General features: G+C 66.6%; 108 protein-coding genes and 2 rRNA genes (2 of these 110 cut by a window edge). 45 read left to right on the top strand and 65 right to left on the bottom strand.

Features of this window, described 5'->3' with window-relative positions; translation table 11 throughout:
* The 4 genes from F468_RS0103480 to F468_RS0103465 form a co-directional block, all read right to left on the bottom strand.
* Nucleotides 1-205, bottom strand: partial view of a triacylglycerol lipase gene (locus tag F468_RS0103480; protein WP_018993758.1) — the 5' portion only. Its footprint begins 425 nt before the window's first position; only the first 205 of its 630 coding nucleotides appear in the window; it begins with the start codon at nt 203-205; its stop codon lies off the left edge, out of view.
* A gap of 21 nt (nt 206-226) precedes the next feature.
* Nucleotides 227-2,011: an aspartate--tRNA ligase gene (aspS, locus tag F468_RS0103475; protein WP_018138574.1), complete on the bottom strand. Its 1,785-nt coding sequence runs from the start codon at nt 2,009-2,011 to the stop codon at nt 227-229.
* A 100-nt stretch (nt 2,012-2,111) separates the two neighbouring features.
* Nucleotides 2,112-2,762: a DUF502 domain-containing protein gene (locus F468_RS0103470; protein ID WP_018138575.1), complete on the bottom strand. Its 651-nt coding sequence runs from the start codon at nt 2,760-2,762 to the stop codon at nt 2,112-2,114.
* A 3-nt stretch (nt 2,763-2,765) separates the two neighbouring features.
* On the bottom strand, nt 2,766-3,044 hold the full coding sequence (locus F468_RS0103465; protein ID WP_018994628.1) for an FmdB family zinc ribbon protein: 279 nt from the start codon (nt 3,042-3,044) through the stop codon (nt 2,766-2,768).
* 181 nt (nt 3,045-3,225) lie between these two features.
* On the opposite strand from F468_RS0103465, the gene F468_RS0103460 reads away from it, so the two are divergent.
* The 3 genes from F468_RS0103460 to F468_RS0103450 are packed head-to-tail and all read left to right on the top strand — an operon-like array spanning nt 3,226 to nt 5,870.
* Nucleotides 3,226-3,603, top strand: a complete 378-nt coding sequence (locus F468_RS0103460; RefSeq protein ID WP_018138577.1) for a DsrE family protein — start codon at nt 3,226-3,228, stop codon at nt 3,601-3,603.
* Nucleotides 3,604-3,613: 10 nt separating this feature from the next.
* On the top strand, nt 3,614-4,468 hold the full coding sequence (locus F468_RS0103455; protein ID WP_018994627.1) for an SDR family oxidoreductase: 855 nt from the start codon (nt 3,614-3,616) through the stop codon (nt 4,466-4,468).
* A gap of 28 nt (nt 4,469-4,496) precedes the next feature.
* Nucleotides 4,497-5,870 (top strand): nucleoside recognition domain-containing protein, encoded by a 1,374-nt coding sequence (locus tag F468_RS0103450; protein WP_018138579.1) that lies wholly within the window; start codon nt 4,497-4,499, stop codon nt 5,868-5,870.
* Here the strand turns inward: F468_RS0103450 and F468_RS0103445 are convergent.
* The 5 genes from F468_RS0103445 to F468_RS0103425 all read right to left on the bottom strand — a co-directional run bounded on the left by F468_RS0103445 (nt 5,861) and on the right by F468_RS0103425 (nt 14,852).
* Nucleotides 5,861-9,640: a PAS domain-containing protein gene (locus tag F468_RS0103445; RefSeq protein WP_018994626.1), complete on the bottom strand. Its 3,780-nt coding sequence runs from the start codon at nt 9,638-9,640 to the stop codon at nt 5,861-5,863. The two genes, F468_RS0103450 and F468_RS0103445, sit on opposite strands and share 10 nt — an antisense overlap.
* 163 nt (nt 9,641-9,803) lie before the next feature.
* On the bottom strand, nt 9,804-10,010 hold the full coding sequence (locus F468_RS0103440; protein ID WP_018138581.1) for a hypothetical protein: 207 nt from the start codon (nt 10,008-10,010) through the stop codon (nt 9,804-9,806).
* Nucleotides 10,011-10,040: 30 nt separating this feature from the next.
* Nucleotides 10,041-10,259, bottom strand: a complete 219-nt coding sequence (locus F468_RS0103435; protein WP_012981920.1) for a hypothetical protein — start codon at nt 10,257-10,259, stop codon at nt 10,041-10,043.
* Between the two features lie 245 nt (nt 10,260-10,504).
* Nucleotides 10,505-13,810 carry an efflux RND transporter permease subunit gene (locus tag F468_RS0103430; protein ID WP_018994625.1) on the bottom strand — a complete coding sequence of 1,102 codons (3,306 nt, stop codon included), beginning with the start codon at nt 13,808-13,810 and terminating at the stop codon, nt 10,505-10,507.
* Nucleotides 13,803-14,852 (bottom strand): efflux RND transporter periplasmic adaptor subunit, encoded by a 1,050-nt coding sequence (locus tag F468_RS0103425; protein WP_018174611.1) that lies wholly within the window; start codon nt 14,850-14,852, stop codon nt 13,803-13,805. The genes F468_RS0103430 and F468_RS0103425 overlap by 8 nt, the downstream gene beginning before the upstream one ends.
* A gap of 229 nt (nt 14,853-15,081) precedes the next feature.
* Here F468_RS0103425 and F468_RS0103420 point away from each other — a divergent pair, with 229 nt between their 5' ends.
* The 3 genes from F468_RS0103420 to F468_RS0103410 are packed head-to-tail and all read left to right on the top strand — an operon-like array spanning nt 15,082 to nt 19,072.
* On the top strand, nt 15,082-15,423 hold the full coding sequence (locus tag F468_RS0103420) for a phenylpyruvate tautomerase MIF-related protein (RefSeq protein ID WP_018138584.1): 342 nt from the start codon (nt 15,082-15,084) through the stop codon (nt 15,421-15,423).
* Between the two features lie 58 nt (nt 15,424-15,481).
* Nucleotides 15,482-17,194, top strand: coding sequence for a proline--tRNA ligase (locus F468_RS0103415; RefSeq protein WP_018994624.1), 1,713 nt, complete (start codon nt 15,482-15,484; stop codon nt 17,192-17,194).
* Nucleotides 17,195-17,209: 15 nt separating this feature from the next.
* Nucleotides 17,210-19,072: an SLC13 family permease gene (locus F468_RS0103410; RefSeq protein WP_018174609.1), complete on the top strand. Its 1,863-nt coding sequence runs from the start codon at nt 17,210-17,212 to the stop codon at nt 19,070-19,072.
* 315 nt (nt 19,073-19,387) lie between these two features.
* Here the strand turns inward: F468_RS0103410 and dnaQ are convergent, their stop codons facing one another.
* The 3 genes from dnaQ to F468_RS0103395 are packed head-to-tail and all read right to left on the bottom strand — an operon-like array spanning nt 19,388 to nt 21,321.
* Entirely contained in the window at nt 19,388-20,104 is a 717-nt protein-coding gene (dnaQ, locus tag F468_RS0103405) for a DNA polymerase III subunit epsilon (protein ID WP_018174608.1), read from the bottom strand.
* Between the two features lies 1 nt (nt 20,105).
* On the bottom strand, nt 20,106-20,567 hold the full coding sequence (gene rnhA, locus F468_RS0103400) for a ribonuclease HI (protein ID WP_018993761.1): 462 nt from the start codon (nt 20,565-20,567) through the stop codon (nt 20,106-20,108).
* Nucleotides 20,560-21,321 (bottom strand): hypothetical protein, encoded by a 762-nt coding sequence (locus tag F468_RS0103395; protein WP_018138589.1) that lies wholly within the window; start codon nt 21,319-21,321, stop codon nt 20,560-20,562. The genes rnhA and F468_RS0103395 overlap by 8 nt, the downstream gene beginning before the upstream one ends.
* Here F468_RS0103395 and F468_RS0103390 point away from each other — a divergent pair.
* A complete protein-coding gene (locus F468_RS0103390) occupies nt 21,320-22,906 on the top strand; it encodes a LysM peptidoglycan-binding domain-containing protein (RefSeq protein ID WP_018993763.1) in 1,587 nt (528 codons plus the stop codon). The genes F468_RS0103395 and F468_RS0103390 overlap by 2 nt on opposite strands.
* A gap of 46 nt (nt 22,907-22,952) precedes the next feature.
* Here F468_RS0103390 and hflX read toward each other — a convergent pair whose 3' ends face one another.
* The 7 genes from hflX to F468_RS0103355 all read right to left on the bottom strand — a co-directional run bounded on the left by hflX (nt 22,953) and on the right by F468_RS0103355 (nt 31,182).
* On the bottom strand, nt 22,953-24,278 hold the full coding sequence (gene hflX, locus F468_RS0103385) for a ribosome rescue GTPase HflX (protein ID WP_018174607.1): 1,326 nt from the start codon (nt 24,276-24,278) through the stop codon (nt 22,953-22,955).
* Between the two features lie 24 nt (nt 24,279-24,302).
* Nucleotides 24,303-24,557: an RNA chaperone Hfq gene (hfq, locus tag F468_RS0103380; RefSeq protein ID WP_018138592.1), complete on the bottom strand. Its 255-nt coding sequence runs from the start codon at nt 24,555-24,557 to the stop codon at nt 24,303-24,305.
* A gap of 94 nt (nt 24,558-24,651) precedes the next feature.
* On the bottom strand, nt 24,652-25,596 hold the full coding sequence (gene miaA, locus F468_RS0103375; protein ID WP_018138593.1) for a tRNA (adenosine(37)-N6)-dimethylallyltransferase MiaA: 945 nt from the start codon (nt 25,594-25,596) through the stop codon (nt 24,652-24,654).
* Between the two features lie 6 nt (nt 25,597-25,602).
* Complete coding sequence (gene mutL / locus F468_RS0103370) at nt 25,603-27,483, bottom strand: DNA mismatch repair endonuclease MutL (RefSeq protein ID WP_018994623.1); 1,881 nt, start codon at nt 27,481-27,483, stop codon at nt 25,603-25,605.
* 153 nt (nt 27,484-27,636) lie between these two features.
* Nucleotides 27,637-28,980: an N-acetylmuramoyl-L-alanine amidase gene (locus F468_RS0103365; RefSeq protein WP_018994622.1), complete on the bottom strand. Its 1,344-nt coding sequence runs from the start codon at nt 28,978-28,980 to the stop codon at nt 27,637-27,639.
* Between the two features lie 214 nt (nt 28,981-29,194).
* A complete protein-coding gene (gene tsaE / locus F468_RS0103360) occupies nt 29,195-29,659 on the bottom strand; it encodes a tRNA (adenosine(37)-N6)-threonylcarbamoyltransferase complex ATPase subunit type 1 TsaE (protein WP_018138596.1) in 465 nt (154 codons plus the stop codon).
* Complete coding sequence (locus F468_RS0103355; protein WP_018994621.1) at nt 29,656-31,182, bottom strand: bifunctional ADP-dependent NAD(P)H-hydrate dehydratase/NAD(P)H-hydrate epimerase; 1,527 nt, start codon at nt 31,180-31,182, stop codon at nt 29,656-29,658. Before F468_RS0103355 ends, tsaE begins: the two co-directional genes overlap by 4 nt.
* Nucleotides 31,183-31,200: 18 nt before the next feature.
* Here F468_RS0103355 and queG point away from each other — a divergent pair, with 18 nt between their 5' ends.
* From queG to F468_RS0103340, 3 genes are all read left to right on the top strand, one after another.
* Nucleotides 31,201-32,343, top strand: a complete 1,143-nt coding sequence (queG, locus tag F468_RS0103350) for a tRNA epoxyqueuosine(34) reductase QueG (RefSeq protein WP_018994620.1) — start codon at nt 31,201-31,203, stop codon at nt 32,341-32,343.
* 99 nt (nt 32,344-32,442) lie between these two features.
* Nucleotides 32,443-34,875, top strand: a complete 2,433-nt coding sequence (locus F468_RS0103345) for an EAL domain-containing protein (RefSeq protein ID WP_018994619.1) — start codon at nt 32,443-32,445, stop codon at nt 34,873-34,875.
* A gap of 115 nt (nt 34,876-34,990) precedes the next feature.
* A complete protein-coding gene (locus tag F468_RS0103340; RefSeq protein WP_018138600.1) occupies nt 34,991-35,782 on the top strand; it encodes a ferredoxin--NADP reductase in 792 nt (263 codons plus the stop codon).
* Here F468_RS0103340 and F468_RS0103335 read toward each other — a convergent pair.
* Both F468_RS0103335 and F468_RS0103330 read right to left on the bottom strand, forming a co-directional pair.
* Nucleotides 35,779-36,387 carry a DNA-J related domain-containing protein gene (locus F468_RS0103335; protein ID WP_018994618.1) on the bottom strand — a complete coding sequence of 203 codons (609 nt, stop codon included), beginning with the start codon at nt 36,385-36,387 and terminating at the stop codon, nt 35,779-35,781. The two genes, F468_RS0103340 and F468_RS0103335, sit on opposite strands and share 4 nt — an antisense overlap.
* Nucleotides 36,384-36,791, bottom strand: coding sequence for a YchJ family protein (locus tag F468_RS0103330; protein ID WP_018174601.1), 408 nt, complete (start codon nt 36,789-36,791; stop codon nt 36,384-36,386). Before F468_RS0103330 ends, F468_RS0103335 begins: the two co-directional genes overlap by 4 nt.
* Before the next feature lie 132 nt (nt 36,792-36,923).
* Here F468_RS0103330 and F468_RS0103325 point away from each other — a divergent pair, with 132 nt between their 5' ends.
* Both F468_RS0103325 and F468_RS0103320 read left to right on the top strand, forming a co-directional pair.
* Entirely contained in the window at nt 36,924-37,769 is an 846-nt protein-coding gene (locus F468_RS0103325; protein ID WP_018994617.1) for an SDR family oxidoreductase, read from the top strand.
* Nucleotides 37,770-38,688: 919 nt separating this feature from the next.
* Nucleotides 38,689-41,466 (top strand): valine--tRNA ligase, encoded by a 2,778-nt coding sequence (locus F468_RS0103320; protein WP_018174599.1) that lies wholly within the window; start codon nt 38,689-38,691, stop codon nt 41,464-41,466.
* A gap of 29 nt (nt 41,467-41,495) precedes the next feature.
* Here the strand turns inward: F468_RS0103320 and F468_RS0103315 are convergent, their stop codons facing one another.
* A complete protein-coding gene (locus tag F468_RS0103315; RefSeq protein WP_018137725.1) occupies nt 41,496-42,170 on the bottom strand; it encodes a YdcF family protein in 675 nt (224 codons plus the stop codon).
* A 238-nt stretch (nt 42,171-42,408) separates the two neighbouring features.
* On the opposite strand from F468_RS0103315, the gene F468_RS0103310 reads away from it, so the two are divergent.
* The 13 genes from F468_RS0103310 to F468_RS0103250 all read left to right on the top strand — a co-directional run bounded on the left by F468_RS0103310 (nt 42,409) and on the right by F468_RS0103250 (nt 53,324).
* Complete coding sequence (locus F468_RS0103310; protein ID WP_231373171.1) at nt 42,409-42,681, top strand: phosphopantetheine-binding protein; 273 nt, start codon at nt 42,409-42,411, stop codon at nt 42,679-42,681.
* The gene (locus F468_RS0103305; RefSeq protein WP_018137726.1) at nt 42,678-43,292 is read left to right on the top strand and encodes a hypothetical protein; all 615 of its coding nucleotides are present in this window, start codon (nt 42,678-42,680) and stop codon (nt 43,290-43,292) included. Before F468_RS0103310 ends, F468_RS0103305 begins: the two co-directional genes overlap by 4 nt.
* Complete coding sequence (locus F468_RS0103300; protein WP_018994615.1) at nt 43,289-44,629, top strand: AMP-binding protein; 1,341 nt, start codon at nt 43,289-43,291, stop codon at nt 44,627-44,629. Before F468_RS0103305 ends, F468_RS0103300 begins: the two co-directional genes overlap by 4 nt.
* Before the next feature lie 3 nt (nt 44,630-44,632).
* Nucleotides 44,633-44,959 (top strand): hypothetical protein, encoded by a 327-nt coding sequence (locus F468_RS0103295; protein ID WP_018137728.1) that lies wholly within the window; start codon nt 44,633-44,635, stop codon nt 44,957-44,959.
* A complete protein-coding gene (locus F468_RS0103290; protein ID WP_018137729.1) occupies nt 44,956-45,855 on the top strand; it encodes a lipid A biosynthesis acyltransferase in 900 nt (299 codons plus the stop codon). The genes F468_RS0103295 and F468_RS0103290 overlap by 4 nt, the downstream gene beginning before the upstream one ends.
* A 46-nt stretch (nt 45,856-45,901) precedes the next feature.
* Nucleotides 45,902-46,456, top strand: coding sequence for a LolA-related protein (locus F468_RS0103285; protein WP_018994614.1), 555 nt, complete (start codon nt 45,902-45,904; stop codon nt 46,454-46,456).
* Nucleotides 46,457-48,847, top strand: coding sequence for an MMPL family transporter (locus F468_RS0103280; RefSeq protein ID WP_018994613.1), 2,391 nt, complete (start codon nt 46,457-46,459; stop codon nt 48,845-48,847).
* 38 nt (nt 48,848-48,885) lie between these two features.
* Entirely contained in the window at nt 48,886-50,070 is a 1,185-nt protein-coding gene (locus F468_RS0103275; protein ID WP_018993771.1) for a beta-ketoacyl-[acyl-carrier-protein] synthase family protein, read from the top strand.
* On the top strand, nt 50,067-50,843 hold the full coding sequence (locus F468_RS0103270; protein ID WP_018993772.1) for a beta-ketoacyl synthase chain length factor: 777 nt from the start codon (nt 50,067-50,069) through the stop codon (nt 50,841-50,843). Before F468_RS0103275 ends, F468_RS0103270 begins: the two co-directional genes overlap by 4 nt.
* Before the next feature lie 50 nt (nt 50,844-50,893).
* The gene (locus F468_RS0103265) at nt 50,894-51,349 is read left to right on the top strand and encodes a hypothetical protein (protein ID WP_018993773.1); all 456 of its coding nucleotides are present in this window, start codon (nt 50,894-50,896) and stop codon (nt 51,347-51,349) included.
* The gene (fabG, locus tag F468_RS0103260; RefSeq protein ID WP_018994612.1) at nt 51,346-52,068 is read left to right on the top strand and encodes a 3-oxoacyl-ACP reductase FabG; all 723 of its coding nucleotides are present in this window, start codon (nt 51,346-51,348) and stop codon (nt 52,066-52,068) included. The genes F468_RS0103265 and fabG overlap by 4 nt, the downstream gene beginning before the upstream one ends.
* 9 nt (nt 52,069-52,077) lie before the next feature.
* The gene (locus F468_RS0103255) at nt 52,078-52,818 is read left to right on the top strand and encodes a glycosyltransferase family 2 protein (protein ID WP_018174592.1); all 741 of its coding nucleotides are present in this window, start codon (nt 52,078-52,080) and stop codon (nt 52,816-52,818) included.
* Nucleotides 52,819-52,928: 110 nt separating this feature from the next.
* On the top strand, nt 52,929-53,324 hold the full coding sequence (locus F468_RS0103250) for a hypothetical protein (protein ID WP_018174591.1): 396 nt from the start codon (nt 52,929-52,931) through the stop codon (nt 53,322-53,324).
* A 114-nt stretch (nt 53,325-53,438) separates the two neighbouring features.
* Here the strand turns inward: F468_RS0103250 and F468_RS0103245 are convergent, their stop codons facing one another.
* On the bottom strand, nt 53,439-53,924 hold the full coding sequence (locus F468_RS0103245; protein WP_018994611.1) for a YhcB family protein: 486 nt from the start codon (nt 53,922-53,924) through the stop codon (nt 53,439-53,441).
* Between the two features lie 195 nt (nt 53,925-54,119).
* On the opposite strand from F468_RS0103245, the gene F468_RS0103240 reads away from it, so the two are divergent.
* Nucleotides 54,120-54,725, top strand: coding sequence for a DUF2459 domain-containing protein (locus F468_RS0103240; RefSeq protein WP_018137739.1), 606 nt, complete (start codon nt 54,120-54,122; stop codon nt 54,723-54,725).
* A gap of 29 nt (nt 54,726-54,754) precedes the next feature.
* Here the strand turns inward: F468_RS0103240 and dacB are convergent, their stop codons facing one another.
* The 3 genes from dacB to efp all read right to left on the bottom strand — a co-directional run bounded on the left by dacB (nt 54,755) and on the right by efp (nt 57,890).
* On the bottom strand, nt 54,755-56,221 hold the full coding sequence (gene dacB, locus F468_RS0103235; RefSeq protein WP_018993775.1) for a D-alanyl-D-alanine carboxypeptidase/D-alanyl-D-alanine-endopeptidase: 1,467 nt from the start codon (nt 56,219-56,221) through the stop codon (nt 54,755-54,757).
* 120 nt (nt 56,222-56,341) lie between these two features.
* The gene (gene epmA, locus F468_RS0103230) at nt 56,342-57,307 is read right to left on the bottom strand and encodes an EF-P lysine aminoacylase EpmA (protein WP_018994610.1); all 966 of its coding nucleotides are present in this window, start codon (nt 57,305-57,307) and stop codon (nt 56,342-56,344) included.
* Nucleotides 57,308-57,326: 19 nt separating this feature from the next.
* A complete protein-coding gene (gene efp, locus F468_RS0103225; RefSeq protein WP_018137742.1) occupies nt 57,327-57,890 on the bottom strand; it encodes an elongation factor P in 564 nt (187 codons plus the stop codon).
* 61 nt (nt 57,891-57,951) lie between these two features.
* Between efp and epmB the strand changes: the two genes are divergently transcribed.
* From epmB to F468_RS0103210, 3 genes are all read left to right on the top strand, one after another.
* The gene (epmB, locus tag F468_RS0103220; protein WP_018137743.1) at nt 57,952-59,016 is read left to right on the top strand and encodes an EF-P beta-lysylation protein EpmB; all 1,065 of its coding nucleotides are present in this window, start codon (nt 57,952-57,954) and stop codon (nt 59,014-59,016) included.
* Nucleotides 59,017-59,110: 94 nt separating this feature from the next.
* Nucleotides 59,111-60,958 carry a hypothetical protein gene (locus tag F468_RS0103215; RefSeq protein WP_018137744.1) on the top strand — a complete coding sequence of 616 codons (1,848 nt, stop codon included), beginning with the start codon at nt 59,111-59,113 and terminating at the stop codon, nt 60,956-60,958.
* Nucleotides 60,955-63,027 (top strand): EAL domain-containing protein, encoded by a 2,073-nt coding sequence (locus tag F468_RS0103210; RefSeq protein ID WP_018137745.1) that lies wholly within the window; start codon nt 60,955-60,957, stop codon nt 63,025-63,027. Before F468_RS0103215 ends, F468_RS0103210 begins: the two co-directional genes overlap by 4 nt.
* A gap of 305 nt (nt 63,028-63,332) precedes the next feature.
* On the opposite strand, the gene dnaJ is transcribed toward F468_RS0103210, so the two are convergent.
* The 4 genes from dnaJ to hrcA form a co-directional block, all read right to left on the bottom strand.
* Nucleotides 63,333-64,484: a molecular chaperone DnaJ gene (dnaJ, locus tag F468_RS0103205; RefSeq protein WP_018174585.1), complete on the bottom strand. Its 1,152-nt coding sequence runs from the start codon at nt 64,482-64,484 to the stop codon at nt 63,333-63,335.
* Nucleotides 64,485-64,605: 121 nt separating this feature from the next.
* Complete coding sequence (dnaK, locus tag F468_RS0103200; protein WP_018137677.1) at nt 64,606-66,537, bottom strand: molecular chaperone DnaK; 1,932 nt, start codon at nt 66,535-66,537, stop codon at nt 64,606-64,608.
* A gap of 140 nt (nt 66,538-66,677) precedes the next feature.
* Complete coding sequence (grpE, locus tag F468_RS0103195; protein ID WP_018649078.1) at nt 66,678-67,259, bottom strand: nucleotide exchange factor GrpE; 582 nt, start codon at nt 67,257-67,259, stop codon at nt 66,678-66,680.
* 125 nt (nt 67,260-67,384) lie between these two features.
* A complete protein-coding gene (gene hrcA, locus F468_RS0103190; RefSeq protein WP_018649079.1) occupies nt 67,385-68,440 on the bottom strand; it encodes a heat-inducible transcriptional repressor HrcA in 1,056 nt (351 codons plus the stop codon).
* Nucleotides 68,441-68,552: 112 nt separating this feature from the next.
* Between hrcA and F468_RS0103185 the strand changes: the two genes are divergently transcribed.
* Together F468_RS0103185 and recN are read left to right on the top strand one after the other, a co-directional pair.
* Nucleotides 68,553-69,431 carry an NAD(+) kinase gene (locus F468_RS0103185; RefSeq protein ID WP_018994609.1) on the top strand — a complete coding sequence of 293 codons (879 nt, stop codon included), beginning with the start codon at nt 68,553-68,555 and terminating at the stop codon, nt 69,429-69,431.
* A 7-nt stretch (nt 69,432-69,438) separates the two neighbouring features.
* Nucleotides 69,439-71,100 carry a DNA repair protein RecN gene (recN, locus tag F468_RS0103180; RefSeq protein ID WP_018994608.1) on the top strand — a complete coding sequence of 554 codons (1,662 nt, stop codon included), beginning with the start codon at nt 69,439-69,441 and terminating at the stop codon, nt 71,098-71,100.
* A gap of 198 nt (nt 71,101-71,298) precedes the next feature.
* On the opposite strand, the gene F468_RS0103175 is transcribed toward recN, so the two are convergent.
* The 3 genes from F468_RS0103175 to F468_RS0103165 are packed head-to-tail and all read right to left on the bottom strand — an operon-like array spanning nt 71,299 to nt 72,987.
* Nucleotides 71,299-71,781, bottom strand: a complete 483-nt coding sequence (locus F468_RS0103175) for a gamma-glutamylcyclotransferase (protein WP_018137672.1) — start codon at nt 71,779-71,781, stop codon at nt 71,299-71,301.
* Nucleotides 71,782-71,789: 8 nt separating this feature from the next.
* Entirely contained in the window at nt 71,790-72,302 is a 513-nt protein-coding gene (locus F468_RS0103170; protein WP_018994607.1) for a YcgN family cysteine cluster protein, read from the bottom strand.
* Nucleotides 72,295-72,987, bottom strand: a complete 693-nt coding sequence (locus F468_RS0103165) for a hypothetical protein (protein WP_018137670.1) — start codon at nt 72,985-72,987, stop codon at nt 72,295-72,297. Before F468_RS0103165 ends, F468_RS0103170 begins: the two co-directional genes overlap by 8 nt.
* A gap of 89 nt (nt 72,988-73,076) precedes the next feature.
* Here F468_RS0103165 and F468_RS0103160 point away from each other — a divergent pair, with 89 nt between their 5' ends.
* The 3 genes from F468_RS0103160 to F468_RS0103150 are packed head-to-tail and all read left to right on the top strand — an operon-like array spanning nt 73,077 to nt 74,945.
* Nucleotides 73,077-74,201 carry a hypothetical protein gene (locus F468_RS0103160; RefSeq protein WP_018137669.1) on the top strand — a complete coding sequence of 375 codons (1,125 nt, stop codon included), beginning with the start codon at nt 73,077-73,079 and terminating at the stop codon, nt 74,199-74,201.
* A gap of 59 nt (nt 74,202-74,260) precedes the next feature.
* Nucleotides 74,261-74,476: a hypothetical protein gene (locus tag F468_RS0103155; RefSeq protein ID WP_018137668.1), complete on the top strand. Its 216-nt coding sequence runs from the start codon at nt 74,261-74,263 to the stop codon at nt 74,474-74,476.
* Nucleotides 74,477-74,501: 25 nt separating this feature from the next.
* Nucleotides 74,502-74,945, top strand: coding sequence for a hypothetical protein (locus tag F468_RS0103150; RefSeq protein ID WP_018137667.1), 444 nt, complete (start codon nt 74,502-74,504; stop codon nt 74,943-74,945).
* Between the two features lie 30 nt (nt 74,946-74,975).
* On the opposite strand, the gene F468_RS0103145 is transcribed toward F468_RS0103150, so the two are convergent.
* Entirely contained in the window at nt 74,976-75,647 is a 672-nt protein-coding gene (locus F468_RS0103145) for a tetratricopeptide repeat protein (RefSeq protein WP_018137666.1), read from the bottom strand.
* Between the two features lie 237 nt (nt 75,648-75,884).
* Here F468_RS0103145 and F468_RS0103140 point away from each other — a divergent pair, with 237 nt between their 5' ends.
* Nucleotides 75,885-76,148, top strand: a complete 264-nt coding sequence (locus F468_RS0103140; protein ID WP_018137665.1) for a hypothetical protein — start codon at nt 75,885-75,887, stop codon at nt 76,146-76,148.
* 144 nt (nt 76,149-76,292) lie between these two features.
* On the opposite strand, the gene F468_RS0103135 is transcribed toward F468_RS0103140, so the two are convergent.
* From F468_RS0103135 to ffh, 21 genes are all read right to left on the bottom strand, one after another.
* On the bottom strand, nt 76,293-76,484 hold the full coding sequence (locus tag F468_RS0103135; RefSeq protein ID WP_018137664.1) for a hypothetical protein: 192 nt from the start codon (nt 76,482-76,484) through the stop codon (nt 76,293-76,295).
* Between the two features lie 190 nt (nt 76,485-76,674).
* Nucleotides 76,675-78,810 (bottom strand): TonB-dependent receptor domain-containing protein, encoded by a 2,136-nt coding sequence (locus F468_RS0103130; protein ID WP_018994606.1) that lies wholly within the window; start codon nt 78,808-78,810, stop codon nt 76,675-76,677.
* A 124-nt stretch (nt 78,811-78,934) separates the two neighbouring features.
* A complete protein-coding gene (locus F468_RS0103125; protein WP_018994605.1) occupies nt 78,935-79,141 on the bottom strand; it encodes a hemin uptake protein HemP in 207 nt (68 codons plus the stop codon).
* Nucleotides 79,142-79,185: 44 nt separating this feature from the next.
* Nucleotides 79,186-79,662, bottom strand: a complete 477-nt coding sequence (gene bfr / locus F468_RS0103120; RefSeq protein WP_018137661.1) for a bacterioferritin — start codon at nt 79,660-79,662, stop codon at nt 79,186-79,188.
* A gap of 232 nt (nt 79,663-79,894) precedes the next feature.
* Nucleotides 79,895-80,329: a hypothetical protein gene (locus tag F468_RS0103115; RefSeq protein ID WP_012981855.1), complete on the bottom strand. Its 435-nt coding sequence runs from the start codon at nt 80,327-80,329 to the stop codon at nt 79,895-79,897.
* 89 nt (nt 80,330-80,418) lie between these two features.
* Nucleotides 80,419-81,300, bottom strand: a complete 882-nt coding sequence (locus tag F468_RS0103110) for an energy transducer TonB (protein ID WP_018994604.1) — start codon at nt 81,298-81,300, stop codon at nt 80,419-80,421.
* Nucleotides 81,300-81,722: a biopolymer transporter ExbD gene (locus tag F468_RS0103105; RefSeq protein ID WP_012981853.1), complete on the bottom strand. Its 423-nt coding sequence runs from the start codon at nt 81,720-81,722 to the stop codon at nt 81,300-81,302. Before F468_RS0103105 ends, F468_RS0103110 begins: the two co-directional genes overlap by 1 nt.
* Nucleotides 81,719-82,117: a biopolymer transporter ExbD gene (locus F468_RS0103100; RefSeq protein WP_012981852.1), complete on the bottom strand. Its 399-nt coding sequence runs from the start codon at nt 82,115-82,117 to the stop codon at nt 81,719-81,721. The genes F468_RS0103105 and F468_RS0103100 overlap by 4 nt, the downstream gene beginning before the upstream one ends.
* Nucleotides 82,104-82,853 carry a MotA/TolQ/ExbB proton channel family protein gene (locus tag F468_RS0103095; protein ID WP_012981851.1) on the bottom strand — a complete coding sequence of 250 codons (750 nt, stop codon included), beginning with the start codon at nt 82,851-82,853 and terminating at the stop codon, nt 82,104-82,106. The genes F468_RS0103100 and F468_RS0103095 overlap by 14 nt, the downstream gene beginning before the upstream one ends.
* Nucleotides 82,854-83,015: 162 nt before the next feature.
* Nucleotides 83,016-83,270 (bottom strand): bacterioferritin-associated ferredoxin, encoded by a 255-nt coding sequence (locus F468_RS0103090; RefSeq protein ID WP_018137634.1) that lies wholly within the window; start codon nt 83,268-83,270, stop codon nt 83,016-83,018.
* Between the two features lie 224 nt (nt 83,271-83,494).
* Nucleotides 83,495-83,977, bottom strand: a complete 483-nt coding sequence (locus tag F468_RS0103085) for a peptidylprolyl isomerase (RefSeq protein ID WP_018137635.1) — start codon at nt 83,975-83,977, stop codon at nt 83,495-83,497.
* Between the two features lie 119 nt (nt 83,978-84,096).
* A complete protein-coding gene (htpG, locus tag F468_RS0103080; protein WP_018994603.1) occupies nt 84,097-86,019 on the bottom strand; it encodes a molecular chaperone HtpG in 1,923 nt (640 codons plus the stop codon).
* Nucleotides 86,020-86,229: 210 nt separating this feature from the next.
* Nucleotides 86,230-86,913: a sulfur oxidation c-type cytochrome SoxX gene (soxX, locus tag F468_RS0103075; protein WP_018174578.1), complete on the bottom strand. Its 684-nt coding sequence runs from the start codon at nt 86,911-86,913 to the stop codon at nt 86,230-86,232.
* Nucleotides 86,914-87,168: 255 nt separating this feature from the next.
* Nucleotides 87,169-87,858, bottom strand: a complete 690-nt coding sequence (soxX, locus tag F468_RS0103070; protein ID WP_018137638.1) for a sulfur oxidation c-type cytochrome SoxX — start codon at nt 87,856-87,858, stop codon at nt 87,169-87,171.
* A 27-nt stretch (nt 87,859-87,885) separates the two neighbouring features.
* The gene (gene soxA / locus F468_RS0103065; RefSeq protein ID WP_018137639.1) at nt 87,886-88,701 is read right to left on the bottom strand and encodes a sulfur oxidation c-type cytochrome SoxA; all 816 of its coding nucleotides are present in this window, start codon (nt 88,699-88,701) and stop codon (nt 87,886-87,888) included.
* A 368-nt stretch (nt 88,702-89,069) separates the two neighbouring features.
* Nucleotides 89,070-89,645, bottom strand: a complete 576-nt coding sequence (locus F468_RS0103060) for a methylated-DNA--[protein]-cysteine S-methyltransferase (RefSeq protein WP_018994602.1) — start codon at nt 89,643-89,645, stop codon at nt 89,070-89,072.
* Entirely contained in the window at nt 89,645-90,010 is a 366-nt protein-coding gene (gene rplS / locus F468_RS0103055) for a 50S ribosomal protein L19 (protein WP_018137641.1), read from the bottom strand. Before rplS ends, F468_RS0103060 begins: the two co-directional genes overlap by 1 nt.
* 9 nt (nt 90,011-90,019) lie before the next feature.
* The gene (gene trmD, locus F468_RS0103050; RefSeq protein ID WP_018137642.1) at nt 90,020-90,787 is read right to left on the bottom strand and encodes a tRNA (guanosine(37)-N1)-methyltransferase TrmD; all 768 of its coding nucleotides are present in this window, start codon (nt 90,785-90,787) and stop codon (nt 90,020-90,022) included.
* A gap of 8 nt (nt 90,788-90,795) precedes the next feature.
* Nucleotides 90,796-91,308 carry a ribosome maturation factor RimM gene (gene rimM, locus F468_RS0103045; protein ID WP_018137643.1) on the bottom strand — a complete coding sequence of 171 codons (513 nt, stop codon included), beginning with the start codon at nt 91,306-91,308 and terminating at the stop codon, nt 90,796-90,798.
* Nucleotides 91,309-91,352: 44 nt separating this feature from the next.
* Nucleotides 91,353-91,610, bottom strand: a complete 258-nt coding sequence (gene rpsP, locus F468_RS0103040) for a 30S ribosomal protein S16 (protein WP_012981840.1) — start codon at nt 91,608-91,610, stop codon at nt 91,353-91,355.
* A gap of 103 nt (nt 91,611-91,713) precedes the next feature.
* Nucleotides 91,714-93,102 carry a signal recognition particle protein gene (gene ffh / locus F468_RS0103035; RefSeq protein ID WP_018137644.1) on the bottom strand — a complete coding sequence of 463 codons (1,389 nt, stop codon included), beginning with the start codon at nt 93,100-93,102 and terminating at the stop codon, nt 91,714-91,716.
* A 156-nt stretch (nt 93,103-93,258) separates the two neighbouring features.
* Between ffh and F468_RS0103030 the strand changes: the two genes are divergently transcribed.
* The 3 genes from F468_RS0103030 (at nt 93,259) to radA (ending at nt 96,797) form a co-directional block, all read left to right on the top strand.
* The gene (locus tag F468_RS0103030; protein ID WP_018137645.1) at nt 93,259-94,059 is read left to right on the top strand and encodes an inner membrane protein YpjD; all 801 of its coding nucleotides are present in this window, start codon (nt 93,259-93,261) and stop codon (nt 94,057-94,059) included.
* A 105-nt stretch (nt 94,060-94,164) separates the two neighbouring features.
* A complete protein-coding gene (locus tag F468_RS0103025) occupies nt 94,165-95,451 on the top strand; it encodes an HlyC/CorC family transporter (protein ID WP_018174576.1) in 1,287 nt (428 codons plus the stop codon).
* Nucleotides 95,451-96,797 (top strand): DNA repair protein RadA, encoded by a 1,347-nt coding sequence (gene radA / locus F468_RS0103020; RefSeq protein ID WP_018993531.1) that lies wholly within the window; start codon nt 95,451-95,453, stop codon nt 96,795-96,797. The genes F468_RS0103025 and radA overlap by 1 nt, the downstream gene beginning before the upstream one ends.
* A gap of 588 nt (nt 96,798-97,385) precedes the next feature.
* Here the strand turns inward: radA and F468_RS0103015 are convergent.
* From F468_RS0103015 to F468_RS0103000, 4 genes are all read right to left on the bottom strand, one after another.
* On the bottom strand, nt 97,386-97,991 hold the full coding sequence (locus F468_RS0103015) for a DUF3501 family protein (RefSeq protein ID WP_018993530.1): 606 nt from the start codon (nt 97,989-97,991) through the stop codon (nt 97,386-97,388).
* A 40-nt stretch (nt 97,992-98,031) separates the two neighbouring features.
* Nucleotides 98,032-98,334, bottom strand: coding sequence for an encapsulin-associated ferritin-like protein (locus F468_RS0103010; protein ID WP_018994601.1), 303 nt, complete (start codon nt 98,332-98,334; stop codon nt 98,032-98,034).
* A gap of 64 nt (nt 98,335-98,398) precedes the next feature.
* Nucleotides 98,399-99,751, bottom strand: coding sequence for a heterodisulfide reductase-related iron-sulfur binding cluster (locus F468_RS0103005; protein ID WP_018137816.1), 1,353 nt, complete (start codon nt 99,749-99,751; stop codon nt 98,399-98,401).
* A gap of 156 nt (nt 99,752-99,907) precedes the next feature.
* Nucleotides 99,908-100,327 (bottom strand): rubrerythrin family protein, encoded by a 420-nt coding sequence (locus tag F468_RS0103000; RefSeq protein ID WP_018137817.1) that lies wholly within the window; start codon nt 100,325-100,327, stop codon nt 99,908-99,910.
* A gap of 262 nt (nt 100,328-100,589) precedes the next feature.
* On the opposite strand from F468_RS0103000, the gene F468_RS0102995 reads away from it, so the two are divergent.
* Genes F468_RS0102995 through queD form a run of 4 tightly spaced genes read left to right on the top strand, consistent with a single transcriptional unit; the run spans nt 100,590 to nt 104,104 of the window.
* Nucleotides 100,590-100,862, top strand: coding sequence for an exodeoxyribonuclease VII small subunit (locus tag F468_RS0102995; RefSeq protein ID WP_018175387.1), 273 nt, complete (start codon nt 100,590-100,592; stop codon nt 100,860-100,862).
* 9 nt (nt 100,863-100,871) lie between these two features.
* Nucleotides 100,872-101,765: a (2E,6E)-farnesyl diphosphate synthase gene (ispA, locus tag F468_RS0102990; RefSeq protein ID WP_018137819.1), complete on the top strand. Its 894-nt coding sequence runs from the start codon at nt 100,872-100,874 to the stop codon at nt 101,763-101,765.
* A gap of 12 nt (nt 101,766-101,777) precedes the next feature.
* The gene (dxs, locus tag F468_RS0102985; RefSeq protein WP_018994600.1) at nt 101,778-103,679 is read left to right on the top strand and encodes a 1-deoxy-D-xylulose-5-phosphate synthase; all 1,902 of its coding nucleotides are present in this window, start codon (nt 101,778-101,780) and stop codon (nt 103,677-103,679) included.
* Between the two features lie 41 nt (nt 103,680-103,720).
* A complete protein-coding gene (gene queD / locus F468_RS0102980) occupies nt 103,721-104,104 on the top strand; it encodes a 6-carboxytetrahydropterin synthase QueD (RefSeq protein WP_018137821.1) in 384 nt (127 codons plus the stop codon).
* A 209-nt stretch (nt 104,105-104,313) separates the two neighbouring features.
* On the opposite strand, the gene F468_RS0102970 is transcribed toward queD, so the two are convergent.
* From F468_RS0102970 to F468_RS0102960, 3 genes are all read right to left on the bottom strand, one after another.
* The gene (locus F468_RS0102970; protein WP_018137823.1) at nt 104,314-105,732 is read right to left on the bottom strand and encodes a PhoH family protein; all 1,419 of its coding nucleotides are present in this window, start codon (nt 105,730-105,732) and stop codon (nt 104,314-104,316) included.
* A gap of 82 nt (nt 105,733-105,814) precedes the next feature.
* Complete coding sequence (locus tag F468_RS0102965) at nt 105,815-106,291, bottom strand: peroxiredoxin (RefSeq protein WP_018137824.1); 477 nt, start codon at nt 106,289-106,291, stop codon at nt 105,815-105,817.
* Between the two features lie 48 nt (nt 106,292-106,339).
* Nucleotides 106,340-106,894 carry a glycine cleavage system protein R gene (locus F468_RS0102960; RefSeq protein ID WP_012981824.1) on the bottom strand — a complete coding sequence of 185 codons (555 nt, stop codon included), beginning with the start codon at nt 106,892-106,894 and terminating at the stop codon, nt 106,340-106,342.
* 218 nt (nt 106,895-107,112) lie between these two features.
* On the opposite strand from F468_RS0102960, the gene dapA reads away from it, so the two are divergent.
* From dapA to F468_RS0102945, 3 genes are all read left to right on the top strand, one after another.
* Nucleotides 107,113-107,991, top strand: coding sequence for a 4-hydroxy-tetrahydrodipicolinate synthase (dapA, locus tag F468_RS0102955; protein WP_018993529.1), 879 nt, complete (start codon nt 107,113-107,115; stop codon nt 107,989-107,991).
* A gap of 8 nt (nt 107,992-107,999) precedes the next feature.
* Nucleotides 108,000-109,166, top strand: a complete 1,167-nt coding sequence (gene bamC, locus F468_RS0102950) for an outer membrane protein assembly factor BamC (RefSeq protein WP_038038411.1) — start codon at nt 108,000-108,002, stop codon at nt 109,164-109,166.
* Between the two features lie 184 nt (nt 109,167-109,350).
* On the top strand, nt 109,351-110,067 hold the full coding sequence (locus F468_RS0102945) for an MBL fold metallo-hydrolase (protein WP_018994598.1): 717 nt from the start codon (nt 109,351-109,353) through the stop codon (nt 110,065-110,067).
* Nucleotides 110,068-110,111: 44 nt separating this feature from the next.
* Here the strand turns inward: F468_RS0102945 and F468_RS0102940 are convergent, their stop codons facing one another.
* From F468_RS0102940 to F468_RS0102930, 3 genes are all read right to left on the bottom strand, one after another.
* The gene (locus F468_RS0102940; RefSeq protein WP_018175380.1) at nt 110,112-110,324 is read right to left on the bottom strand and encodes a hypothetical protein; all 213 of its coding nucleotides are present in this window, start codon (nt 110,322-110,324) and stop codon (nt 110,112-110,114) included.
* A 111-nt stretch (nt 110,325-110,435) separates the two neighbouring features.
* Nucleotides 110,436-110,551: ribosomal RNA gene (gene rrf / locus F468_RS0102935) — 5S ribosomal RNA — on the bottom strand.
* 119 nt (nt 110,552-110,670) lie between these two features.
* Nucleotides 110,671-112,635: ribosomal RNA gene (locus F468_RS0102930) — 23S ribosomal RNA — on the bottom strand (it continues 915 nt past the right edge of the window).

The following is a 112,635-nucleotide window of genomic DNA, read 5'->3' as shown; positions in this document are numbered from 1 at the left end:
CAAGGTGCACCAGGTCGCCGGGCACTGCCTCAATGAAGGCGGCCAGGGCGCGCGCCGCCTGTTCCGGGGTCTGGCGGCGCGAGGCATAGTGGAAGCGATAGACCTCCAGCCCGGCCGCACGCAGCCGGCGTTCCAGCAGCGCCAGCTCCAGGCCCGGCATATGCCAGCCATGGACCGTAACAACGCTGGCGCGCATGCCGGCCATGGTGAACGACCGGCCCGTTGCCTACCCGGCCTGTTGTGTGGCGCTGGCGCGCAGACGGATGCCCAGCTCGCGCAGCTGCTTCTCGCCGACCGGCGCCGGGGCGTCGGTCAGCAGGCAGGCGGCCGTCTGGGTCTTGGGGAAGGCCATTACGTCGCGAATGGAGTGGGCGCCGCTCATCAGCATCACCAGGCGGTCCAGGCCGAAGGCCAGGCCACCGTGCGGCGGGGCACCGAACTCCAGCGCATCCAGCAGGAAGCCGAACTTCTCGCGCGCCTCGTCCTCGCCGATGCCCAGGGCCTCAAACGCGGCCTGCTGCATCTCGGGGTTGTGGATACGGATGGAGCCACCGCCCACCTCGGTGCCGTTGAGCACCATGTCGTAGGCACGGGACAGGGCCTCGCGCGGGTTATTGCGCAGCGCGTCCGGGCTGTCCACCGCCGGGGCGGTGAACGGGTGATGCAGGGCGTACAGGCGCTTGTCCTCGTCGTCGTACTCGAACATCGGGAAGTCGACCACCCACAGCGGCTGCCAGCCCGCCTCGACCAGCTCGAGGTCGTGGCCGAGCTTCACACGCAGCGCGCCGATCGCCTCGTTGACCACCGAGGCCTTGTCCGCACCGAAGAAGATCAGGTCGCCGGCGGCGGCCGCGGTCTTCTCCAGGATCTGCCGGGTCACATCCTCCGGCAGGAATTTCAGGATCGGCGACTGCAGCCCGCCCTCGAGGTCCGCCGGGTCGTTGACCTTGATGTAGGCCAGGCCCTTCGCGCCGTAGCGACCGACGTACTCGGTGTAGACGTCAATCTCCTTGCGCGTCAGTTTCGCCCCGCCCGGCACGCGCAGCGCGGCCACGCGGCCCTCGGGGTCGTTCGCCGGGCCGTTGAACACCTTGAACTCCACCGCCTGCATCACCTCGGTCAGCTCGGTGAACTCCAGCGGGATGCGCAGATCGGGCTTGTCCGACCCGAAGCGGGCCATCGCCTCGGCGTAGGCCATGCGCGGGAACGGATCGGGCAACTCGACACCCTGCACCTCGCGGAACAGGTGGCGGATCAGGCCCTCGGTCACGTCCATCACGTCGGCCTCGTCGACAAAGGCCATCTCCATATCCAGCTGGGTGAACTCCGGCTGGCGATCGGCGCGCAGGTCCTCGTCGCGGAAGCAGCGGGTGATCTGGTAGTAGCGGTCCATGCCGGACATCATCAGCAGCTGCTTGAACAGCTGCGGCGACTGCGGCAGGGCAAAGAAGCTGCCCGGATGCGTACGGCTGGGCACCAGGTAGTCGCGTGCGCCCTCCGGCGTGGCCTTGGTCAGCATCGGGGTTTCGAGGTCGAGGAAGTCGCGCTCCTCGAGGAAGCGGCGCATGGCCGCGGAGACCTTCGCACGCAGGCGCAGGCGCTCCTGCATAACCGGGCGGCGCAGGTCCACGTAGCGATAGCGCAGGCGGGTGTCCTCGCCGACGTCCTCGTCGTCCAGCGGGAACGGCGGGGTCTTCGCGGCGTTCAGGACCTCGAGCTCCAGACCCAGGATCTCCACCGCGCCGGTGGACAGGTCGGGGTTCTCGGTGCCCTCGGGGCGGCGGCGCACGCGGCCGGTCATGCGGATCACGAACTCGCTACGCAGCTGCTCGGCGCGGGCGAAGACGTCCTCGCGGTCGGGGTCGAACACCACCTGCACCCGCCCCGTGTGGTCGCGCAGGTCGACGAATATCACGCCCCCGTGGTCACGCCGGCGATTCACCCAGCCGCAAAGGGTCACCTCCGAGTCGAGTTCGTTCTCGGTGACACGTCCACACAGATGAGTTCGCATTACGCTGTTCCAGCCGAAGGGCACGCCCGAAAGGGCCTGCACGGTTAGTCGGGAAAACGGGGCAAACGTCGCGCCTGCGCCCGCGAAAAGGCCGGAAATCTTACGATTTGCCCTGCTCTCGCGCAACCGGAGCCGGGGCCTCGGACGGGCTCGACAGCGGCGTGACCACGCCCATGGACATCACGAACTTGAGCCCGTCCTCCACCGTCATGTCGAGCTCGACCGCCTCGTCACGCGGAACCAGCAGCACAAAGCCGGAGGTAGGGTTGGGGGTGGTGGGGACGAACACGGTAATCACCTCGCGCTCGGTACGCTCCTGCACCTCGCCGTAACCAACGCCGGTCATGAAACCGACCGACCACAGCCCGCGACGCGGGTACTCGATCATCACGACCTTGCGAAAGGCCTGGCCACCATCGGTCAGCACCGTCTCGGTGACCTTCTTCACCGCCCCGTAGATCGAGCTGACCAGCGGGATGCGGTGCACGATGGATTCGCCCACCGAGACCAGCTTGCGCCCGACAATATTGGCCACAATCACGCCGGTGACGAACACAACCACGATCGCGACCACGATCCCGGCACCGGGGATCGAAAAGCCAAGCAAGGCCTCCGGCCGCCAGGCCGGCGGCAGGAGGAGAATGGTGAAGTCCAGCAGATCGACCAGCAGCTTGATAACGAAGCCGGTGACGATCAGCGGCAGCCAGACCAGCAGCCCTGCAATCAGGTAGCGGCGCAGGGAGACCAGCATCGATCAGGTTCCGGTCGCTGCCGCTTTCGAGGTCGCCGTGGAATCGCTCTTGCCGGAACCGCTGCCAGCACCACCGCCATCCTTCAGATTGCGCTTGCCGTCTTTCTTGAAGTCAGTCTCGTACCAGCCGCCCCCCGCCAGGCGAAAGCCGGCAGCGGAGACCTGCTTGGTCAGGGCCTCGGCGCCACATTCGGGACAGGTGGTGGCCGGCGGATCGGAGATCTTCTGCAGGATCTCGGAAATCTCGCCACAGTCCTTGCACTGATACTCGTAAATGGGCATGCGTGTATTCCTCAGGCTTCGCGTCCGCGACAACGGCCGCAACAAAACGGTTCGAGGCGTATTATGCGGGCGTTTCCCGGGAATAAAAGGCTTTCCCCGGTGGCAATCCGTGTTTGCGCCGCGAGGCCGCAGCGCCGATCATTCGCCCCATACCCGAACGTACTGCCCGCAAGGACCCGTCATGGCCGAAAAGATCGTGATCATGCTGCTGAACCTGGACCTGGACCGCCCCGGCACGCTGGGGGCCCCGTTCTTCCAGGCGACCGTCGCCGCCGCGATGGATCTGGAAGTCGAGATGTACTTCGCCGCCGGCACCACGCGCCTGTTGCGCCAGGGCGTGGCGGACAAGATCTACCCCGGCGAGGCGAAGGAGAAATCGGTCTACAGCTTCATGCAGGATGCCCACGAGGCCGGCTGCCGCTTCTACGCCTGCGCCGGGGCGATGGACGAGAACGGCCTGACCCTGGACAACGCGATCCCCGAACTGGACGGCATGCGCGGCGGAGGCGCCTTTATCGGCGAGGTGGTCGAGGACGATGTGGCCACCCTGACCTACTGAGCCGCGACCGGTGAGCGAGTCCTGGCCCCGTGCCGTCCTGATTACCGGCTGCTCCAGCGGGATCGGGCTGCACGCCGCCCGTGCGCTGCGCGAGCGCGGCTACCGCGTGTTCCCTACCGCCCGTCGCGGCGAGGATGTTGCGCGCCTGAAGAAGGAGGGCTTCGAGGCCCTGCAGCTGGATCTGGACGACTCCGCCAGCATCCACAGCGCGGTCACCGAGATCCTGCACCGCACCGACGGGCATCTCTACGGCCTGTTCAACAACGGCGCCTATGGCCAGCCCGGCGCGGTGGAGGACCTCTCGCGCGCCACCCTGCGCGCCCAGCTCGAGACCAACGTACTCGGCTGGCTGGAGCTGACCAATGCGGTACTGCCCGCGATGCGCCGTGCCGGGGAGGGACGAATCATCCAGAACTCCTCGGTGCTGGGCTTTGCCGCCCTGCGCCTGCGCGGGGCCTATGTGACGTCCAAGTTCGCGATCGAGGGCATGAGCGACACCCTGCGCCAGGAGCTGCACGGCACGGGCATCCATGTGAGCCTGGTCGAGCCCGGCCCGATCCGCAGTGCCTTCCGCGCCAACGCCCTGAAGGCCTTCCGCCGCCACATCCACCGCGAGCACAGCCCCTGGGCCGAGACCTACCGCGCGGCCGAGGCGCGCATGGCCAATGCCGAGTCCGATGCCCCGTTCACCCTCGGCCCGGAGGCCGTCACCCGCTGCGTGATGCATGCCCTGGAGGCCCGCCGCCCGCGGGTGCGCTACCGCATCACCTTCCCGACCAAGTTGTTCGCCCTCCTGAAGTGGCTGCTGCCGGCGCGCGCGATGGACGCCGTGCTGCGCGGGGTATCGCGCGGGGAGAACCGCTGATGCGCGCGCGGCCAGGGGCGGGCGCCGCATGAATCTGATCTTTCTCGCGCTGATCGTGATCGCCGTGGCTACGGCCGCGATCCGCGAGTTCCAGTCCACCGACCCCGACGAACAGCCGATGCAGGCCCTGTCCGAGGGCGCGATCGATGCCGCCGGCTCGGCGGTCGAACTGGCGCTGGGGCTGGTCGGGGTCATGGCGCTGTTCCTCGGGCTGATGAAGATCGCCGAGGCCGGCGGCCTGCTGACCGTGCTCGCCCGCCTGCTGCGCCCGCTGATGACCCGCCTGTTTCCGTCGGTCCCGCCGGAGCACCCGGCGATGGGCGCGATGATCCTGAACTTCTCCGCCAACATCCTGGGGCTGGGCAACGCCGCGACCCCGTTCGGCATCCGCGCGATGCAGGAGCTGGAGAAGCTGAATCCGCACCCGGGCACCGCGACCAATGCGATGGCGCTGTTCCTGGCAATCAACACCTCCAGCATTACGCTGCTGCCCACCGGGGTGATCGCGCTGCGTGCCTCGCTCGGCTCCGAGGCCCCGGCGGCGATCCTGCCGACCACGCTGTTCGCCACGCTGTTCGCGACCATCGCCGGCATCACCAGCGCCCTGATCCTGCAGCGCTATTTCCGCAGCCCGGCCCCCACCCGCTCGATCGACGCGGATGCCTCCGCCGGCTCCGACGAACTGGAAGACACGATCCGGGAAGCGAGCCAGGACAGCACCGAACCGGCGAAGGCCGAGAATCGCGAGCAGGACAGCGCCCAGCCCGATCAGCAGCCGATGAACATCGAGGTCCCCACCGAGGGCTACCCGGCCTGGGTCTCGATCCTGGTCCTGCTGGGGGTGCTGGCGATCATCCCGCTGACGATCGTGTACGGCCAGGCAATCGCCCCCTGGATCATCCCCGGGCTGGTGGTGGGGTTCCTGTCCTACGGGGTGATCCGCGGGGTGCCGGTCTACGAGGTCTTCGTCGAGGGGGCCAAGGAGGGCTTCAACGTGGCCCTGCGCATCATCCCCTATCTGGTGGCGATCCTGGTCGCGGTGGGGATGCTGCGCGAGAGTGGTGCGCTGGGCATGTTCGTCGGGCTGGTCGGGCCACTGACGACCCCGTTCGGCCTGCCGGCCGAGGCCCTGCCGATGGCCCTGCTGCGTCCGCTGTCCGGCTCCGGCGCCTACGGCATCATGGCCGGCATCATGCAGGACCCGGCCACCGGCCCGGACACCCATGTCGGCATCCTGGTCTCCACCCTGCAGGGCTCGACCGAGACGACCTTCTACGTGCTCGCCGTGTACTTCGGCGCGATCGGCGTCAAGCGCGTACGCCACACCCTGGCCGCGGCGCTGAGCGCCGATGCGGTGGCCGTGATCGCGGCGGTCGCGATCGTCGGCTTCCTCTACCTCTGACAGATCGCGAGATCGTCCAGCAACGCGGCCAGATCGTCCGCCGACACCGGCCGGGTCAGCACGCGCCGGAAGGGTGCATGGCGGGCGCGTTCAGTCCTCTCTGAATCCTCGCCCCCCCCGACCGCAACTACAGGGATTGGCGCCAGCGCGGGGTCCGCCTGCAGCGCGCGCAGGACCTGGAAGCCATCCATCACCGGCAGGTCCAGTGCCAGCACCACCAGGGCCGGCACATGGCGCAGCGCCAGGTCCAGACCCTCCACCGCCGAGGTCGCGCACAACGGCTGCAGCCCCACCTGCCCCTCGAACATGGTCTGGAGCCTCGCGAGGTGTTCGGGGTCGGCCTCGATCAACAGGACATGCGGGTCTTTGTCCACGCCGGACTCGACGGTTGAGTCATCCATCACGTGGGGCTCCGCCCCGGCACGCGGCAGCCGGAACCAGAAGCGGCTGCCGACACCCGGCTCCGATTCCACCGCAAGCTCGCCCCCCATCATTTTGACCAGGCTGTTCGAGACCGCGAGTCCGACGCCCGCACCCTCGACGCGACCGCCATCGGCATGCAGCCGCTCAAAGGGTTCGAACAGCCGCGCCTGATCCTCCAGCGCGATCCCGGGTCCGCTATCGCTTACCGCGATCTCGACGACATCCCGCTGCGGCGTGACACCGACACGGACTTCGCCGCCGCTGCGGTTGTACTTGATCGCGTTGCCCACCAGGTTCAGCAGGACCTGCTTCAGGCGCAGGGGGTCCGCCTGCACCTGCACATCATCAGCCACTTCGGCCTCGCAGTGCACCGCATGTTCATCGACCAGGGCACGGGTCAGGGACAGGCAGTCGGTGACCACCGGCGCCACGAAGACCGGCTGCAGGTCAATTCTTAGCCGTCCGGCCTCGATCCGGGCCAGATCCAGGACCTCGTTGATCAGGTCCAGCAGGTGCGAGCCGGCGCGGCGGATCTCGGTCGCATGCGAATGCTGGCGCTCGCCCAGTCCGGGGTCGCGCTCCAGCAACTGGGCGAAGCCGAGAACGGCATTCATTGGCGTGCGCAGCTCGTGACTCATGCTGGACAGGAATTCCGACTTCGCCCGGTTCGCACGCTCTGAGGCATCACGCGCCTGACGCAGCTCTTCGCGCCGCCGCAACTCATCGGTGTAATCACTGAAGATATTGAAGCCATACTGCGGATCACCGTGCTCGTCGCGCACAACACTGATGGTGCTTGCGGTGACGAATACGGCCCCGTTGGCGCAGCGGTGAGGCAGCAGCCCAGTCCATACCCCGCCCTCCGCCAGCACCCGATCGATCTCCTGAGCCTCCTCGCGCGCCTCCTCGGGGATAATGCCCATTGCGCGGAAGCTGCGGCCGACCATCTCATCCAGGCGATAACCGACCAGATCCAGCGCTGCCGGATTGACGTACACGAAACAACCTTCCCGGTCCACCACCGCAACGCCCTGTTCGGCTGATTCGATGATTCGCCCGAACAGGGTCAGCCGATCCTGAGCCTCGTGCAATTCGGTCAGATCCTGGAGCGTGCCCGAGAGGCGGACCACCTCACCGCCGTCGTCGAACGTAGCCGTAGCGATCTGATGAACGTAGCGGACCATGCCGTCCGGGAGCTGCACGCGATGGGTGATCTCGCCGTGTCCGGAGTCGGCCAGACCGGCCTCGAATGCCTGCACCCGCTCGCGGTCGTCCGGATGCACTAGGCGTTGATAGTCATCCCGGGCGAGATGGCCGTTCCCGGCGATCATCTGGAACATCTCGTAAATCACCTTTGACCAGGTCAGTCGGTCGCTGCGCACTTCGTATTCCCAGTGACCGAGCCGGGCCAGTCGCTGTGCCTCCAGCAACCGTGTCGACAGCTCCGACAGCGCCAGCTCAGAGTGCTTGCGTTTGGTGATGTCCTGCATCACGCCCAGCATGTACAGCACGCTGCCATCGGCGTCCCGAACGGCGTCGCCCCGTTGCAGCAGCCAGTGTTCGGAGCCGTCGGGCCACACCACCCGGTGCTCCAACTCGAAGTGGGCGCCCCGACGCAAGCTGCTCGAGATGGCCTTTCGCACCCGATCGCGATCCTCCGGATGGACGGCGTGCATGAAATTGGTAACCGTCGGTTCGACCGCAGCGTCCCGGTAACCCAGCAACGGTGGAATCCGCTCGGACCATTCGAGGCGCTCCTGGTCGGGCGTCCATTCCCAGGTGCCCATGTTGGCGAAAATCTGGCTCGAGCGCAGGCGCTGCTCCTGCCGCTTGACCGTGGTGATCTCGGTGCGGACGGACACGAACTGGTAGGGCACGCCGTCGGCATCCATGTACGGCACGATCGTGGTGTCGACCCAGTACAGCGAACCGTCGCGCGCCCGATTGCAGATCTCGCCCTGCCAGACCTGGCCCGCCACGATGGTCTCCCACATGCGGCTATAGAAGTGCGCCGGATGCTGCCCCGATTTCACCACCCGATGGTTGCGCCCGAGCAGTTCCTCGACCGTATATCCACTGACCTCGGCGAATCGCCTGTTGGCATAGATGATGTCGCCCCGGGCATCGGCGATGCTGACCAGGGCATGCTCGTTGACCGCGAGATGCTCCCGTTCACGCTCGTAGAGCGTTTCGCGGTAGGAGCGGCTGACGCTGTCCAACTCGCGCAGCTGCCGCGCCCGGTTCGCTACCGCCGCCACCACCCGACTGGCCTCCAGTGGCTTCAGGAACACACCACAAACGCCCGGATGAAGATTCATCAGGCCATTGATCCGTGAGGCGTCGGCCGTCAGGATCAGCAATGGAATGCAGCCCCCGCGCTGCCGGGTCCGCAGAACCGCCGCCACCTCGTGCGCCGAGCAGTCCAGGGATTCGGCATCGAGGATCGCCACCTCGGGATCGAGCGCATCCATGACCTCCACCAGGCGATCCGGTTCTTCCGCCCGCTCCACACGATAGCCGACCTCGAGCAGGGCGCGCTCCACGCCATCCTGCTCGTCGCCGGCGATGAAGAGGACCCGGTAGTCGTTATCGGCAACGACACCTCCGATCTGCACCAACTGCTCGATCAGGGTGTCTCCATCGAGCGGGTAGTCCAGACAGCGGGCCACCCCCTGACGCACGGCATCCAGCCGTGCGCCGGGGTTCCATTCCCGCGCCACCGCCAGCACCGGCAGGCGCGCATGCCCCGGCGGCAGGCGCTCGGCAAAGCCACTCGTGATAACGGTGCCGGGCACCACCACACCGGCACAGATAACGACTGCGGTATAGGGGTCGTCGTCGGGGGCCTGCGGGGCCCGGCGACCACCGACCGGGATCCGGTCGGTCCGGAACCCGTGATCCTCGAGCATCAGGACGATCTCGCGCGCCAGGGCCTCATCGTCCGCGACCACTAGCACCCGCCCATCAGCGCGGGCGCCGGACAAGGGCTGCACACGGCTGACAATGGCGGCGGCATCGCCCCTGACATGCTGGGCGGCGATTGCCACGAGCTGGTCCAGGGCCCTGTCCCATCGATCCTGTTCGACCAGGCCCGATTGTCCGGTGGAGGCCTCCAGCGCGTCGGCCAGGGTCGCCGCTGCCGCCCCGACCACCGGAATCCCGAAGACCTCCGCCGAATGCCGGAGATCGCTAACCCGCTGCTGCAGCACTTCGCGTGCCTGGGCCGGTGAAGCGGCATTCTCCAGGTTCCGGGCAAGTTCGCGCAGGCGGGTGACGTGTTCCGGAAGGGATTGCAAAAACTCGGCCTGCAGGCGCGCGCCGGTAGGGTGCTGCTCACGCAGGTTCATGGCGGCTGTCCTCGGTGGTCGGGTCGCATACCCGGTTGACGGGAGGTCGGACGCCGGGCACAGCCACCGGCCGAATCACATCCCGTCCCGAAACGGACGGGCATGGCGGTCATCTTCCCAGGGAAGCAGGCTCCCGTTGGGAAACACTGAAATCAGTGTTTCCCTAATTGGGCGGGCCGCCGGGATTGATGTCCTTGTCCTTCACGATGAAGTAGACCCCGATGGCCGCCAGTGCCATCCACAGGACCAGGGCCACCACGCCCAGGATCTCCCACAGGGTGACGAAGAAAAACAGCATCAGCGCGGCCGCGCCGAGGAAGATATTGCCGATTACGAAGTTCGAGGGACGGCGGGATCCGTTTTCGGGCATCGGGGGGCTCCGGGCCTGCGCGGCAGGCGATTACTGCTTCTTGTAGGGGGCGAAGTCGAACTGCCCGGCGGTCATGTCGTCCCACAGGTCGCTCTGCAGCACGGCCAGCAGCTTGAACAGCTTGCGCAGCTCCGGATCGTCCATGAAGCGCTGGTCCTCACTGGCCTTCAGCACCTCGACCAGCGTTGCGCATTGCTCGCGGCTGATCCCGAGGACGTTCAGGCCCTCTTCTCCCATCTCGACATCCATCGGGTCACTCCAGTTCGGTCAAAGCCGGGATTGTAGCGGCTCGCGCGCCCGCAGCGAAAACGCCGGACCCGAGCTCGGGCATTGCCGTGCAGCAACGCGCCGAGACACAACGCCCGTCCCGGCCGGCGTCATTGCGAGGAGCCGAAGGCGTCGCGGCAATCGGTTGACGCTGGCAGCGCGCTGGGGCCCGGAGTCCACCGTGGCAATTGCTTCGTCGCTACGCTCCTCGCAATGAAGGGGCCGGCCTACGCCGTCTGGGCGCGGATCAGATCGACCCGGTTGCGCACGTACAGGTAGTACAGCACCGGGATGATCACCAGCGTCAGCAGGGTCGAGACGAACACGCCGAAGATCAGCGAGATCGCCAGGCCCGAGAAGATCGGGTCGTCGAGGATAAACCCGGCGCCGACCATCGCCGCCAGCCCGGTCAGGATGATCGGCTTGGCGCGCACCGCACCCGCGTGCACCACCGCCTCGATCACCTCCACGCCACGGCGGATCTCGTCGTTGATGAAGTCCACCAGCAGGATCGAGTTGCGCACGATGATCCCGGCCAGCGCAATCATCCCGATCATCGAGGTCGCGGTGAACTTGGCGTCCATGAAGAAGGCATCCATGAACGCATGGCCCGGCATCACCCCGATCACCGTCAGCGGGATCGGCGCCATGATGATCAGCGGCACCATGTACGAACGGAACTGCGCGACCACCAGCAGGTAGATCAGGATCAGACCCACCGAGTAGGCGATACCCATGTCGCGGAAGGTCTCGTAGGTCACCTTCCACTCGCCATCCCACTTCAGCGAAAAGTTGTACGGGTTGTCCGGCTGGTTGATGAACAGCTGTTCCAGCGGCTCGTCGTAGGCCATCGGCGTGTCGCGCAGGCCGAAGAACATGTCGAACATGCCGTACAACGGGCTGTCCAGCCCGCCGGCCAGGTCGCCCATCACGTAGACCACCGGCAGCAGGTTCTTGTGGTGGATTGAGTGCTCGAGGGTCGAGTCCACCACGTTGACGACCTCGGACAGTGGCACCAGGGCGCCGTCGCGCGAGCGCACCTTGAGCCCCAGCACCGGGTCCAGGCTGCCCTTCTCGGCCTGCTCGAACTCGAGCCGCACGGGGACCGCGTACTTCACGTTGGAACCGTAGAGGTAGGTCACGTCCTCGCCGGACAGCGCGGTCTCGATCGCCTTGACCACCGCCTGCTGCGACACGCCCAGGCGTGCGGCCCGCTCGCGGTCCACCTGCAGGATCTTCTTCGGCCCCGGGTATTCCACCGAGTCGTCGATGTCGGTGATGCCCTCGGTGTTCTCGAATAACTCGCGCACCTTTTTGGCGACCTCGATCTGGCCCGCATAGTCCGGGCCGTAGATCTCGGCCACGATCGGCGACATCACCGGTGGCCCCGGCGGCACCTCGACCACCTTCACCGCCGCGTCGTGGCGGTCGGCGATCGCGTTGATCGCCTCGCGCACGCCGAGAGCAATGTCGTGGCTCTTGCGCGAGCGCTCGGACTCATGGGTCAGGTTCACCTGGATGTCCCCGACATGTGAACCCTCGCGCAGGTAGTACTGCCGCACCAGGCCGTTGAAGTTGATCGGTGCGGCCGTACCCGCATAGGTCTGCACGTTGTCGACCTCGGGCACGGTCTTGAGGTAGTCGGCCATCTCGGACAGCACCATGGAGGTGCGCTCCAGGCTGGTCCCTTCCGGCATGTCCAGCACCACCTGGAACTCCGACTTGTCGTCGAAGGGCAGCATCTTCATCACCACCAGCTGGAAGTACGCCAGCGAGACGGAGCCCAGGATCAGCACCAGCGTGCCGACCCACAGCGCGAGACGATTGGCCTTCTTGCGCCCACCGGTCCCCAGGAACGGCAGCAGCAGGGTGTTGAAGATCTTCATTAGCCCGGCGGAGGCGCTCTCGCCCTGCGCGGCGTGGCCGCCGGCGGCCGGGGCCGCGTGTTCATACTGCTCGGCCTGGCGCCGCAAGACCTTGTAGGTTAGCCACGGCGTGACCACATAAGCCACGGCCAGCGAGATGATCATCCCCATCGAGGCGTTGATCGGGATCGGGCTCATGTACGGCCCCATCAGACCGGTGACGAAGGCCATCGGCAACAGCGCCGCGATCACGGTGAAGGTGGCGAGGATCGTCGGCCCGCCCACCTCGTCGACCGCATGGGGGATCGCCTCGAGGAACTTCTTGCCGCCCTGGACCATGTGCCGGTGGATGTTCTCCACCACCACTATCGCGTCGTCCACGAGGATCCCGATGGAGAAGATCAGCGCGAACAGCGACACGCGGTTGAGCGTGAAGCCGTAGGCCCAGGAGGCGAACAGCGTGATCGCCAGCGTGATCACCACCGCCACGCCAACGATGAAGGCCTCGCGCCAGCCGAGCGCGATCCAGACCAGGATCACCACCGAGGCCGTCGCGAGGATCAGCTTCTGGATCAGGGTGTTCGCCTTGTCGTCGGCGGTCGCGCCATAGTTGCGGGTGATCGTGGTCTCGATGCCGTCGGGGATGTACGTCCCGCGCAGCTGCTCGAGCCGCTCGATCAGGGCATCGGCGATGTCCGGGGCGTTGGTGCCCGGCTGCTTGGCGATCGCCACGGTGACCGCCGGGTGGCTCTCGCCGACACGCGCGTGATCCCCGGCCGCCGCGCCATGGGCAAAGCGCACATGCTCGGTCGCATATGCCGGGCCCTGTATCACCTCGGCGACATCGGACAGGTAGACCGGGCGGTCGTCGTGCATCCCGACCACCAGGCCAGCGAAGGCCTCTGGTTCGGTGATGAAATCGCCGGCCTGGATCAGGATCTCCTGGTCGTCCTGGTAGAGCCGGCCGGCATCGCGCGAGAAATTCGAGGCCTGCAGGCTGTCGCGCAGGTCGTCCACCGACAGGTTGTAGGCCGCCAGCGTCTCCGGCTTGAAGCGCACGTGCACTACATGATCCGGACCACCGACGGTATAGATATCACGGGTCCCGGGGACGCGCTTGAGTTCCGATTCCAGCGCATGTGCCACGCGCAGCAGGTCATGACCACCGCGATCCCCATCCTCGGTCCACAGCGTCACGTTGACGATCGGCACATCGTCGATGCCCATCGGCTTGATGATCGGCTCGCCGACCCCCAGGCCCTCGGGCAACCAGTCCTGGTTGGAGAACACCTGGTTGTACAGGCGCACGAGCGCCGCGGTGCGGTCCTCGCCGACCTCGAACTGGATGGTGACCTGCGCCATGTTCGGGCGCGAGGTGGAATAGATGTCGTCGATGCCCTCGATCTCCGAGAGCACCTGCTCGGCCGGTGTCGCCACCAGTTGCGCGACCTCCTCGGCGCTCGCCCCGGGGAACGGGATGAACACATCCGCCATGGTCACGTTGATCTGCGGCTCTTCCTCGCGTGGGGTCACGAGGATCGCGAACAGCCCCAGCAGAAGCCCCACCAGGGCCAGCAGCGGCGTGATCTGGGTGGTCAGAAAAGCCTTGGCGATACGCCCGGAGATCCCCATGCGGCCGGATGCCGCGTCCGTGCTGGCATCACTCATCGGCGCCCACCTGCTGATGTTCCTTCAGGTAGATCGCCGCATGCACCGGGTCCAGCGCCACGCGCTCGCCCTCGCTCAGGCCACCGAGGATCTCAATGTATCCGTCATGCGTGCGCCCGACACGGACCTGACGGAAACGTACCCGGTCCTCGTCGTCGATCACGTACACAGCGGTGACCTCGCTGCGATAGACGACGGCCTCGCGCGGGACGGTCAGGCGCTCGACCTCGTCCAGGAAGAACGCCGTCTTCACGAACATGCCGGGGAACAGACCCAGGTCCTCCTGCTCCGGCAGATTCACGCGGATGCGGAAGGTGGAGCTCGCCGGATCGGCATAGGGGAAGATGGTCAGGCTCTCGGCCGCCAGGCGACGGTCGTCATTCAGCAGCACCTCGGCCTCGCGGCGCTCGCGTACCGCGTGGATCAGCCGCTGAGGGATATCCACCTCTACGCGCAGACGGTCCAGGCTAATCCCCGAGAGCAGCGGCGAGCCGGGGCTGACCGACTCCCCGAACTCCACGTGGCGCTCGGTAACGATTCCGGAAAACGGCGCGAACACCTCGGTGTAACCGAGCTGCTCGCGAGCCTCCTCGACGCGGGCCTCGGCCGAGCGCAAACGCGCCCGGGCCGATTCCAGCTCGGCCTCCGCGCGCTCGAACTCCGAACGCGATACCACGCCGCGATCGAATACGTCCTGGATGCGATTGAACTCGGAGCGTGCTTCGCCAAAGCGGGCACGGGCCTCGGCCAGATCGCCCTCGGCCTGGCTCACACGCGCCTGCTGCTCGGAATCGCTAATGCGCAACAGCAGCTCGTCCGCCTCGACGAAGTCGTCTACGTCGACGTAGATCTCGCGCACCCGGCCGGAGGTCTGCGCCGAGATCGTGGAACGCTGAACGGCCTCGACTCGGCCATCCAGGATGCGCTCCTGCGCGAGCGTCTGTCGCTCCGCGGTCGCCGTGTCGAACGGGAAGTCCGCCTGGGCGGAAAATGGCAACAACAACAGCCCCCAGAGGGCCGGGCGCATCCACTTGAGTGTCATCGGCTTCGGTTCCTTGCGTGCTATCGAGCCCATTGGGTCGGGATCAAGCGGGTTCGACATATATTAGCGTTTTCTAATTTATACGCCGATTGCGCGCCGACGGCAACGCCGACGCCCGGAAATACCTTGCGGTGAGTATAGCTATATCGTCAGCCAACGCACCCCGGACTGCACGGTCCGTCCACTGGCCGTATCATGTGGCGCCGTAGCTAACCGATGGGGAACCGAGATGCCGCTGCTGCGAGTCGAGACCAACACCGTCCTGCCCGACGACCCTTCGGGGCTGTGCCAGCACCTGTCCGCACAGGTGGCCGACTGGCTGGGCAAGCCCGAGGGCTACGTGATGGTCACCTGCACGCACAACCCGGCGATGTGCTTCGCCGGCAGCACCGACCCACTCGCCTACTGCGAGTTGAAAAGCATCGACCTGCCCGAGGGGCTGACCCGCGAGCTGTCACGCAAACTCTGCGACGCCCTGCAAACCGAGCTGGGCCTGGACCCAGCCCGGGTCTATATCGAATTCTCCGACGCCCCGCGCCACTTCTGGGGCACCAACAGCACGACGTTCTGAATCATCGCGGCCCGGTGGGCCGTCACTTCTCTCACGCACTTGATAACGGACTGCCCCGATGCGCGTCTCGCAATTCCCGCTGAACACCCTGAAAGAAACCCCGGCCGACGCCGAGATCATCTCCCACCAGCTGATGCTGCGCGCCGGCTATGTCCGGCGCCTGGCCGCCGGGCTGTACACCTGGCTGCCGCTGGGGCTGCGTGTGCTGCGCCGGGTGGAAAACATCGTTCGCGAAGAGATGAACCGTGCCGGAGCGCTGGAGGTGCTGATGCCGGCAGTGCAGCCGGCCGAGTTGTGGCAGGAGTCCGGTCGCTGGGACTTCTACGGGGCCGAGCTGCTGCGCCTGAAGGATCGCCACGAACGCGACTTCTGCTTCGGCCCGACCCACGAGGAGGTCATCACGGATCTCGTGCGCCGCGAGATCCGTAGCTACCGCCAACTGCCGGTCAACTACTACCAGATCCAGACCAAATTCCGGGACGAGCGCCGCCCGCGCTTCGGCGTGATGCGCGCCCGCGAGTTCCTGATGAAGGATGCCTACTCCTTCCACCTGGATGCCGAGTCGCTGGGGCAGACCTACCAGCAGATGCACGACGCCTACTGCCGCATCTTCGAGCGCTGCGGCCTGGACTTCCGCGCGGTGGAGGCCGACACCGGCGCGATCGGTGGCAACGCCTCGCACGAGTTCCACGTGCTCGCCAGCTCCGGCGAGGACGCGATCGCCTTCTCGCCGGGCGGCTATGCCGCCAACGTCGAGCTGGCCATGTGTCCGCAGCCGGCCCAGGCCCCGCCCCCCAGCGGTGCCATGGAAAAAATTACCACCCCCGGGGTGCATACCATCGAGGATCTGGCGAACTTCCTCGACATCCCGGCCCCACAGACCGTCAAGACCCTGGTCGTGGCCGCCTCCGACGCGATCGATGCCGATCTGGTCGCGCTGGTCCTGCGCGGGGACCACGAACTCAATGCGGTGAAGGCCGAAAAGCACCCATGGGTAGCCGACCCCCTGCGCATGGCCGAGGCGGCCGAGATCCGTACCGCCTTCGGCGCCGAGCCCGGCTCGCTGGGGCCGGTGGACAGCCCGATCCCCGTGCTGGCCGATCAGGCCGTGCTGGGCATGGCGGACATGGTGGTCGGGGCCAACGAGGACGGCCACCACCTGAAGCACGTGAACTGGGAACGCGACCTGCCGCAGCCGGAGAGCGCCGACCTGCGCAACATCACCGAGGGCGAACCGGCCCCGGACGGCTCCGGCCCGATCGAGATCCGCCGCGGTATCGAGGTCGGCCACATCTTCCAGCTCGGCGACAAGTATTCGCAGGCCCTGGGCGCCCGCGTACTGGACGAGGACGGCCGCGAACAGGTGGTAACGATGGGCTGCTACGGCATTGGCGTCTCGCGCGTGGTCGCGGCCGCAATCGAGCAGAACTCCGACGAGCGCGGCATCTGCTGGCCCACGGCGATCGCCCCCTTCGACATCGCCCTGTGCCCGATCGGCGCAAAGAAGTCTCAGCGCGTGCGCGAGGCCGCGGAGAGACTGCACGACGAGCTGGAGGCCGCCGGCTTCCAGGTCCTGCTGGATGATCGCGAACAGCGCCCCGGCGTGATGTTCGCCGACATGGAGCTGATCGGCATCCCGCACCGCCTGGTCATCGGCGAACGCGGCCTCGACGCCGGCGAACTCGAATACCAGGCGCGCACCTCCAGCGAAGCCGAACACCTCCCGATGGACGGCCTGCTCAACGCCCTGCGCGAGCGCTTGCTCGGCTGAACCCGGGCGACCACGATGGACGAGGTCGCCTTCACCCTGGAGATGGGGATCGTGTTCGGCCTGCTGGGCCTGACGATCCTGCTGTTCGTCACCGAGATCATCCGGATCGACCTGGCGGCGCTGAGCGTGCTGTTCCTGCTCGGCATGGTGGCGCTGGTACCGGGCGTGGCCCCGATCGTCGAGGGCGACGAACTGTTCTCGGGCTTTGCCTCGAACGCGGTGATCGCGATCATCGCGGTGATGATCATCGGCGCGGGCCTCGACCGTTCCGGCGTCATGAACCGCCTGGCGGACCTGATCCTGCGCTTTGGCGGTCAGACCGAACGCCGGGTGATGGCCACAACCTCCGGCGCGGTGGGGGTGATCACCAGCTTCATGCAGAACATCGGGGCCGCCGCCCTGTTCATGCCCGTGATTAACCGCATCGGCGCGGCCGCGCGCATCCCGCGCTCGCGGCTGCTGATGCCCATGGGCTTTGCCGCGATCGTCGGCGGCACCCTGACGCTGGTCGCCTCCAGCCCGCTGATCCTGCTCAATGACCTGATGCCCGGGCATCTGGACGACTTCGGGCTGTTCGACGTGACCCCGATCGGGCTGGCGCTGCTGGCCACCCTGATCCTCTACTTCGCGATTCTCGGGCACTGGGTCCTGCCGGCCCGCGATCCACAGGCCGAGGACCCGGACGAGAGCCGGGTGCAGACCACCTCGGCCTGGTTTCGTGATGTATACGGCATGGATTTCGGCGTGCGCGAGGCGCGCCTGGGCGAGGACAGCTCGCTGGCCGGTATGCGGGTGGGGGATTTCGAGGCGGCCTTCGGGGTGCATGTGGTGGGGGTGACCACCGGTGACGAGACGCGCATCGAACCGAACCGCGAGATCGAACTGGAACGCGGCGCGCATCTGGCGATCCTCGGTCCGGTCACCACCATCGAGAAGACCTGCGACGGCACCGGCACGATCCTCAAGGACGAACTGGACGTGTTCGCGCGTGCGATGTCGGCCCGTTACGGCGGGATTGCCGAGGTGATCATCCCACCCGGCTCCGACCTGATCGGCCAGACCGTGCGCGACAAGGGCATGCGCCGTACCTACGGGATCTCGGTGCTGCGTATCCAGCGCGGGGACGACCGCATCGTCGACGAGGTCCCGGAGACCCCACTCAAGGCCGGCGACACCCTGGTCGTGCACACCCCATGGGAGAACCTGCAGGCGCTGGAGGACGACCGCGACTTCGTGGTGGTCACCAGCCGCTACCCGCGCCGCCGGCGCGAGGAGCCCGCGACTCACCGGCCACTGGCGGCCCTCGGCTCGCTGGCGCTGGGCCTGGGGCTGGTGCTGTTCACCGATCTGCCACTGGCGCTGGCCTTGCTGGGGGGCGCGCTGGGGATGATCTTGACCGGCGTGATCGCGATGGACGAGGCCTACCGGGGCATCAGCTGGAAGACGGTGTTTCTGCTGGCCTCGCTGATCCCGCTGGGGCTCGCGGTGGAGAACTCCGGGGCCGGCGAGTGGATCGCGGCCAACGGCATGGCGCAGCTGGAGGGGATGCCGGTCTGGGTCCTGCAGGTCGCGGTGTTCCTGCTGACCACCTTCTTCACACTGGTGATGTCGAACGTGGGGGCCACCGTGCTGCTGGTGCCACTGGCCGTCAGCTTCGCCACCGTCGCCCAGGGCGTGGGCATCGACGCCGACCCGCGGGTATTCGCCCTGATCGTCGCGATTGCCGCGTCCAACTCGTTCCTGCTACCCACCCACCAGGTGAATGCCCTGATCATGGACCCGGGCGGCTACCGCGTAGCCGACTACCTGCGCGCCGGCGCGCTGATGACCCTGCTGTTCATGGTCGTCTCGCTGGTGGTGATCAATCTGATCTTCTGACCGCGACCGGCCGCGCCGGAAGGCCAAAGGGAAACACTGATCAATGTACACGCTTGCGCTCGAGTCGCTTTTGCGTGCGAACAAGGCGCGGTGACTGCCGTGCAGTCATTCTGCACAAGGGAACCGCAACGCCGTGCGCGCGCAAAAGCGGCCGAGCCCCGTCTCTCAGTAGCTTGTAGGGGTTGGCACCCCAGGTTCCCCGATTCTGCGTTGCGCCCCTTGCGGGTAGAACCACTACCCGCTGCCCGACGCGCCTTGTCTCGGAAAACCTGGGGTGCCAACGCGAGTGTGTACATTGATCAGTGTTTCCCTACGTCAGGACGAGGTCGCGCGCCAGCGACAGGCCCCGCCCGCGGCCTCGTCCAGCGTGCGCAACAGGGTCTCGTGCGCGGCCTGTTCGTCGGCATTCGGTTCGATCACCGGCAGGGGCTTGCCGGAGCGCTGCGCGCGCACCGGGGCACCGGCCTCGGCACCGCCCTCGCCCTCGGCGTCCAGGCCCAGGGCAACCTGACCACCGGTCATCGCCAGATAGACATCCGCCAGCAGCTCGGCATCGAGCAGCGCGCCGTGCAGCGTGCGCCCGGAGGCATCGATCTCGTAGCGCTTGCACAGCGCGTCCAGCGAATTGCGTGTCCCCGGGTGCATGCGCCGCGCCATCACCAGCGAATCCAGCACGGTGCAGGCCTCCGCCAGCTCCGTCACCGGCGCGGCGGCACCCAGCAGACGCAACTCATGATTGATGAAGCCGACATCGAACGGGGCATTGTGGATGATCAGCTCGGCGCCGCGCACGAACTCGATGAATTGGCCGACCACATCGGCGAAACGCGGCTTGTCCGCGAGGAAATCGTTGGTAATTCCATGGACCTCGATCGCGCCGGCATCGATCTCGCGATCCGGCTGCAGGTACTCGTGCAGCTTGCGTCCGGTCGGCCGGCGGTTATCCAGCTCCAGGCAACCGATCTCGATGATGCGGTGCCCCTCGGCCGGCTCCAGGCCGGTGGTCTCGGTATCCAGCACGATCTGTCGCATTTCAGTTCTCCGTCAGCTCGCCCGCCAGCAGGGCGTCGATCCCCGCATTGGCCAGCTGGTCGGCGCGCTCGTTCTCCGGGTGACCGCTGTGCCCACGCACCCAGTACCACTCGATGTCGTGACGCGCGGCCTGGGCGTCCAGGGCCTCCCACAGGTCGCGGTTCTTCACCGGGGAGCCGCTGGCGGATTTCCAGTTACGCCGTTTCCAGCCGGGCAGCCAGTCGGTCACCCCCTGCTTGACGTATTTCGAATCCGTGACCAGTTCCACTTTGCAGGGGCGTTTGAGCGTCTCCAGGGCGCGGATTGCGGCGGTCATCTCCATGCGGTTATTGGTGGTCTCGGCCTCTGCCCCGTACAACTCCCGCTCAGTGCCCTGGTAACGCAGGATTGCGCCCCAGCCACCAGGGCCCGGGTTACCGCGACAGGCGCCGTCGGTATAGATGTACACGCGTTCGTCAGCCATGCGCTCGGCGGACTCCGGAATGAGGGGAGCGCGAGGATACCAGTCCGGGCCGCAGGCGGGGACCCGGGGTGGCGAAGCGATATTGCGGCGCCGGGCGCAAGGGCAGATCCACGCGCTTGTGGGCAACGGTCAGGATCACGCTGGCCAGCGGCGGCAGCCCCCGGCGGGTCCAGGCGTCCACCGGGGCCAACCTTTGCTGCCAGGCCTCGGACAGTCCGGGCGGCAGCAGGCTGAGGCTCCACTGCTCCAGCACCTCCAGGTCGGCCGATTCCATGAACTCGCGGTACTGGCGACGCCGGAGCCCCTCCGGCAGCGGAGACACGCGCACCCCACCCTGATCGCCCAGTTGCAGGCGGTTGCCCTCGAGCATGAAGACCATGCCCTCCGGCTCCAGCACGCGCGCGGCCTCGGCGACCACGGCGGCGGGCAGATCGCTGTAAGAGCAGGGATGGGCCAGCACGATGCGGCGCGCGCAATCCGACTCCAGTGGCCAGGATTCCGGCTCCATCAACAGGCCTGGACGCGAGGAGTCCATGCGCACGACTGGACCGCCCAGGGTGTCGGAATCTTCCAGCATCGGGACCGGGGAGAGCTCGATCGCGACCTCCCCCGGGCCGGGGGCGGCGTGCTGTCGAATCCGTTGCAAAAGCCGCTCGCGAACGCGCCGGCCCTGCGGCTTCTCGTACCAGTGAGAAAGCCAGCGCAAAAAAGGGTCTTGGTGATACTCCGAGTGTGGTTTATCCTTCAGCGCCATGATGATCCGACCCCGCTCCCGACTGCCGCTTGGCATTATCCTGGGCCTGGCGACCCTGCTGGCCTCTGCCTGTAGCCTACACGACTCCGAACGCGCACTGGATACCTCCCAGGTCGACAAGCCCGTGGTGGAGGGTCCGACCCAGGCCGACGTCCAGGCCGCCATGGAGCGGCAGGCCCTCGAGGCCGCCGACCAGGCCGCGGAGACCGACGACCTGTGGGAGCGCACCCGCTTGGGCTTCGGCTTTGAAGATGACCTGCACCACGAGCGCGTGGAGCAGTACATCGAGCACTACCGCGCCAACCCGCGCATCATCCAGCTCTCGACCGAGCGCGCCGAGCCGTTTGCGTACTTCATCCTCTCGGAGATCGAACAGCGCGACATGCCAACCGAGCTGCTACTGCTGCCGATCGTGGAGAGTGGCTTTGCCGCCGAGGCGACCTCCAGCGGTCGTGCAGCCGGCATCTGGCAGTTCATCCCGGCGACTGGCGACCATTTCGACCTGACGCGCGACCACTGGTACGACGGGCGCCGCGATGTCTATCAGTCCACCCTCGCCGCGCTGGACTACCTGGAGGCGCTGTATCAGCGCTTCGATGACTGGTACCTGGCCCTGGCCGCCTACAACTTCGGCCAGGGCAACGTGACGCGGGCAATGGAACGCAACGCCGCGCGCGGGGAGCCGACCGACTACTGGAGCCTCGAACTCTCGGCCGAGGCGACCGCCTACGTGCCCCGTCTCCTGGCCCTGCGCGAGCTGTTTCTGAAGCCCGACGAACACGGGACACAGATCACCCCGATCGCCAACGAACCGGCGCTGGAGCGGATCGAGCCCGGTCGCCAGGCCGATCTCGCCCTGATCGCCGAGATGATCGGGCTCGAGGCGGATGACCTGAAGCGCCTGAACCCGGGGTATCAGCGCCACGCCACCCATCCGGCTCATGCCCAGCACCTGTTCATTCCGCACGATGCGGCCGAGACCCTGGAAGTCGCCCTGGCCGAACACGGCGACGACCCGCTGATCCGCTTCCGCGAATACACCGTGGCCAGTGGTGACAACCTCGGTTCCATCGCCCAGCGCGCCGGTACCCGCGTGGCCGTGCTGCGCGAAATGAATGGTCTCAACGGCGACAACATCCGCGCCGGACAGACGCTGAAACTGCCGGTAACCGGACAGGAAGACGCCGAGATCCAGGTCGCGGCCGCTGCCGAGGCGGGCGAGCTCGACACCTACGAGATCCAGGAAGGCGACAGCCTGTGGACCATCAGCGAACGTACGGGCATGACCATCAGCGAACTGCGCGCGGCGAACGAGCTGGAGCGCGACGCCATCCTGCGTCCGGGCGACACGTTGCAGGTCGCCCAAGCCAATGGGGGGAGCGCGTCGGATAGCGGCCGCAGCGTGGCCTACGAAGTCCAGCCTGGGGATTCCCTGTCCAGCATTGCCCGTCAGTTCCAGGTCTCGGTAAGCGACCTGCGCCGCTGGAACTCGCTCAATGGCGACGGCATCCGCGCGGGGGAGACCCTGACGCTCTACGTGGCCGAGGCCGACGAAGAGGCCATTGCGCGAGCCCGCGACGCCTGACGCGCCGGCGCTCGCGGCCCCTGATGCCGCGCGCCCGTCCGGGTACCTACTGTCCCACCGCGGCCGATGAGGGCGCGTCGAATACGACCTCGATCTGCTCCGGATTCAGACCGGCATCGCGCACCAGTTGCTGGAAGCGCCGTTGCGGCAGACTCAAGCGCAGCTGGATCTGACCGTCCGCGGTGGTCTGCTCCGCCTCCACGGCCTTCTCCTCGTACAGCTGGGCGCGCAAACGGCCGGCACTGGCCGGCAGTTCCACCCAGCCCCGCATCATCGACTCGGTAAAGGTCTCGGCCAGGCGCTCTTCCAGCGTGGCGATCCCCTCGCCCGTATACGCGGACACCCAGAAGACGTCATCGCCGGAGCCGAAGCGGGCCTCGGCGGCATCCGGGGCCGACTCCAGTCGGTCGATCTTGTTGTAGACCCGCCAGCAGGGGACATCCTGCGCGCCGATCTCCTCCAGCACCGCATCGACCTGGCGGATGCGCGCCTCGCGTTCGGGATCGGCGGCGTCGATCACGTGCAGCAGCAGCGCGGCCTCGCGGGTCTCGGTCAGGGTCGCTTTAAAGGCCGCCACCAGTTCGTGCGGCAGGTCGCGCACGAACCCGACCGTGTCCGCCAGGATCAGCGACTGGTGCGGGGCCAGGTCCAGCCGCCGCAGGGTCGGGTCCAGGGTCGCGAACAGCTGATCCGCCTCGTACACATCCGAGTGCGTCAGGCGGTTAAACAGCGTGGACTTGCCGGCGTTGGTATAGCCCACCAGGGACACGGTCGGGATCTCGTTGCGCAGGCGCGCCTGACGCCCCTGCTCGCGGGTGCGCTCGACCTTCTCCAGACGCCGTTCGATGTGCTTGATGCGCGCCGCCAGCAAGCGGCGGTCGGTTTCGAGCTGGGTTTCCCCCGGGCCGCGCAGACCAATCCCGCCCTTCTGCCGTTCCAGGTGAGTCCAGCCGCGCACCAGCCGCGTGGCCATGTGCCGCAACTGGGCCAGCTCGACCTGCAGCTTGCCTTCGTGCGAACGCGCGCGCTGGGCGAAGATGTCGAGGATCAGCCCCGCACGGTCCAGCACACGGCATTGCAGCTGACGTTCGAGGTTACGTTCCTGACTGGGCGAGAGGGCGTGGTTGAAGATCACCACATCGGCGCCATGGGCCTCGACCGCGGCACGAATCTCGTCGGCCTTGCCGGCGCCTACGAACAAGCGGGGATGCGGGCGGTCGCGTGAACCACGGACGAGTTCCAGGACATCCGCGCCGGCGGAGCGGACCAGTTCGTCGAACTCCTGGACCTGGGCCTCGATATCGGGGTTTTCGCCGATGGCCAGTGCCACCAGCACGGCGCGATCGCCGGCGCTGTCGGGACGCTCAAACAAAAAAGACGAACCTCCCGCGCACGCTCAAGCCTCCGCCTCAGCGGTGGTGACCTCTTCGCCCTCGGTATTCATGCGCACCTGGCGGGACGGGACGATGGTCGAGATCGCATGCTTGTACACCATCTGCGAAACGGTACTGCGCAGCAGCACCACGAACTGATCGAAGGACTCGATCTGCCCCTGCAGCTTGATGCCGTTGACCAGATAGATCGAGACCGGCACACGGTCCCGACGCAGCGCGTTCAGGAAGGGTTCCTGCAGCATTTGCCCTTTGGCCATCAGTGCGTTCCTTGGTTGTTATTCTTCATCTCGCCACACGCCAAAAGCTCCTCCACCAAGCCCCGGCGGCGCCTTCTCAGAGAGTAGCACATCACTACTGGAAGTCTGCGCGGCGAATCACGTTCAACACTTCCGACCGATCGATCGTGGCCGCGTTCAATCGCGCATGCAGCGGGAATCGCCGCAAGCCCGTCAGCTGGCGCTTGGCCAGTTGCCGCGTCGCAGCGATCGCCCGCTCGCGGAACTGCGCAAAGTCGAGCTCTCCCGCCAGCCACTGCCAGCCCTGACGGTAGCCCACCGCGCGCTGGGAGGGATGCTCCGCCGTCAGCCCGGGGCGCTGCTGCAGGGCCATCAGTTCGTCGACAAACCCGGCCTCCAGCATCGCGTCGAAGCGACGGGCGATCCGGTCGCGCAGGACGTCGCGATCCTCCGGCCACAGGGCCAGCGATACCCAGCCATCCGGCACGCGGGCCGCCGCACCCTGCTGGAAGCTGGACAACGGCCGCCCGGTCGCCTCAAAGACCTCCAGTGCCCGCAGGATGCGCTGCGGGTCGTTCGGGTGAATACGCGCCGCCGCCTCGGGATCCACCTTGACGAGTTCGCGATGCAAGGCCAGGCCACCCTCCACGTCCAGGCGCGCCCGCACCCGTTCGCGCACCGCATCCGGTACCTCGGGGATCTCGTCGAAACCATCCAGCAGAGCACGCAGGTACAACAGCGTGCCACCCACCAGCAGCGCCACCCGGCCACGCGCGTGGATCCCGGCGATCGCCTCCCGGGCGTCGCGCGCGAAGTCGGCGGCACTGTAAGTGTCCTCCGGATCGCGGATATCCAGCAGATGGTGCGGCACGCGGGCGCGCTCCTCCGCAGTCGGTTTCGCGGTGCCGATATCCATGCCGCGATAGACCAGCGCGGAGTCGACGCTGACGATCTCGCCCTCCAGCGCCTCGGCAAGCGCCAGCGACAAAGCGGTCTTGCCCGAGGCCGTCGGTCCGGCCAGGATCACCACCGGCGGGCGGCCGGGTCCGAATGCGTCCATTGATCGCTAGCGGCCTCGCAGAAACAAGCGATCCAGCGCCTGGTGATCGAGCTCCACCCAGGTCGGGCGGCCATGATTGCATTGCCCGGAGCGTTCGGTCGCCTCCATGTCGCGCAGCAGCTGGTTCATCTCCGGGAGCGTCAGACGACGCCCGGCGCGCACCGAGCCGTGGCAGGCCATGGTGCCGAGCACGGCATTCATCTCGCCCTCGGCGCGGTGGCTGTAGCCGACGGCCGCGAGGTCCGCGAGCACATCGCGCACCAGCTGGGCCGTGTCACGCCCGCGCAGCAGCGCCGGGGCCGCGCGCAAGGTCAGCGTCTCGGGTCCCGCGCGATCCAGCTCGAAGCCCAGGGCGCCCAATACACCGGCATGCTCTTCGGCCAGCGCGGCCTCGGTGGGCGTCACGTCCAGCGTCTCCGGTACCAGCAGGGGTTGCGAGGTAATGCCCTGCGCCCCCCACTCCCGCTTGAGCCGCTCGTAGGTAATGCGCTCGTGGGCCGCATGCATATCGACCACGATCAGGCCGCTTGCATTCTCCGCGAGGATAAAGGTCTCCGCGACCTGCCCCAGCGCGAAGCCCAGCGGGGGCGTGCCTTCCGTGCCAGCGTCCTCATCCGCGCGGGCGGCCGCCTCGAATGCCCGGGGCGCGGGCTCGGCCACCGCGGCTGGCCCGCGGAACTCGGCCCAGGCTGCCGCATACTCCGATGATGTTCCAGACGCATACTCGCGGCGGTCACCCGACCCGGCCGCAGGCGACCGGGCTTCGGCGCGGTACTCGGGCACCCCCAGTCCGCTCAGCGCCCGCTCGCGTGGGAACCCCGGCGCAGCCTGCTCCTGTGACGGCCGCGCGGTCCCGGTCACGGGCGGCAGATGCCCGGGCATCCCGCCATCCCCGGGACGCACATCCGCCAGCGCCTTGTGCAGGGCATGAAAGATGAAGTCGTGCACCATCCGCGACTCGCGAAAACGCACCTCCTGCTTGGTGGGGTGGGCGTTCACGTCGACCTGCACGGGGTCCAGTTCGAGCTCCAGCACGAACATCGGGTGACGCCCGTGGTAGAGCACGTCCTGATAGGCCTTGCGCACGGCTGCCGCCAGCACGCGGTCGCGAATCGCGCGGCCATTAACGAAGAAGAACTGCTGATCGGGCTGGGCCCGGGACTGGGTCGGGGCGCCCAGCCAGCCCGAAAGCTTGAGGCCGGCGCGCTGCTCGTCCACCGGCGTCGCCGCGTCCATAAAGGCCTCGCCCAGCAGGGCACGCACGCGCTGGGCAGGGTCCGCTGCGGCGGGCAGGTCCAACACCACACGATCGTTGTGGCGCAGGATGAAGGCGACCTCCGGGCAGGCCGCCGCCTGGGTACGGATGACGGTCTCGCAGTGGTTGAACTCGGTGCGCTCGGTGCGCACGAACTTGCGCCTTGCGGGGACATTGAAGAACAGGTCCCGCACCTCGACCGTCGTGCCCACCGGGTGCGCGGCAGGGGCCGCCTCGCGAAAGACATCCGAACCATCCCCGGTCAGACGCCAGCCATTGCGCTCGCCCTCCACCGCCGAGGTCATGGACAGGCGCGAGACGGATGCGATCGACGGCAGTGCCTCGCCACGAAAGCCAAGGGTGTGCAGGGCCTCGAGGTCCTCCATCGAGCGGATCTTGCTGGTCGCGTGGCGTGACAGTGCCAGCGGGAGCTCGTCGCGATGGATGCCGCAACCATTGTCGCTGATCTGGATCAGACGGATGCCGCCCTGCTCCAGACGGATCTCGATGCGGGTCGAACCCGCGTCCAGGGCATTCTCCACCAGCTCCTTGACCACCGAGGCCGGGCGCTCGACCACCTCGCCTGCTGCGATCTGGTTGATCAGTTGCTCGGAGAGTTTCTCGATGGACACACGCGAATCCATGGGCCGGAATGGGCCCACAAGCCTAGGGAAACGCAGCTCGATTTGCACGCGCCGGTGGGCGCCCCTGCACAGACCGCGGTGGGTACAAAGTCCGAATCCGTGACGGGCACCCGTTCCGGGACGGACAGGCGCCGATGGGCGTCACGAATCGCGCGGGATGCGCAGGACTTGGCCGGCGTATATGCGATCGTCGCTGACATCGTTCGCCGAGCGCAGATCGGCCAGCGACAGGCTGTAACGATCGGCGATCCCGGACAAGGTCTCGCCGGGGCGAATAATGTGCTGGTCCGGCTGACCATCGGCGATCAGCGTGCCCGGGCGGGCATGCGTCGAGAAATAGGACCGCAGCCCGGTCAGCAGGGCATCCGCTAGAGAATTCTGGAAGTCCGTGCTGCGCAGCTTGCGCTCCTCGGACGGGTTGGAGATGAACGCGGCCTCGACCAGGATGGACGGGACATCGGGCGAGCGCAGCACCGCGAAGTTCGCCCGCTCGACCTCCGGCTTGCGCACCTTGCCCACCCGGTGCAGTTCGGAAATCATGCGCTCGGCCAGGGTGTTGCTCGCCTCGAGACTGCCGCTCTGAGCCAGATCCAGCAGCACGTTGGTCAGGGAGTCATCCTTGCCGTTGATCGGCACACCGCCCAGCCGCAGGTCGGCCTGGTTCTCGCGCTGCGCCAGGAAGCGGGCAGCCTCGCTGGAGGCCCCGCGTTCGGAGAGCATGTAGACCGAGGAACCCTGCACGTTGCGGTTGGCGATCGCGTCGGCGTGAATCGACATAAAGACGTCAGCGTCCGCCTCGCGGGCACGCTCGATGCGCTCGCGCAGGGGCAGGAAGTAATCGCCGGTGCGAATCATCACCGCCTTCATGCCGCGCTCGTTGTCGACGCGCTCGGCCAGCCGCTTGGAGATCTGCAGGACCACGTCCTTCTCGCGGGTACCACCAGGACCAATCGCGCCCGGGTCATGCCCGCCATGGCCAGCGTCGATGGCCACCACCACATCACGCAGATCCTCCTGCGAGCGGCCTCGGCGAGGTTCGCCGTTATCGCGGGATTCCTCCCGGGCCGACTGCGTGGGGGCACCCTCGCGGCTGGTCAGGTCGAGCACCAGACGATGCGGGGAATCCTGGGCCGGCATCAACTTGAAGCTGCGCGGCTCGATCGGCTTGCGCAGGTCGAACACCACGCGCAGATCACCGCCGTCGCGCGGGGCGTGACGGATCGACTCCACGACCGAACGCGGATTGGAGCTGAGCTTCAGCTCGTCCACCGCGCGAGCGTTCTTGATATCCACCACCAGGCGATCGGGCGACTCGAGCTTGAACATCGAGTACTCGGCATCGCCATCCATGTCGAAGACCAGGCGCGTGGTGTCACCATCCACGGACATGCGCACCCGCTCGACACCCGTGCGCGCCAGTGCGGGCAGCGGCAGCCCGACCAGCCCCAGGGCAGTCAGAGCGCGCAGCACCTGGCGGCGGCGCATATCCGGAATCGTGCTTTGGCCCACGGCGAATCCCTTTTAATTCAGGGGGTCTGACTCCATTGTGGACGCTTTTTCTGGAAAAGCAATAGCAAAATTCTTTCTTTATGAGCGAGATATCGAGGTTTTTGTGTGTGGCATTGCAACTGATACCTCGCCCCACAAGAACCGCAATCCCTCTTGGGGGCTGGATTTATTCCGGCTTTTCATTGGGTTATCAGGGTGGGGCGTTTCGCTGGAGGCGCGTGCGATAGTCGCCGGCGGCCGGCCCGGACACGTAGAGCATGCGCCCGTCCGGCTCGCACGGCTCCAGCCGCACCCGAAGATCCGGCTCCGGCAGCCAGCCGGCCCCGCGCTCCGGCCACTCCACCAGCCAGAGCGCTTGCCCGCCAAAGGCCTCGCGCACCCCCAGATACTCCAGCTCCTCCGGGTCCGCCAGGCGATACAGATCGAAGTGCAGCACGCTGCGTCCCTGGAGTTCGTAGGACTCCACCAGCGTGTAAGTGGGGCTGCGCACGTTGCCCGCATGACCCAGCGCCTGCAGGAGGCCACGCGCCCAGGTCGTCTTGCCCGCGCCGAGATCCCCCTCCAGGGAGACGATCTGCAGGCCTTCCATCCCCGCAAGGGCCGCACCGGCCCGCTCTGTAGCCGCGGCGTCCGGTAGCCGGATCCCCTCGTTCACACCCCCTCCTCCCCGGCGGCGGCCGGCAGCACATCCGCCAGCTCGCCCGCCAGCAGCCCGCGCCAGCTGCCGAGCCGCGCGCGCAGGACCCGACCAGCGGCACAATGCCAGGCTGCCCCGATCTCGGCCGCGGCGCGTGCCTCGAGCCCCTGCGCCCGCAGCGCGACGATAATCCCCGTAAGCACGTCCCCGCTCCCGGGGACCGCCATGCCGGCGTGGCCCCCGGTCACACAGGTCAGTGGCCCGACCTCAACACCGGGATCGGCGTCGGCGACCAGCGTCCCGGCCCCCTTGAGCAGCGACACGCCGCCGAAGCGCTGCGCCAGCTCGAGCACGGCCGCCGGTCGATTTGCCTCCACCTCCGCCGCCGGACGATTCAGCAGGCGGCCGGCCTCGCCTGGATGCGGAGTCAGGATCCAGGAATCCATCTGACGGGGCGTCGCGGCCAGCAGGTTCAGGGCATCGGCATCCACCACCAGGGGCACCCCCGCATCCGCGACCGCGTGCCACAGGCGGCGCCCCCACTCCTCCGTGCCCAGACCCGGGCCTGCCGCGATCACATCCACCTGACGGGCCAGGCGTAACAGATCGGTCGGCTCGCGCACCGCCCGCACCATGATCTCGGGCCGGTCGGCATTGGCCCAGGCCGCATGGTCCTCGTGCGTGGCCAGCGTCACCCGCCCGGCCCCGGCACGCAGGGCCGCGAGCGCCGTCAGGCGGGCCGCCCCGGAGAATCCCGGCGCGCCCCCGACGACCAGCACATGTCCGGCGTTACCCTTGTGCGCCCCCGGCCGGCGGGCCGGAAGACGATCCTGCCAGTCCTCCGGGCCCAGATGCCGGGCCCGCGGCATCACGCCCCGGGCAATCTGCTCGGGCAAATCCAGCCGCGCCACCTCGACGGTGCCCGCGTAGTCCACGCCCGCGCCGGTGTGCAGCCCCAGCTTGTCGGCAATCATGGTCACGGTATGCCGGGCGCGCACCGCGGGTCCCGGCACCGCGCCGGTATCGGCATTGACGCCCGAGGGGATGTCCGCGGCCAGCACGGGCCGCCCGGAGGCATTCAGGCGTTCAACCACCTCGCCATAGGCATCGTGCAGCGGGCGCTCCAGCCCGATACCGAACAGGCAGTCGACCCACAGCTCGGCGTCCGCCGGGTCGAAGGCCTCGAGCGGCGCCATCGCCCCCCCGTGCTCGATCCAGCGTCGATGCGCCTGACGGCCGTCCGACTGCGGGCGCGCGCGCGACGGGCCGCTGTGGAGCCGCACATCGAGGCCGGCCTGTGCCGCCAGTCGCGCCAGCACATAACCATCGCCCCCGTTGTTGCCGGGGCCGCAGAGGATGCCGAGCCGGCGCACCTCGGGCCAGTGGGCCCTGACGGCCGCCAGCAGGGCCGCCCCGGCCCGCTCCATCAACTCCCCGGGCGCGATCTCCGGCAGGGCCATGCCGGCCGCATCCAGAGCCCGCATGCCCTCGCTGTCGTAAAGCGCGCTGGTCAGGGGGATCGCCCCGGGTCCATCATTCACGTTTATTGCCCCGATCGTATGATTATCGAAATCGTGCCTGAGCCTCTCGATCCACGCCAATGTGACGCACTGGCCGAACAGATTCGGGCCTGGGGCCGCGAGCTGGGCTTCCAGGCCCTGCGCATCGCGCCGGCCACAGTCCCGGAGGCGGACCGCCAGCACCTGGACCGCTGGCTGCAGAAAGGCTCGCACGGCGAGATGGGCTGGATGGCCGAACGCGCCGCACTGCGCCACGATCCCGCACAACTGATGCCGGGCGTACAACGCGTGATCAGCGTGCGCATGGACTACTTTCCTCCGCGCACCCGGCGCCCGGCGATCCAGCTGGCCGAACGGGACCGCGCCTATGTCTCCCGCTACGCCCTCGGCCGCGACTACCACAAGCTGATCCGCAAGCGCCTGACCGAACTGGGCCGGCGCATCGAGGCCGCAGCAGGACCGCACGGCTATCGTGCCTTCACCGACAGCGCACCCATTCTGGAAAAGGCCCTGGCCGCCCGTGCCGGGCTCGGCTGGATCGGCAAGAACACCAACCTGCTCGCCCGCGAGAGTGGATCCTGGTTCTTTCTGGGCGAGCTGTTTACGGACCTGCCGCTACCGATGGACGACCCGGTTGGCGAACACTGCGGGGCATGTACCGCCTGCCTCGACATCTGCCCGACGCAGGCCTTTCGCGGGCCCTACGACCTGGATGCCCGGCGCTGCATCTCCTACCTGACCATCGAGCTGAAGGGGTCGATCCCCGAAGAGCTGCGCCCGCTGATCGGCAACCGCATCTACGGCTGCGACGACTGCCAGCTGATCTGCCCGTGGAACCGCTTTGCCGAGGTCGCCGCGGAACCCGATTTCGTCGCTCGCCACGGACTGGATGCCGCTAGTCTGGTGGAACTGTTCGGCTGGGACGAGACCACCTTCCTGCAACGCACCGAGGGCATGGCCATCCGCCGTATCGGCCACGAGCAGTGGCTGCGCAATCTGGCGGTCGCCCTGGGCAATGGCCCGGCTTCCGCGGAGGCCGAGACGGCCCTTCGCGCCCGCGCCGACCACCCCTCCGCCCTGGTACGCGAACACGTCGGCTGGGCCCTCGAACGATTGCGCAGTCCCGCGTCATCGCCGCCCGCGGACCACACCTCCCGTCTCACACAGGCCCCCGGACAATAACCGGCGACCAGCGCTTGCCAGCACCCACGCGACAGGTGACACTCGGGAGCGGACCCACTTGCGACCCCGGCACCCTACGAAAGGATTCATCCTGTCGCCATGCCCGATCATCCGGACAGCACCCGCTTTCAGCGCCTGTTTGACCAGGCACCGGAGGCGCAGCTGGTGCTCAATCGAGCGGGCCATGTCGTCGCGGCAAACCAGGCCGCATCGCGCCTGCTCGGCTACGCCCAAGGCGAACTGACCGACGGCATCCACATCACCGCGATCGACCTCGAGGCCACGCAAGCCGACGTCGACCATGCGCACGGCCAGCCCGACGAGCGCCTGCCGGCCCGCTTTGAAACGCGCTACCGCCGACGAGACGGGGGCGAATTTCCGGCCGAGATCAATATCAACGCGATTCATACCGGGGAGGATATCGAGGTCCTGACTACGGTCCGCGACATCACCCGACAGCAGCAATCCGAGCAGGCCCTGCACGAGCTGGAGACCCAGCTCTCGGCCACGATCCGCCACGCGCCGCTGATCCTGTTCGGGCTGGGGCCGGATGGTGTTTTCACCCTGTCCGAGGGGGCTGCACTGCACAGCCTGGGGCTGCAACCCGGCGAGGTCGTCGGGCAGGACGCACGCCGGCTGTACGCCGACCACCCGGCCATCCTGTCTGCAATCGATCGCGCACTCGCCGGAGAGCGCTTTCAAACCGAGGTCAAGGTCGGCGACAGCCACTTCTCCATCTCATGGATGCCGTCGGAGATTGCCCAGTCACTTCAGCCGGGCGTGCTCGGCGTCGCCTGGGACATCACATCGCTGCGCGCGGCCGAGGCGACCACGGCCTCGGAGCGCGACCGACTCCTGACCACGCTGCACTCCATCAGCGACGGCGTGCTGACCGCGGACACCACCGGGCGCCTGACCTATCTCAACCCGTCGGCGCGCGACCTGCTGGGCGTGGACGCCACGGCGGTCCAGGGCCAGCGTCTCGACGAGGTGCTGGAGCTCGAGGACACGCATACCGGCAACCGGGTCATGAACCCGGTCACGCAGTGCCTGGAGACGGGTATGACGCTGGAGTCGCCGGAGCGCGTGCTGCGCCGCCCGGACGGTGCGGCCCGCGTGGTCCGCCTGCTGGTCTCGCCCCTGCGGCGACCGGACCACCACAGCGAGGGGGTCGTGGTCGTGCTGCATGACCACACCGAGCTGTGGCGCATGACCCAGCAACTGAACCACCAGGCCACCCACGACGAGCTCACCGGCCTGTGCAACCGCCGCGAGTTCGAACGGCGCCTGGACGAGGCCCTGCGCACCCTGGAGGAGGGCGACACGCCCCACGCGCTGTTCTATATGGACCTGGACCAGTTCAAGATCATCAACGATACCTGCGGCCATCAGGCCGGGGACGCGCTACTGCGCGAACTGGCCGACCTGCTGCCCGCCCATATTCGCGACAGCGACACCCTGGCGCGTCTCGGTGGTGACGAGTTCGGCCTGCTACTGACGCATTGCCCGGTGGAACGCGCGGAGGCCATCGGCAAGAAACTACTGGCCACGGCCCAGGGTCTGCGCTTCTCCTGGGAGGGCCGCCGCTTTGATGTGGGCATGAGCATCGGCCTGGTCCCGATCGAGGGCCCTGGCCGGAACCTTCCGGAGGTCCTCAGCCAGGCGGATTCCGCTTGCTACGTGGCCAAGGATCTCGGGCGCAACCGGCTCTATACCTGGAAGCCCTCCGACCAGATCCTGCGCCGACGCCATGGCGAGATGGAATGGGTCGGCCGTCTGCGTGCGGCCCTGGAGGATGCCCGTTTTGTCGCCTATGCCCAGCCGGTCAAGCCCCTGAACGGCGCCGATCTGCCGCTGGACCATGTCGAGATCCTGCTGCGCCTGCACGGGGAAGACGGAACCCTGATCACCCCGGGCGCCTTTATCCCGGCTGCCGAACGCTACCACCTGATGCCCGAGATCGATCGCCATGTGGTCGAACTCGTGTTCCGCCAGCTGGCCGATCACCGGGACCAGAACCCGGATCATGCCCCAGTCGTGGTGTCGATCAATCTGTCCGGGCAGTCGCTGGCGCAGGACGGGATGCTCGAATTCATCACCAGCCGCATGAGCCAGTTCCGCATTCAGGCGCAGCAGATCATTTTCGAGATCACCGAGACCGCCGCGATCAGTCATCACGACCGCGCACAGGGCCTGATCCGCGCGCTGCGCTACATGGGCTGCCGCTTCTCCCTGGACGACTTCGGCAGCGGGCTGTCCTCGTTCGGCTACCTGAAGAACCTGCCGGTCGACTTCCTCAAGGTGGACGGCAGTTTCGTGCGCGACATCGCGACCAACGCGGTCGATGCGGCGATGGTCACCGCGATCCACCGCGTCGGCCATGTGCTCGGGCTGCGCACCATCGCCGAGTGCGTGGAATCCGAGGAGACCATGCACCACCTGCGCGAGATCGGGCTCGACTTCGTCCAGGGCTATCACCTGGCCAGGCCGATTCCGCTGGCCGACTACCTCGCGGAAATTGCCGGCCGCTGATCAGGCTTGAATCCCGGCTCGCGCGCCTCAACCCTTGAGATAGCCGACGCTTTCGCCTTGCCAGCGGCAAGCTGTTAGCGTGCGGCCCATCTCAACTGATCAACCGTGGGACCCCATGCCGTATTCGGAAGAACAGATCACCTCGACCCATCGCTGGTCGGACAAGACCTTCAGCTTCAAGACCACGCGCCCCGAAGGCCTGCAGTTCAAGAACGGGCAGTTCGTCACGCTGGGTCTGCGCCCCGAGGGCAAACTGATCCCGCGCGCCTACTCGATCGTCTCCGAACCCGAGGCCGAGGAACTGGAGTTCCTGAGCATCCACGTTCCCGACGGCGCGCTGACCAGTCGCCTGGCCCAGGTCGGCCCCGGCGACTCGATCTGGATCAACACCAAGGTCACCGGTTCACTGACCTTCGACTACGTGCAGCCCGGGCGGACCCTGTACATGCTGGCCACCGGCACGGGTCTGGCCCCGTTCATCTCGCTGATCCGCAGCCCGGAGCTGTTCGAGCACTTCGAGAACGCGGTACTGGTGCACAGCGTGCGCACCGTCGAGGAGCTGGCCTACCGCCAGGAGATCGAGTCGCGCATCAGCAATCGCTTGCGCTACGTGCCGACGGTGACCCGCGAGAACCACGACTTCGCCTGCCCGATCGCGCAGCAGCCGTACGACAACAACCAGCGCGGCGCCGACATGTTCCGCTCCGGCGAGCTGTTTCAGATCCTGAACCTGCCCCCGGCGGATCCGGAGCACGACCGCGTGATGCTCTGCGGCAATCCGGCGATGAACCGCGAGATGAGCGAGTGGCTGGTCGACCACGGCTGGACCCAGACCAACTACAAGGGGGTCGGCAACTTCACCGTGGAACAGGCCTTCGTGACCACGATGTCCGACTCGGACGACTAACTGCCCTGAGCCAGCAGCACCCAGCGGGCCGCGTTGATCCGCTGCAGGACGGCTGTGTCACCACCCCGGTCGGGGTGGTGACGCTGCGCCAGACGCCGGTACTGCTGCCGGATCGCCGCCGCATCAACCGGATCCTCCAGCCCCAGCACCTCGAGCGCCTGCTCGCGCCGCTCGTCACGCGCCAGATGCGCCCAGAACTCGCCCAGTAGCGCCTCCACCGCGGCCGCATCCATCCCCTCCAGCCGCGTCAGATCCAGGTAGTAGGCCCGCAGTGGATCACCCCGCGCCGGCAGGTCCGACCCCATGTCCGCCGCCTGTAGCGGCTCGATCCCGATACCCAGGCAATGGATACGCAGCCACTCGCCCTGCCCCGCGAGCATGTCGCGCAGCCGGTAAAGACAGTGGAACAGCACAAAGTGGGTCTGGAACAGGCTCAACGGCTCCTGCAGGCGCGCCGCGGCGAACGGCTCCACTTCCAGATCGCGCAGCTGCGCAATCAGCTCATGCTCCGTACATCCGCACGGATGTCCGCGCAGCGCCTCCAGCACCCGCTCCAGCAGTGCCGTATCCACCGGCGAACCGGCTGGGCGATCCCCATCGATCATGCGCCCGGGAACTCGCCGTCCACATAGACCCAGCGCCCGTCCTCGCGGCGAAAGCGGCTGCGCTCGTGCAGGCGCACCCCCTGGCCGCGTACCCGCGAGCGGGCGACGAACTCGACCCAGCCCTCCTGATCCTCCGGCCCGCCCGCCTCGGTCGCGCGGATCGCCAGACCGAGCCAGCGCTGGCCCGGCTCCAGCACCAGGGATTCCGGTCGCGTCGCGGCGGCCCAGGTGGCCAGCAGATAGTCCTCGCGCCCCTCCACGAAGGCGGCATAGCGCGAGCGCATCAGCGCCTGCGCCGTCGGGGCCGCAGCCGCGCCGTCCAGGTACTGCCCGCAGCAGGCCGCCCGGTCCAGCCCGGATCCACAGGCGCATATATTCCCCTTCCTGCGGCTGGCCTTGCCCAAGCGATACCTCCCCTGATCGACGTCGCCGCCAGCATGCCCGAGCCATTGCCCCGGGTCGAACCCATACTTTGGGACTGGTCTTCCGTACGCCGAAACGTTAGGTTGCGAAAGCACCCAGAGAGATACTGATTCATGGCCAACATCCTGATCATGGGCTGCGGCGATCTCGGCGTCGGCGTCGGAGAACAGCTCGCCGCAGCGGGGCACGCGGTCTGGGGCCTGCGCCGTCAGCCAGGGCGCATCCCGGAACCGATCCAGCCGCTGGCCGGCGACTTCGCCCGCGCGGACGCGCTGCCGCCGCTCCCCGCGGCTCTGGACACCGTCTATTTCATCGCCACCCCGGGCGAGTTCACCGAGGCCGCGTACCGCCGCGCCTATGTCGACGGCCTGCGCAACACTCTGGCCGCTCTGGAGCAGGCCAAACAAAATCCGCGCCGCATCGCGTTCGTCTCCAGCACCTCGGTCTTTGGCGCCGACGACGGGCGCTGGGTGGACGAGACCAGCCCGGCCGAGCCCACCCGTTTCTCCGGGCACTGCCTGCTGGAGGCCGAGCAGTTGCTGGCCGACAGCCCGTTTGCCGGCGTGGTCGTGCGCTTTGGCGGCATCTATGGTCCGGGGCGCGAGTACCACCTGCGCAAGGTCCGCGAGGGCGTGCGTGGCCAGCACGAAGCACCGGTCTGGACCAACCGCATCCACCGTGAGGACTGCGTGGGCCTGCTGACCCACCTGTTTCATCTGGACGACCCCGAGCCGCTTTATCTGGGCGTCGATGACGAACCGGCCCTGCGCCACGAGCTGCTCGGCTGGCTGGCGCAGGAGATGGAGCTCGATCCGCCGGGGACGCCGCCGATGCCGGCTGGCGACGTCCGCGGCAAGCGCTGCCGCAACGGGCGACTGCATGCCAGCGGGTATCGCCTGCGCTACCCCGACTACCGCACCGGCTATCGCGAGCTGCTCCACCGGCTCGCCACCACCTGAGCCAAGCTCTCACCGCTTTCAGGCTGGGCCTGGTTCGGCCTCGGGTGTTCCGAGTGCCTTCGTCCGGCCGCCTGCCAAGCGCTGTCTCGGCAGCGCACCCCGAGGTACTTTCTTGCTTGCCCAAGAAAGTACCCGTCGAGGCGCACCCGGATTCCGCCCGGGGACCTTGCTCCAGGGCCCTCGGGCCGGCGGCGCTGAAACTCGCTTCGCTCAGACAGTCAGCGCCCCCGTTTCTATTTTGAATCGTCCGTCCCGAGGACCCTTCCGCAAGGGGCTTCATACGGGGGGAGAAGGTCAAGACAACGGCGATCCAGAGGTTCGTGCGAGTGGATGGAGGCAAGATGTTCCAACATCTTGGCACGCGCGGCCTACGGCCCTGGCGTGCCGCGCCCGCGAGCGGGCGCCAGGGGGACAGGTAGGATGCTGATGAGCGCAGCGAATCGCATCAGGGTTGCCCCGACGTTGGCATGGTGCGTTTCGCTGCGCTCAACGCACCCTACAGCCTTGGGCTCATGACAGGTGCGGGAACACCGTCGGTTTTGACCTTCCCTCCCGATATGAGCCCCTTGTGGAGGGCGTGACAGGCCGGGAGAAGGCGCTGACTGTCTGAGCGTAGCGAGTTTCAGCGCCGCCGGCCTGACGCGTCCGGAGCAAGGTTCCCGGGCGAATCCCGGGCGTGTTTCTTGGTTACTTCTTTGTACGAGCAAAGAAGTAACTCGGGGCGCGCTGCCGAGACAGCGCAGGCAGGCGGCCGGACGAAAGCACCGTAAACACCCGAGGCCGAACCAGGCCCAGCCACTACTGGGCAGGCGGCCAGACAAAACCAATGTAAACACATGAGCGGGCAGCGGGCGGCGCACGCGCCGCGCCGTTATAATGCGCGGCTTTCGCCCATTCCGACCCGAGCGCGCCCGCGATCATGGACAAAAGCTTCGACCCCAAGAGCATCGAGCAGACCCAGTACGAACGCTGGGAGGCTGCGAACATCTTCGCGCCGCCGGAGTCGGGCGAGGCCAGCTACTGCATCCTCCTGCCGCCGCCGAACGTGACCGGAACGCTGCATATGGGGCACGCGTTCCAGCACACGCTGATGGATACCCTGATCCGCTACCGCCGCATGCACGGCGACCGCACCCTGTGGCAGGGCGGCACCGACCATGCCGGGATCGCCACCCAGATGGTGGTCGAGCGCCAGCTCTCCGCCGACGGCAAGGGCCGCCACGACCTCGGACGCGAGAAGTTTCTCGAGGCGGTCTGGGACTGGAAGGACCAGTCCGGCGGCACCATCACCCGCCAGATGCGTCGCCTGGGCGACTCGGTGGACTGGTCGCGCGAGCGCTTCACCATGGACGACGGGCTGTCCGCGGCGGTGCGCGAGGTCTTCGTGCGCCTGCATGAAGAGGGCCTGATCTACCGCGGCAAGCGCCTGGTCAACTGGGACCCGGTGCTGCACACCGCGCTGTCCGACCTCGAGGTGCTGTCGGAGGAGGAAAACGGCCACCTGTGGCACTTCCGCTACCCGCTGGCCGACGGCTCCGGGCACCTGACCGTCGCGACCACGCGCCCCGAGACGATGCTGGGCGATACCGCCGTCGCGGTGCACCCGGAGGACGAGCGCTACCGCCACCTGATCGGCCAGACGATCAAGCTGCCGCTGGTCGGGCGCGAGATCCCGATTATCGCCGATGACTACGTCGAGGCCGAGTTCGGCTCCGGCTGCGTAAAGATCACCCCGGCGCATGACTTCAACGACTACGCGATGGGCCAGCGTCACGACCTGCCGGTGATCAACATCCTGACCATCGACGCCTGCCTGAACGACAACGTACCCGAGGCCTATCGCGGCCTGGACCGCTACCAGGCGCGGCAGAAGGTCGTCGACGACCTGGACGCCCTGGGGCTGCTGGAGAAGATCGACGACCACAAGCTGATGGTCCCGCGCGGCGACCGCTCCGGCACCGTGGTCGAGCCCTATCTGACCGACCAGTGGTATGTGAAGGCCGGCCCGCTGGCCGCGCCGGCGATCAAGGCGGTGGAAGACGGGCGCATCCGCTTCGTGCCGGAGAACTGGTCGAAGACCTACTTCGAGTGGATGCGCAACATCGAGGACTGGTGCATCTCGCGCCAGATCTGGTGGGGCCACCGCATCCCGGCCTGGTACGACAGCGATGGCAACGTGTACGTCGGGCGTTCCGAGGACGAGGTGCGCGAGAAGCACGGCCTGGGCGCCGAGGTGGCGCTGGAACAGGACGAGGACGTACTGGACACCTGGTTCTCCTCCGCGCTGTGGCCGTTCTCCACCCTCGGCTGGCCGCAGGAGACGCCGGAGCTGCGCGCCTTCTACCCGACCAGCGTGCTGGTCACCGGCTTCGACATCATCTTCTTCTGGGTCGCCCGCATGATCATGATGGGCGAGCACTTCATGGGCGACGTGCCCTTCCGCGAGGTCTACGTCACCGGCCTGATCCGTGACTCGGAAGGCCAGAAGATGTCCAAGTCCAAGGGTAACGTGATCGACCCGATTGACCTGATCGACGGCATCAGCGCCGACGACCTGGTGGCCAAGCGCACCCGGGGCCTGATGCAGCCGCAGATGGCCGCGAAGATCGAGAAGACCACGCGCAAGGCCTTCCCCGACGGCTTCCCCGCCTTCGGCACCGACGCCCTGCGTTTCACCCTGGCGGCACTGGCCACCACCGGGCGCGACATCAAGTTCGACCTCGGCCGCATCGAGGGCTACCGCAACTTCTGCAACAAGCTGTGGAACGCCTCGCGCTTCGTGCTGATGAACGTCGAGGGCCACGACTGCTCGGCGGCCACCGACACGGCGGAACACCGCACCCTGGCCGATCGCTGGATCCTCGACCGCCTGGCGGCCACCGCCGAGACCGCTACGCAGCAGCTCGATGCCTACCGCTTCGACCTCGCTGCGCAGACGCTGTACGAGTTCACCTGGCACGACTACTGCGACTGGTACCTGGAGCTGACCAAGCCGGTCCTGAACGACGCGGCCACGCCGGAGGCGGTCAAGCGCGCCACGCGCAATACGCTGGTCACCGTGCTCGAGGCCCTGCTGCGCCTGCTGCACCCGGTGATGCCGTTCATCACCGAGGCGATCTGGACCAGTGTGAAGCCGCACGCCGGGATCGGCGACGACGTCGAGTTCCTGGTGCAGTGCCGCTGGCCGGCGCAGGACGGCTTCCCGCGTGATGCCACCGCCACCGCCGAGCTCGACTGGGTCAAGGACTTCATCACCGGGCTGCGCCGCATCCGCGCGGAGATGGACATCGCCCCGGGCAAGCCGCTGCCGGTGCTGGTGAAGAACTGGAGCGAGGCCGACCAGGAGCGCTACACGCGCCACCGCGGCCTGCTGGAGTTCCTCGCCAAACCCGAGAGCGTCACCTGGCTGGACGCCGCCGACGAGGCCCCGGAATCGGCGATGGCCCTGGTCGACGAGATGCAGCTGCTGATCCCGCTGGCCGGGCTGATCGACAAGGATGCCGAGCTGGCCCGCCTGGACAAGGAGATCGGCAAGCTCGACAAGAACCTCGAGCAGAGCGAAAAGCGCCTTGCCAACGCGAGCTTCGTCGACCGCGCCCCGGCCGAGGTGGTGCAGAAGGAACGCGACCGCGTCGCCGAGATGCAGGCCACCCGCGACCAGCTCGCCGCCCAGCGCGAACGCATCCGCGCGATGTAGCGGCTGCGACCGCTACTGCAAAGGGCGGGTCAGCTGATCCGGTCGAGCATCCCCTGATGGCGGATCAGCCGGGCGAACAGCCGCCCGGTGTGGTACCAGTGCAACATCCAGATCTCGCGTGCCAGCCGCAGCTGCGGCACTCGCGGCGAGTGCTCGGCAGGGCAGGGACAGACCTCGAGTCCCACCCCGCGCGCGATGGCCACCGCCCGGGGCAGATGGAAGCGACTGGTCACGAGCACGCAGCTCGGCAGGCTGCCGCCGGTACGCTGGGCGAGCAGGTCGCGGGCGTTTTGCAGGTTCTCCAGGGTGTGCCGCGAGTCCTCTTCACAGAAGATGCGAGAGGCCCGGATGCCGCGCTGGCGCAGGAAGGCCGCCCCTGCGGCTGACTCGCTGGGCCCCTCCGGCGAGGTATACCCCCCCAACAGCAGAACGCGGGCCTCCGGGTCACGCCGCAGCAAGCGCAGGGCCCGCAACAGGCGCAGCCGGTAACCCGGCCCAGGACGCCCCTCTTGTAACTGCTGCCCCAGGACAATGATCCAGGGTGCCCGCCCCGGACAGTGCAGACCGCGCACCCAGAGCTGCATGCGACCCCACAGCGCGAGCCAGCTAAGCCCCGCCGTCAGCACAATGACCAGATTGGACAACCCAAACGTCAGCAGCCCATCCGGCCCGACGCGCCGCAGCCCTACTCGGCCGCCGATCACGACTTGCCCCCCATATCCCCCCCCCTGGCGGCTCGCTGGCGGCCGAGTCGTCTCATCCCATGAGAGCGCCCACTCTGCCGGCCCGCCCCGCAAAACCGCTTGTTCCCTGCATTTGGAGGGTACCACGCCCCCTTGGGGTTGCGTATCATCGGCCCCGGGCTGGAAGGTGCGCGGGAAGCCCAGCACCTTCGCACAGGGAGAGCCGATTTCGGATTACGCCGCTATTTAGGGGAGAGACGTGGCAGCACAAACCGCAATGGAACAGGAAGTCGCCAGGCTGATCGTCGACAGTCTGAATCTCGAAGAGGTCAGCCCCGAGGACATCGAGCCGGAGGCCCCCTTGTTCCGCGAGGGGCTTGGGCCGGACTCGATCGATGCACTGGAGCTGGCGCTGGCCATCTCGCGTGCCTATGGCGTGCAGATCCGCTCCGATGACGAGAACAACCGCCAGATCTTCGCATCCTTGAGGGCCCTGACCGCCCATATCGAGGCGCACCGAGCCACGTCGTGAGTACCCGGATCGCCGCCGTGGTAGCCCTGGGCTACCCGGTGGCCGTGATCGCGGGCAGCTTCCTGGAGCTGCCGCGACTGCCACTGGCGTGGCTGGCGCTGCTCATACTGGTCCTCGCCTGGCCGGCCCTGCCCGTGCTCGGCCGGGGGGTGATAGCCCTGGTGCTGGCCGTGCTAGTGTTGCTTCTGGGTACCGAGCCGGCCGGGAAATGGCTGATCTATGCAGTACCGGTGCTTATCCAGGGAGGCCTGGCATGGCTGTTTGCCCGCTCTCTGCGCCCGGGTTCCACACCCCTGATTACCCGGTATGCGCTGGCCATGGGCGCCTCCGACAGCACGCCGGTGCATCGCTATACGCGGCGGCTGACGGCCGCCTGGGCCCTGCTGTGCGGTGGACTCGCCCTGTTGTCGGCGGTACTGGCGGTGGCGGTATCCACCACCACCTGGGCCTTGTTCGCAAATGGGATCAACTATCTGTTCCTGGCGGCGCTGTTCATGCTGGAATATCCGTTACGGCGCTGGCTCCTGTGCGACGAACCACGGGCGGGTTTCCTGCCCTACCTCGCCGCGCTGGCACGCGCCGACCACCGCCACATCCTGAGACAACGATGAGGGACTCGAACACGCAAGCGCTGATTGCCGACCACCCAACGCCACTGGCCTGGGTGGCAGGACGCTGTGTCTCGCGGACCGCGTTTCTGGCGGATGTCCGCACCCTCGCCCGGCGAATCCCGGCCGGTGGAGCCCACTTCAACCTGTGCGAGGATCGCTATCGCTTTGCCGTCGCGTTTGCCGCGATCCTGCTGCGCGGGGGCACTAACATCCTTCCCCCGAACCGCGCCCGGACGACCCTGAGCGAGATCGCCGAGCATCATCCCGGCGCGCACGCACTGGTGGACGAGCGCGACCTCAGTGTCACCATCCCCGTCATTCCCGTCACCGCGGACGGGACAGGGCACGCCCACAATGCGGGTGCGACCCCCGAGATCCCGTCGGATCAGATGGCGGTGCATGCCTATACCTCGGGCAGCACCGGACAGCCCACTGCCCACAGCAGGAGCTGGAACAGCCTTCACGTCGTGACCGCACAGGCCCTGCGCCGCTTCGGGCTGGATGCCGACGGGGGAACACTGGTGGGAACGGTCCCCGCACAACACATGTACGGCCTGGAGTCAACGGTGCTGTATGCCCTGCTCGGCCCCTGCACGCTGCTGGCCGAGCGCCCGTTCTTCCCGGACGATATCCGCCAGGCCCTGGCCGAGCATGCCCCGGCAAACCTCGTCACGACCCCGTTTCACCTGGACGCCTGCCTGCGGGCGGGGCTGACCTGGCCCAGAGCGGCGCGCATCCTCAGCGCCACCGCCCCACTGGAAAAAGGCCGCGCACGGGCCGCGGAAACACTGTTTGGCACGACCGTCCGCGAGATCTACGGCTGCACCGAGGCCGGGGCCATCGCCAGCCGCGAGACGGCCCGGGAGCTCCTGTGGACGGTCTATGACGGGATTGCCCTGACAACCCAGGACAGCGACCGGGTGGCAGTACAGGGGCCCCAGCACCCGGCACCAGTCCCCCTGCCCGACCGCATCGAACGGGAAGATGCCCGGCGCTTCCGCATGCGCGGGCGCCTGGCGGATCAGCTTAATATCGCCGGCAAGCGCGCCTCTCTTGCCGAGCTGAACCGGCGCCTGAATGCCATCCCCGGGGTACTGGACGGCGTGTTCATCCCGCCCAACCCCGGACAGGACAGCGGGACTGCCCGTCTGGCTGCGATCGTGGTCGCCCCGGAGCGCTCCGAGGCCGAGATCCTGGCCGCACTGGCCGAAACCACGGACCCGCTGTTCCTTCCGCGCCCCCTGGTGATGGTGGATGCCCTTCCCCGCAGCGCGACGGGCAAGCTCCCGCGCCAGGTCCTGCTGGACTTGCTGGACCAGCACGGTCAGTGCGCCTGAACAATGGCCCCAATCATTGCCACGCGCCGCATCCCGGCCAGCCACCCCTCACTGCCCGGGCATTTCCCCGGTCAGCCCGTCGTACCGGGCGTGGTCATCCTGGGCTCGGTGGACGCCGTCGCGCGCGGAAGCGGCCTGGGGCCGGTGGCGGCCCTGCCACGGGCCAAGTTCCTGGCGCCATTGCTCCCGGAGGTCGATTTCCGGGTGGAGATTGACCCCCCTGGTACCAGCGGCCTGCGCGCATTCCGCGTTATCCGCGACGGTACGGAGCCCCCCGAACTCCTGTGTAGCGGGCAACTGAAACTGCACGACGCCGGACAACCGGCGTGAGCCGGGGGTGGTTCAGCCAGGGGGAGCGAGGGTCCCCCCTGGCGCTGCGCATCATCTTGTGGGTTGCCTTGCATCTCGGGCGACCGGCCGGGCGCGTACTGCTGTACCCGATAACCGCCTATTTTCTTCTGTTCGCTCCCAAGTCCCGGGGGTCCAGCCGGGACTACCTGCGCCGCGTGCTCGGACGCGAACCGCGCCTGCGCGAGATTGCCCGGCACTTCCACAGCTTCGCGGCCGTGATCCTGGACCGCGTCTTCCTGCTGGCCGGCAAGGACGAGTGCCTGGATCTTCAGGTTCACGATCGCGAGATCTTCCTCGAACATGTCGAAAGTGGCCACGGGGCCCTGCTGCTGGGGGCACACCTGGGCAGTTTCGAAGCCCTGCGGGTACTCGCGGTCGGCAAAAACGACTTTCCCGTTCGCGTGCTGATGTACCGCAATCACAATCAGCGCATCACCCAACTGCTGGAGGCGCTCAACCCCGAGATCGCCGCGACGGTCATCCCCCTGGGCGATACCGAGACCCTGCTGCACGCACGCGACTGCCTGGAACAAGGGGGGATTGTGGCCACCCTGGCCGATCGCGTGGCCGAGAGCGACAAGATGGTCGAATGTCGTTTCCTCGGGGGACGGGCCTTTTTTCCCCAGGGCCCCCTGCTAATGGCCGCCGTTCTGAAGGTCCCGGTCATCCTGTGCTTCGGCCTCTATCGCGGCGGCAATCGCTACGATATCGTCTTTGAACGCTTTGCCGACGTCATCGAGGCGCCCCGCGGCCGACGCGAAGAGGCCCTGGCCGAATGGGTGCAACGCTACGCCGATCGCCTCGAGGCACGCGTGCGCGAGGCCCCGTACAACTGGTTCAACTTCTATGATTTCTGGAATGACTCGTCTCGCTAAGCCTTGCTTCCGGCAACTGCCCGGGGTCCGGGCACTGGCCCTGGCGGTGCTCCTGCTGACTTGCCCGCTGTTCGCACAGGCGGAGACCTCCGGCGACACACTGGACCAGATCCTGGAGGCACTGGCCGACAATCCGCCTTCACGTATCGACTTTCGCGAAACCCGCCAGGACCCCCTGCTCGAATTCCCGGAGACCCGGACCGGCACGCTGGTGTTCGAGCCACCGGACACCCTGGAGCGCCGGATGGATGGCGACGGCGGCGAACGCGTGCGGATCGAGGGGCGCGAAGTGATCGTGGAGCGCCGAGGCTCCAGCCGCGAGGTGGACCTGGACGAGCAGCCGGGCCTGGCCGCGTTTGCCGCCTTGTTCCGCTCCCTCGCCAAGGGGGAACGCGAGGGACTGGAAGAACACTTCGAGGTCGAGACCGAAGGCGACCTGGAGGCCTGGAGGCTGGAACTCACCCCGCGTGACCGCGCCCTTCGTCGCATGATCCTCGGACTCGACCTCCAGGGCGAGGGCGGTGCCCTCCTGCGTCTGGACACCGAGGAATCCGGAGGGCGCCACAGCCGCATGCAGCTCGATACGCAAGACGGCGACTGATTGGTGCCGAATCGCTTCCCCCTGTCACCGGGACCGGCACTCTGGCTGATCGGGCTGCTGGTGGCAGCCAGCATCCTGCTGTGGCGGGGCGAACTGGTCACCGACCTCCAGGGCTTCACCCCGGAGCCGGTCACCGAGACCGGGATTGCGCTGGACCCCGGGGGCGGCCCGGCCGGACAGGTCCTGCTGCTGGGCATCGAAGGCGGGAACAGCCAGGCACGCGCGGATGCCAGCGACCATCTGGTCCAGGCGCTGCGCGACCACCCCGCGGTCGCGGAGATCCACAACGGGCGTCTCGACCCGGATGACCCCGCCCTGGATTTCCTGCTTGAGCACCGCTATCTCCTGAGCCCCGAGGTCACCCCGGAGCGCTTCTCGGTCGACACCCTGCGCGACCGGCTCGGGGAACGCCGGGAGGACCTCAGTAGTGCCGCCCCGCTGATGCCCCGGGAACTGATCGGCCGCGACCCCACGGGCGAATCACTGGTGGTGCTCGAGCAGTTGGGACAGGCCGGTGGCGGGGGCGAACGCGACAGCCACGGCGTCTGGGTCGACCCCGAGCGCGATCGGGCCCTGCTGGTCCTGCACAGCGCGGCCGAAGGCATGGACCTGGACGGTCAGGAGTCGCTCCTGAAGGCACTGGACGAGGCCTTTGCCGACTACACGGACGATCTGGACCTGCTCGTCGCGGGGCCCGCGGTGATTGCGGTCGAATCACGCGGGCGCATCCGCGGCGAGATCACCACCTTCAGCCTGGCCGCCAGCCTGGCCCTGGCCACACTCCTGCTGGTCGTATTCCGCCACCCCCACCCGGTCTGGCTCGCGGCCGTTCCGCTGGCCACCGGCATCCTGGCCGGGGCGGCGGTCGTGACCGTGGTATTCGGCCACCTGCACGGGATCGCACTGGCGTTCGGCATTACCGTGCTGGGCATCGCGCTCGACTACCCATTGCACCTGTTCGCGCACAGCCGGCAGCCCCCGAGTGACGGGATGCGCGGCGTGGCGCGCGAGCTGTGGCCGGCAATTGGCCTGGGTGCCGGGAGCACGGTACTGGTCTATGCGCTGATGGCGATCACGGGGTTTTCCGGCATGGCCCAGCTCGGGCTGTTCGTGCTGACCGGCGTCGGCGTGGCCGCGATCACCACGCGCTGGGTACTGCCCCGCCTGATGCCGCAGGCGCTGCAGCGTGACGGGGCACCCCCGGCCCGCCTGCCGGTACCGTCCGCCCTGACACAGCCTCCGGTGACGGCGCGCTGGATCCTGGCCGCCTCCGTGCTGGGGGCGCTGGTGGTCATCGCCAGCGCCGACCCGTTCCCCTGGGAGGACAACCTGGGCGCCCTGCACCCGGTGCCGCAGGAACACATCGACCGCGACCGCGAACTGCGCCACGCCCTGGGGCTGCCGGATATCCGCCATGCCCTGCTGATCACCGCACCCGACCCCGAGCGGGCGCTGCAGGCCGCCGAGGCACTGACCCCGGACCTGGAAGACCTGCGCAACCAGGGGGTGCTGACCGCCTACGACCATGCGGCCCAGGCCCTGCCGAGCCAGGCACTGCAGCGCGCACGCCAGGGTTCCCTGCCCGCCACGGACACCCTGCGCGAACGGCTGGATACCGCCGTCGACGGGCTGGGCTTTCGCACGGATGCCTTCGATCCCTTTCTGGAGGATGTAGCCCGGACCCGTGACCTGGAGCCGCTGAGCCCGGGCACACTGCCCGACGGCCCGCTGCGTCAGACGACAGGCACCCTGCTGATGCCGGACGAGGACCGCGGCGACTGGATGGCCTGGGTACGGCTAAGCGGCATGGAGGATGCAACCGCGGTGAGGCAGTGGCTGCAGCGGGAGCCGCTAGCGGACCTGCCCGCCCTGGCCGATGTGGGCGTGCAGCACGTGGATTTCCTGCGCGCCTCGGAGGACCTGGTCAGCGGATTCCGCGATCAGGCACTGGAGCGGCTGGCCCTCGGCGTGGTGGCCGTCGCCCTGTTGCTGCTGCTGGTCACCCGCGCCCCCGGGCGCAGCCTGCGCATCCTGACCGCGGTAGGGAGCGGGCTGGTCCTGACCGTGGCTGCGCTGATCCTGCTCGGGATTCCCTTGTCCCTTTTCCATCTGATCGCGCTGCTGCTGATCGTTGGCCTGTGCCTGGACTACGCCGTATTTTTCAGCCGCCCGCTGAGAGACCTGAAGGCACGGCAGAACACGGCCGCTTCGGTCAGCATCTGCGCATTGTCCACCGTGGCCGTGTTTGGCCTGCTGGCCCTTTCCAGTCTTCCGGTATTGCGGGCCATGGGGCTCACCGTGGTGTTGGGCGTGGTATTTTCCTTTCTCGCAGCCGCGCTTCTGGCGCAGCCCCCCCTGTCGCGCCGTACAGTAGGCACTAACAATCCCTGACCCCACCGCCAACAGTCCCGCCAATCGCAGCCCGCCGAATGAATCCACTCGTAATCTCCGCCCACACCCTGACCGCCGCCACCGGAACTGGCCGCCAGGCCAATGCCGACGCACTGCAAAAAGGGCATAGCGGGCTGCGCGCCTGCGACCTGAACTCCGTACAGCTGGACACCCACATCGGGCGCGTGGCGGGTGTGGAGGACATCGTGCTGACGGATCACCTGGCCCCATTCCAGTGCCGCAACCACCAGCTGGCCGAGCTGGGGCTGCGCCAGGATGGCTTCATCGAGGCCGTCGAGATCGCGCGCGAACGCTACGGTGCCGGACGCATTGCGGTCTTGATGGGGACCAGCACCTCGGGGATCGCCGCGACGGAGCAGGCCTACCACCGCCGCGACCCGGACACCGGGGACCTGCCACCGGACTACGACTACCAGCACACCCAGAATATGTTCTCGCTGACCGATTTCGTCGGCACCCGGCTCGGACTGCGGGGACCAGCGATGGTGGTCTCCACGGCCTGCTCGTCCAGCGCCAAGGTCTTTGCCGATGCCGAACGCTTTATTGCGGCCGGGCTCTGCGATGCCGCGGTGGTCGGCGGTGTCGACACCCTCTGCGGGATGACGCTGCACGGGTTCAACGCGCTGCAACTCGTGGCACCGGGACCCTGCCGCCCGCTGCATGCCGAACGCGCCGGCATCTCGATCGGCGAGGCCGCCGGATTCTTCCTGCTGGAGAGGGCCGACAGCCACGCCGCCGGCCCTCGACTGGTCGGCCACGGCGAATCCAGCGATGCCCACCACATGTCTGCCCCGCATCCGGAAGGACTCGGTGCAGCGCGCGCGATGGAGCAGGCCCTCGCGCGGGCACAGCGGTCCGCCGAGGCCATCGACTATGTGCTCATGCATGCCACCGCGACCCCGGCCAACGACCGCTCCGAGGCGCGCGCCCTGGCGCGCCTGTTTGGCGCAAAGAGCCGCGCCACCGGCACCAAGGGCCTGACCGGCCATACCCTCGGGGCGGCCGGCGCCGTCGGGGTCGCGCAGGCACTGGCCAGCCTGGAGCGGGGCTTCGTGCCCGCTACGGCGGGGCTCGACCACCTGGACCCGGGGCTTGAACTGGACGCCCGAGGGGCCGCTGAGGAACGCGACATCCGGCACGTACTGGTGAACGCATTCGGCTTTGGCGGCAACAACTGCAGCCTGCTGCTGGAGGCCGCATGAAGGTTGGTATTGCGGCCATCGGCCTGCTGGGCCCGGGGCTGGCCGATTTCGCCTCGGCGCGCCACATCCTCGCCGGGCAGGAACCCCATGAGCGGGCGCCGGTGGCCATCCCGCCGACCACCCTGCTGCCGGCCAACGAGCGCCGCCGCACGACGGACACGATTCGCCTGGCGCTGAAGGTCGCGGAGGAGGCCACGACCGACTGCGACCGCAGCCAGCTGCGCTCGGTGTTCGCCTCGTCCTCTGGAGATATGGATATCATCGACCGTATCTGCGAGGCCCTGACACAGGCGGAGCCCATGGTCTCGCCCGTGCAGTTCCATAACTCGGTCCACAACGCACCGGCCGGCAACTGGTCGATCGCGACCGCGAATCCGGCCCCGGCAACGGCCATCTCCGGGTTTAATGCGACGCTGGCGGCAGGGCTGCTGGAGGCCGCCACGCTACTGCAGGCCGAGGGTGGCGACGTCCTGCTGGCCGCCTACGATGTCGCATCCATGGTCACATTCCGGCGTGTACGCCCCATCACCGAGCCGTTTGCCGTCGGCCTGCGCCTGAGTCCCGCGGGCGCCGGGCGGCCCACACTCGAGCTGGCGCTGGGAGAAGGCGGCGATCCCACCCCCTGCCGCCAGGATTCACTCGAGGCCCTGCGCGGCACCAACCCCGCCGCCCGCGCCCTGCCCCTGCTGGAGGTGCTCGCGCGCGGCGAAGGCGGTCATGTTACGCTTGCCGCGCCGCTGGGACGATCACTGGAGATCCGCGTCACGCCCTGATCTCCCGGTGGTTCGCCTCTCGCATTAACAACGGATCAGGACGATCCCGCATGAAGGCCGCCAGCCCCCAACTGAACCACGAGGCAATCTGCCGCCTGCTGCCGCATGCAGGCGCGATGTGCCTGCTGGAGGCCGTGGTCGAATGGGACGAACAGGCGATCCGTTGCCGCGCCATCAGCCACCGCGCTCCCGAAAATCCCTTGCGCAACACCACCGGGCTCCCGGCCCTGTCGGCGCTGGAGTACGGCGCCCAGGCGATGGCCGTGCATGGAGCCCTGCTGGCCGATGCCGGACCACCCAAGGCCGGCTTCCTGGCCGCGGTCCGCAACCTGCGCGTGCACCGGACTCTGCTGGACGACCTGAACGCGGACCTCGACATCACAGCCCACAGCGTGATGTCGGATCGCAACAGCTCCATCTATGATCTCGAGGTATCGGCCGACGGCGAGCCCGTCCTGTCCGCGCGCGCGACCGTGATCCTGCAAACCGAGGACACCCCGACATGAGCCATCGCGCACTGATCACCGGCGCCAGCGGCGCCATCGGCCAGGCCATCGCGCGGGCTCTGGCCGCCAGCGGCTGCGAGGTCCTGCTGCACGCACACCGCAACCCGGGCCCCGCCTGGGATCTGGCCGAACAGATTCACTCCGACGGCGGTCAGGCGGATGTCCTGGTCTTCGACATCACCGACGCCGATGCCGCGCGGGCGCAGCTGGAGCCCGTCGCGGCTGCGCAGCCGGTGCAGGTCCTGGTGCACAACGCGGGCGTGCACGACGACGCCCCGCTGGCCGGCATGAGCCCGGAACAATGGGCCCGCCCGATCGATGTCGCGCTGAACGGGTTCTATAACGTGGCCCAGCCACTGCTGCTGCCGATGATCACGACCCGCTGGGGGCGCGTGATTGCGATCTCCTCGGTGGCCGGCGTGGTCGGCAACCGCGGCCAGGCCAACTACGCCGCGGCCAAGTCGGGACTGCACGGGGCCATCCGCTCGCTGGCGCAGGAGGTCGGGTCGCGCGGCATCACGGCCAATGCGGTCGCGCCGGGGATTATCGAGACCGCGATGAGCGAGTCCAGCTTCGACGCCGAGACGATCAGGCGCATGGTGCCCGCGCAGCGCGCCGGACGCCCCGAGGAGGTCGCCGGACTGGTGGCGTATCTGGCCTCCGAGCAGGCCGGCTATGTCTCCGGCCAGGTGATCGGCATCAATGGCGCGCTGGCCTGACCCGAGACGATGGCGGCCGTCCACGCACTGATACCGGCCCATAACGAGGCCCCCACGATCGCCGCGGTCGTCGCGGCCACGCGAGCCCATGTCGACCGGGTAATCGTGGTCGACGACGGCTCGCGAGACGGCACTGCCGACCGCGTCCCAACCGAACCCGGGGTGATTGAAGTCCTGCGGCTGCCGGAAAACCGTGGCAAGGCGAACGCGCTGTGGACGGGCATGCAGTACGCCCTGGAACAGGGAGCGGATGCCATCATCACGCTGGATGCGGACGGCCAGCACGATGCCTCGGAGATCCCGAACCTGATCGCCGCCGGGCACGCTCATCCCCATCATCTGGTGATCGGGGCACGGCTCAAGGGCCGGGAAACAACGCCCCCTCTGCGCCTGTTCGGCAACCGCACCGCCGACTTCTGGATAGGCTGGGCCTCGGGGCAACCCCTGCGCGATTCGCAGTCCGGCTTTCGTCTGTATCCGGCAGCACTGCTGCAGCAACTGCAACTACCCCATGGCGCGCGCCGCAGCTTCGTATTCGAGAGCGAGGCCCTGATCGAGGCCGAACGCCTGGGCTTCCCGGTCACCCTGGTGCCCGTGCGCTGCATCTATCCGGACCAGCACCGCGCCAGCCATTTTCGGGCCGCCACCGACACCCTGCGCATTATCCAGATGGTCGCCCTGCGCCTGCTGGCACGTGGCCTGCACCCGCTCGGTCTATTGAGGCATCTGGGACTGCTGCGCAGACCCTGAAAATCACCGCAAGGGTCGGATTCACAAACCTTTTTCCAGGACGGGCATAGCAATTCGCGGTCACGCTGCCTACACTGCGAGGTGATCATCCACCATCAAGGACGACACCAATGTCTGCAAGACTCCTGCTGATCCTGCTCATAGCCAGCGTACTCGTACTCGCGGGCTGCCGCGGTACCGCACCGGTGCATGATGTCAGCGACACCACAGTCACCGATGTGCACGGCGAGCGCCCGAACGCTGAGCAGATGCAACAGGCGATCCGCAATGCCGGCGCGGCACTGGGCTGGCAGATGAGCGAAACCGAGCCCGGCCTGCTCGAAGGTCGGCTGTCGCTGCGCGACCATATTGCAGTGGTCGAGATCCCCTACAGCGACGGGGCGTACAGCATCCGCTACAAGGACAGCTCGAACCTCGACTACGAGGATGGCCGCATTCACCCGAACTACAACAACTGGGTGCAGAATCTGGACAACCAGATCCGCGCGGAAATCTCGGCGCTCTAATCCCGTTACCCCCGTATAGCCACCCCGACAAACAGAAAGGCCGGGCATACGCCCGGCCTTTCTTTCGTCCGCTCCCGCGATTACACCTCGCCAGCGGAAGGAGTATTCGCCCGCCTAATCGACCCGCGGACGCGACGGCGACTGCTCGGTGTCGGAGGACTCGCGGTAGTCGCTCTCGTAGCGCCGGTCGGGTGCATCGCCCTCCGGCTCCGAGTCGCGTTCACGGTGACCGCGACTCGGACTGTCGCCGTAATCACGATTCGGCACGTTCGACAACAGACGTCCTGCACGATCCTCCAGACGGTCCCGGGTCGGCTTGTCCGCCAACTCCTCCGCACTCTGGGCGAGGTGGTGGTAGAGGTCGCGATAGGAACCGGCCATGGTGGCGAACAGGGTAGCGGTGCGATCGAAGTGATCGTTGACCTGACCGCGATAGCGCGTCAGCTCCTGCATGCGCCGATCCAGCTCTTCCTCCAGCTCGCGGATCAGTTTGCGTTCGTCACTGGTCACGCGGCCGACCCAGAAGCCCACCAGACCGGCCACCACGATTGCCAGAATCCCGAGGGCCGTCCACAGCCCGACTGCCGTTTGATCTTCCACTGTCACCTTCCGCGAGGAAACACGGCCGCCATTGTGCCGTACGACCGTCGCGAACGCACTCGCCGTCCCCATTCCCGGCCATGCTAATCTCGCTCAACGCGAACCGCGTCAATGGAACCCGCCCGAACGGGTGACGGACAACGATGCGATCGGCTGTCGCGATCGTCGACACACACAGCCAAAGGCCCCCGAACCATGCGCCCAAGGCAGACCACACACTGGCTATACCTGATCCTGGGCATCGGCCTGGCCGGGCTGCTGTCCGGCTGCGCCCCGACCACACTCAAGGCCCCGGCGGAGCCCGAAGACCCGGTGACCGTGGCCGTGCTCGACCACGGCCGCCACTCCAGCCTGGTGCTGCCGACCGAACCGCCCGGGCACTGGCTGCGCTATTCCTATGGCGACTGGTCGTTCTATGTCGAACGCAATACCGGACCGGGCGCGATGCTCGCGGCCGTCTTCGCCTCGACCCGTGCAGCACTGGGGCGCCAGGAACTTGAGGGCGCCGACCTGAACACTGCCGTGCGCGGGGGTCTGCGGGTCCCGCTGGAGGACATCCACCACATCGAGGTCCCCGCCACGCGGGCGCAGGCGCTGATCGAAAAGCTGGAGGCCATATGGGAAGAAGGGGCCGACGAGCGCGTCGACTCCGCGGCCTGGGGCATGAGCTTCGTCCACCATCCGGATGCCTACACCCTGCGCCACAACTCGAACCGCGTGGTCGCCCAGTGGCTGGAGAGCCTGGACGTCGAGGTATCGAAGAAACCGGTGCTCTCGAACTGGCAGGTCGAAACCCGCTAAACCAGGGAAACCCTGAGATCGGTGTTTCCCTAGAGCCCGTGCGCCCACTCCAGGACCGCATCCTGGAGATTGCGCCCATGCCCGATATGCGCACGCGGCCCATTCACCAGCACTGTGACGATCACGTCATCGCCGCTGGACGTGCGGACATAGCCCGCCACCGCCGAGACCTCGTTGATGTGCCCGGTCTTCAGGTGCATCTGCCCGCGCAGGTCGCCATTGCGGAAACGGTTGCGCAGGGTACCGTCCAGCCCCGACAGGGCCAGGGACGACTGGAACTCGGGCCGATGCGGGTGCTTCCAGCCCGCCTCGAGGATCTCGCCGAGCTGGCGCGCGGTCATGCGGGCATCGCGGCTGAGGCCCGAACCGTTGTCGACCACCATACCGCCGACATCCACCCCCAGATCGCGCAGTGAGTCGACCAGGGCCTCGCGCCCCTTGTCCATCGTCGCGGGCGGGCCGTTCTTGCGCGCCCCCAGGGTCAGCAGCAAGTGATCGCTCATGACATTCGAGCTCCACTTGTTGGACACCCGGATCAGATCGGACAGGGGCCGCGAGCGATGGCGCACAATCGGCTCGTCATGCAGCACGGGCAGCACGCCGGTACGCACCCTGCCCGTCAACTCGCCGCCCCATTGATCCCAGGCCATGCGAAACATCTCGGCATGATTGGCCTCCGGCGAGAGTACCGAGCGCAACATCTCGTAGTTGCCACAATTCACCGGGTACTGACCGGAAAAGGTCACCCGCTGGGCGTCCTGATCGACATTGAACTGGATACCCCGCTGCCACTCGCCACACCCCCCTCGGGTCGGCTGCAGACGGTTGACGACCTCGAGCCCGGGCAGCGGCGGATCGACCACCACGTCGATGCCGTTGCCGCGGCGCTCGGGACGCACGTGGAAGCGCTGGGAGTTGGAGTTCACGTGCAGGGCATACGGCAGCTGGTTGTACGCCCGCAGTGGCTGACGGTTGAAGTCTCCAGGGTTCCCATTCGGGAGCTGGAAGTGGCTGGCATCCAGGATCACATCGCCCTCGATGCGCTTGAGCCCGGTTCGGCGCAGCTCGCCGATCATGCGCCAGTACTCCTCGCTCACCATACCCGGATCGCCAGTCCCGCGGATCACCAGGTCCCCACGCAGTACACCGTCCTGGATCGGGCGGGTGGCCCAGATCTCGGTCGTCCATGTGTAGTTGGGGCCGAGTTCGTGCAGGGCCGCCAGCGAGGTGGCCAGCTTGACCGTGGAGGCCGGGTTATAGGGGGTATCGGCATTCAGCCGGGCCAGCACGGCCCCGTCCGGGACCCGCTGCACCCAGAGACCCACTGAGTCGGGGGACAGCCCCTGGGCCTGGATTGCCCGCTGTAGTGGCGCAGGCAGGTGTTCGAACTGCGCCTGCGCCGGCTGCACGGCCAGCAACAGCGCGACACACAGCGTCCAGGGAGACAAGGCCCGGCGGAACGACCGTCGGGAGAACCAGAAAAAACACTTGCGCATCGAAGCTACCATCCCGAAGCAGACACCGGATCGACGCCACAATAGTCACCCGCAACGGGGGGGCTGACAAGCCCCGGATCGGCGCAACGCCGGCCCTGCCGGACAAACCCGCAAACCGCCTCAGGCGGACTCGAACGGGAAATCGATCACCTGCTCGATACGCTCCACCCCCAGCAGCCGCATCAGCAGACGATCGACCCCCAGTGCCACCCCGGCACACTCGGGCAGCCCCGACGCCAGCGCGGCCTCCAGATGGGCATCGGGCTGGGGCAGGACCTGGCCACGCTGCCTGCGCAGCGCCTGGTCGCGATCGCGACGTTCGCGAAACTGGGCGAGGTCGCTCAACTCGTGGTAGCCGTTGGCCAGTTCCAGCGCACCCCAGTACACCTCGAAGCGCGCCGCGAGCCGGGCATCATGTTCGCAGGGACGTGCCAGCACCGCCTGGCTCTCCGGGTAGTCGTGCACCACGGTGAGCCGGTCGCCCGGAAACGCCGGTGCAATCGCCAGACAGATCAGGAGATCCAGCCAGGCATCACGATCCAGCTCGCCCTCGATATCCAGCCCCTGCCGTGCCGCGACGGCCTGCAGTTCGTCGGCATCCGCCACCAGCGGATCCACACCCAGATGCTCCTGAAACAACGCCTGATACGAGATCTCGCGCAGGCGGGCCGGACGCCTCCAGCGCGTATCCAGCGCCGCCTGGTTCATGATCAGGGCCACCACCTCGCGCGCCAGACGGTGATGATCCATCCCGTGGCGGTACCATTCCAGCAGTGTGAATTCGGGATTGTGACGGGGCCCCGATTCGCCACCGCGAAAGACGCGCGCGAGCTGGTAGATGTCCGGTGCGCCATCCGCCAGCAGGCGTTTCATCGGGTATTCCGGCGAGGTCTGCAGATAGCCACTGGCGCCGTCCGGGCTGGTTGCAGTCCAGCTCTCGACCATCGGATCCAGAGGCGCGCCACGGCTCAGTATCGGGGTCTCCACCTCGAGCACATTGCGTGCGGCAAAGAACCCGCGCAGGCCGGCCAGCAGCCGCGCGCGCGCCTCCCGGGCCGCCGCGGCGCCCGGTCGCCAGTCAGTCATGCCCGGCCGCCCGCGGCAATCAGACGCGCGAGACGTACTCGCCGGAGCGGGTGTCGACCTTGACCGTCTCGCCTTCCTCGACGAACAGCGGGACCTTGACCACCGCACCGCTCTCGAGCGTTGCGGGCTTGGTGCCGCCCTGGGCGGTATCACCGCGCACGCCCGGGTCGCACTGGGTAATCTTCATCTCGACAAAGGACGGCGGCACCACCGACAGCGGTTCGCCGTTCCACAGGGTTACGGTGCAGACGTCCTGCTCCTTCAGCCATTGACCGCAGCCACCGAGCGCGGCCTCGCCGACCGCGTACTGCTCGAAGGTGTCCGGCACCATGAAATGCCAGAACTCGCCATCGTTGTAGAGGTACTGCATCTCGGTATCCATGACATCGGCCGCCTCGACCGACTCACCGGACTTGAAGGTCTTTTCCAGCACCCGCCCCGTGCGCAGGTTGCGCAGCTTGACGCGGTTGAAGGCCTGGCCCTTGCCCGGCTTGACGAATTCGTTCTCGACGATGGCCTGCGGGTCGCCATCCAGCAGGAGTTTGAGACCGGCCTTGAATTCGTTGGTACTGTAGGTTGCCATTGCGCGTCAGTCCTCAAGCGATTGCGTGGCGCGGACATGACCGCCCACTAACGAGTCCGCCATGCCCACAAAGCCCATCATGATAACGCGCACGCCGCGGGGAACCCAGCCGAGCGACCGAACCCACACGGGGGACACCACCCCGGCCTGGCAGCAGGCGCTCGCCCGCGCGATCCGCGACCCCGAGACCCTGGCCCGCGAACTGGAACTGGACCCGGCTCACCTGCCCGGCCTGCACGCGGGCCATACCCTGTTTCGGGTGCGCGTGCCGAGGAGCTACCTCGCACGCATGCGCAAGGCGGACCCGCAAGACCCGCTGCTGCTGCAAGTCCTCCCGCAGCAGCAGGAGAGCGAGGAACACCCGGGCTTCGTGGCGGACCCGGTGGGCGACCACGACGCCCTGGCCGCCCCGGGTCTCGTGCACAAGTACCACGGTCGCGTGCTGTTGCTGACGACCGGGGCCTGCGCGGTGCACTGTCGCTACTGTTTCCGCCGCGAGTTTCCGTATGCCGAGCACAACGCGTCCCAGGAGGACTGGGCGCCAGCGCTTGCCTACATCCACGCCGACAGCTCCATCCGCGAGGTGATCCTGAGCGGCGGTGACCCCCTGTCGCTGTCGGATCCCCGCCTCGCCGATCTGGTCCGGCGGCTGGAGGCCATCCCCCACCTCGAGCGCCTGCGCATCCACACGCGGCTGCCGGTCGTCCTGCCGGAGCGGGTGGACAACCAGCTGCTCAACTGGCTGGGCAAGGGACGCCTGCATCATGTACTGGTCCTGCACGCCAACCACCCCAGGGAGTTTGCCGACCCGGCCGCCGCCGCCCTTGCGCGTCTGCGCGCGCGCGGCATCACACTGCTGAACCAGGCGGTACTGCTGGCCGGGATCAACGATGACCCGGACACCCTGTGCGAGCTCCAGGAGGACGGTTTTCGCCACGGTATCCTGCCCTACTACCTCCACCTGTTAGACCGCACACGGGGCACCGCCCACTTCGAGGTCACGGAACAGCGCGCGCTGGAGCTGCACCAGGCCCTGCATGCCCGGCTGCCCGGCTACCTGGTGCCCCGCCTGGTCCGCGAGGTCCCGGGCGAGCCCGGCAAGACGCCCCGTTGGGCCGGGCTATGAAGGTGCGCACAGAGGCCTTGATTAGCAGCCCCCTCGGGAGGTGCTACAGTGAACGGATGCCCGGCCACTAACGGTGCAACCTCCAGACCCACTCATGACCGACACCCTGCCCAAACTGCCCACCCGCACGGCCGGCCCCGAGAGCTTCCCGCATCGCCAGCCGCGCAGCCTGCGCCAGTGGTGTCGAGCGCTCCCGTCGGCCGACCCGGACTCGGCCTTTTCCCATCTGCGTCAGGCCCTGAGAGAACTGAACAGTTTCGCGCTGCAACCCGGGGTTCGTTACTCGCTGATCACCCTGCTGGAGGAGCCCCTGCTGCCCTTGCTACAGCGGACCGGGAAATCCCTTTCCCAGCGCATGCTCCCCCTGGGAGCGCGCAGCCTGAAGCGCGCGCGCGAACAGGCCGAGGCACTGGACAGCCTGCTTACCGCCTGGCTCCTGATTGCCCGTGAACACCACGGGCAGAGCGAACGCAGTGCGCGTGCGCTGCAGGCCGCCCTGGCCTTGAGCGCCGCCCAGGCCGTACACCACTGGCGCCTGTATCAACCGCTCCCGGATGACTTCTGGCAGCGTACCTACGCCCTCCTGTCATGGGCACGCGCACAGAACCTCGCGCAGGCACAGCCGCGCGACGAGCCTCGCTATGGGCCCCTGTCCATGGCCCCGGTCGAGACCCTGGCGGCACGTCTGATGCTGCTGGGCGGCAGCGACCCCAATGCCCTGGAGGTGGGCGAGGTCGACCTGCTGGCTCGCTGGCTGGACCGTCTGCCGCTGTCCTGCGCCGAAGGGCTGTCCGCGACCCCGCACCCCGACCTCCCGGTCCTGTGTGCGGCCCTCGACAGCGCCCACCCTCCGGGGCTGACACTGCGCGAGCACGCGCGGCTGCACGGTGACTGTTGTGTCGAACTCGGGCCGGTGCTGGAGCAGCTGCGAGAGGCGCCTCGCCGCCTGGAACCGCACCGGCGCCCGGACGAGCGCAGCCTGACCGAACGCCTGCTGCGGCTCTGGTCGCAGCTGCCCACCCGCCAGCATTCGCGCGAAACCACCGAGGGCCAGCACCGCCTGTGCCTGTTGGGGATCAAGCGCATCCAGCACTTCCTGTGCGAGGAACTGGAGGAACGAAAGCGCGACACATCGCATACGCCCCTCCCCAGCGGGGTCACCCGGGACACGGATCGGGTGGGCGTTTACCACATGTCCACCGCCGCCGAGCGCGGCTCGGACTTCGCCCTGGTGGATGCCGCGAGCCCACACCGGCCACCGTCGGAACTGCGCAAACTGGCTGAGGGACCGCCCGATGCGGCCGCAGCCGCCTGGGAGAACGTCGGCCGCGGGCTGGAGAGTGCCCGTCCGGGCGAACCCCGCACCCCGATCACCAAGCGGCATCCCCCCGAGCAATGGACCGTGGACGACATCGGGGCGGGCGGACTGCGCCTGCGGCTGGCCCAGCCCCGCCAGTCACTACTGATTGGCGACCTGGCCGCCCTGCGCCACCCCGACGACCACTACTGGACCATCGGGGTCCTGCGCTGGATCCGCTACGAAAGCGACATCGAGATCAGCATCGGGGTGGAATTTCTCGCCGAGCGCGGCCTGCCGGTGCAACTGCAGGAGTACCGCAATGGCCGCGCGGCCGGCCCGGCGCACCCGGGTCTGTTTGCCTCGCTGCGCAGGGATCGTGGCGGGGCGGCGCTGTTCATGCCGGCCCAGGTGTTCGACCACGAGAGCCGCGTCGTATGCTGGCTGGCGGGCCGCCCGCGTGTCCTGGCACTGGACAGCGAGCGTACCGGTACGACACTGTTTACCGAAACTGGCTGCCGGATGACCGATCTGACGCTGGGAGAACCGCCTCCCGATGACATGGAAGCCAATGAAGCGGTGACTGACCAGGCCCAGCCCGGGCTGTCGCTCACACCGCGCGAACGCAATAATGGACCCGCATGAGCGAAACCATCCGAATCCTCTTTGTCACGGCGAATCCGAACCTCGCCGAACAAGTCATCAGCAGCATTCGTACGCGGGGTAGCGCGGTACGCCCGGAGCAGGTCGAGACCCAGGACGACCTGATCAACGCGCTGGAGAACACGCGACACGACGTGGTCGTATTGATCGAGCCCGGTCTCGTGCTCTCGCGAGAGGTGGTCGATACGGCCCTGCGCGACAGTGGGCGCCGCATCCCACTGGTCCTGCTGACCGAGCGTCCGGAGCCCGAGCGTGTCCTGGACTACGAGGCCGGGAGTTTCGCCGTGGTCGATCACGAACAGGTGGAACTGGCGAGCCTGATGGCCATCCGCGCGGCCGAACAACGGCGCCTGCGCCAGCGTGTCCAGCGTCTTGAGGCCTCCCTGCACGAGTCGGAGAACCGCTGCCAGTTGCTGCTCGATAACTCGCGCGACGCGATCGCGTATGTCCACGAGGGCATGCACCTGTACGCCAACGCCTCCTGGCGCGAACGCTTCGGTATCGAGGATCCGGACGAGGTCGACGGGCTGCCACTGATGGACCTGGTCACGGCCGATAACCGCGGCGAGATGAAGGCGCTGCTGCGCCGCTTCCAGAATGGCGAGGAAGGCGATACGGCTCGCGCCCACTTCCACCTGCAGAGTATCGATGGCCTGCCATTCGAGGCCGACCTGCGCCTGTCCGCCGCAAGCGTGGAGGGCGAGGCCTGCACCCAGCTCCAGCTGGAAGCCAGCCAGGAAGACCCCGAGCTGGCGGAGCGAATCGACTTCCTATCGCAGCGCGATCTGGTCACCGGTCTGTACAACCGCCAGCACTTCCTGTCCACAATCGAGAGCGCTCAGACCCGGGCCGAGGAGACGGAGAAACCCTTCGCCCTGCTGACCTTGGCAGTCGACCGCTTCGCGGAGATCCGCGCGAAGGTCGGGATGTCGGCCGCCGACCTGCTCCTGGCCGACATGGGCAAAGTCATCGAGGATCATTTCCCCGAACCCGCCATTGCCGCACGTCTGGAGGGCGAACACTTCGGTGTCCTGGCGCCGGAGACCCGCCGCCAGGAGGTCGAGGAGCGCATCCACAGCCTGATGCAGGCCGTCACCGGGCATGTCTTCGAACTCAACCAGTCGTCGACCAACTGCACCCTGTCGGCCGGCGCCGTGATCGCCGACGAAAGCGCCCCCAGCACGGAGGATCTGCTCGACCAGGCCCACCGGGCGCTGGAGGAGGCGGTCGAGGCCGGCGGCGGCGTCCATCGCTTCTACCACCCGGCCGAAGGCGAGCTGACCCAGGGCCAGGCCGACCAGCAGTGGAAGCTGCGCATCCAGGACGCCCTGGACCATGACCGCCTGGAGCTTCGCTTCCAGCCGATCGTGCATCTGCACGGCAACGACCGGCCGCGCTATTCGGTGTTCGTGCGCCTGCGCGACGCCGACGGCCACCTGCACGAGCCATCTGCCTTCCTGCCTGCGGCCGAACGCACGGGCATGGCCCCGGCGGTGGATCGCTGGATCGTCAAGACCGCGCTGGGCGAACTCGCCGGGTGCCTGAAGGCTCAGCCCAAGACCCAGTTTTTCCTGAAGCTGGGCACCGGCTCAATGGGCGACCCGACTGTGGTCAGCTGGCTCAACGATGACCTGCACGCCCTGCGCATCCCGGCCGACAACGTCGTGGTCGAGCTCAAGGAGCCGACCGTGGTCACCAACCTGAAGCCGGCGATGAAAGTATCGCGCGGCCTGGTCGAGATGCACAGCCACCTGTGCATCGACGACTTCGGCAATGGCCTGAACCCTTTCCAGTTGCTGCAGCACCTGGAGGCCGATCACATCAAGCTCGACCCCTCGTTCGTCGAGGGGCTGGCGGAGAACGAGGAAAACCAGGAGGCGATCCGCGAGTACGTCGACGCGGCGCACGCCAAGGGCAAGCAGGTGATCGTGCCGCACGTCGAGGATGCCAGCGTGCTCGCCGTACTGTACGGGCTGAACGTCAACCTGGTGCAGGGGTACTTCATCCAGTCGCCCCTGGCCAAACCGACGTTCGACTTCGAGGCGACCTGACCTAGGGAGACGCTGATTCAATCGCACGTCCGCGTTGGTGCCCCCTGTTTTCCGAGACAAGGCGCGTCGTGCAGCGGGTAGTGGTTCTACCCGCAAGCGGCGCAACGCAGGATCGGGGAACAGGGGGCACCAACCCCACAAGCCATTGAAGGCAGGGGCTCGGCCGCCCGTTGTTATCAAAAACGGGCGCGCGCACGGCGTTGCGGTTCCCTTGTGCAGAACGACTGCACCGCAGTCACCGCGCCTTGTTCGCACGCAAAAGCGACTCGAGCGCGGACGTGCGATTAAATCAGTGTTTCCCTAGCCTATTTCGACCAGAAGTTCAGGTCCTCGAAAAAGCCCTTCACGCCATCCAGCCAGGAGTGCGCCTGCGGGCTGTGCTTGGTGCCGCCCGCCTGAGTCGAATCCTCGAACTGGCGCAGCAGCGCCTTTTGCTCCTTGGTCAGGTTGATCGGGGTCTCCACGGTCACCCGGCAGATCAGATCGCCGACACCACCCCCGTGCACGGACTGCACACCCTTGCCACCGACGCGGAACTGCTTGCCGGTCTGGGTCTCGGCGGGCACCTTCAGCTTCACCCGACCGTCCAGGCAGGGGACCTCCAGTTCGCCGCCGAGTGCGGCGGTGGCAAACGAGATCGGCACCTCGATATGCAGGTCGGAGCCCTCGCGGCGGAACAGCTTGTGCGGCTTGACCCGCACCTGCACGTAGAGATCCCCCGGCGGGCCGCCGTTGACCCCGGCCTCGCCCTGACCGGCCAGGCGAATGCGGTCACCGCTGTCGACCCCGGCGGGGATCTTCACGTCCAGCGTGTTCTGCTCCTGCACCCGGCCGTTGCCATTACAGGCCTTGCAGGGGCTGGCGACGATCTTGCCCGAGCCCTCGCAGCGCGGGCAGGTCTGCTGCACCGAGAAAAAGCCCTGCTGGATGCGCACCTGGCCCACGCCGTTACAGGTCGGACAGGTCTCCGGCGAAGTACCCGGTTCGGCACCCGAGCCGTCACAGGCCTCGCAGGAGACGGTGGTCGGGATGCGGATCTTGACCTCGGTGCCAAATACGGCCTCCTCCAGGGTCAGGTCCAGGTTGTACTGCAGGTCGGAGCCGCGGAATGCGCGCGAACCGCGCGCGCGGCCACCGCCACCCCCGAAGATGTCGCCAAAGATATCCTCGAAGATGTCCGAGAAATTGGAGGCCCCGGCACCACCACCAAAGCCCCCGGCCCCACCATCGACGCCGGCATGTCCGTAGCGGTCGTATGCTGCACGCTTCTGGTCGTCACTGAGGACGTCATAGGCAGCGCGCGCCTCCTTGAACTTGGCCTCGGCCTCCTCGTCCCCCGGATTGCGATCGGGGTGGTACTTCATCGCCAGGCGGCGAAAGGCCTTCTTGATGTCGGCGGCCGAGGCGTCCTTGGCGACGCCCAGCACCTCGTAATAGTCGCGTTGTGACATGGTCATTTCCAGGTAGATCGTTCGCGCGAACGCGGAATGCCTTCACGCAAACGCCCGGAGTCACAAGTACCCCGGGCGCGGCGTTCAAACAGGACCGGAAGGACGCGAAGCCCCGCCGGCTGCGGCATCAGCCCTGCTTCTTCTGGTCGTCGTCGACTTCCTCGAACTCGGCGTCCACTACGTCGTCGGCCTGCTGTTCGCCACCGGCCTGCTCGGCCCCGGCCTCGCCCGCGGCATCTGCGCCCTGGGCATAGGCCTTCTCGGCCAGTTTGCCGGAGGCCTCGGCCAGCTTCTGGGTGGACTGTTCGATGGCCTCGACGTCGTCACCCTCCATGGCCTTCTTGACCTCGGCGACGGCCGCCTCGATCGCGGAACGCTCGTCGTCGGAGACCTGGTCACTCAGGTCCTTCAGCGACTTCTCGGCCGAGTGCACCAGGGCATCGGCCTGATTGCGCGCGCCGACCAGCTGCTGGAACTTCTTGTCTTCCTCGGCGTGGGCCTCGGCATCCTTGACCATCTGTTCGACTTCCTCATCGGACAGGCCGGAGGAGGCCTTGATCACGATCTTGTTCTCCTTGCCGGTCGCCTTGTCCTTGGCCGAGACGTTCAGGATACCGTTGGAGTCGATATCGAAGGTGACCTCGATCTGCGGCACACCGCGCGGCGCGGCCGGGATGTCCTGCAGGTCAAAGCGGCCCAGCGACTTGTTGGCGCTGGCCATGTCGCGCTCACCCTGCAGCACGTGCACGGTCACCGCGGTCTGGTTGTCGTCGGCGGTGGAGAACACCTGGTTGGCCCGGGTCGGGATGGTGGTGTTCTTCTCGATCAGCTTGGTCATCACGCCGCCCATGGTCTCGATCCCGAGCGACAGCGGGGTCACATCCAGCAGCAGCACGTCCTTGACGTCGCCACCCAGCACGCCAGCCTGCACCGCGGCACCCACCGCAACGGCCTCGTCCGGGTTCACGTCCTTGCGCGGCTCCTTGCCGAAGAAGGACTGCACCGCTTCCTGCACCTTGGGCATGCGGGTCTGACCGCCGACCAGGATCACGTCATCCACCTCGGAGGCGGACAGACCGGCATCCTTCAGCGCGACCTTGCACGGCTCGATGGAGCGCTTGACCAGGTCGTCGACCAGGCTTTCCAGCTTGGCGCGGGTAATCTTCAGCGCCAGGTGCTTCGGCCCGGTGTTGTCGGCCGTGATGTACGGCAGGTTGACCTCGGTCTGCTGGCTGGAGGACAGCTCGATCTTGGCCTTCTCGGCGGCCTCCTTCACGCGCTGCATCGCCAGCGGGTCGCCCTTGATGTCGATGCCCTGGTCCTTCTTGAATTCCTCGACCAGGTAGTCGATCAGGCGGTTGTCGAAGTCCTCGCCACCCAGGAAGGTATCGCCGTTGGTCGCCAGCACCTCGAACTGGTGCTCGCCGTCCACTTCGGCGATCTCGATGATCGAGACGTCGAAGGTACCGCCACCCAGGTCATACACGGCGATCTTGCGATCCCCGCGCTGCTTGTCCATGCCGTAGGCCAGCGCGGCCGCGGTCGGCTCGTTGATGATGCGCTTGACCTCGAGCCCGGCGATCTTGCCGGCATCCTTGGTCGCCTGACGCTGGGAGTCGTTGAAGTAGGCCGGGACGGTGATCACCGCCTCGGTCACCGTCTCGCCCAGGTAGTCCTCGGCGGTCTTCTTCATCTTCTGCAGCACACGCGCGGAGATCTCCGGCGGGGCCATCTTCTTGCCCTGCACCTCGATCCACGCATCACCGTTGTCGGCCTTCACGATGTTGTAGGAGACGAGCTTGATGTCCTTCTGGACCTCGCCTTCATCGAACTTGCGCCCGATCAGGCGTTTGGCCGCAAAGATGGTGTTCTGCGGATTGGTAACCGCCTGGCGCTTGGCGGACTGGCCGACCAGTACCTCGCCATCTTCACTGAACGCGACGATGGACGGGGTGGTGCGGGTGCCTTCCGCGTTCTCGATGACCTTGGCCTGGTCGCCTTCCATGACGGCGACGCAGGAGTTGGTGGTCCCGAGGTCGATACCGATGATCTTGCCCATGGCTGAATTCTCCTGATGCGAAAATTTTTGCGCGGCAGAGAACAACTCTCTGCCAACTTGTACGGGAATCTGGGGCCCCCGGCCGCGTTTTCAAGGGACGCCCTGTCACGCGCCCCGAAAACCGCCCCGCAGGGACCGGGTCAGGCGCTCTCGTCGATGTTGGGCGAGGTGGGCGCCTTGGAGACCACGACCATCGCCGGGCGCAGCACGCGGTCCTGCAGGAGGTAGCCCTTTTGCATGGTCGCCACCACGGTATTCGGCGGATTTTCCGGGTCTTCCTGCATGGACATTGCCTGATGCCGTTCCGGGTCGAAACGCTCGCCGGTGGGATCCTCGGCCTGGATACCGAACTTCTCGAACACCCGGTTCAGGTTTTTCAGGGTCAGCTCGGCGCCTTCGATGATGCGCTCGACATCCTTGGACTCGCGGGCAGCCTGCAGGCCCATCTCCAGGGAGTCGCCCACCTCCAGCATCTCGGAGGCGAATTTTTCCATCGCATACTTGTGCGCGTTCTCCAGCTCGCGTTCGAAGCGCCGGCGCTGATTTTCCAGCTCCGCCTGGGCGCGCAGGGCCTGGTCGCGGCGCTCCTCGGCCAGGGCCTCGAGCTCCTGCAGGCGCGAATCGGCATCCTCAACGGCCTCGTCGCCCTCGGGCTGGGTATTCTCCGAATCCGCGGCCTCGAATGCTTCCGCCGGTTCCTGGGGTTCACGCTGATCGGACATGTCTGCCTCGTAAAATCGGTGAAAAAGTAAAACGCATGCCGGACCCTGCGGGCGGCACACGCGGATCAATTCGGTTTGACTATCGGGACTCTGGGGGCACCCTGCGCGGTTTCAAGGGCGTCCGGCTATTTCGTGTCATGGACCGGGTCGCCAAGCGCCGAACCCAGCAGGCGCGCGGTCACATCGACAATCGGAATCACGCGATCGTAGGACATGCGCGTGGGTCCGATCACCCCGAGCACGCCGACCACTTCCCCGTCGACACTGTAGGGCGCGGTGACCACCGAACAGTTCTCGAACCAGTCGAGCCCGGACTCGCGCCCGATGAAGATCTGCACCCGGTCGCTGCGGATGCACTGATCCAGAATCCCGAGGATCTCGCGCTTCTCGTTGAAGGCCTCCAGCAGCTGGCGCAGGCGGTCGATGTCCGCCAGCTCCTCGTAGCTGAGCAGGTGAGTCTGACCCGCCACCACGACATCGTCCGGGTCTTCGCCGGCCACGGCCTTCTCGCCCAGATCAATGGCCGCCAGCATCATCGCATCGAGGTTCTCGCGCACGTCGCGCATCTCGCGCAGCAGGGCATCGCGCACCGCGTGCAGGCTCTTGCCGGCCAGGTGCGCGTTCAGGTAGTTGGCCATGCGCTGGAGATCGTCCTGATCGAAGTCGCGCTCCAGCTCCAGTACGCGGTTCTGCACCTCCTTGCCGTCGATCACCAGGATCGCCAGCACCCGGCGTTCGCCCAGGCGCAAGAACTCGAGCTGGCTGAGCGCCACGTTGCGGTGGCGCGGCAGGCGCACCATGCCCGCCATGCGCGTCACCTGCGACAGCAGGTTGGAGGTCGCGCCCATCAGGTCCTGGGTGGTCGCGTTCGGGTCGAAACCCGACTGGATCGCGCGAATCTCCTCAACCGTCGGTTCGCGCACCTCGAGCAGGCTGTCGACGAACAGGCGGTAGCCGCTCGCGGTCGGGATCCGCCCGGCGGAGGTGTGTGGCGCCTGAATCAGACCCAGGTCCTCGAGATCGGCCATCACGTTGCGCACCGTGGCCGCACTGACATTGAGGCCGGAGGTGCGCGCGAGGGTACGCGAGCCGACCGGCTGACCGTCGCGGATATAGCTTTCGATCAGGGTCCGCAGCAGGGTACGGGCCCTGGCATCCAGATTGATCGCGGCGTTTTCCATCGGTGATCAGCGCTCCATGGGGGCGAGTAACAATGCCCAGTGTTCGATCCGCACCGGGAGACGTCAAGAAACCGCGGATGCAGTCCCCCGCCCTTTTCCGGATAATGCCGCCATGATGCCGGAATTCAAGACGATCGGGCTGGTGGGCAAGACCAGCGACTCGCGCACGGGCCCACTGGTGGCACGGCTAGTGGAGCTGCTGCACTCGCGCGGCCGCCAGGTCCACATGGAGCAGGACATCCCCGGCTTCGACCGTCCGGACGACATCGCCCTGCTCCCCCTGGCCGAACTCGCCGAGGCCGCCGATCTGCTGGTCGTAATCGGCGGCGACGGCACGTTGCTGGCCACGGCCCGGCGGATTGCCGACAACGAGACCCCAATACTCGGCATCAACCTCGGGCGACTGGGCTTCCTGGTGGACGTCTCGCCGGAGACGGCCTGCGAGGAGCTGGGCGAGGTCCTCGATGGCGCGTACGAGCTGGAACCGCGCGCGATGCTCGAGGCCGAGCTGATCCGCGACGGTGTCACCATCCACGAAGGCATCGCGCTCAACGACGTGGTGCTGCACGTGCTGAGCGTGGTGCGCATCATCGAATTCGACACCGCGATCGACGGCATGGACATCGGCCGCCTGCGGGCCGACGGGCTGGTCGTGGCCACCCCCACCGGCTCCACTGCCTACGCCCTTTCCGCTGGCGGCCCGATCCTGACCCCGCAGCTGGACGCGATGGTCATGGTCCCCGTCTGCCCGCACAGCCTGAACCACCGCCCGCTGGTGGTCAGCGGCCGTTCCACGGTGGAGATTCGCCTGTCCAGCGGGAGCCGGTCGCCGGCCCAGATTGCGCTGGATGGCCAGGAGAACATCGACTTTGCCCCCGGCGATCTGGTGCGCATCCGCCGCCGCGAGCGCAACCTGACCCTGATCCACCCGCGCGAGCACTACTTCCTGCGCGTCCTGCGCACCAAGCTGCGCTGGGGCGAGCAGCCCTGATCCCGCCATGCTGCGACTGATCAGCATCCGCGACTTCGCGATCATCGACCGGCTGGAACTGGAGCTGGACACGGGCCTGAGCGCCCTGACCGGCGAGACCGGGGCCGGCAAATCCATCCTGATCGACGTGATCGGCCAGCTGCTGGGCGACCGTGCGGATGCGGGCATGGTGCGCGAGGGGGCCGAGCAGGCCGACCTGACCGCGGAGTTCGCCCTGCCCGACACGGGCCCGGCCAGCACGTGGCTGGCGGAACAGGATCTGGCGGACCCCGATGACGACGCGGTGCTCCTGCGGCGGGTCCTGACCCGCCAGGGCAAGAGTCGCGCCTGGATCAACGGCCGCCCGGTCGCGGTCGGCCAGCTGCGCACGCTGGGCGAGTGGCTGGTGGACATCCACGGCCAGCACGCCCATCAGCAGCTGTTGCAGCGCGACACTCAGCGCCACTGGCTGGACGGCTTCCTCGAAGGCGACCGCGTGTCCCGCGTGCGCGAGGCCCATCAAGCCTGGCGCGAGGCCGCCCGTGCGCTGGAGCAGGCCCGCGAGAGCCAGGCCGACACCTCCGACCGCCTCGATCTGCTGCGCTTCCAGACCACCGAGCTGGCCGAACTGGCCCCGGTACAGGACGAGTACCCACAACTGCTGGTCGAGCAGAACCAGCTCGCCCACGGCACCGAGGTGCTGAGCGCGCTGCAGGCCGCCAGCCAGCAGATCGAGGACGACGCCGGACTCGATGCCCAGATCGGCCATGTGCTGCACGCACTGCAAGACGCCGCGCAGCACGACGAACGGGTCAACCCGGCTGTCGAGTTACTGGAATCCGCGCGCATCCAGATCGACGAGGCTGGCGACACCCTGCGCCGGCTGGCCGACGGCATCGAACTGGACCCGGAGCGCCTGGCCGAGCTGGACCAGCGCGTCGGCGAGTACCTGCGCCTGGCGCGCAAGCACCGCGTCGATCCCGAGGCCCTACCGGGCCTGCACGACGAACTGCAGACCGAGCGGGACGCCCTGGAGAACGGCGACCAGACCCTCGAGGCCCTGGAGGCGCGCGAACAGGAGACCCGTACCGCCTTTGATGCGGCCGCCAAGGCGCTGAGCCAGGCCCGCCAGCAGACCGCCAGCCGCATCGGTCAGGCAGTCACCGACACCATGCAGGAGCTGGGCATGTCCGGCGGCCACTTCGAGATCGCGATCGAGCCCGCCGACAAGCCGCAGGCGCACGGCGTGGATCACATCGAGTTCCGAGTCGCCGCGAACCCCGGCGCTGCCCCCCAGCCGATGGCAAAGGTCGCCTCCGGCGGCGAGCTCTCGCGTATCGGGCTCGCGCTACAGGTGCTGGCCAGCCAGCAGCAGACCGTGCCCACGCTGATCTTCGACGAGGTCGACAGCGGCATCAGCGGCGCGGTCGCCGAGGTCGTCGGGCGCAAGCTGCGCACCCTGGGCGAGCGCCATCAGGTGCTGTGCGTAACCCACTTGGCGCAGGTCGCCGCCCAGGCCCACCAGCAGCTGGAGGTGCAGAAGTCGCACGGCAAGGACGGCACCCGCACCGCCATCCAGCCCCTGGACGACGAGCGCCGCGTGGAGGCCCTGGCCCGCCTGATCGGCGGCACCCAGCTCACCGAGACCACCCGCACCCACGCCCGCGAACTCCTCGCCGCTGCTGGATAATCCGGCACTCAGACCACAAGGCAAAGCGTAGGATGCGATGAGCGCAGCGAATCGCATCGCATCGCATCGCATCGCTTCAAGCGTGGAACCTGCTTCAACCCCAATGATGCGATTCGCTGCGCTCATCCGCATCCTACACCCCGCGCGGATCGTGGAGCGGACGCTACAGAATCACCACCAGTGAGTGGGTCATACGGTTCAGGGCCGCGCCGGCCAGGTGCCGTCCGCCAGATGGCGCGCGCCGGGCGGCAGGCGTGGCATCCAGTAGACCCAGAGGGCCGCCGGGCCTTCCTCGGTCCAGGCGGGCACCAGGGCACGGCGATACTCCCCGCGGCCGTCCGCGCGCACGCCCTCGAGGGCATCGATGTGTGGCAGGGTCCGTGGCGGATCGGGCAGGCGAATCCACTCGCCGTGCACAAGCCCCTGCGTCCCCTCCGGGACTGGCTGCGTCAAACCCCGAAAGCGGTGCTGACGCCCCGCGTCACGGGCCGGGTCCTGACCGGCCTTCAGGAGAATGCTGCTGCCAGGGACCTGCACGGCGGGATAGCCCACGGGCAGGTCATAGATCGACCCCGCGATGCTGGCCGTACGAATCCGGAGGGCCCGCGCGCAGAATGCGCGGTGGTTGGCGAAGCCCTGCTTCAGCGTCCCGTACACGAACAGGTCAACAAACGCCGCCATACCGATGCCTACTCCTGCGAGAGCCGTACCACCGGGCGCCACAGGCGCGCGGACTCCGGCACCTGGCCGGGCCAGTCGACCACGTAGTCGATCAGGGGGAGATCCGGGGCATCACACTCTCGGATGACCCTTCCGGCCACCGAGACGCGGGCGCGCTTGACCGTCTCCGGATCGCCTGTCAGCAGAGGGTGCCAGGTAGGCAGCGGCTGGCCCTCGAAGCGCAGCCGGTAGGCGCAGGTGGGCGGCAGCCAGTGGTAGTTGGGCAGGTCTTCCAGGGTGAGCTGGATACAGTCGGGCACGAAGTTGCGCCGGTTCACGTAGTCCGAACAGGCGCCGGTCTCGCAGTCGAGCAGATCGCAGGCCAGCCAGGTAAAGGCCAGCTCGCCCGAGTCCTCGTCTTCCAATTTGTGCAGGCAGCAGCGGCCGCAGCCATCGCACAGGGCCTCCCACTCGGCGTGGCTCAGCGTCTCGAGCGGACGCTCCCAGAACGGGACCGGGGCCCGGTCGACGGGATCACTCATGATCCTCGCCGAGCATGCGCCGTCCTTCATCACGCAAGCGACTCACCGTCTGGGCCCAGCGCTCCTGGGTCACGAAGTGCATCAATACACGTCCTCGGCGCGGCACCATGATGGCCAGGCCACGATCCGGATAAAGCCAGTAGCTGTGGTCGGAATCGATCTGCATGCGCTCGGCCGGCTCGCCAAAGCGTTCCTCCAGGACGTCGTGGGTCCAGCGCGCGCGGGGGATGTAGCTCATCTCGACGATCGGCACATTGCCCAGTGAACTGAGTGCCTCGTCGCTCAGCCCGTAGCGCCATGCCCCGCTGGGCATCGGCCGATCGGAGGTCGTCTGGGACTCGATGCGATCGAGGTCGGCCTCGTCCAGATCCGGGCGCAGCACCAGGTTCGTCTCGAATGGCGGGATGCGCGCGTTCACGTAATAGGCCTCGACTGAACGACTGCCGTCCGGGTCCACGAACAGGCGGATATCCGGCACCGGCAGACGGCCCATCTGGTCCGCCATGGTGGATTCACCCAGCGTAATGCCCAGCACGCGGGTGCGCTGTTCGTCGATCACCTGTACCTGCCAGGGCAGGTCGGTGAACTGCTGGGTACGCTGACCGCCCGGGTTGGAATAGACCCACATCGCCAGCGCCATGATCACGGCCATCGCGATCAGTCCCACGATCCAGCGTATCTGCATGCCTTGCACTCCCCGACGCGAGGCGGCCCCGACGCGCCGGCTCTCGTATAATGCCGGCCCTCCCGTTGACCACCGGATGACAGCCCGCCATGTTCTCACGTTTGTCCGCCTGGATCACCGCCCGCTCCGTGCCTGCCGGCAGTGCCGGTCGCATCGTCGTGCTGGCCCCGAAACAGACCCTGCTGGCCGCCGGCGACTGGCTGGACGACCTGGCCAGCAAGGCGGGCCCGCTAACGCTCGGCGTAACCGATGCCGAACGCGATGGAGACTTGTCCGACCCGGGTGATGACCGGCCCGCAGTGGCGCTGCCACCGGACCTGGCCCGGGAGCGCCTGGCACGTCTGCAACCACGGGCCGTGGTCGTCATCGGCCCGGTTGGCAAACTGGGCTCGCCACTGGCCGCGATCACCGCGCCTCGCCTCTGGATGAACGCCGAGGGCGACGCACCTGCCGGCGTCGAGTGGGCCGGGATCTTCGCCGCGCGCGATCAGGCCTGTAACGCGCCCGGGACACAGGTGATCGGCGACCCGATCGCGGGGGCTGTCGAGCTGCCCGCGGCCCCGGCGCCCGACACGGACTTCTGCGAACGCTTTCGCGAATACCACGAGAAGGGGCACCCCATCCTGCTCGCCCCCAACACGGGGCCCGGCGAAGAGGCCTTTGCGTTCGCGGTGCTGTTCGCCGTGCTGCGCAAGACCGCCGCGATCCTGCTGCTGGCGCCGGCAGACCGCGAACGCCACGAGCCGGTGTACCGCGACGCGATCAAGTACTCACTCCCGATCATCCGCCACAACCGCTTCATGACCTCCTTTGTGCCGCGCAAGAACCGGGTGTACTACATCGAGGATCCCGAGACCCTGCACTCGGCCTATGGCTGCGCGCACATCACCCTGCCTGGCGGCACACTGGCCGCCAGCGAGACGCCGCCGGACCTCGGGCTGCCCCTGGCCCACGGCAGTGCCGTCGTCTGCGGCCCGGCGGACGACCCGGCTCGGCCGGATGCCGCCACCCGCCTGCGGATGGCCGCCGAGCACACCGGCCTGGTCTCGCGCGGCAGCACGCCGGAAGAGGTGGCCGACGAGGTACTCGCACGCCTGGCCGAGGGCCGGACCGCACAGGATCGACGCGATGATCTGACGCAATGGCAGCAGCGCCAGGCCAATGCCCGCTCCACCGTTCGCGATGCCCTGACCGGCAGTCTCGCCAACGCATGAAGCGTCTTCCAAGTAATTGATCTATAATCTTCAAGACGTTCATTTAACGGATTCACCCGATGATCGATGGCAGCGCGTCCCTGACGGGCATCCAGAACGGTGTCACCAGCCTGCGCCAGCAGGCGCATACGGTGGCCACCGAACCGGCCGGCGGGCGCGAAAGCACAACCGCACAGGTCGGCATGATCGCGAGCCAGAATCAGGTCGAGGCCTCGGTGAAAACCCTTCAGGCCGAAGATCGCATGATCGGCTCGCTGCTGGACGTGCGCGCCTGAGACGGCGGAATCCGGGAGGCGGACGATGGAAGTCCCAGTCAGCAATCCTTCGGCGGCAGTCCCGCTCGGCACGCGGCCGACCGGTTCCGATCGCCTGGGACTCGGCCAGACCTCGGCACCCGCGGAGTTTGACCGCCCGCTGAACGACCCCGAGGCCGGCGAGGCCCGCCGCCCGATCGAGGACGATGCGGAGCAGGATAGCGATCGCCGCGGTGGCGATCAGAGTGACCGCTCACTGGAGTTCGGCGCGCGTTCCGAACAGGAACTGTCGAGCCGAGCGCGCATCAGCGCCGAGCAGGAGGCGGCCCGCATGCGCCGCGATGGCGACACGCAGGACGATTCAGCGATTCGTGATGGCAGTTCGCTGGGACAGGACGGCGTCGAGGCCTTGCGCCGCCGGGTGGAACTGGCCGTGCGCCTGGCAGGCCCCACCGAGGAGCCACGGCGCGAACTTAACGTGGTGGTCTAGTAACGCCACCTGAAGCACCAACCCCGCCGATTATTGCAGCCGCGTCACCGGCTGCCCCTGGCTTTGTAACCACTCGCGAGCCTTCTCGCCCGCATGCAAACGCTCGTCGGGAGACAGCTCTCGGGCCACGCGCTCGCGATAGCGGGCTGCGTTGGCCACGCCCATCTCGGCGGCGATCGCGTACCACTTGAACGCCGATACGTCCGAGCGCTCCACGCCCTCGCCCATCGCGAACAGCCGCCCCAGATTCGCAGCACCCCGGCCCTCGCCGCCCTCGGCTGCCAGCAGATACCACTGCGCGGCCTGCTCGGCGTCCTGAGGCAGCCCGCGCCCCTCGTCGAATTTGAGCCCGAGATTGAACATCGCCTGGGCATTGCCGCGCTCGGCCGCTACGTGAAACCAGCGGGCGGCCTCGTTGGCATCGGGGGCGACGCCATCGCCCTGCTCGTAGAGGACGGCGAGATTGAAGGCCGCATCCGGAAAGCCGGCCTCCGCTGCCCGGCGGTACCAGCGCGCGGCCGCTTCCGGATCGCGCGGCTGATATTGCCCCTCGTCGGCCAGGACGCCCAGGTTATAGGCGCAGCGGGCATCGCCAGCTGCGGCACCGGCGCGCCAGCCGTCGATCGCGGCCTCGATATCGCCGCGCCCCCAGGCCTTGCGGGCCTGCTCCACGAGGTTTTCCAGTTCTGGAGTATCAGCCATCGTCTGTCCTGCGAACCCGGTACTGTCCGGGACCCTCCGGGTAGTAGTGAGTTCACTTTAACGCCCCCTCATGTAGAGGGCGATTTGGCACACAGTCTTTCGTGACGGCCGGCACAGCTAGGGACGCGCCGAAAAATCGGGTCGAACTCATAAAAACGGTTGTTGTCCCCTGCACGGAAAGCAGAGTGTTTTCACGCACGACTCACCCAAAGCCTTCGGACAACAAGGAGAGGCATTATGAAACGATCCACTGGAATTCTGGCGACGCTCGCAATCGCCCCGTTCGCCCTGCTGGTCGGCTGCGGCGAAGGCGACATGGACATGGAAGAGTTCGAGCAGCAACAAATGGAGCAGCAGGAACAAGGTGGTGGCGAGCCGATGCAACCGCCGGCGGATGAGGGCATGCAACAGCAGCAACCCCCGCAGGAAGGCGGCCAGATGCCGGATGAAGAAGGCAGCATGGAACCGCCCGCGGACGAGGGTGGCGAACAGGACTTCTAGTCCTGTCACCTGCCTGAAGCACGCAAAAGGAGGGGCCAGGCCCCTCCTTTTTTATGTCCGACCGACTGCATCGAACACCGCAAACAAAAAGGGCAGCGACAATGGCCGCTGCCCTTCTGGATCAGAAAACCTGACAACTAACGATCAGTTGTCGAAGGTGTCTTCCATCTCTTCGCCAGCATCTTCCATCGAATCGCCGGCATCATCCATGGCGTCATCAATGTCTTCGCCCGCCTCTTCGGCCGGGCCCTGGTTGTCACAGCCGGCGAGGCTGGCACCGCCCAGCGCCAGCATCAGCGCCAGGAAGAAAATCGTCAGTCGAGACTTGTTGAGCATCGGTTCGCTCCTTTACCGGAAAATGGATCCTTCTCGTAGATAGTCCAATCGGCGACCTCTGTCGAGGACCGCCGCTTGCTGGACTCGGGCGTTGGGACCATCGGCAAACCGGAATGATCGCCGCTCCAGGCACCTGCCCTGCCACACTGTGATCGACGTCCGGTTTTTCGGCGGGCCCGGTGGCAACCGATCAGAAACGGGCATTCAGCGAAACGAACAGCCGCCGGGGCTCGTAGATGTTGTTGTAGACATTGCTGAAGGTGGTTTCTCCGGTGTCCTCCCGGGCATACGGCCGGTAGTCCTTGAAGTCCTTGTCGAAGAGGTTGTAGATCGTCGCGTTCAGCGTGACGTTCTCGGAGATGTGGTAGGCCGCACCGACGTTCACCATCGTGAACCCGTGGAAATCTCCCAGGGCATCGTAGGCGCCTTGCGCGCTGCCACCGTCCTGCGGCTCGTGATAATTGCGCGGGCGGAAGGCGCTGGAGCGGTACTCGGCCTCGGCGAAGGCCTCGACCCGCGGGGTCGCCTGCCAGTCCAGTCGGGCATTGAGCATGTGCTCGGGCACGCTGGCCAGCGGGTCGCCGACGTTGCTGGCGGCGGTCCCGCCCCGTTTTACCTCGCTGTCCGTCCAGGTGTAGTTGGCCGAGAACGCCCAGTCGGGTGCGAAGCGGTAGCGCGTCGAGAGCTCGAGCCCCCGCACTACGGACTCGCCAATGTTTACGTCGATGCCTTCATTGGCCCCGGTGCCACGTTCGATCTTGTCCTTGAGCTCGTTGCGGAACACGGTCGCCTGGGCCGAGAAATCCTGGCGGTTGTCATAGGCGACAGTGAACTCGACGTTGGTGCTGCGCTCGGGCTCCAGGTCCGGGTTGCCGAACAGCGGCGTGGAGCCACCGTCGCCATAGCCGATCACCCCGCCGGTGATCTGCTCGATATACGGGGCGCGAAAGCCCTGACCGATCCCACCCTTGAGCGTGACGGTGTCCGTCGCACTGAACACCCCGTACAGGCGCGGCGTGATCTGACTGCTGAAGTTTTCATTGTCGTCAAACCGCAGACCACCGGTCAGGGTGAACCGGTCGGTCATGAACCACTCGTCTTCGACGAACAGGCTGTACTGCCAGAAAGACAGCGAATCCGGCAGGATGCCGTCTTCCAGCTTCGGACGCAGATACTGCCCCCCGACCGTCAGCACGTGGTCATCCAGATACGTGACCACCTGAGTATCCAGGATCGTGGTGTCCAGCCGGAGCGTTCGCGGCGCGCCTTCGCGCGAGGCATCCGGAACGGCCCCCTCGTTGATCGTACGCCCGAGCGTCTCCACCCGATCCTGGGTCAGGGTGGTCTCCCAGGTCCCGAAGTCGTACTCGCCCCGATGGCCGAGACGCACCTGATCCCGCTGGAACTCGAGGTCGCGCGAATAGCCGCGCAGGAAGTCCTCGCGTGAATCGCCCGTGCCCGTCAGGCGCCCGAGCTGTCCGCGCGAGTTGTCATAGCTTTGTCGCGTGGTATCCAGCCGCAGGGAGAATTCATCCTGCGCATTGGGTGTGAACAGCAGGCGACCGCCAAAGGTCTCGACATTCGCGCTCGTCGGGTTCTGCCCCATGGTGCGGTTGTCGGTCAGGCTGGGCTCGGTGCCGGGGATGTCGATGCTGGAGGCCGAGCGCTCGTACAGACGCGTATACAGCTGCATGGACAGGCGTTCGTCCACCAGCGGGCCGGCAAGATAGCCTTCCAGGGTGGAGTAGCCGCCAAAGTCGGAATCCGACTGGAACGTATGCCCCAGCGTTGCGGAGCCCTCCCACTCGTCACCCGGCTGGCGGGTGATGATGTTGACCACGCCCCCGATCGCGTCGGAGCCATACAGGGTGGACATCGGGCCGCGAATCACCTCGATCCGCTCTATTGCCGCAACCGGCGGAATGAACACGCTGGAGGCATCCGTAAATGCATTCGGGGCCACGGTGCCGGAGACGTTCTGGCGCACACCGTCGATCAGCACCAGGGTGTATTCCTCGGGCAGGCCGCGCAGGCTGATCGTCTGATTGCCGGTCTTGCCGCTGCGGGCATCCAGCGAGCGCACGTTCACCCCTTCGACCCCGCGCAGTGCATCCGCGAGGCTGGTGACCTCGCGGCGCTCCAGCTCTTCGCGCGTCACCACGGAGATGCTGGCCGGCGCCTGTTCGAGATCCTGCTCGAAACCGCCCGCCGTGATGACGACCGGCGAGAGGCGCTCTGTGCCGTTGGAGGGATCCTCCTGTGCGTACACTACGGGGGTTGCCAGCGCCGCCCCCACCGACAGAGCCAACAATTGCTTCTTCATCATGATCAGTCTCCCTGTAAAAGACGTCCGACTGACCATAGGGCTGGTCAGCATCACGGGAGGCTGGCTGGCGGGCTCCGGCTGATTCCGGCGCTGGCTGGCTTGCCTGAAAACTCCTTCAGTACAACTACTTGGTCAATATCAGTTTCTTGCTGGAGGTCACCCGCAGGGTGTAACACTGCCCCTCGTGGCGGATAAACAGACGGTCGGCGTCGCGCAGCAATTCGCTCGACGCGACCTCCCTAGGCACAGCGCCAGGGCCGTCGCATACGCCCCGGTCGGCCGGGGGGAACGCCTTGGATGCCGGGATGCGCCCGCCTTCACTGAAACTCATGTTTGTCTCCCCGGCCGCCCCGGGGGCGGTCGTACTCGTAACGGTTACGACGCGGAGCTCGCCTGGCTCTGCTCGTAGTTCTGCAAACCGATGCGATCGATGAGCTGCAGCTGCGTCTCCAGCCAATCGATATGGCTTTCCTCGCTGTCCAGGATCTTTTGCAGCAGATCCCGCGTCACGAAGTCCCGCACCTGCTCGCAGTGGGCAATGGCGTCGCGGTAGATGGGGGTACCCGCATGCTCGAGCGCCAGATCCGCTTCCAGGATCTCGCGGGTGTTCTCGCCAATACTCAGCGTGCCCAGGTCCTGCAAATTGGGCAGCCCTTCGAGAAACAGGATGCGGTTGATCAGCTCGTCCGCGTGTTTCATCTCGTCGATCGATTCTTCATATTCGGCCGCGGCCAGTTTCTCCAGCCCCCAGTCCTTGAACATGCGGGAATGGAGGAAATACTGGTTTATCGCGGTCAACTCGCCCTTGAGGGCCTGGTTGAGGTAACGAATTACATCCTTATCGCCTTGCATCAGAACTCTCCTGAGAAGATATTTTGGGGTTGGTCGGGTCAAACGCCGGATTGATTAAAGAGACCCCGGGACCGCCAGGGTCCGTCCCCACTATCCCGCCCGGCTTCGCCCGGATGCAAGGCACCCTCAACGCGTCGATACAATATCGGTAATGCGAACGATTTGCAACACCATTATCTATATTTGCAGCGAAACCGGCTGGACAGGCCACGGTAATCTCCTGGCACCTGCCTCAACGAATCAGGGGCACATCCGCCAGACTTTCGATCTCCAGCCGATCGACGCAGCCCTCTATCGCGCCCTCGGGGCCTTCGCAGGCGGCGATCTCGTTGATCAGGATTCGCCCGATGCCGTCGCAGTCCGTGTCCGGCATCCGGAAGGCCCGCACGGAAGTGCTCCCCTCCCGCAGCGGTGCCAGTTCGACTGCGGTGCGGCGCTGAATAACCCCCTCCTTGTCGAAAACCACCATATCCAGCTGGAATGATTCCAGCGCTTCACCCAGGGCATTTTCCAGTACCAGATGGGCACGACAGTCATCACCGTCGGCTTCCAGCTTGTTGAGTTGGACACTGATCTCGGGGTCCGCTTCGGCTGCCGCGTTTCCCGAAAGGCCGAATACGAAAAGGCCCGCGATCAGTATCCGGATGCTCCTGCCTGGTAAATGCATGGGTAAGTCCTCGTTTTCAACTGGGTCTGCCGCCAAGGTCCGGGTCATCGGTCCTCATGCCGGTGTCCGTGACGGTGCTCCACTCCTGGTCAGCGAATGGAAAACGTTACGGGAACCACGATCTCGAACTCGTCTCGATCGATCGCGCTCGGCGCCGGAAACGGATCGGCGCGCTCGACCATCTCCTCGACCGCCCGATCCAGGATCCGGCTGCCGGATCCCTCCTCGATCCGATAGTCGACGACGTTGCCATCTCCATCGAGCCGCAACCAGACCGATGCCGTGCCCTCTTCTCTGCGGCGCTGGGCCTGGCGCGGATAGCGTTTGTGTTGCTCCACCCAAGCCTGCAGTTCCGCAAGATAATCGGGATCCACACCCGGCTCACCACCACCTTCGGCATCAGCGTCCGCAGGAGTGGCACCGGCACCCGGAGTACCGGCTTCCTCGTCGCCAGGGTCGTCCTCGACCGCTTCGGCGTCCTCATCCGTCGGGGAGGCATCCGCGGCCTCCACAGAGTCCGCATCGGAGTCTGGCTCTGGCTCTGGCTCTGGCTCTGGCTCTGGCTCTGGCTCTGGCTCGGGCTCGGGCTCGGGCTCGGGCTCGGGGTCGGGCTCGGGGTCGGGTTCGGGTTCGGGTTCGGGTTCGGGTTCGGGTTCGGGTTCGGGTTCGACAACCTCGGCCTCTTCGACGGGCTGACGTTCCGGTTCCGCAGGTTCCGCGTCGACCGCTTCGACAGGCTCCGCCTCCACGGGCTCGTCGTCTACAGGCTCGGCCTCCGTAGTCTCGGCCGGCTCTGCCTGCTGGGCATGAGGAGCACCACCAGCGGCCGCCATGGAGATTTCCAGCCCGCCCACTCCGGCATCCTCGGCGCCCGCCGGCGGGTCGCGCAGCAGGAAGGCCATCGCCACCAGCAGGTGCAACGCGACCGCCAGCACGATGGCCACCATCCAGTGTCGAAACGTCGGCTGCATCAGACTTCCGGTACTGTCAGCAGATCAATGCGCTCGATCCCCGCCTCGCGCAGGCGTTCAAGCACCCCGACGACCTCGACGGCTTCCGCCCGTCCATCCGACTTCACACGGACCCGGGCCGCATCTCCGTGACGCTCGACGTGTTCGCGTACCAGGCCGGCCATTTCGTCAAGATCGACTTCATCCTGATTAACCGCCAGCCGGCCCTCGGTCCCGATGATCACCATGAACTCGTCCGGCCCGGGCTGGCCATCCACGGCCGACTCCACCGGTTCGACCTCGAACGGATCGATCGCGCTCAACTGGCCAGCCACCATAAAGAAGATCAACAACAGGAAAACAATGTTGATCAGCGGCAGGATGCTCTCGTCGTCGTTGCGCGGGCGATGGGCAACCTGAAAGTGGCGACGCTGTCCGATCATGGCTGTGCCTGCCGGATTACCGAAAGATTGCGCGCCCCAACATCTGCGAGTCCCTCCAGCACGTTGACGGTGTCCTGCATGCTGACCCCCGGGGCCGGCATCACCAGGACCCGCGTGTCCGCTTCTTCGCGCACGCGCGCGCTGATACGGTCGTGCAGGTCGCCCTCCGACAGCATCTCTCCCGCCAGCCGCAGCCCGTCCGACCGGATCTCGACCAGCATGGCGCCTTCCATCGAGCCGGCCCCACCGGCCTCGGCCGGCGCCTCGAGTTGCACCGCGCGCCACTCAAGGAAGCTCGAGGCGAGCATGAAGAACACGAGCAGGATGAAGACGACATCGATCAGCGGAGTGAGGCTGATCAGATTGCGTCGGCGCGGGCGGCTAGTGTCCAGCATCGGCCGTTCGGGGCAGAGCGCCCCCAGGCGAGTTTGCCTCGTCAGCCTCGCAAGGCCTCGGTTGGACCGGGCTCTCGGCGGTCAGGGGTACGGCCGCGTACTGCCCCCCGGTGAACAGGCGGGTCACGGCATCATCCATGCGGTGCGCGACCCGCTCCACCCGCGTCTCCAGCCAGTTGAGTGCCGCCACGACCGGGATCGCGACCGCCAGCCCGACGGCGGTCGTCAGCAGGGCCTCCCAGATACCACCGGACAGGACCGCCGGGTCCACCTGACTTCCGGCCTCTTCCATCGCTCGGAAGGCGCGGATCATCCCCATCACGGTACCCAGCAGGCCCAGCAAAGGCGCCAGCGCGCCGATCACTTCGAGTGGCCGCAGCCCCTGACGCAGGGACTGGATGGTCGCGTTACCGTAGCGCACGACCTCCTCCCGCACGATGGACTCCGACGCGCCGGCCTGCAGGCCCCGGATGCCCCGCGCCACCGCCCGCGCGGCGGGATTGGGGGTGGCCTCGGCACACTGGATCGCACCCTGGATATCCCCGCGGTGGAAGCGGTTCAGCGCTTCATCCGCCGGACGCACATCGGTGACCCTCATGCGCCACAACTGCCACAGCTTGACCAGCACAAAGGCCAGTGCGACCACCGAGGCCCCCAGCAGGATCAGGACGACGGGCCCACCCGCGTCGAGAAAGCCGGCCAGGCGCTCCGATGGAATCCATTGGTCGAAATTCATCGCTTAGCTCCGAGCGTTCTGAAAATGCACGCCGCCCATGCCGACGACGCCCCGGCCTCCAACGCGGCAGGGCACCGCAAAACGGACGGCGGCTCTAGAAGAAACGAGCACGGCAGACCCGCCACCGCGCTCCAATACAATACGACAAAGAGGGTGGCAGCCTTACATGGCCACGGCGGGGCCGGGTCGGGCGGCAGGCTCCGGGGGCGTGCGCGTTCCCGACACCTGCAGCACATTTGCGGCGGTATCACGGGAGCACCCCTTCAGCAGGCAATTCGCTCGACGAGCGCACTTGCCACATTCGGAACTCACGCCCAGACGATCGCGAAGATCCCGCATGCGCAGGCCTTCCTGGCTGGAATCGATCAGTTCCCGAATATCGCGCTCGCGAACGGATTTGCAGATACAGACGATCATCGCCTTCCTCAATCTACCTGGCCACTGAGGCGGACGATACGATTACTGAGAATGGTTTGCAACACCATTAGCGATTGAACGGGTTTCGCATGCCGCAGAAGTGCGCTGCACCGCCGCTCCACGCAGCCAGACGAAAAAAGCCCCGCATTCGCGGGGCCTTAAAAAGCACTTGGCAGGCCAGGAAACGCGACGTACGCGCGCCTCTCGAGGGCCTGACAACAAACTCAGTGCTGGTGACCGCCGACGCCGTGGGCGTGGCCGTGCTCCAGCTCCTCGGCGGAGGCCTCGCGCACTTCGACGACTTCGACGTCGAAGTTGAGGTTCTCGCCAGCCAGCGGGTGATTGCCGTCCACGGTCGCGGTATCGCCCTCGACCTTGGTCACGGTCACGGTCAGCGGGCCATTCTGGGTCTCGGCCTGGAACTGCATGCCCGGCTGCACGGAGTCCACGCCCTGGAAGGCCTCCAGCGGGATCTCCTGCACCATGGCCTCGATCTTCTCGCCATAGCCCTCTTCCGGCGCCACCTTGGCCTGGACCTTGTCACCGGCGGCCTTGCCCTCAAGCTCGCGCTCAAGACCCGGAACCAGCTGGCCATTCCCGTGCAGATAGGCGAGCGGCTCGCGGCCCTCGGAGCTGTCGATGGTCTCGCCAGCATCGTTGGTCAGGGTGTAGTGGATGGACACCACGGCGTTCTGTGCAACTTGCATGGGCTTCGCCCTCTCGATATGTGAACCGCACAGGGTAACGCGCATGGCCCCGCGGCGTCAGGTCCACCCTTTGTCGGGGCGGTTTCCGGGGGGAGGGGCAACCCTCCCTGGTTCCGTGATCAGGCCTTTTGCAGCAGCAGACGGTTCAGGCGCGAAACGAAGCCGGAGGGGTCCTCCAGCTGGCCGCCTTCCGCCAGCAGCGACTGGTCGAACAGCAGCGAGGCCAGATCACCGAAGTCGTCCCCTTCGGCCGCGCGCAGGCGCTCGACCAGCGGGTGCTTCGGGTTAATCTCGAGCACCGGCTTGCTGGAGAAGGTCTCCTGCCCGGCCTGCTTCAGAAGTTCCTGCAGGTACAGCGCCATTTCGTGCTCGCCGAGCACGATGCAGGCCGGCGAATCGACCAGGCGTTTCGAGGCGCGCACGGAGTCGACGCGCTCGCCCAGTGCGGCCTGGATGCGCTCCGGCAGGTCGCCCAGATCCTCGTCGGCCTTCGCGCTGTCGTCCGCGGCACCCTCTTTTGCCGCGTCCTCACCGATGATCTTGTCCAGATCAAGGTCACCCTTGGCGACATTCTTGATCGGCTTGCCATCGAACTCGCGCAGGTGCGAGAGCAGCCACTCGTCGACCCGGTCGGACAGCAGCAGCACCTCGATGCCGTGCTTGCGGAAGATCTCCAGGTGTGGGCTGTTGCGCGCCGCGCTGGCGTTGTCGGCGCTGATTACGTAAATCGCGTCCTGGCCGTCCTTCATTCGGCCGATGTAGTCGGCCAGCGAGGCGTTCTGGGTGTCGTCATCGTTTTGCGTGCTGGCGAAGCGCAGCAGGCCCGCGATCTTCTCGCGATTGGCGTGGTCCTCGCCCGGGCCCTCCTTCAGCACGCGGCCGAAGTTCTGCCAGATCTCGGCATAGTTCTCCGGTTCGTTCTTCGCAATGCTCTCCAGCAGGCCGAGGATCTTCTTGACCGAGCCGGAACGGATCGAGTCGACCAGGCGGTTGTCCTGCAGGATCTCGCGCGAGACGTTCAGCGGAAGATCGGCCGAGTCCACCACCCCGCGCACGAAGCGCAGGTAGTTGGGCAGGAGCTTCTCGGCGTCGTCCATGATGAACACGCGCTTCACGTAGAGCTTGACGCCGTGGCGCGCATCGCGGTCCCACAGGTCGAACGGGGCGCGTTTGGGGATGTAGAACAGCGTGGTGTACTCCTGACGCCCCTCGACATGGTTGTGGGTCCAGGCGGACGGATCCTCGAAGTCGTGTGCGACGTGCTTGTAGAACTCGCGGTACTCGTCGTCGCTGATCTCGCTCTTCGGCCGGGTCCACAGTGCGCTGGCGCGGTTGACGGTCTCCCACTCGTCGGTGGGCTTGCCGTCGTCATCGGCCTTGCGCATACGGATCGGGAACGCCACGTGGTCGGAGTAGCGGCTGATGATGTGACGCAGACGGAAGGACTCGAGGAATTCGTCGGCATCCTCCTTCAGCGTCAGCGTGATCTCGGTGCCGGCCTCGGGGCGCTCGCAGTCGGTCAGGGTGTACTCGCCATCGCCGCGCGACTCCCAGCGGGTACCGGCCTCCTCGGGCGTCCCCGCGCGACGCGTCTCGAGGCGGACGTGATCAGCCACGATGAACGAGGAGTAGAACCCGACGCCAAACTGGCCGATCAGCTGCGAGTCCTTCTTCTGGTCGCCAGTCAGCTTGTCGAGGAAGGCCTTCGTGCCGGAACGCGCGATGGTGCCGATGTGCTCGATGACCTCGTCGCGCGACATGCCGATGCCATTATCACGCACGGTGACGGTCCGCGCGTCCTTGTCCACCTCGACGTCGATCGCCAGCTCGGCCGGCTGCGGGATCGCGTCGGGCTGGGCCAGCGCCTCGAAGCGCAGCTTGTCGCAGGCGTCGGCACCGTTGGAGATCAATTCGCGCAAGAAGATTTCGCGGTTGGAATACAGCGAGTGGATCATCAGCTGCAGCAGCTGGCTGACCTCGGTCTCGAAGCGGCGGGTCTCGGTATGGCCCTCGGCGGCCGATGCGGTCTGCGTGTCCGTCATGGTCCTGTACGTTCCTCTCGTGCGCTTGGATGGGTTCTACAGCACGCACCTTGGGGGCAGCGTTCGCATTTTCAAGCCCGCAGGCTCCGCGCGACGTCCTCTAGTCGTGGCCAGCACCCGGCCCCTACAAATAAAAAAACCACCGCGGGCAGCCCGCGGTGGTCCAAGGGGGCCGGCCCTCTCAGACCCGCCCGCGACCGTGTGAACGGTTTACTGGTTCACCGGCGAATCGGGATCCAGCAGATAGGCCATGACGTGGCTGATCTGCTCCTCGGTCAGGAAATTGCGCCCGAATCGCGGCATGTAGGTACAAGGGAAATACTGGTGCGGGTTACTGACGACCTCATGGACGTAGTTCAGCACTGACTCATCGGTGCCGCGCTCGCGGCCGTAGTTTGCAAGACTCGGACCGATTGTCCCATAGGTGGTTTCCGCCGGGTCCATCTGATGGCAGGCGTAGCAGTTCGCCCCCGGCTCGCGGGTGCCGTGGTCGTCGTTGTTGTGCCCGACGCGATAGCCATAGCCGGAACGGGCCAGTTCGGCGCCGCGGCGCCAGTCGCCCAGCTCCACTCCGCCATCGGGTCGTTCGTATGAGGCACGCGCGGCCGCGACCACCTGGCCTGCGGTTTCGCTGTCCGGGGATCCTTCGAGCGAGCACAAGGCCTGGACCTCGTCCTGCTTCATTCGCTCCCGGCCGGTGCCACCTTCCTGCACCTCCTGGTCCATGCGATAGCTATCGGTCTCGAGCACCAGATGCTCGGCCAGCTCCTCGGGGCTCATTTGGGTGATGTCGACCTCGCGGTCCGAGGCGTCCTGGAAGAACTGGTCGCAACCCGCCAGCGCCGCCGATGCCGAAACCACCACCGCGGCAGTCAGATTTTTCTTATTGAACATCCCTGAGCCTCCCCTCACGCCCGTCATGACCGATGGCTTTTCTTAGCCCGTGCCCGCACCAATCCCGCGGTCCATCGGTTCCCCTGTTCAGCCCATCTGTGCGGCCCGGCGGGCACGCTCGTAAAAGAGCCGTGCAAGCACCCAACCGCAGAAATTCGTAAGGAAGCGGGTTGCCACGCGTCGTGCGCGACAACCCGCTCTACTGCCTTGCTGCACCGGCCCCGAAGGGGCCGAGCAGCTGTCGTGCAAGACGACTTACCGGTTGTTAACCGGGGACTCCGGATCGAGCAGGTAGGCCATGATGTGGCTGATCTGCTCTTCGGTCAGAAGCCCCTGGAAACGCGGCATTTCACCGCAGGGGAAGTACTGATGCGGGTTGGAGATCACCTGATGCACATACTGGCGGATCTCCTGGCTGTCGCCACGCTGCGCCCCGTAGTTCTCGAGGTTCGGGCCGATGGTGCCCTGGACCGAAACGCTCGAATCCATCACGTGGCAGTTGTAGCAGTTGCCACCCTGCTCGCGGGTGCCGTGGTCATCGACGTTGTGGCCGATGCGGTAGCCGTAGCCGGAATCCGCCAGCTCGGCACCCTTGCGCCAGTCACCCAGCTCGATGTCGCCTTCCGGCGCCTGGTACTGCTCACGCGCCAGAGCCACAACCTTGCCGGCCGTCTCGCCGTCCAGATCATTGCGGGTAGAGTCGAACGAGCAGGCCTTCTGGATCTCGTCCTGAGTCATGCGGTCGCGCCAGCCACCGCCTTCCTGCATTTCCTGATCACGCCAGCTGTTGGTCTCGAAGATGAGATGCTCAGCCAGCTCCTCGGCGCTCATGGCCGTGATATCCACGTCATCCGCCTTGTTGCCATCGGCGACCGCACAGCCAGCGGCCAGGGCGACGGATGCAAATGCGGCTACACCGGCCGCAACAGTGTTTTTATTAAACATACTTGATGTCTCCTATTGCGTCCGTAGTTACCGCTTCAGGTCGGGCAGGATGGCCGGTTCGCCACGCGCCGCGTCATTCCAGTAGGAGATCAGCGCGGTGTTCACCGGGGTATCCGGCAGGATACCGGCATGACGCATCTGCCATACGCAACCACGGATACGATGGTTCTGGCTGCGGACATTGTCCTGTCCCGCGCGGTGGGCCGGCCAGGAAACCGCCTTGGTCCACTCCTGCGAGTTACGCATTTCCGGCAGCACGGACGCACGGATCTGCTTGCCAGAAGACCCGTGGCACGCCGCGCAGTTGAAATCCATCGCGCCGCCACGGCGGAAGAAGAGGACTTCGCCGGCGTCACGCATCGCCTTTTCCTTCGGGTGATCCAGCGGCGGATTCCACGCGTAACCAGAGGACTGATGCGCGATGTAGGTCGTCAGACGCATGATGTCCGAACCGGACCCGTGACGCTGGGAGACAGCGGAGTCATCGTCGGTGAAGCCCTGGATCTCCTTCATGCAATGCACCAGGCGCATTTCGAAGTCCATCACCTTGCCGGTGTCCTCGAAGTAGCGCGGGAGCTCGACATAGGCGCCGTCCAGGACGCCCTCGCCCTTGCCGAAATCGCAGCTTTCGAGCGATGCATTGTTCGGGCCACGCTCTTCGTAGAACAGGCGCTCGCCGTCATCCAGCAGCCACAGGGCGGGGTTGTCCGGCATCATCATGATGTTCATTTCACTCTGATGCAGGTACTTCGAGTCGGGCTGCGCTTCGAGCAGCTTTTGCAGGACATCGTTCGGATCCTGCCATTCTGCCTGGGCCGCGGTACCCGCAACCCCGACCGCCATTGCTACGGGCAACGCAAGCAATGCTTTCTTGAACATGGAAACCTCCATCACACGGTTTTTTCGATACGGTCCGTGGCCGGAGCGGCCCGGACCTGTGTAGCAGAGTGCTGAACCGGGGTCCGTGCTGTCAACACAAAAAGCTATATTAGCGTTTTCTAACAGTCTGTTTTTCAAGGATTCTCGGAGCCCAGCACCGTCTGGCAGACGCAGCATACGCGACTTCTATTCCACCGAGTGATGGAATTTTCGGTGGTGTCGGCTTGTCGGCACGAGCCAGGCCAGGCGTAATGCCTGGCAAGCCTTTGAACAAGGGGAGGAAACCGCGCCTCGCACTACCGGCGCACTGCCAGTGACAGGAGTAAAAAGCGCTAGTCGAGCTGAAGCACGCCTTCGTGAACGAGCAGGGCGCGCTTCACCTCGGCCAACGGGCCATCCTGGTCACCCGCGTAGCCACCAATGTCGCGCGTACCGCGGTGACGCGCGGACACCACGCGATGACAGGGGATGAACAACGGCCAGGGGTTGGCGCGGCAGGCCTGGCCCACGGCACGCGGGGCCGAGCCGACCTGGGAGGCAATTTGCGCGTAGGTCCGCACCTCGCCGACGGGGATGGCCGAAAGTGCGGCCCAGACCCGGCGGGCGTGCTCCGTCCCCGGTGGTACGGCTTGCGTCGCCCGCCACTGCCCCGGATCGCGGGCGTAGTCTGCAGGGTCGAAGGCAGGAGGGGACCGGTCAGCGGTCGGGATATCCCGCAGTGGGGACAGGTCGGGTGGATCGTCGGGACGCTGCCAGCCGCAGGCCAGCAGGTCGCCCTGCCCGGACTCCAGCCACGCAAAAGCCAGCGCGACTCCCGGCAGGAGACAGCGCTGGCTTCGCATGGCCGATTCGGCCGACAACGGAAAACCGGGTGGGCGCGAGCGGGGCTGCGCGGCCACCCCGGTCATCAGGCGCCGTTCCGGTTCGCCTTGATATCTTCCTTGATGCGCGCGGCCTTGCCGGTGCGATCCCGCAGGAAGTACAGCTTCGAGCGACGGACCTTGCCGCGACGCTTCACCTTGATCTCGGCAATCTGCGGGCTGTGTGTCTGGAAGGTACGCTCCACGCCGTTGCCGTAGGAGACCTTGCGCAGGGTGAACGCCGAGTTGAGGCCACGGCTGCGCTTGCCGATCACCACACCCTCGAAGGCCTGCAGGCGCTCACGCTCGCCTTCGCGCACCTTCACCTGCACCACCAGGGTGTCACCCGGACCAAAGTCCGGTACGTCGGACTTCATCTGTTCGGCTTCCAGTTGCTGAATCACGCTGTTCATCGTTCGACCTCAATCATCGCTTTCGGTGTGCGGACCGCCCTTCCGGCGTTCCACACGGTATTCGTCCAACAGGGCCAGATCCTCGGCCCCGAGTTCTTCGCGCGCCAGCACGTCCGGCCGCCGCTCCCAGGTTCGCCCCAGCGCCTCGCGTCGGCGCCAGCGTCGGATGGCACCATGATCGCCACCCAGCAGGACCTGCGGTACCGCACGCCCTGCCACAACCTCTGGCCGCGTGTAGTGCGGGCAGTCGAGCAGGCCCTCGCTGAACGAGTCCTGCCCGGCGGAATCCGCATGGCCGAGCACACCCGGGAGCAGGCGCGCACAGGCATCGATCACCACCATCGCGCCCAGCTCGCCACCGGACAGGACATAGTCGCCCAGCGACCATTCCTCGTCGACCTGCGCCTCGATAAAGCGCTCGTCGATGCCCTCGTAGCGGCCGCACACCAGCGCCACCCGCGGCTTCCTGACCAGCTCTCGCAACATGGCCTGCCGGATCGGCCGCCCCTGCGGGGTCAGGGCGATCACGTGCAGGGGCGCCGTCGCGTCGGCCCGCGCCGCCTCCAGCGCGGACGCCAGCGGCGCATACTGCATGACCATGCCGGGGCCGCCACCATAGGGGCGATCATCCACCGCCTGGTGGAAACCGGCCCCCCAGTCACGCGGGTTCCAGGTCTCCAGCGCGAGCCGGCCCTGCTGCACCGCCCGCCCGGTCACCCCGGATTCGCCCACCGCCGTAACCAGCTCCGGAAACAGCGTGACGATATCGAAGCGCATCGTCCGCCTCAGAATTCCGGATCCCAGTCGACCCGCAACCGCCGAGCCTCCAGGTCCACATCCAGGATGTACTGGCCCTGCACCCAGGGGATCAGTCGTTCGCGATCACCGCGCACAACCAGCACATCATTGGCACCACCGGTCTCCATGAATCCCGAGATGCGCCCCAGCGCGGTCCCGTCCTGGTGCTCGACCTCCATGCCCAGCAGGTCGGCCCAGTAGTACTCGCCATCCTCGGCGGGTGGGAGCCAGTCGCGCTCGATCGCCAGCTCGGCGCCCATCAGGCCGTAGGCCGCCTCGCGATCCGCGGTCTCGGCAAATTTCATCACGACGCCGTGCCCGTGGGCCCGGCCCGCTTCGACATCCGCCAGCCGCCAGCCGGCGCCGGAACGCAGCCACAACCGGGGGAAGTCGGCAATCGCGGCGCGCGGCTCGGTCTCGGAAAAGATCCGGACCCAGCCCTTCACGCCGTACACCCCGGAGACGCGTCCGACGCGGATGCGTTCACCCGCCTCGTTCATCACCGGAGTTCGGTCTACTACGCGTAATCAGCGAACCGACGGCTTCAGGCCGCGGCTTGCTGCTTGCGGTAGCCCTTGACCAGGTGGTTCACGCGCTCGGACATGCCGGCGCCGTGGCCCAGCCAGTAGTCCACGCGTTCCAGATCAATGCGCAGCGGCTCTTCCTGACCGCGGGCGACCGGGTTGAAGAAGCCAATCTGTTCTTTGTAACCGCTGTCCCGACGCTTACGCGAATCGGTGACGACGATCGAGTAGAACGGGCGCTTTTTGGCGCCGCGGCGAAGCAGGCGAATCGTAACCATATGTTCTGTTGAACCCCGTTTGAGTCCGTTTTCTCGAGAAAACGCGCGATTATAACGAATCCCGCCGCCAGCACAAGGTGCCGGCGGCCGTGACAGCGGCTAACTAGCGAAACGGCATGCCCCCGCCGGGGCCACCCATTCCACCCATGCCACCCATTTTGCCCCCCAGGGCACGCATCATCTTCGATGCGCCGCCCTTGGAGAATTTCTTCATCGCCTTGCTCATTTGCGCATGTTGCTTGAGCAGGCGATTCACATCCTGAATCTGAGTGCCAGATCCGGCGGCGATCCGGCGTTTGCGCGAACCCTTGATAACGTCCGGGTGGCGCCGCTCGTGCTCGGTCATCGACGAGATCACGGCCATCATGCGACCAATCTCCTTGTCGTTGGCCTGGTTCTTCACCGCGTCCGGCAACTTGCCGCCCCCGGGCAGCTTTTCCAGCATCGAGCTGATCCCGCCCATCTTCTGCATCTGACCGAGTTGCTCGCGCAGGTCGTTCAGGTCGAAACCGCGCCCCTTCTTCAGCTTGCGCGTGAGCTTTGCGGCCTTGTCCTGGTCGACCTGGCGGCTGGCCTCCTCAACCAGGGACAGGACATCGCCCTTGCCGAGGATGCGCGAGGCGATACGCTCGGGATGGAACGGCTCCAGCGCATCCGGGCGCTCGCCCATACCGATGAACTTGATCGGCACCCCGGTGATCTGGCGCACCGACAGCGCGGCACCGCCGCGGGCGTCACCGTCAGCTTTGGTCAGCACCACGCCGGTCAGCGGCAAGGCCTCGCCGAAGGCGCGCGCGGTGTTCGCCGCGTCCTGGCCAGTCATGGAGTCGACCACGAACAGGGTCTCGATCGGGTCGATCGCCTGATGCAGGGCCTTCACCTCGGCCATCATGTCTTCATCGACATGCAGCCGCCCGGCGGTATCCACCAGCAGCACCTCGGTGCCGTCACGACGCGCTCGCGTGACCGCCTCGCTCGCGATCGCCTCGGGCTTCTGGCTGATGTCACTGGGATAGAACGTGACCTCGACCTGCCCGGCCAGGGTCTCCAACTGCTGGATCGCCGCCGGCCGATAGACGTCACAGCTGACCACCGCGACCTTCTTCTTTTCGCGCTCGCGCAACAGGCGCGCGAGCTTGCCGATACTGGTGGTCTTGCCCGCGCCCTGCAGGCCGGCCACCAGCACGACGGCCGGCGGCTGGACCGCCAGGTTCAGCGAGGCGTTCTCCCCGCCCATCGTCGCGATCAGCTCGTCATGGACGACCTTGATCAGGGCCTGCCCCGGGGTAAGGCTCCCGATGACCTCCTGGCCCAGCGCCTTTTCCTTGACGTCCTTGACGAACTCGCGCACCACCGGCAGGGCCACATCGGCCTCCAGCAGTGCCATGCGCACCTCGCGCAGGGCATCCTGAATATTGTCCTCGGTGAGCCGCGCCTGGCCTTTCAGGCGCTTCATGGTCTCCTGGAGGCGGCTGGAAAGGCCGTCGAACATCGTCTGTCCTCGTCTCGCTCGTTCTGGCCCGGCCCATGCCGGGAAAGACCGCACAGTATACCGGCCCCGCCACCCGGCCTGCACGGCCCCAGTCGCGATCCGGGTTTGCCGCCCTGAATGTGCATTCAGGCTCGGGAGCGGGGATAATCGCCGCCCATGACCACCGTTGCCGGACTGCTCGCCGTCGCCCTGTATCTCGCCACCACGGGATACCTGATCGTCGCCTCCCGCACCCAGCCCCTAGCCGCCGGGCAGCCCCGCGCGCCGCTGATGCTGTGGCTGGCGGCCCTGCTCGCGCACCTCGGGGCCCTGATCCCGCTCGTCGCGACCGAGACCGGGCTGAACCTGTGCCTGGGCAACGCCCTGTCGGCATCGATGTGGCTGGTTGCAGGGCTGCTGTGGCTGACCGCGCTACGCCACCCACTAGCCGTGCTCGGCGTGGTGATCCTGCCACTGACCGCACTGGCCACCCTGACCGCGGTACTGTGTGACGGCGACACGTCCTACGCGACCTCGGCCGGGATCGACCTGCATATCCTGTTCTCGGCGCTGGGCTGGGCCTTCCTGGCACTCTCCACCGCCCAGGCCGCGGTCATGACGGCCCAGCACCGCGCGCTGCACAACCATCACACGGCCGGGATCGTGCGCCACCTGCCGCCGCTGTTCTCGATGGAGGTCTGGCTGTTCCGCATGATCTTCATCGGCTGGCTGTTCCTCGGACTCAGCCTGCTCTCCGGCTTAGTATTTGTGGACGACCTGTTCGCCCAGCACCTGGTCCACAAGACCGTCCTGTCGCTGCTGGCCTGGGTGATCTTCTCGACCCTGCTGGTCGGGCGCTGGCGCCTGGGCTGGCGCGGCACCCGCGCCCTGGCGTGGACCACGGGCGGGTTTGTCGCCCTGGTTCTGGCCTATTTCGGCTCCAAGCTGGTCCTGGAGATCATCCTCGGGCGCGTCTGATGGTGCTCCCGGCCGACAGGCTTGACAGCCCGGCGGCGCTTGCCTGAAATGATTCAGACTACGCAGCCCCGTCAGCCCGCCCACACCTGACCGCAGGCCATCCCGTTGCAAGAGATCCCGCTGTCCGTCCTGTTCGGCGCCCTGCTCGTGCTGTTCCTGCTGTCGGCGTTCTTCTCCGGATCGGAAACGGCGCTGATGGCGCTGAACCGCTACCGCATGCGCCACCGCGCCCAGACCGGGCACCGTGGCGCCGCGATTGCCGCCCGCCTGCTGGAACGGCCGGACCGCCTGATCGGGCTGATCCTGCTCGGCAACAACTTCGTCAACATCCTGATCGCCCAGATCGCCACCTTTATCGGCTGGCGCCTGTTCGGCGATACCGGCGTGGCCATCGCCACCGGGGTGCTGACGCTGACCCTGCTGATTTTCGCCGAGACCGCCCCCAAGACGCTCGCAGCACTGCACAGCGAACGCGTCGCCTATCCCGCCGCCTGGATCTACTGCGGGCTGCTGAAGGTGATGTGGCCCGTGGTGTGGATGATCAATGTGCTGGCCAACGGCGTACTGCGCCTGTTCGGGGTGCACATGAAGCCCGGCCAGCGTTCGGCCCTGAACACCGACGAGCTGCGCAGTGTGGTCTCCGAGGCCGGCGCCCTGATCCCGGCAAACCACCAGCGCATGCTGCTGAACCTGCTGGACCTGGAACGCACCACGGTCGAGGACATCATGATCCCGCGCAACGAGATCGTGGTGGTGGACCTGAACGAGCCCTGGAACGAGGTCGTCGAGCAGCTGGTGCACGGCAGCTTCACCCGCCTGCCAGTGGTCGAGGGCGAGCTGGATCATATCGTCGGCTTCCTGCACCGGCGTGACGTGATCCCACTGATCGAGCGTGATGACTTTGACGCCGAAGACCTGCGCCAGATCCTGACCCCGCCCTACTTCATCCCCGAGGGCACGGCGCTAAACCGCCAGCTGATTAACTTCCAGCAACAGAAAAAACGGATCGGCCTGGTGGTGGACGAGTACGGCGACATCGAGGGTCTGATCACATTGGAGGACCTCCTGGAAGAGATCGTCGGAGAATTCACCACCGACTCCCCGGCCATGAGCGACGACGTGCTGCGCCAGGAGGATGGCTCGGCGATGGTCGATGGCGGCATCCACCTGCGCGAGCTCAACCGCTCGCTGGGCCTGGAGCTCCCGGTGGATGGTCCCAAGACCCTGAGCGGCCTGATCGTCGAATACCTCGAGAGCATCCCCGAAGCGCCAGTCAGCGTGCGCATTAACGGCGTCGTCATGGACATCGTGCAAATCAAGAACAACACCATCCGCACCGTGCGCGTGGTCGCCCCCGACCTGCCCGCCACGCCGGACCACAAGGAAGCCTGATGGCGAAGGCCAAGACCCAGTACGTCTGCCGGGAATGCGGCGCGGTGAGCCCCAAGTGGGCGGGTCAGTGCGGCGATTGCGGCGCCTGGAACACCCTGGAGGAGGCCGCGCCGGCTACCCAGGCCGGACCGCGCGGCGGTTATGCCGGGGAGGTCGCTGGCATCACCCGGCTGGGCGAGGTGGAGGCCGGCGAGGTCCCGCGCACCGGCACCGGCTTGTCGGAGCTGGACCGCGCCCTGGGCGGAGGGCTGGTACACGGGTCCGTCGTTCTGCTGGGCGGCGACCCGGGGATCGGCAAGTCCACCCTGCTGCTGCAGACGCTAGCCATGCTGCCGGTCGATGACACGCTTTACGTGACCGGCGAGGAATCCGCCCAGCAGATCAGCATGCGCGCTAGGCGGCTCGGGCTTGAGGTCGACGGGCTGCGCCTGCTGACCGAGACGCAGGTGGAGAACGTTATCGCCACCTGCGAGCGCGAACGCCCGCGCGTGCTGGTGATCGACTCCATCCAGACGCTGTACACCGCCGCACTGCAGTCCGCCCCCGGCTCGGTCGGGCAGGTGCGCGAGAGCGCCGCCGCCCTGGTGCGCCTGGCCAAGCAGCGCGGGATCACCGTGATCCTGGTGGGCCATGTGACCAAGGACGGCCAGCTGGCCGGACCGCGCGTGCTCGAGCACATGGTCGACACGGTGCTGTATTTCGAGGGCGACCCGGACGGGCGCTACCGCATGCTGCGCGCGGTGAAGAACCGCTTTGGCGCGGTCAACGAGCTGGGCGTGTTCGCGATGCTGGAGAACGGGCTCAAGGCCGTCTCCAACCCCTCCGCCATCTTCCTCTCGCGCCACCAGGGCCCGGTGCCCGGCTCCGTGGTGATGGTCACGCGCGAGGGCACCCGGCCGCTGCTGGTGGAGGTGCAGGCCCTGGTCTCCGAGAGCCACGCACCGCAGCCGCGGCGCATCACCGTGGGGCTGGAGCAGAACCGCCTGACCATGCTGCTGGCCGTACTGCACCGCCACGGCGGCGTCGCGCTGTTCGATCAGGACGTGTTCATCAACGTGGTCGGCGGCGTACGCGTAACCGAGACCGCGGCCGACCTGCCCATGCTCGCCGCCGCCCTGTCGAGCTTTCGCGACCGCCCCCTGCCGCAGGAGATGCTGGCCTTTGGCGAGGTCGGGCTGGCCGGCGAGATCCGGCCTGTGCCGAACGGCGAGGAGCGCCTGCGCGAGGCCGCCAAGCACGGCTACACGCGGGCGATCGCGCCGGCGGCCAATGCGCCGCGCAAGCCCATCAAGGGCATGGAGGTGGTCGCGGTCTCGCGCCTCTCCGAAGTCCTCGACGCCCTTTAGCACCCGGCCCCGCCGCCTCTTGTGGCAAGGCACCGTTCGTCATCCGGTGTTTACGTGCCTTCGGCCGGCCGCCTGCCTGCGCTGTCTCGGCAGCGCGCCCCGAGGTACTTTCTTGCTTGCCCAAGAAAGTACCCAAAGAAGGGCACCCGGATTCCGCCCGGGGACCTTGCTCCAGGGCCCTCGGGCCGGCGGCGCTGAAACTCGCTGCGCCTTCGGCTTCGCTCAGACAGTCAGCGCCTCTTTTCCGTCCCGAGGACCCCTCCGCAAGGGGCTTCATACGGGGGGGATCAGGTCAAGACAACGGCTGGCCTGACGTTCGTGTCAGTGGATGGACGCCAGGTGTTCCGACATCCTGGGCACGCGCGGCCTTCGCCCCTGGCGTGCCCCGCCCGCAAGCGGGCGCCAGAACCCATCGTAGGATGCCGATGAGCGCAGCGAATCGCATCAGAGTTTCCCCGGTGTCGGGATGGGCAGAAGTGCTGGAACACCGGATGCCGAACCAGGGCCAGCCACAACACACCGCAGCGTGAGCCGGAAACGAAAAAGGCGCCCGGAGGCGCCTTTGGTGAAGCGGGCAAAAAGGCCGCGTCAGTTGACGGCGTCGAGGTCGGATGCGAGCGATTCGCGCGCACCCTCGGGGACGGCGTCCAGCCGGTGGCTGTAGTTCTCGTGCTCCACCCCGATGGCAATGGCCGCACCGGATTTCGCGGCGGAGACCATCTCCGGGGTCAGCTCGAAGCGCAGGAAGTGGACCGACGAGGTCTTGTCGTCGGTCTCCCGATCCAGGTCCTCGTTCGCGATCGGGTAGACCTTGTCGTGGCCTTCGACCTGCACGTAGGTCTTGCGCTCGATCCCGATCAGCTTGGACAGCTGCACCTTGCGCTCGTCCACGTCCGGGTACTCGACCATCATGGTCGCCTTCCAGTTGGAACCGTCCGGGATCAGCGGGTTGTAGGCGTCCAGCTCGTCCTGGATGCCTTCGGCATCGAAGATCTTTTCGACCCGCAGCATCTCCTGGATCTGGTACTGCATGGTCTTGCGATCCTCGAAGTGCAGGGTCACGGCCGGGCCCACCTGCACCACGCGATTGCGCTTGTGCTGCATGACCTCGTTGCGAAACTGGGGCCGCACCTCGTGGTACTTCTCCAGCGAATACAGGTCGTTTCGACTCAGCTTGTCCACACTTGCCTCCATCTCGATACCTCCGTCACGTCGGACTGGTCCGCGGGACCCCTCAGTGGTCGTGGTGTCCCTTCTTCGTGTAGTCCTGGTCGGACCAGAGGTTGTCTTTCAGTTCGTGGTCGAACACCGGGTTATGGCGACGGATCCACTCCAGCACCATTGCCGCGTGTTCGATCTCTTCGTCGCGGTTGTGCGCGAGGATTGCCTTGAGTTCCTCGTTCTTGCAGGCATCGATGCGCTGCTGATACCAGTCCACCGCCTCGAGCTCTTCCATCAGCGAGACGATGGCGCGGTGCATCTCGCGCGACTCGTCGCTCAGTTCCTCGACGGGTTCGTGGTAGCTGTCACTGGCCATTTCGTGTCTCCATCCGCGGCGCCTCGGCGGGCGTACGTCGTGTTCTGGTAACCGATACCCGGCGCTACAGCCCGTAGGCCTGGCGCAGCAGGGTCAGCGGGTGTTCGGGCGCCTTGTCCTCGCCCTTGCCCTGCAGTCCGTTCTCGATCATGTGCCCGGCCATCGGGCAGTCACTCGAGTAGTGATCGGACTCGGCCTTCTGCACCCGGTTCACCACCGGACGACAGATCTTGGCCGCAGTCTCGTAGAACTCGCTCTTCACGCCATAGGTACCGTCGTGCCCGGAGCAGCGTTCGATCACGTCGATCTCGGTATCCGGCACAAGCTTCAGCAGGTCGCGAGTCTTGAGCCCCATGTTCTGCACCCGCAGGTGGCAGGCCGCGTGGTAGGCGATCTTGCCGAGCTTCTCGGGGAAGTCGGTGTTCAGCTTGCCTTCCTTGTGGCGCTCCATCAGGTACTCGAACGGGTCGAAGATACGATCGCGTACAGCGGCGACATCGGGCTCGTCCGGGAACATCAGCGGCAGTTCCTGCTTGTACATCAGCACGCAGGACGGGACTGGCGCGACAATGTCGTAGCCTTGGTCGATCATGCGCTTCATCGCCGGGATGTTCGCATCCTTCGCGGACTCGACGGCCTTCAGGTCGCCCAACTCGAGCTTGGGCATGCCGCAGCATTGCTCCTTCTCGACCAGGGTGACCTCGATGCCGTTGTGCTCGAAGACCTTGACCAGGTCCTCGACCAGGTGCGGCTCGTTGTAGTTGCCGTAGCAGGTGGCGTAGAGCGCTACCTTGCCCTGGGTGGCACCGGCCGGCTCGGGGTTGCTCACTCCCTTGGCAACCTTCGCCATGCGCGAGCGACCCTTGCTCGAGTGGTATTCAGGGACCGGGGCATCCGGGTGCACGCCCATAGTCTTGTCCAGCACCTTGCGCATCGCGCCGGTCTTGTTCGCGGCGTTGACTACGCCGGCAACCACCGGGATGCCCGCCAGCTTGCCGACGGTATCGGTGCTGGACATGAACTTGTGCGCGGCCTTCGCTCCCTCTTTCTGGAAACGCACGGCCTTGGCACGCAGCATCAGGTGCGGGAAGTCGACGTTCCATTCATGCGGGGGCACGTAGGGGCACTTGGTCAGGTAGCACAGATCACACAGGTAGCAGTGATCCACCACCTTCCAGTAGTCCTTCCGATCAACGCCGTCGACCTCCATGGTCTCGGATTCGTCGACCAGGTCGAACAGCGTGGGGAAGGAGTTGCAGAGGCTGACGCAGCGCCGGCAGCCATGACAGATGTCGTAGACCCGCTCCAGCTCGGCGAACAACGATTCCTCGTTGTAGAACTCGGGATTCTTCCAGTCCAGCGGATGGCGGGTCGGGGCTTCCAGACTTCCTTCACGTTGGTGCGTCGGCGCAGACATGCATCCCTCCGGTATCCGTATCAGTGTCGATGCTTCGAGGGAAACACGGAACAACATGCGAACGCAGCCGCAGGGCTGCCTTCACAGGCTGTTCCGTACCTCCCGGAAAACGGGGCCGGCGTAGCGGCCCCGCGTGCTTCCGTTACTACCGGACAATCAGTCGTCCAGCTGGTCCAGGGCCTTCTGGAAGCGGTTGGCGTGGGAACGCTCCGCCTTGGCCAGGGTCTCGAACCAGTCGGCGACTTCGTCGAAGCCTTCGTCGCGGGCGGTCTTGGCCATGCCCGGGTACATGTCGGTGTACTCGTGGGTCTCACCGGCAACGGCGGTCTTCAGGTTCGCGGCGGTGGGGCCGAATTCCAGGCCGGTGGCCGGGTCGCCGCAGCTCTCGAGGTACTCGAGGTGACCGTGGGCGTGGCCGGTTTCACCTTCGGCGGTGGAACGGAACACGGTCGCGACGTCGTTGTAGCCTTCCACGTCCGCCTTGGAAGCGAAGTACAGGTAACGACGGTTGGCCATCGATTCGCCGGCAAAGGCCTCCTTGAGGGCTTCTTCGGTCTTGCTACCTTTCAGTTCCATGGGTCTCTCCTCTTGCTGGTTAGGATCCACACACCGGTACGGCCGTTGTGCGGATCGGGCATTTAGACTTTGTCTAAAACACTTCGAAACTCTAGTTAGCACCCGGTCGCATGTCAACCGATTGCCCCGCTGACCGTGGGGGCACGGTCACGAAACTCAAGCCCCCGGCCGCCCGGCTTCTTTCCTCGCCGCGGCGGATCGGATACTTTCTCACCTTTTAGCCCCCGCGATCCAATAAGAACCCAACACGTAATCCGACACCATGACCGACACATCCACCGACAGCCCCGCCGAGTTCGAAGCCAGCCTGGAGGCCCTGGAGGCCCTGGTGGCACGGATGGAGTCCGGCGAACTGGGCCTGGAACAGTCGCTGGAGGAATTCCAGCGCGGCATGGAACTGGTCGGCCGCTGTCAGAAGGCGCTGGACGACGCCCAGGCACGCATCGAGAAACTCGCCAGCGAGCCTTCTGCGGAGGGTGCCGCGTCCGGGAGCGCACCGGACACCCCGACCGATCCCGACGACGTCCCATTCTAGGACCCGGCCTTGAGCATTCCAGATCCATCCGAGGCGCTGAAGGCCTATCAGCGTCGTATCGAGACCGTACTCGACCAGCGGCTCGCGGCCGACTCTTCCCCGGACCCGCGACTAATCGAGGCCATGCGCTATGCCACGCTCTCCGGTGGCAAGCGCCTGCGCCCAGTCCTGGTATACGCGGCCGGGGCCACCTGTAACGCCCCCGATGACGCGCTCGATGCGATGGCGGCGGCCGTGGAGATGGTCCATGTCTACTCGCTGATCCACGACGACCTGCCGGCGATGGACAACGACGACCTGCGCCGTGGCAGGCCCACCTGCCACCGTGCCTTCGACGAGGCCACCGCGATCCTCGCCGGGGATGCGTTGCAGGCCCGCGCCTTCGAGATCATGACCGCCGGCGTCCGCACCCTGCCCGGCACAGCCGGCCTGAATGCCCTGGCCGAGCTCGCCCACGCAGCGGGCCTGCACGGCATGGCCGGCGGCCAGGCCATCGACCTCGGCGCCTGCGGCAAGCCGATCGATCTGGCGGAACTGGAGCGCATGCACCGGCTCAAGACCGGCGCCCTGATCCGCGTGTCGGTGCGCCTGGGCGCAATCGCCGGTGGCGCCTCGGAGGACACCCTTGGCCACCTGACCCGCTACGCCGAATGCATTGGCCTGGCGTTCCAGATCCGCGACGACGTGCTCGACGTGGAGGGTGATCCGGAGGTGCTCGGCAAGGCCTGCGGGGCGGATGCCCGCCTGGACAAGGCGACCTTCCCCTCGCTGCAGGGCCTGGAGGCCTCGCGCGAACGCGCAGTGGCCCTGGTCGACGAGGCGCTGGACGAGCTGCAACCCTTTGGCCAGGAGGCGGACTTGCTTCGCTTCCTCGCGCGGTACATCGTCGACCGCATGAACTGACACGGCCTGCCCATGACCCCCACCCCCCTGCTGGATGCAATCGAATGGCCCGCCGACCTGCGGGCGCACCCGGCCTCGGAACTGCCGGGGCTGGCCGGCGAATTGCGCCAGTTTCTGATCGAGAGCGTCTCGCGCACCGGCGGCCATCTGGCCGCGAACCTGGGCACCGTGGAGTTGGCGGTCGCGCTGCACTACGCGTTCAATACCCCGGACGACCGCATCGTCTGGGATGTAGGGCATCAGGCCTATGCCCACAAGATCCTGACCGGCCGGCGCACCGGGATGGCCAGCCTGCGCCAGTACGGCGGGCTGGCCGGCTTCCCCAAACGCGCCGAGAGCGAGTACGACGCCTTCGGGGCCGGGCATTCCAGCACCTCGATCAGTGCCGCCGCCGGCATGGCCCTCGCCGCCAAGCACGCAGGACTGGACCGCCGCCATGTGGCGGTTATCGGCGACGGGGCGATGACCGCCGGCATGGCCTTCGAGGCGCTCAACCACATCGGCGATCTCGACTGTAATCTGCTGGTCATCCTGAACGACAACGACATGTCGATCTCGCCGAACGTCGGCGCGATGAACCAGTACTTCACCCGGCTGCTGTCCGGGCGGCTGTACAGCTCGGTGCGCGAGGGCTCCAAACGCATGCTGGAGTTCGTCCCGCCGATGAAGGCCTTTGCCGAGCGAGCCGAGGAGCACATGAAGGGCATGCTGGTGCCGGGCACGCTGTTCGAGGAACTGGGCTTTCGCTACTTCGGGCCGGTGGACGGCCATGACGTGAACGGCCTGGTATCGATCCTGAAGAACCTGCGCGGCGGTCACGGTCCGCAACTGCTGCATGTGGTCACACGCAAGGGACAGGGCTATGCCCCGGCCGAAGAGGACCCCTGCCGCTACCACGGGGTCTCCAAGTTCGAGCCGGAGAACGGGCTGACGCCCTCCGGGCCGAAGCCGCCCGCGTATACCGACATCTTCAGCCAGTGGCTGTGCGATCAGGCCACGGCCGACGACCGCCTGCTGGGCATCACCCCGGCGATGCGCGAGGGCTCCGGGCTGGTGGCCTTCTCCGAGCAGTTCCCCGAGCGCTACTTCGATGTCGGCATCGCCGAGCAGCACGCGGTCACGCTGGCCGCCGGCATGGCCTGCGAGGGGCAGAAGCCTGTGGTCGCGATCTACTCGACCTTCCTGCAGCGGGCGATGGACCAGGTGATCCACGACGTCGCCCTGCAGAACCTCCCGGTGCTGTTCGCGGTGGACCGCGCGGGGATCGTCGGCGCCGATGGCCCGACGCATGCCGGCACGTTCGATACCGCGCTGCTGCGCAGCGTCCCCAATATGCTGCTGATGGCCCCATCCAACGAGCACGAGTGCCGCCAGATGCTGTCCACTGGCTACGCCTACGAGGGCCCGGCGGCGGTGCGCTATCCACGCGGGGGCGGCCCCGGCGTCCTGCCGGAAGGGGGCAGCGAGGACCTGGAGACCCTGCCTGTCGGACGCGCCGAGGTCGTACGCGAGGGCCGAGGCCTGGCGATCCTCAGCTTCGGCGCGCTGCTGGAGACCGCCCTGGCCGCGGGCGAGGCGCTGGACGCCACCGTGGTGAACATGCGTTTCATCAAGCCGCTCGACACCGAACTGCTGGCGCGGCTGGCCGCCCGCCATGAAGGCTTCGTGACGCTCGAGGATCATGCCCGCGCCGGTGGCGCCGGCAGCGCGGTGCTGGAATGGCTCTCCGCCGAGGGCCTGACCCTGCCCTGCCAGGTACTGGGCATCCCGGACGTTTTCACCGAACATGGCTCGCGCGAACAGATCCTGGCCGACTGCGGCCTCGACACCGAGGGCGTGCTGGCCGCGATTCGCCACGCCTGCGGGCAGGAGAATTGCGCGGACGCCAGCGGCCGGATAGGCTTCGCGGGCTGACAAATCCCCGGCCGGCGACGGCCACTCGCCCGGAAAAGATCATGAGTGCCCGTTACACCCTCCGCGTCCTGACCGACTTCGCCTCCGCGCATACCCTGCGCGACTACCCGGGGCAGTGCGCGAACATGCACGGTCACAACTGGAAGGTGGAAGCCGAGGTCCAGGCCGAGACCCTGGACGACGCCGGCATGGCGGTGGACTTCAAGGTGGTCAAGACCGCCGCGCGCGAGATCGCCGGGCAGCTGGATCATCGTTATCTGAACGACGTCCCGCCGTTCGACACGGTCAACCCGACCGCCGAGCACATCGCACAGTGGTTCTTCCGCCAGATGGCGGAGCGCCTGAACCGCCCGGGCCTGCGTATGCACGCGCTGACCCTGTGGGAGACCGACCGCGCCTGCGTACGCTACAGCGAGGACGGCTAAGCCTCCCTCGCTTCACCACCCCCACGCCCCGCCACAAGCACCGTCATCGCGAGGAGCGAAGCGACGTGGCGAACTCCGTCCGGAACCATCTGCTTCCATAGCTGGCTCACCACCAGCTTCCGGAGGTTGCCGCGGCCCCTGCGGGGCCTCGCAATGACGGTGCCCGTTTCCCGCTCCGTTGCCGCCCCCAAGCGTACCTTACCCGCCGTCTACAAATGATTCGAGGCGTAGTCCGCCAGCCGCGAGCGCTCGCCGCGGGTCAGTGTGATGTGCCCGCTGTGGGTCCAGTTGCGGAAGCGGTCCACCACGTAGGTCAGGCCGGACGAGGTCTCGGTCAGGTACGGGGTGTCGATCTGCGCGATGTTGCCCAGCGCCACCACCTTGGTGCCCGGCCCCGCGCGGGTAACCAGGGTCTTCATCTGCTTGGAGGTCAGGTTCTGCGCCTCGTCCAGGATGATGTAGCGGCTCAGGAAGGTGCGCCCGCGCATGAAGTTCAGGGAGCGAATCTTGATACGGCTGGTCAGCACGTCGTTCGTAGCTGCCCGGCCCCAGTCGCCCGCACCTTCGGACTTGGCCAGGACCTCGAGGTTGTCCATCAACGCGCCCATCCACGGGGTCATCTTCTCTTCCTCGGTCCCGGGCAGGAAGCCGATGTCCTCGCCCACAGGGACCGTGACCCGGGTCATGATGATCTCCTTGTAGGTGTTGTCCTCCAGCGTCTGCGCAAGCCCCGCGGCCAGCGCCAGCAGGGTCTTGCCGGTACCGGCAGCCCCCAACAGGGAGACGAAATCCACCTCCGGGTCCATCAGCAGGTTCAGGGCGTAGTTCTGCTCGCGATTGCGGGCATTGATGCCCCAGACGCTGTGGCGCGGGGTCATATAATCGTCCACCAGCTCGATCACCGCGGACTCGTTCGGCTGGTCGATCTCCAGCACGATCGCGGACAACGGATTCTCCCCCTCGCGGTAGACGAACTGATTGGGCTGCCACTCGCTGACCAGGGGCCCGGTGACTCGGTAGTAGGTCCGGCCGGACTCCTGCCAGGAGTCCATCTTGGTCCCGTGGGTCTCCCAGAAATCCGCTGGCAGCTCGGTCATGCCGGAGAACAGCAGGCTGACGTCATCCAGGACCTGGTCGTTGTAGTAGTCCTCCGCGTGCAGGCCGATCACCGCCGCCTTGATGCGCAGGTTGATGTCCTTGGAGACCAGCGTGACCGGGAGGTCCGACCACTCCGTCTTGAGCGCCTGTGCGGTGGCCAGGATGTCGTTGTCCGGGGTCGAACCGGGCAGCGAATCCGGCAGGCGCGAGGTCAGATTGCGGGTCTGAAAAAACAGCCGCCCGGAGGGTGCAAGCGTCGACTCGCTGAGCGATTCGGCCTGTAGCGGTAACCCGGCGGCAATCTGCTCGTGGGTCGCGCCACTCATCAATTCGTCGATAAAGCGCGAGACCTGGCGCACGTTGCGCGCGACCTCGGAGACCCCCTTCTTGCCGCGGTCGAGTTCCTCGAGCACGACCATGGGCAGGAAGATGTCGTGTTCCTTGAAGCGGAACAGCGCAGTGGGGTCATGCATCAGGACATTGGTGTCCAGGACAAACAGGCGTTTCGGGTCCTCCGGTGTTTCGCTCATGGCGCCTCCGCGGCCGGGGTGAGTCGAAAACAAATGGGGCGAACGTCTACTGCCAGTACTCTCGAAGAATTCGCGGGGCGCCTCACTGGCCGGCCATCTCGCGTACCGCGGCCAGGACCTCGTCCACATGCCCCGGCACTTTGACCTTGCGCCATTCCCGGCGCAGCACACCCTGCTCGTCGATCAAGAAGGTGGAGCGCTCGATGCCGCGCACCTGCTTGCCGTACATGTTCTTCATCTTGATCACGTCGAACGCCTCGCACAACTGCTCGTCGGCGTCGCTCAGCAGGTCGAACGGCAGCTCCTGCTTGGCACGGAAGTTCTCGTGGCTCTTCACGCTGTCGCGCGAGACCCCGAGGATGACCGCGCCGGTGGCGTCGAACGCGGCCTTGTTGGCCGCAAAGTCGCGGCTCTCGTTGGTGCAGCCCGGCGTGCTGTCCTTCGGGTAGAAATAGAGCACCACGATCTTGCCGCGAAAATCACCCGGGCCCAGGGTCTGCTCGCCGGTGGCGGGCACGCGAAGGTCTTCGGGAACGGTCTGGTCAATGGCGATCGTCATTAGGTGTCACTCCGTGTCGTGGTGGGGCCGGACGGCGCCGGATCGGAATCAGGCCTTGATCGGATCCAGCACGCCGTCCAGGTTCAGTTCGTCGCAAAAATCCATGAATTCGCCGCGCAGGCTGGCCAGGTGCTGTCCCGCCGGGATGTCCACCACCATGTTGGCGGCGAACATGCGCGCGCCCGTGTGCTGAGCGGTGTAGACGCGCGTCTGTACGTCACGCAGGTTCACACCACGGCTGGTGAAGAAATCGGCCAGGGCATTGACCAGCCCCGGGGCGTCCAGCGCGACCACGTCCACCGCATAGGCCATCGCGGGCTGGCTGGATTCATCCAGCGGCCCACGGCGCACGGTGATCGCGAGATCCAGCTCGGCCTCCAGCCGTTCCAGGCGGGATTCCAGCGTGGCGAGGGTCTTCCAGTTGCCGCTGGCGCTCAGCGCCATGCAGCAATAGCCGTCCAGGGTCGTAATGCGGCTGGACTCCAGGTTGCAGCCTGTATCGACGATGACACGCGTAACGCCGGCCACCAGGCCAGGCTGGTCGGGTCCGATCAGATTCAGGATCAGATGGGTGTGCGAGCCGGCCCCGACGACCTCAGCCATGCCGGCCCCTGGAGCGCAGAGCGCAGCCGGGCGGCCACTGGCCTGAGGCAATGCTGGACGGGTTGGATGCATCCACTGGCATGATGGCTGGGAACATACCACCTCGCCTGGGTGGCGCCAACGGTCCGGGCGCCATCCAGACGGGGTCTGCGCACGGCTTCTTGAACGCCTTGTCGCGCGCCCGTTAGACTGCACCATTACCGTCGCTGGAGGAGTCGATGTTTCAAGGCAGCATGGTCGCACTGGCGACCCCGATGCACGCGGACGGCAGTCTCGACTGGCCGGCGCTTGATCGGCTCCTCGAATTCCACATCGAGGCCGGAACCGACGCCATCGTAGCGGTCGGTACTACCGGCGAATCCGCCACCCTCGATTTCGACGAACACTGTGAAGCGATTGCCCATACGGTCAAGACCGTGGGCGGGCGTCTGCCGGTGATCGCCGGCACCGGCGCAAACTCCACGCGCGAGGCGATCGCGCTCACGCGCTGTGCCCGCGAAGCCGGCGCCGATGCCTGCCTGCTGGTATCCCCGTACTACAACAAGCCCACGCAGGAGGGCCTGTATCTGCACCACAAGGCCATCGCCGAGGCCGTCGATATCCCGCAGATCCTCTATAACGTTCCGGGGCGCACGGCCGTCGACATGCTCCCCGAGACAGTCGAACGCCTGGCCGAAATCCCGAACATCGTCGGCCTCAAGGAGGCCACGGGCAATAACGAGCGCACCGCCGAGCTTGTCCAGCGCGTGGGCGGCCGCTTCGACCTGTTCAGTGGCGAAGATGCGAATGGGCTGGCCTTTTTGCTGGCCGGGGGACAAGGGGTCATCTCGGTGACCGCGAACGTCGCCCCGGCGCTAATGGCCCGCATGTGCCGCGCCGTGCGCGAGGGACGCGCGGACGAAGCCCGCGAAATCAATCGCCAGCTGGATGGTCTGCATTCGGCCTTGTTCCTCGAAGCCAATCCCATCCCCGTAAAATGGGCCTTGCAGCGCATGGGGATGATAGAGGAAGGTATTCGCCTGCCCCTGACACCCCTTTCCGAACCGTTCCATGCACCGGTACTGGACGCGATGCGCCAAGCCGGCATTGAGGTCTGAGTCCGATCATGAAATTGCCTTTCAAGCCCTATCACTCCGCCACGCGCGCCACCCTCGCGATCGCCACGGGTCTCGCCGTCGCTGGTTGCGGAGGCTGGGGTGGTGATCGCCAGTCCGGCCCGGAATACGAAATGAGCCGGCAGATGGAGGACCTCGAAGTCCCGCCGGATCTGATCGCGCCAGACACCGAGCGGGCCTACCGCCTGCCCGATGACCCGGGCGGCCGCATCAGTGCCCGCGACATGCAGCAGGACACCGCCCAGCGCCAGCAACAACCCGCGCAGGCCCAGCCCGGCGCCCCGACCCGCACCGCCCAGGTACTCCCGGAGTCCGCCGAGGTGCAGCTCATGCGCGACGGAGGCACGCGCTGGCTCCAGGTTGACGGCGATCCCGGCGAGATCTGGGATCGACTGGTCGCCTTCTGGGACAGCCAGAACCTCCGCCTGGAACGCAACGAACCCCAAGTGGGCGTGATGCAGACCGAGTGGGCCGAAGACCGAGCCGGCATCCCGCTGCGCGGCACGCAGAACATCTTCGCCCGCGCCCTTGGCAACGTATACGACGCCAACACCCGCGACCAGTACCGGATGCGCGTCGAGCGCGTGAACGGACAGTCGGAAATCTACATCACCCATCGAGGTGCCGAAGAGCAGGCCGAGGGCCAGTCCTGGCGCTGGGCCATGCGCCCCTCGGACCCGGAGCTCGAAGCCGAGATGCTGAACCGGCTGCTCGTTTACCTCACCACCGGCGATCCGGGTGAAGGGGGCGCACGGGTTGCCGAGACCCTCGTCGACCGCCCGACCGAACTGCAGATGACGGAGCATGATGGTTCGCCCGCCCTGCTCCTGGGCGGTGAATATGAACGGGTCTGGCGCCAACTTGGCACCTTCCTGGACCGCGCCGGATTGCTGGTGGATGAACAGGACCGCCAGGCCGGCATCTACGAGGTCACCTACCGTCCCGACATGACCGGCGACCGCGACGAGCCCGGTTTCTTCGGCCGCATCTTCGGTCGCGGTGGAGATCGCAGGGAAAACGAGCGCTACCAGGTCCGGTTGGAGGATCGGGGCGATGGCGACCTCTTGATCGAGGCTCGCGACATTGAAGGCGACCGCCTGAGCGATCGCGACGCCGAGTTCGTGCTGGAGCGGATTCAGACTCAGATGCAGCGGTAAGCCACCCGGAGCCCGGGGCCACTCCAGCGAAGAAGCAGCGCCGGGGCGAAGCAACCTGCTCCCCCGTGGCGCCTAAGCCTGACAGCGTGCCCGGGTGGTCCACACGTCTACCCTGCATTCACCTTCGGAGCAGTGCGTGATCCGATTTTGTTCACTTGGCAGCGGGAGTGGCGGCAACGCGCTCGTGGTCGAGATCGGCTCGACCCGCCTGCTGGTGGACTGCGGATTTTCCGTACAGGAGATCGAGCGGCGCCTCGCACGTCAGGGGCTCGCGGCCACCGATCTCCATGGGGTGTTCGTGACCCACGAACACGGCGACCACCTGGGGTCCGCGCCGGCCCTCTCGCGCCGTTATGGCCTGCGCGTCTACGCCTCAGTCGGGACCCGACTGGCGGCACGCGACAGCGCATTTGCACACCTCGAAGAGATCCAGCCGGACCTCCCAGTCGAGCTGGACGACGCCCTGGTCATCCCCTATACAGTCCCGCATGACGCCCGCGAACCGACCCAGTTCGCCTTTTCCGACGGCGCGTCGCGCCTCGTCCTGATGACCGATGCCGGCCACATCTCGCCCCACATGATCGAGACGGCCTCCGGCGCCCAGGGCCTCCTTCTTGAATGCAACCACTGCCCGGAGATGCTCGCGTCCGGACGTTACCCTCCCAAGCTCAAGCGACGCATTGCTGACGGGTACGGACATTTGCCCAACCGCGACGCGACCCGCCTTCTTCAACGCGCCGACACATCCCAGCTGGAACACCTGATCGGCATGCACCTTTCGAGCGACAACAACCGCCCCGAACTGGCTGAACAGGCCCTGTGCGAGGGGGTCGGCGCCAGTCGCGACGAGATCGCGATCGCTTCCCAGGACCACGGGTTCGACTGGCGCTGCATCCGCTGAAGAGCACTTGTTCGCTATCAGAGCACGTCAATGCAGTCCAATTGCTAACGGCGCGACTCCCGCAGGAAATACACCCCACCCGCGATGAAGGCGAGCCCGATAATGGTCGCGACCGGCCCGCCAAACCCTGAACCTTCACGGGGCGCAATCGGAGTAAACGCCACCTCGCCTCCGAGAACCGCGTAGGCTCCGATCCCGATCAGCACCAACCCGACCGTCACCAAACCACCGTCTGTCCGCTTCTTGCCTCGAGCCATCTCTTAAAACCGTCTCTAGTCGCCGCGCACAACGCACCTCAGCATCATGCCTGCCGTCTCAGCCATAAAAAAAGCCCGGCCCCCATATTGGGAACCGGGCTTCGGATTAATGCCTGGCGGTGACCTACTCTCACATGGGGAGGCCCCACACTACCATCGGCGCAGAGCAGTTTCACTTCCGAGTTCGGGATGGGATCGGGTGGTTCCTACTCGCTATTGCCGCCAGACAAACTGGCCAGATCACCCAGCGCGTGCGCTGCGTCATCTGAATTCGGAATGCATTCTAGGTGATGTGTACAACAGTGATGTGTCAGACGAGACCAACCATCAACACCTTGGGTGTTATATGGTCAAGCCGCACGGGCAATTAGTACTGGTTAGCTGCACGCGTTACCGCGCTTCCACACCCAGCCTATCAACGTTGTAGTCTTCAACGGCCCTTTAGGGACCTCGAGGGTCCAGGGAGATCTAATCTTCAGGTGGGTTTCCCGCTTAGATGCTTTCAGCGGTTATCCCTTCCGCACATAGCTACCCGGCAATGCCACTGGCGTGACAACCGGAACACCAGAGGTGCGTCCATCCCGGTCCTCTCGTACTAAGGACAGATCCTGTCAAATCTCCGACGCCCACGGCAGATAGGGACCGAACTGTCTCACGACGTTCTAAACCCAGCTCGCGTACCACTTTAAATGGCGAACAGCCATACCCTTGGGACCTGCTTCAGCCCCAGGATGTGATGAGCCGACATCGAGGTGCCAAACACTGCCGTCGATATGGACTCTTGGGCAGTATCAGCCTGTTATCCCCGGAGTACCTTTTATCCGTTGAGCGATGGCCCTTCCATACAGAACCACCGGATCACTAAGACCTGCTTTCGCACCTGCTCGACGTGTCTGTCTCGCAGTTAAGCACCCTTATGCCTTTGCACTCGTCGCGCGATTTCCGACCGCGCTGAGGGTACCTTCGCACTCCTCCGTTACTCTTTGGGAGGAGACCGCCCCAGTCAAACTACCCACCACACACGGTCCCCGACCTGGATAACAGGCCTGGGTTAGAACTTCAAAATTGCCAGGGTGGTATTTCAAGGTTGGCTCCACTGAGACTGGCGTCCCAGCTTCAAAGCCTCCCACCTATCCTACACAAACAAGTTCAAAGTTCAGTGTGAAGCTGTAGTAAAGGTTCACGGGGTCTTTCCGTCTAGCCGCGGGTACACAGCATCTTCACTGCGATTTCAATTTCACTGAGTCTCGGGTGGAGACAGCGCCGCCATCGTTACGCCATTCGTGCAGGTCGGAACTTACCCGACAAGGAATTTCGCTACCTTAGGACCGTTATAGTTACGGCCGCCGTTTACCGGGGCTTCGATCAAGGGCTTCGCCGAAGCTAACCCCATCAATTAACCTTCCGGCACCGGGCAGGCGTCACACCCTATACGTCCTCTTTCGAGTTTGCAGAGTGCTGTGTTTTTAATAAACAGTCGCAGCGGCCTGGTCTCTGCGACCTCGACCAGCTCAGGGAGCAAGTCCCATCACCGGCCAAGGCGTACCTTCTCCCGAAGTTACGGTACCATTTTGCCTAGTTCCTTCACCCGAGTTCTCTCAAGCGCCTTGGGATTCTCACCCTGCCCACCTGTGTCGGTTTGGGGTACGGTCCCGCGTTAACTGAAGCTTAGAGGATTTTCCTGGAAGCAGGGCATTAGTCACTTCGCTCCCGTAGGAGCTCGTCATCGTATCTCAGGATTGTGTCCCCGGATTTGCCTAAGGACACTCCCTACATACTTAAACCGGACACCAACAGCCGGATGACCTAGCCTTCTCCGTCCCCCCATCGCATTAACGCGAGGTACAGGAATATTAACCTGTTTCCCATCGACTACGCATTTCTGCCTCGCCTTAGGGGCCGACTAACCCTGCGCCGATTAACGTTGCGCAGGAAACCTTGGGCTTTCGGCGGATGGGTTTTTCACCCATCTTATCGTTACTCATGTCAGCATTCGCACTTCTGATACCTCCAGCATGCCTCTCGACACACCTTCACAGGCGTACAGAACGCTCCTCTACCACTTGCAAAGCAAGTCCGCAGCTTCGGTACATGGCTTAAGCCCCGTTAAATCTTCCGCGCAGGCCGACTCGACCAGTGAGCTATTACGCTTTCTTTAAAGGATGGCTGCTTCTAAGCCAACCTCCTGGCTGTCTCTGCCTTCCCACATCGTTTCCCACTGAGCCATGATTTTGGGACCTTAGCTGGCGGTCTGGGTTGTTTCCCTTTCCACGACGGACGTTAGCACCCGCCGTGTGTCTCCCATGCTCGC

Source organism: Thioalkalivibrio sp. ALJ2 (genome assembly GCF_000378325.1).
Lineage (GTDB): Bacteria > Pseudomonadota > Gammaproteobacteria > Ectothiorhodospirales > Ectothiorhodospiraceae > Thioalkalivibrio.
This window is presented reverse-complemented; position numbering and strand designations above follow the sequence as displayed.

Excerpts from the sequence above, each read along its gene's own strand:
- aspS (WP_018138574.1), bottom strand. The coding sequence starts at position 2,011 with ATGCGAACTCATCTGTGTGGACGTGTCACCGAGAACGAACTCGACTCG.
- F468_RS0103470 (WP_018138575.1), bottom strand. The coding sequence starts at position 2,762 with ATGCTGGTCTCCCTGCGCCGCTACCTGATTGCAGGGCTGCTGGTCTGG.
- F468_RS0103465 (WP_018994628.1), bottom strand. The coding sequence starts at position 3,044 with ATGCCCATTTACGAGTATCAGTGCAAGGACTGTGGCGAGATTTCCGAG.
- F468_RS0103460 (WP_018138577.1), top strand. The coding sequence starts at position 3,226 with ATGGCCGAAAAGATCGTGATCATGCTGCTGAACCTGGACCTGGACCGC.
- F468_RS0103450 (WP_018138579.1), top strand. The coding sequence starts at position 4,497 with ATGAATCTGATCTTTCTCGCGCTGATCGTGATCGCCGTGGCTACGGCC.
- F468_RS0103445 (WP_018994626.1), bottom strand. The coding sequence starts at position 9,640 with ATGAACCTGCGTGAGCAGCACCCTACCGGCGCGCGCCTGCAGGCCGAG.
- F468_RS0103440 (WP_018138581.1), bottom strand. The coding sequence starts at position 10,010 with ATGCCCGAAAACGGATCCCGCCGTCCCTCGAACTTCGTAATCGGCAAT.
- F468_RS0103435 (WP_012981920.1), bottom strand. The coding sequence starts at position 10,259 with ATGGATGTCGAGATGGGAGAAGAGGGCCTGAACGTCCTCGGGATCAGC.
- F468_RS0103430 (WP_018994625.1), bottom strand. The coding sequence starts at position 13,810 with ATGAGTGATGCCAGCACGGACGCGGCATCCGGCCGCATGGGGATCTCC.
- F468_RS0103425 (WP_018174611.1), bottom strand. The coding sequence starts at position 14,852 with ATGACACTCAAGTGGATGCGCCCGGCCCTCTGGGGGCTGTTGTTGTTG.
- F468_RS0103420 (WP_018138584.1), top strand. The coding sequence starts at position 15,082 with ATGCCGCTGCTGCGAGTCGAGACCAACACCGTCCTGCCCGACGACCCT.
- F468_RS0103415 (WP_018994624.1), top strand. The coding sequence starts at position 15,482 with ATGCGCGTCTCGCAATTCCCGCTGAACACCCTGAAAGAAACCCCGGCC.
- F468_RS0103410 (WP_018174609.1), top strand. The coding sequence starts at position 17,210 with ATGGACGAGGTCGCCTTCACCCTGGAGATGGGGATCGTGTTCGGCCTG.
- dnaQ (WP_018174608.1), bottom strand. The coding sequence starts at position 20,104 with ATGCGACAGATCGTGCTGGATACCGAGACCACCGGCCTGGAGCCGGCC.
- rnhA (WP_018993761.1), bottom strand. The coding sequence starts at position 20,567 with ATGGCTGACGAACGCGTGTACATCTATACCGACGGCGCCTGTCGCGGT.
- F468_RS0103390 (WP_018993763.1), top strand. The coding sequence starts at position 21,320 with ATGATGATCCGACCCCGCTCCCGACTGCCGCTTGGCATTATCCTGGGC.
- F468_RS0103395 (WP_018138589.1), bottom strand. The coding sequence starts at position 21,321 with ATGGCGCTGAAGGATAAACCACACTCGGAGTATCACCAAGACCCTTTT.
- hfq (WP_018138592.1), bottom strand. The coding sequence starts at position 24,557 with ATGGCCAAAGGGCAAATGCTGCAGGAACCCTTCCTGAACGCGCTGCGT.
- miaA (WP_018138593.1), bottom strand. The coding sequence starts at position 25,596 with ATGGACGCATTCGGACCCGGCCGCCCGCCGGTGGTGATCCTGGCCGGA.
- F468_RS0103365 (WP_018994622.1), bottom strand. The coding sequence starts at position 28,980 with ATGCGCCGCCGCCAGGTGCTGCGCGCTCTGACTGCCCTGGGGCTGGTC.
- queG (WP_018994620.1), top strand. The coding sequence starts at position 31,201 with ATGATTATCGAAATCGTGCCTGAGCCTCTCGATCCACGCCAATGTGAC.
- F468_RS0103345 (WP_018994619.1), top strand. The coding sequence starts at position 32,443 with ATGCCCGATCATCCGGACAGCACCCGCTTTCAGCGCCTGTTTGACCAG.
- F468_RS0103340 (WP_018138600.1), top strand. The coding sequence starts at position 34,991 with ATGCCGTATTCGGAAGAACAGATCACCTCGACCCATCGCTGGTCGGAC.
- F468_RS0103335 (WP_018994618.1), bottom strand. The coding sequence starts at position 36,387 with ATGATCGATGGGGATCGCCCAGCCGGTTCGCCGGTGGATACGGCACTG.
- F468_RS0103325 (WP_018994617.1), top strand. The coding sequence starts at position 36,924 with ATGGCCAACATCCTGATCATGGGCTGCGGCGATCTCGGCGTCGGCGTC.
- F468_RS0103320 (WP_018174599.1), top strand. The coding sequence starts at position 38,689 with ATGGACAAAAGCTTCGACCCCAAGAGCATCGAGCAGACCCAGTACGAA.
- F468_RS0103300 (WP_018994615.1), top strand. The coding sequence starts at position 43,289 with ATGAGGGACTCGAACACGCAAGCGCTGATTGCCGACCACCCAACGCCA.
- F468_RS0103295 (WP_018137728.1), top strand. The coding sequence starts at position 44,633 with ATGGCCCCAATCATTGCCACGCGCCGCATCCCGGCCAGCCACCCCTCA.
- F468_RS0103275 (WP_018993771.1), top strand. The coding sequence starts at position 48,886 with ATGAATCCACTCGTAATCTCCGCCCACACCCTGACCGCCGCCACCGGA.
- F468_RS0103270 (WP_018993772.1), top strand. The coding sequence starts at position 50,067 with ATGAAGGTTGGTATTGCGGCCATCGGCCTGCTGGGCCCGGGGCTGGCC.
- F468_RS0103265 (WP_018993773.1), top strand. The coding sequence starts at position 50,894 with ATGAAGGCCGCCAGCCCCCAACTGAACCACGAGGCAATCTGCCGCCTG.
- fabG (WP_018994612.1), top strand. The coding sequence starts at position 51,346 with ATGAGCCATCGCGCACTGATCACCGGCGCCAGCGGCGCCATCGGCCAG.
- F468_RS0103255 (WP_018174592.1), top strand. The coding sequence starts at position 52,078 with ATGGCGGCCGTCCACGCACTGATACCGGCCCATAACGAGGCCCCCACG.
- F468_RS0103250 (WP_018174591.1), top strand. The coding sequence starts at position 52,929 with ATGTCTGCAAGACTCCTGCTGATCCTGCTCATAGCCAGCGTACTCGTA.
- F468_RS0103240 (WP_018137739.1), top strand. The coding sequence starts at position 54,120 with ATGCGCCCAAGGCAGACCACACACTGGCTATACCTGATCCTGGGCATC.
- dacB (WP_018993775.1), bottom strand. The coding sequence starts at position 56,221 with ATGCGCAAGTGTTTTTTCTGGTTCTCCCGACGGTCGTTCCGCCGGGCC.
- epmA (WP_018994610.1), bottom strand. The coding sequence starts at position 57,307 with ATGACTGACTGGCGACCGGGCGCCGCGGCGGCCCGGGAGGCGCGCGCG.
- efp (WP_018137742.1), bottom strand. The coding sequence starts at position 57,890 with ATGGCAACCTACAGTACCAACGAATTCAAGGCCGGTCTCAAACTCCTG.
- epmB (WP_018137743.1), top strand. The coding sequence starts at position 57,952 with ATGCCCACAAAGCCCATCATGATAACGCGCACGCCGCGGGGAACCCAG.
- F468_RS0103215 (WP_018137744.1), top strand. The coding sequence starts at position 59,111 with ATGACCGACACCCTGCCCAAACTGCCCACCCGCACGGCCGGCCCCGAG.
- F468_RS0103210 (WP_018137745.1), top strand. The coding sequence starts at position 60,955 with ATGAGCGAAACCATCCGAATCCTCTTTGTCACGGCGAATCCGAACCTC.
- dnaJ (WP_018174585.1), bottom strand. The coding sequence starts at position 64,484 with ATGACCATGTCACAACGCGACTATTACGAGGTGCTGGGCGTCGCCAAG.
- dnaK (WP_018137677.1), bottom strand. The coding sequence starts at position 66,537 with ATGGGCAAGATCATCGGTATCGACCTCGGGACCACCAACTCCTGCGTC.
- grpE (WP_018649078.1), bottom strand. The coding sequence starts at position 67,259 with ATGTCCGATCAGCGTGAACCCCAGGAACCGGCGGAAGCATTCGAGGCC.
- hrcA (WP_018649079.1), bottom strand. The coding sequence starts at position 68,440 with ATGGAAAACGCCGCGATCAATCTGGATGCCAGGGCCCGTACCCTGCTG.
- F468_RS0103185 (WP_018994609.1), top strand. The coding sequence starts at position 68,553 with ATGATGCCGGAATTCAAGACGATCGGGCTGGTGGGCAAGACCAGCGAC.
- recN (WP_018994608.1), top strand. The coding sequence starts at position 69,439 with ATGCTGCGACTGATCAGCATCCGCGACTTCGCGATCATCGACCGGCTG.
- F468_RS0103175 (WP_018137672.1), bottom strand. The coding sequence starts at position 71,781 with ATGGCGGCGTTTGTTGACCTGTTCGTGTACGGGACGCTGAAGCAGGGC.
- F468_RS0103170 (WP_018994607.1), bottom strand. The coding sequence starts at position 72,302 with ATGAGTGATCCCGTCGACCGGGCCCCGGTCCCGTTCTGGGAGCGTCCG.
- F468_RS0103165 (WP_018137670.1), bottom strand. The coding sequence starts at position 72,987 with ATGCAGATACGCTGGATCGTGGGACTGATCGCGATGGCCGTGATCATG.
- F468_RS0103160 (WP_018137669.1), top strand. The coding sequence starts at position 73,077 with ATGTTCTCACGTTTGTCCGCCTGGATCACCGCCCGCTCCGTGCCTGCC.
- F468_RS0103155 (WP_018137668.1), top strand. The coding sequence starts at position 74,261 with ATGATCGATGGCAGCGCGTCCCTGACGGGCATCCAGAACGGTGTCACC.
- F468_RS0103150 (WP_018137667.1), top strand. The coding sequence starts at position 74,502 with ATGGAAGTCCCAGTCAGCAATCCTTCGGCGGCAGTCCCGCTCGGCACG.
- F468_RS0103145 (WP_018137666.1), bottom strand. The coding sequence starts at position 75,647 with ATGGCTGATACTCCAGAACTGGAAAACCTCGTGGAGCAGGCCCGCAAG.
- F468_RS0103140 (WP_018137665.1), top strand. The coding sequence starts at position 75,885 with ATGAAACGATCCACTGGAATTCTGGCGACGCTCGCAATCGCCCCGTTC.
- F468_RS0103135 (WP_018137664.1), bottom strand. The coding sequence starts at position 76,484 with ATGCTCAACAAGTCTCGACTGACGATTTTCTTCCTGGCGCTGATGCTG.
- F468_RS0103130 (WP_018994606.1), bottom strand. The coding sequence starts at position 78,810 with ATGATGAAGAAGCAATTGTTGGCTCTGTCGGTGGGGGCGGCGCTGGCA.
- F468_RS0103125 (WP_018994605.1), bottom strand. The coding sequence starts at position 79,141 with ATGAGTTTCAGTGAAGGCGGGCGCATCCCGGCATCCAAGGCGTTCCCC.
- bfr (WP_018137661.1), bottom strand. The coding sequence starts at position 79,662 with ATGCAAGGCGATAAGGATGTAATTCGTTACCTCAACCAGGCCCTCAAG.
- F468_RS0103115 (WP_012981855.1), bottom strand. The coding sequence starts at position 80,329 with ATGCATTTACCAGGCAGGAGCATCCGGATACTGATCGCGGGCCTTTTC.
- F468_RS0103110 (WP_018994604.1), bottom strand. The coding sequence starts at position 81,300 with ATGCAGCCGACGTTTCGACACTGGATGGTGGCCATCGTGCTGGCGGTC.
- F468_RS0103105 (WP_012981853.1), bottom strand. The coding sequence starts at position 81,722 with ATGATCGGACAGCGTCGCCACTTTCAGGTTGCCCATCGCCCGCGCAAC.
- F468_RS0103100 (WP_012981852.1), bottom strand. The coding sequence starts at position 82,117 with ATGCTGGACACTAGCCGCCCGCGCCGACGCAATCTGATCAGCCTCACT.
- F468_RS0103095 (WP_012981851.1), bottom strand. The coding sequence starts at position 82,853 with ATGAATTTCGACCAATGGATTCCATCGGAGCGCCTGGCCGGCTTTCTC.
- F468_RS0103090 (WP_018137634.1), bottom strand. The coding sequence starts at position 83,270 with ATGATCGTCTGTATCTGCAAATCCGTTCGCGAGCGCGATATTCGGGAA.
- F468_RS0103085 (WP_018137635.1), bottom strand. The coding sequence starts at position 83,977 with ATGCAAGTTGCACAGAACGCCGTGGTGTCCATCCACTACACCCTGACC.
- htpG (WP_018994603.1), bottom strand. The coding sequence starts at position 86,019 with ATGACGGACACGCAGACCGCATCGGCCGCCGAGGGCCATACCGAGACC.
- soxX (WP_018174578.1), bottom strand. The coding sequence starts at position 86,913 with ATGTTCAATAAGAAAAATCTGACTGCCGCGGTGGTGGTTTCGGCATCG.
- soxX (WP_018137638.1), bottom strand. The coding sequence starts at position 87,858 with ATGTTTAATAAAAACACTGTTGCGGCCGGTGTAGCCGCATTTGCATCC.
- soxA (WP_018137639.1), bottom strand. The coding sequence starts at position 88,701 with ATGGCGGTCGGGGTTGCGGGTACCGCGGCCCAGGCAGAATGGCAGGAT.
- F468_RS0103060 (WP_018994602.1), bottom strand. The coding sequence starts at position 89,645 with ATGACCGGGGTGGCCGCGCAGCCCCGCTCGCGCCCACCCGGTTTTCCG.
- rplS (WP_018137641.1), bottom strand. The coding sequence starts at position 90,010 with ATGAACAGCGTGATTCAGCAACTGGAAGCCGAACAGATGAAGTCCGAC.
- trmD (WP_018137642.1), bottom strand. The coding sequence starts at position 90,787 with ATGCGCTTCGATATCGTCACGCTGTTTCCGGAGCTGGTTACGGCGGTG.
- rimM (WP_018137643.1), bottom strand. The coding sequence starts at position 91,308 with ATGAACGAGGCGGGTGAACGCATCCGCGTCGGACGCGTCTCCGGGGTG.
- rpsP (WP_012981840.1), bottom strand. The coding sequence starts at position 91,610 with ATGGTTACGATTCGCCTGCTTCGCCGCGGCGCCAAAAAGCGCCCGTTC.
- ffh (WP_018137644.1), bottom strand. The coding sequence starts at position 93,102 with ATGTTCGACGGCCTTTCCAGCCGCCTCCAGGAGACCATGAAGCGCCTG.
- F468_RS0103030 (WP_018137645.1), top strand. The coding sequence starts at position 93,259 with ATGACCACCGTTGCCGGACTGCTCGCCGTCGCCCTGTATCTCGCCACC.
- radA (WP_018993531.1), top strand. The coding sequence starts at position 95,451 with ATGGCGAAGGCCAAGACCCAGTACGTCTGCCGGGAATGCGGCGCGGTG.
- F468_RS0103015 (WP_018993530.1), bottom strand. The coding sequence starts at position 97,991 with ATGGAGGCAAGTGTGGACAAGCTGAGTCGAAACGACCTGTATTCGCTG.
- F468_RS0103010 (WP_018994601.1), bottom strand. The coding sequence starts at position 98,334 with ATGGCCAGTGACAGCTACCACGAACCCGTCGAGGAACTGAGCGACGAG.
- F468_RS0103005 (WP_018137816.1), bottom strand. The coding sequence starts at position 99,751 with ATGTCTGCGCCGACGCACCAACGTGAAGGAAGTCTGGAAGCCCCGACC.
- F468_RS0103000 (WP_018137817.1), bottom strand. The coding sequence starts at position 100,327 with ATGGAACTGAAAGGTAGCAAGACCGAAGAAGCCCTCAAGGAGGCCTTT.
- F468_RS0102995 (WP_018175387.1), top strand. The coding sequence starts at position 100,590 with ATGACCGACACATCCACCGACAGCCCCGCCGAGTTCGAAGCCAGCCTG.
- dxs (WP_018994600.1), top strand. The coding sequence starts at position 101,778 with ATGACCCCCACCCCCCTGCTGGATGCAATCGAATGGCCCGCCGACCTG.
- queD (WP_018137821.1), top strand. The coding sequence starts at position 103,721 with ATGAGTGCCCGTTACACCCTCCGCGTCCTGACCGACTTCGCCTCCGCG.
- F468_RS0102970 (WP_018137823.1), bottom strand. The coding sequence starts at position 105,732 with ATGAGCGAAACACCGGAGGACCCGAAACGCCTGTTTGTCCTGGACACC.
- F468_RS0102965 (WP_018137824.1), bottom strand. The coding sequence starts at position 106,291 with ATGACGATCGCCATTGACCAGACCGTTCCCGAAGACCTTCGCGTGCCC.
- F468_RS0102960 (WP_012981824.1), bottom strand. The coding sequence starts at position 106,894 with ATGGCTGAGGTCGTCGGGGCCGGCTCGCACACCCATCTGATCCTGAAT.
- dapA (WP_018993529.1), top strand. The coding sequence starts at position 107,113 with ATGTTTCAAGGCAGCATGGTCGCACTGGCGACCCCGATGCACGCGGAC.
- bamC (WP_038038411.1), top strand. The coding sequence starts at position 108,000 with ATGAAATTGCCTTTCAAGCCCTATCACTCCGCCACGCGCGCCACCCTC.
- F468_RS0102940 (WP_018175380.1), bottom strand. The coding sequence starts at position 110,324 with ATGGCTCGAGGCAAGAAGCGGACAGACGGTGGTTTGGTGACGGTCGGG.